This is a genomic window from Micromonospora sp. B006, assembly GCF_003408515.1.
GTDB lineage: Bacteria > Actinomycetota > Actinomycetes > Mycobacteriales > Micromonosporaceae > Micromonospora > Micromonospora echinospora_A.
On record NZ_CP030865.1, the window covers coordinates 2884515 to 2999857 of the forward strand.

98 protein-coding genes and 1 pseudogene (2 of these 99 cut by a window edge) are annotated in these 115343 nt (G+C 72.5%); 42 read left to right on the forward strand and 57 right to left on the reverse strand.

The genetic code is table 11. The features are described 5' to 3' along the window. The 4 genes from MicB006_RS13715 to MicB006_RS13730 all read right to left on the reverse strand — a co-directional run. Positions 1-652, reverse strand: partial view of an iron ABC transporter permease gene (locus MicB006_RS13715; RefSeq protein ID WP_116506535.1) — the 5' end (the start) only. Its footprint begins 1451 nt before the window's first position; 652 of the gene's 2103 nt are visible here — the first part of the coding sequence; the start codon lies at positions 650-652; its stop codon lies off the left edge, out of view. 5 nt (positions 653-657) lie between these two features. After that, complete coding sequence (locus MicB006_RS13720) at positions 658-1647, reverse strand: iron-siderophore ABC transporter substrate-binding protein (protein WP_116506537.1); 990 nt, start codon at positions 1645-1647, stop codon at positions 658-660. 28 nt (positions 1648-1675) lie between these two features. Continuing rightward, positions 1676-2485, reverse strand: a complete 810-nt coding sequence (locus MicB006_RS13725) for an ABC transporter ATP-binding protein (protein WP_116511410.1) — start codon at positions 2483-2485, stop codon at positions 1676-1678. Positions 2486-2675: 190 nt separating this feature from the next. Continuing rightward, a complete protein-coding gene (locus tag MicB006_RS13730) occupies positions 2676-4310 on the reverse strand; it encodes a cellulose-binding domain-containing protein (RefSeq protein ID WP_116506539.1) in 1635 nt (544 codons plus the stop codon). A 317-nt stretch (positions 4311-4627) separates the two neighbouring features. Here MicB006_RS13730 and MicB006_RS13735 point away from each other — a divergent pair, with 317 nt between their 5' ends. Further along, positions 4628-4915 (forward strand): hypothetical protein, encoded by a 288-nt coding sequence (locus tag MicB006_RS13735; RefSeq protein ID WP_225980739.1) that lies wholly within the window; start codon positions 4628-4630, stop codon positions 4913-4915. A gap of 51 nt (positions 4916-4966) precedes the next feature. Here MicB006_RS13735 and MicB006_RS13740 read toward each other — a convergent pair whose 3' ends face one another. Then, positions 4967-5437: a hemerythrin domain-containing protein gene (locus tag MicB006_RS13740; protein ID WP_116506541.1), complete on the reverse strand. Its 471-nt coding sequence runs from the start codon at positions 5435-5437 to the stop codon at positions 4967-4969. 235 nt (positions 5438-5672) lie between these two features. Between MicB006_RS13740 and MicB006_RS13745 the strand changes: the two genes are divergently transcribed. Next, positions 5673-6839: a serine hydrolase gene (locus tag MicB006_RS13745; RefSeq protein ID WP_116506543.1), complete on the forward strand. Its 1167-nt coding sequence runs from the start codon at positions 5673-5675 to the stop codon at positions 6837-6839. A 62-nt stretch (positions 6840-6901) separates the two neighbouring features. On the opposite strand, the gene MicB006_RS13750 is transcribed toward MicB006_RS13745, so the two are convergent. Both MicB006_RS13750 and MicB006_RS13755 read right to left on the reverse strand, forming a co-directional pair. Then, a complete protein-coding gene (locus MicB006_RS13750; protein ID WP_073828124.1) occupies positions 6902-7555 on the reverse strand; it encodes a response regulator transcription factor in 654 nt (217 codons plus the stop codon). After that, positions 7543-8769 (reverse strand): sensor histidine kinase, encoded by a 1227-nt coding sequence (locus tag MicB006_RS13755; protein WP_116511412.1) that lies wholly within the window; start codon positions 8767-8769, stop codon positions 7543-7545. Before MicB006_RS13755 ends, MicB006_RS13750 begins: the two co-directional genes overlap by 13 nt. A 166-nt stretch (positions 8770-8935) precedes the next feature. Here MicB006_RS13755 and MicB006_RS13760 point away from each other — a divergent pair, with 166 nt between their 5' ends. From MicB006_RS13760 to MicB006_RS13775, 4 genes are all read left to right on the forward strand, one after another. After that, complete coding sequence (locus MicB006_RS13760) at positions 8936-9148, forward strand: hypothetical protein (RefSeq protein WP_073828120.1); 213 nt, start codon at positions 8936-8938, stop codon at positions 9146-9148. 212 nt (positions 9149-9360) lie between these two features. Next, complete coding sequence (locus MicB006_RS13765) at positions 9361-10743, forward strand: glycoside hydrolase family 43 protein (RefSeq protein WP_116506545.1); 1383 nt, start codon at positions 9361-9363, stop codon at positions 10741-10743. A gap of 39 nt (positions 10744-10782) precedes the next feature. Further along, positions 10783-13539 (forward strand): beta-L-arabinofuranosidase domain-containing protein, encoded by a 2757-nt coding sequence (locus MicB006_RS13770; RefSeq protein ID WP_116506547.1) that lies wholly within the window; start codon positions 10783-10785, stop codon positions 13537-13539. A gap of 235 nt (positions 13540-13774) precedes the next feature. Continuing rightward, a complete protein-coding gene (locus MicB006_RS13775) occupies positions 13775-14830 on the forward strand; it encodes an IS110 family transposase (RefSeq protein ID WP_116505163.1) in 1056 nt (351 codons plus the stop codon). Between the two features lie 144 nt (positions 14831-14974). Here the strand turns inward: MicB006_RS13775 and MicB006_RS13780 are convergent, their stop codons facing one another. The 9 genes from MicB006_RS13780 to araB all read right to left on the reverse strand — a co-directional run bounded on the left by MicB006_RS13780 (position 14975) and on the right by araB (position 27280). Beyond that, complete coding sequence (locus MicB006_RS13780; RefSeq protein WP_192900237.1) at positions 14975-15964, reverse strand: LacI family DNA-binding transcriptional regulator; 990 nt, start codon at positions 15962-15964, stop codon at positions 14975-14977. A gap of 320 nt (positions 15965-16284) precedes the next feature. Continuing rightward, positions 16285-18360: an RICIN domain-containing protein gene (locus tag MicB006_RS13785; protein ID WP_116511416.1), complete on the reverse strand. Its 2076-nt coding sequence runs from the start codon at positions 18358-18360 to the stop codon at positions 16285-16287. A 269-nt stretch (positions 18361-18629) separates the two neighbouring features. Then, positions 18630-20132 (reverse strand): L-arabinose isomerase, encoded by a 1503-nt coding sequence (araA, locus tag MicB006_RS13790; protein ID WP_073828114.1) that lies wholly within the window; start codon positions 20130-20132, stop codon positions 18630-18632. 26 nt (positions 20133-20158) lie between these two features. After that, entirely contained in the window at positions 20159-21151 is a 993-nt protein-coding gene (gene yjfF / locus MicB006_RS13795; protein WP_116506549.1) for a galactofuranose ABC transporter, permease protein YjfF, read from the reverse strand. Next, positions 21148-22215 carry an ABC transporter permease gene (locus MicB006_RS13800; RefSeq protein WP_116506551.1) on the reverse strand — a complete coding sequence of 356 codons (1068 nt, stop codon included), beginning with the start codon at positions 22213-22215 and terminating at the stop codon, positions 21148-21150. The genes yjfF and MicB006_RS13800 overlap by 4 nt, the downstream gene beginning before the upstream one ends. Continuing rightward, positions 22212-23753 carry a sugar ABC transporter ATP-binding protein gene (locus MicB006_RS13805; protein WP_073828107.1) on the reverse strand — a complete coding sequence of 514 codons (1542 nt, stop codon included), beginning with the start codon at positions 23751-23753 and terminating at the stop codon, positions 22212-22214. Before MicB006_RS13805 ends, MicB006_RS13800 begins: the two co-directional genes overlap by 4 nt. A gap of 72 nt (positions 23754-23825) precedes the next feature. After that, the gene (locus MicB006_RS13810; RefSeq protein ID WP_073828105.1) at positions 23826-24821 is read right to left on the reverse strand and encodes an ABC transporter substrate-binding protein; all 996 of its coding nucleotides are present in this window, start codon (positions 24819-24821) and stop codon (positions 23826-23828) included. A gap of 96 nt (positions 24822-24917) precedes the next feature. Continuing rightward, positions 24918-25601 (reverse strand): L-ribulose-5-phosphate 4-epimerase, encoded by a 684-nt coding sequence (locus tag MicB006_RS13815; RefSeq protein WP_116506553.1) that lies wholly within the window; start codon positions 25599-25601, stop codon positions 24918-24920. Next, positions 25598-27280: a ribulokinase gene (gene araB, locus MicB006_RS13820; RefSeq protein ID WP_116506555.1), complete on the reverse strand. Its 1683-nt coding sequence runs from the start codon at positions 27278-27280 to the stop codon at positions 25598-25600. Before araB ends, MicB006_RS13815 begins: the two co-directional genes overlap by 4 nt. Before the next feature lie 640 nt (positions 27281-27920). On the opposite strand from araB, the gene MicB006_RS13825 reads away from it, so the two are divergent. Further along, positions 27921-29576: a glycoside hydrolase family 27 protein gene (locus tag MicB006_RS13825; RefSeq protein WP_116506557.1), complete on the forward strand. Its 1656-nt coding sequence runs from the start codon at positions 27921-27923 to the stop codon at positions 29574-29576. A gap of 59 nt (positions 29577-29635) precedes the next feature. Here the strand turns inward: MicB006_RS13825 and mmsB are convergent, their stop codons facing one another. The 7 genes from mmsB to rph all read right to left on the reverse strand — a co-directional run bounded on the left by mmsB (position 29636) and on the right by rph (position 39529). Continuing rightward, the gene (mmsB, locus tag MicB006_RS13830; RefSeq protein WP_043323303.1) at positions 29636-30883 is read right to left on the reverse strand and encodes a multiple monosaccharide ABC transporter permease; all 1248 of its coding nucleotides are present in this window, start codon (positions 30881-30883) and stop codon (positions 29636-29638) included. Continuing rightward, entirely contained in the window at positions 30880-32418 is a 1539-nt protein-coding gene (mmsA, locus tag MicB006_RS13835) for a multiple monosaccharide ABC transporter ATP-binding protein (protein ID WP_073828095.1), read from the reverse strand. The genes mmsB and mmsA overlap by 4 nt, the downstream gene beginning before the upstream one ends. 83 nt (positions 32419-32501) lie before the next feature. Further along, positions 32502-33641 (reverse strand): multiple monosaccharide ABC transporter substrate-binding protein, encoded by a 1140-nt coding sequence (gene chvE, locus MicB006_RS13840; protein ID WP_116506559.1) that lies wholly within the window; start codon positions 33639-33641, stop codon positions 32502-32504. Between the two features lie 193 nt (positions 33642-33834). Continuing rightward, positions 33835-35187 (reverse strand): endo-1,4-beta-xylanase, encoded by a 1353-nt coding sequence (locus MicB006_RS13845; protein ID WP_116506560.1) that lies wholly within the window; start codon positions 35185-35187, stop codon positions 33835-33837. 181 nt (positions 35188-35368) lie between these two features. After that, a complete protein-coding gene (locus MicB006_RS13850; RefSeq protein WP_116506562.1) occupies positions 35369-36463 on the reverse strand; it encodes a 12-oxophytodienoate reductase in 1095 nt (364 codons plus the stop codon). A 42-nt stretch (positions 36464-36505) separates the two neighbouring features. Continuing rightward, positions 36506-36880 (reverse strand): MerR family transcriptional regulator, encoded by a 375-nt coding sequence (locus tag MicB006_RS13855; protein WP_116506564.1) that lies wholly within the window; start codon positions 36878-36880, stop codon positions 36506-36508. A gap of 48 nt (positions 36881-36928) precedes the next feature. Then, complete coding sequence (rph, locus tag MicB006_RS13860; RefSeq protein WP_116506566.1) at positions 36929-39529, reverse strand: rifamycin-inactivating phosphotransferase; 2601 nt, start codon at positions 39527-39529, stop codon at positions 36929-36931. Positions 39530-39832: 303 nt separating this feature from the next. Here rph and MicB006_RS13865 point away from each other — a divergent pair, with 303 nt between their 5' ends. After that, the gene (locus tag MicB006_RS13865; protein WP_116506567.1) at positions 39833-43984 is read left to right on the forward strand and encodes a SpoIIE family protein phosphatase; all 4152 of its coding nucleotides are present in this window, start codon (positions 39833-39835) and stop codon (positions 43982-43984) included. Continuing rightward, the gene (locus tag MicB006_RS13870; RefSeq protein WP_116506569.1) at positions 43981-44280 is read left to right on the forward strand and encodes an STAS domain-containing protein; all 300 of its coding nucleotides are present in this window, start codon (positions 43981-43983) and stop codon (positions 44278-44280) included. Before MicB006_RS13865 ends, MicB006_RS13870 begins: the two co-directional genes overlap by 4 nt. 13 nt (positions 44281-44293) lie before the next feature. Here MicB006_RS13870 and MicB006_RS13875 read toward each other — a convergent pair whose 3' ends face one another. Together MicB006_RS13875 and MicB006_RS13880 are read right to left on the reverse strand one after the other, a co-directional pair. Further along, positions 44294-45175 carry a universal stress protein gene (locus MicB006_RS13875; protein WP_073828634.1) on the reverse strand — a complete coding sequence of 294 codons (882 nt, stop codon included), beginning with the start codon at positions 45173-45175 and terminating at the stop codon, positions 44294-44296. Between the two features lie 32 nt (positions 45176-45207). After that, complete coding sequence (locus MicB006_RS13880) at positions 45208-47865, reverse strand: cation-transporting P-type ATPase (protein WP_116506570.1); 2658 nt, start codon at positions 47863-47865, stop codon at positions 45208-45210. A 113-nt stretch (positions 47866-47978) separates the two neighbouring features. Here MicB006_RS13880 and MicB006_RS13885 point away from each other — a divergent pair, with 113 nt between their 5' ends. The 4 genes from MicB006_RS13885 (at position 47979) to MicB006_RS13900 (ending at position 50869) form a co-directional block, all read left to right on the forward strand. Then, positions 47979-48785 (forward strand): hypothetical protein, encoded by an 807-nt coding sequence (locus tag MicB006_RS13885; protein ID WP_225980741.1) that lies wholly within the window; start codon positions 47979-47981, stop codon positions 48783-48785. Positions 48786-48826: 41 nt separating this feature from the next. Beyond that, a complete protein-coding gene (locus tag MicB006_RS13890; protein WP_116506572.1) occupies positions 48827-49015 on the forward strand; it encodes a ribonuclease in 189 nt (62 codons plus the stop codon). A gap of 35 nt (positions 49016-49050) precedes the next feature. Next, the gene (locus MicB006_RS13895) at positions 49051-49524 is read left to right on the forward strand and encodes a hypothetical protein (RefSeq protein WP_116506574.1); all 474 of its coding nucleotides are present in this window, start codon (positions 49051-49053) and stop codon (positions 49522-49524) included. A gap of 76 nt (positions 49525-49600) precedes the next feature. Beyond that, positions 49601-50869: an MFS transporter gene (locus MicB006_RS13900; protein WP_225980742.1), complete on the forward strand. Its 1269-nt coding sequence runs from the start codon at positions 49601-49603 to the stop codon at positions 50867-50869. 21 nt (positions 50870-50890) lie between these two features. On the opposite strand, the gene MicB006_RS13905 is transcribed toward MicB006_RS13900, so the two are convergent. Beyond that, positions 50891-53083 carry a carbohydrate-binding module family 20 domain-containing protein gene (locus tag MicB006_RS13905; RefSeq protein WP_116506576.1) on the reverse strand — a complete coding sequence of 731 codons (2193 nt, stop codon included), beginning with the start codon at positions 53081-53083 and terminating at the stop codon, positions 50891-50893. A gap of 344 nt (positions 53084-53427) precedes the next feature. Beyond that, positions 53428-53784 carry a hypothetical protein gene (locus MicB006_RS32330; RefSeq protein WP_225980743.1) on the reverse strand — a complete coding sequence of 119 codons (357 nt, stop codon included), beginning with the start codon at positions 53782-53784 and terminating at the stop codon, positions 53428-53430. Between the two features lie 15 nt (positions 53785-53799). Between MicB006_RS32330 and MicB006_RS13915 the strand changes: the two genes are divergently transcribed. Continuing rightward, complete coding sequence (locus tag MicB006_RS13915) at positions 53800-54090, forward strand: helix-turn-helix transcriptional regulator (protein ID WP_116506577.1); 291 nt, start codon at positions 53800-53802, stop codon at positions 54088-54090. Positions 54091-54149: 59 nt separating this feature from the next. On the opposite strand, the gene katG is transcribed toward MicB006_RS13915, so the two are convergent. The 8 genes from katG to MicB006_RS13955 form a co-directional block, all read right to left on the reverse strand. Next, complete coding sequence (gene katG, locus MicB006_RS13920; protein ID WP_116506579.1) at positions 54150-56426, reverse strand: catalase/peroxidase HPI; 2277 nt, start codon at positions 56424-56426, stop codon at positions 54150-54152. A 23-nt stretch (positions 56427-56449) separates the two neighbouring features. Further along, positions 56450-56878, reverse strand: coding sequence for a Fur family transcriptional regulator (locus MicB006_RS13925; RefSeq protein WP_116506581.1), 429 nt, complete (start codon positions 56876-56878; stop codon positions 56450-56452). 133 nt (positions 56879-57011) lie between these two features. After that, the gene (locus MicB006_RS13930; protein WP_116506582.1) at positions 57012-58010 is read right to left on the reverse strand and encodes a glycoside hydrolase family 11 protein; all 999 of its coding nucleotides are present in this window, start codon (positions 58008-58010) and stop codon (positions 57012-57014) included. A gap of 343 nt (positions 58011-58353) precedes the next feature. Further along, positions 58354-58830 (reverse strand): hypothetical protein, encoded by a 477-nt coding sequence (locus MicB006_RS13935; RefSeq protein WP_116506584.1) that lies wholly within the window; start codon positions 58828-58830, stop codon positions 58354-58356. A 44-nt stretch (positions 58831-58874) separates the two neighbouring features. Next, on the reverse strand, positions 58875-60527 hold the full coding sequence (locus MicB006_RS13940) for a class I adenylate-forming enzyme family protein (RefSeq protein WP_116506586.1): 1653 nt from the start codon (positions 60525-60527) through the stop codon (positions 58875-58877). Positions 60528-60648: 121 nt separating this feature from the next. Then, positions 60649-61413 carry an ABC transporter permease gene (locus tag MicB006_RS13945; RefSeq protein ID WP_073828054.1) on the reverse strand — a complete coding sequence of 255 codons (765 nt, stop codon included), beginning with the start codon at positions 61411-61413 and terminating at the stop codon, positions 60649-60651. 23 nt (positions 61414-61436) lie between these two features. Then, on the reverse strand, positions 61437-62414 hold the full coding sequence (locus tag MicB006_RS13950) for an ATP-binding cassette domain-containing protein (RefSeq protein WP_116506588.1): 978 nt from the start codon (positions 62412-62414) through the stop codon (positions 61437-61439). Positions 62415-62499: 85 nt separating this feature from the next. Continuing rightward, positions 62500-63660 (reverse strand): glycosyltransferase, encoded by a 1161-nt coding sequence (locus MicB006_RS13955; protein ID WP_116506590.1) that lies wholly within the window; start codon positions 63658-63660, stop codon positions 62500-62502. Between the two features lie 71 nt (positions 63661-63731). On the opposite strand from MicB006_RS13955, the gene MicB006_RS13960 reads away from it, so the two are divergent. Both MicB006_RS13960 and MicB006_RS32765 read left to right on the forward strand, forming a co-directional pair. Next, on the forward strand, positions 63732-64670 hold the full coding sequence (locus tag MicB006_RS13960) for a 3-oxoacyl-[acyl-carrier-protein] synthase III C-terminal domain-containing protein (protein ID WP_116506592.1): 939 nt from the start codon (positions 63732-63734) through the stop codon (positions 64668-64670). Between the two features lie 15 nt (positions 64671-64685). Beyond that, positions 64686-65777, forward strand: coding sequence for a 2-hydroxy-acid oxidase (locus MicB006_RS32765; RefSeq protein WP_370013454.1), 1092 nt, complete (start codon positions 64686-64688; stop codon positions 65775-65777). Here the strand turns inward: MicB006_RS32765 and MicB006_RS13970 are convergent. From MicB006_RS13970 to MicB006_RS13995, 6 genes and pseudogenes are all read right to left on the reverse strand, one after another. After that, positions 65691-66638 (reverse strand): annotated as a pseudogene (locus MicB006_RS13970) (aminotransferase class I/II-fold pyridoxal phosphate-dependent enzyme); the annotation flags it as partial. The gene MicB006_RS32765 and the pseudogene MicB006_RS13970 overlap by 87 nt on opposite strands. Next, entirely contained in the window at positions 66635-67906 is a 1272-nt protein-coding gene (locus MicB006_RS13975; RefSeq protein ID WP_116506596.1) for an NAD(P)/FAD-dependent oxidoreductase, read from the reverse strand. The gene MicB006_RS13975 and the pseudogene MicB006_RS13970, both read right to left, overlap by 4 nt. Further along, a complete protein-coding gene (locus MicB006_RS13980) occupies positions 67903-69603 on the reverse strand; it encodes a prenyltransferase/squalene oxidase repeat-containing protein (RefSeq protein WP_116506597.1) in 1701 nt (566 codons plus the stop codon). Before MicB006_RS13980 ends, MicB006_RS13975 begins: the two co-directional genes overlap by 4 nt. Continuing rightward, positions 69600-70637 carry a UbiA family prenyltransferase gene (locus MicB006_RS13985; RefSeq protein ID WP_116506599.1) on the reverse strand — a complete coding sequence of 346 codons (1038 nt, stop codon included), beginning with the start codon at positions 70635-70637 and terminating at the stop codon, positions 69600-69602. The genes MicB006_RS13980 and MicB006_RS13985 overlap by 4 nt, the downstream gene beginning before the upstream one ends. Continuing rightward, on the reverse strand, positions 70634-71653 hold the full coding sequence (locus MicB006_RS13990; RefSeq protein WP_116506601.1) for a polyprenyl synthetase family protein: 1020 nt from the start codon (positions 71651-71653) through the stop codon (positions 70634-70636). Before MicB006_RS13990 ends, MicB006_RS13985 begins: the two co-directional genes overlap by 4 nt. Positions 71654-71905: 252 nt before the next feature. Beyond that, positions 71906-72931: a methyltransferase gene (locus MicB006_RS13995; RefSeq protein ID WP_116506603.1), complete on the reverse strand. Its 1026-nt coding sequence runs from the start codon at positions 72929-72931 to the stop codon at positions 71906-71908. A gap of 160 nt (positions 72932-73091) precedes the next feature. Between MicB006_RS13995 and MicB006_RS14000 the strand changes: the two genes are divergently transcribed. Further along, the gene (locus tag MicB006_RS14000) at positions 73092-73955 is read left to right on the forward strand and encodes a TauD/TfdA family dioxygenase (RefSeq protein WP_116506605.1); all 864 of its coding nucleotides are present in this window, start codon (positions 73092-73094) and stop codon (positions 73953-73955) included. A gap of 7 nt (positions 73956-73962) precedes the next feature. Here the strand turns inward: MicB006_RS14000 and MicB006_RS14005 are convergent, their stop codons facing one another. Beyond that, positions 73963-75129 carry a cytochrome P450 gene (locus MicB006_RS14005; RefSeq protein WP_225980744.1) on the reverse strand — a complete coding sequence of 389 codons (1167 nt, stop codon included), beginning with the start codon at positions 75127-75129 and terminating at the stop codon, positions 73963-73965. A 193-nt stretch (positions 75130-75322) separates the two neighbouring features. On the opposite strand from MicB006_RS14005, the gene MicB006_RS14010 reads away from it, so the two are divergent. Together MicB006_RS14010 and MicB006_RS14015 are read left to right on the forward strand one after the other, a co-directional pair. Next, the gene (locus MicB006_RS14010) at positions 75323-76486 is read left to right on the forward strand and encodes a nucleotide disphospho-sugar-binding domain-containing protein (RefSeq protein WP_116506608.1); all 1164 of its coding nucleotides are present in this window, start codon (positions 75323-75325) and stop codon (positions 76484-76486) included. A 22-nt stretch (positions 76487-76508) separates the two neighbouring features. Beyond that, positions 76509-77711 (forward strand): cytochrome P450, encoded by a 1203-nt coding sequence (locus MicB006_RS14015; RefSeq protein WP_116506610.1) that lies wholly within the window; start codon positions 76509-76511, stop codon positions 77709-77711. 4 nt (positions 77712-77715) lie between these two features. On the opposite strand, the gene MicB006_RS14020 is transcribed toward MicB006_RS14015, so the two are convergent. After that, entirely contained in the window at positions 77716-79125 is a 1410-nt protein-coding gene (locus tag MicB006_RS14020; RefSeq protein WP_116506612.1) for a condensation domain-containing protein, read from the reverse strand. Positions 79126-79190: 65 nt separating this feature from the next. Between MicB006_RS14020 and MicB006_RS14025 the strand changes: the two genes are divergently transcribed. From MicB006_RS14025 to MicB006_RS14035, 3 genes are all read left to right on the forward strand, one after another. After that, a complete protein-coding gene (locus tag MicB006_RS14025) occupies positions 79191-79871 on the forward strand; it encodes a 4'-phosphopantetheinyl transferase superfamily protein (RefSeq protein ID WP_116506614.1) in 681 nt (226 codons plus the stop codon). Positions 79872-79957: 86 nt separating this feature from the next. Beyond that, the gene (locus tag MicB006_RS14030) at positions 79958-80227 is read left to right on the forward strand and encodes a phosphopantetheine-binding protein (RefSeq protein WP_104112877.1); all 270 of its coding nucleotides are present in this window, start codon (positions 79958-79960) and stop codon (positions 80225-80227) included. Between the two features lie 2 nt (positions 80228-80229). Continuing rightward, the gene (locus MicB006_RS14035; protein WP_225980745.1) at positions 80230-81552 is read left to right on the forward strand and encodes a glycosyltransferase; all 1323 of its coding nucleotides are present in this window, start codon (positions 80230-80232) and stop codon (positions 81550-81552) included. 7 nt (positions 81553-81559) lie between these two features. On the opposite strand, the gene MicB006_RS14040 is transcribed toward MicB006_RS14035, so the two are convergent. From MicB006_RS14040 to MicB006_RS14055, 4 genes are all read right to left on the reverse strand, one after another. After that, complete coding sequence (locus MicB006_RS14040) at positions 81560-82798, reverse strand: beta-ketoacyl synthase (RefSeq protein WP_116506616.1); 1239 nt, start codon at positions 82796-82798, stop codon at positions 81560-81562. A gap of 53 nt (positions 82799-82851) precedes the next feature. Beyond that, positions 82852-83112 carry an acyl carrier protein gene (locus tag MicB006_RS14045; RefSeq protein WP_116506618.1) on the reverse strand — a complete coding sequence of 87 codons (261 nt, stop codon included), beginning with the start codon at positions 83110-83112 and terminating at the stop codon, positions 82852-82854. 98 nt (positions 83113-83210) lie between these two features. After that, positions 83211-84482, reverse strand: a complete 1272-nt coding sequence (locus tag MicB006_RS14050) for a cytochrome P450 (RefSeq protein WP_116506620.1) — start codon at positions 84480-84482, stop codon at positions 83211-83213. A gap of 75 nt (positions 84483-84557) precedes the next feature. Continuing rightward, positions 84558-85529 (reverse strand): PaaX family transcriptional regulator C-terminal domain-containing protein, encoded by a 972-nt coding sequence (locus MicB006_RS14055; protein WP_116506622.1) that lies wholly within the window; start codon positions 85527-85529, stop codon positions 84558-84560. Between the two features lie 242 nt (positions 85530-85771). Here MicB006_RS14055 and MicB006_RS14060 point away from each other — a divergent pair, with 242 nt between their 5' ends. Beyond that, positions 85772-87139, forward strand: coding sequence for a PHB depolymerase family esterase (locus MicB006_RS14060; protein WP_192900238.1), 1368 nt, complete (start codon positions 85772-85774; stop codon positions 87137-87139). 67 nt (positions 87140-87206) lie between these two features. Here the strand turns inward: MicB006_RS14060 and MicB006_RS14065 are convergent, their stop codons facing one another. The 10 genes from MicB006_RS14065 to MicB006_RS14110 all read right to left on the reverse strand — a co-directional run bounded on the left by MicB006_RS14065 (position 87207) and on the right by MicB006_RS14110 (position 98010). Next, the gene (locus MicB006_RS14065) at positions 87207-87962 is read right to left on the reverse strand and encodes a GntR family transcriptional regulator (RefSeq protein ID WP_116506625.1); all 756 of its coding nucleotides are present in this window, start codon (positions 87960-87962) and stop codon (positions 87207-87209) included. Between the two features lie 87 nt (positions 87963-88049). Next, positions 88050-89252: a dipeptidase gene (locus tag MicB006_RS14070; RefSeq protein WP_225980746.1), complete on the reverse strand. Its 1203-nt coding sequence runs from the start codon at positions 89250-89252 to the stop codon at positions 88050-88052. A 29-nt stretch (positions 89253-89281) separates the two neighbouring features. Then, positions 89282-90271 (reverse strand): ABC transporter ATP-binding protein, encoded by a 990-nt coding sequence (locus MicB006_RS14075; protein WP_116506626.1) that lies wholly within the window; start codon positions 90269-90271, stop codon positions 89282-89284. Further along, positions 90255-91238, reverse strand: a complete 984-nt coding sequence (locus MicB006_RS14080) for an ABC transporter ATP-binding protein (RefSeq protein WP_116506628.1) — start codon at positions 91236-91238, stop codon at positions 90255-90257. Before MicB006_RS14080 ends, MicB006_RS14075 begins: the two co-directional genes overlap by 17 nt. Further along, complete coding sequence (locus tag MicB006_RS14085; RefSeq protein ID WP_043323247.1) at positions 91235-92071, reverse strand: alpha/beta fold hydrolase; 837 nt, start codon at positions 92069-92071, stop codon at positions 91235-91237. Before MicB006_RS14085 ends, MicB006_RS14080 begins: the two co-directional genes overlap by 4 nt. Then, positions 92068-93249, reverse strand: coding sequence for a Xaa-Pro peptidase family protein (locus MicB006_RS14090; protein ID WP_116506630.1), 1182 nt, complete (start codon positions 93247-93249; stop codon positions 92068-92070). The genes MicB006_RS14085 and MicB006_RS14090 overlap by 4 nt, the downstream gene beginning before the upstream one ends. A gap of 2 nt (positions 93250-93251) precedes the next feature. Then, positions 93252-94133 (reverse strand): ABC transporter permease, encoded by an 882-nt coding sequence (locus MicB006_RS14095; protein WP_225980747.1) that lies wholly within the window; start codon positions 94131-94133, stop codon positions 93252-93254. A 64-nt stretch (positions 94134-94197) separates the two neighbouring features. After that, positions 94198-95151, reverse strand: coding sequence for an ABC transporter permease (locus MicB006_RS14100; protein WP_043323238.1), 954 nt, complete (start codon positions 95149-95151; stop codon positions 94198-94200). Positions 95152-95185: 34 nt separating this feature from the next. Beyond that, on the reverse strand, positions 95186-96811 hold the full coding sequence (locus MicB006_RS14105; RefSeq protein ID WP_116506633.1) for an ABC transporter substrate-binding protein: 1626 nt from the start codon (positions 96809-96811) through the stop codon (positions 95186-95188). Continuing rightward, a complete protein-coding gene (locus MicB006_RS14110; protein ID WP_116506635.1) occupies positions 96808-98010 on the reverse strand; it encodes a dipeptidase in 1203 nt (400 codons plus the stop codon). The genes MicB006_RS14105 and MicB006_RS14110 overlap by 4 nt, the downstream gene beginning before the upstream one ends. 333 nt (positions 98011-98343) lie before the next feature. On the opposite strand from MicB006_RS14110, the gene MicB006_RS14115 reads away from it, so the two are divergent. The 19 genes from MicB006_RS14115 to MicB006_RS14205 all read left to right on the forward strand — a co-directional run. Then, a complete protein-coding gene (locus MicB006_RS14115) occupies positions 98344-98724 on the forward strand; it encodes a helix-turn-helix transcriptional regulator (RefSeq protein ID WP_116511427.1) in 381 nt (126 codons plus the stop codon). Further along, entirely contained in the window at positions 98678-99145 is a 468-nt protein-coding gene (locus MicB006_RS14120; protein ID WP_116506637.1) for an SRPBCC domain-containing protein, read from the forward strand. Before MicB006_RS14115 ends, MicB006_RS14120 begins: the two co-directional genes overlap by 47 nt. Positions 99146-99260: 115 nt before the next feature. Continuing rightward, positions 99261-100391, forward strand: a complete 1131-nt coding sequence (locus MicB006_RS14125) for an ABC transporter permease (RefSeq protein WP_116506639.1) — start codon at positions 99261-99263, stop codon at positions 100389-100391. Next, complete coding sequence (locus MicB006_RS14130; RefSeq protein ID WP_116506640.1) at positions 100388-101113, forward strand: ABC transporter ATP-binding protein; 726 nt, start codon at positions 100388-100390, stop codon at positions 101111-101113. The genes MicB006_RS14125 and MicB006_RS14130 overlap by 4 nt, the downstream gene beginning before the upstream one ends. A 58-nt stretch (positions 101114-101171) precedes the next feature. Beyond that, a complete protein-coding gene (locus tag MicB006_RS14135) occupies positions 101172-101756 on the forward strand; it encodes a TetR/AcrR family transcriptional regulator (protein WP_116506642.1) in 585 nt (194 codons plus the stop codon). 360 nt (positions 101757-102116) lie between these two features. After that, complete coding sequence (locus MicB006_RS14140) at positions 102117-104144, forward strand: FAD-dependent oxidoreductase (protein ID WP_116506643.1); 2028 nt, start codon at positions 102117-102119, stop codon at positions 104142-104144. Positions 104145-104207: 63 nt separating this feature from the next. Beyond that, entirely contained in the window at positions 104208-105284 is a 1077-nt protein-coding gene (locus tag MicB006_RS14145) for a class I SAM-dependent methyltransferase (protein ID WP_116506645.1), read from the forward strand. Further along, complete coding sequence (locus MicB006_RS14150) at positions 105284-105595, forward strand: hypothetical protein (RefSeq protein WP_073827995.1); 312 nt, start codon at positions 105284-105286, stop codon at positions 105593-105595. The genes MicB006_RS14145 and MicB006_RS14150 overlap by 1 nt, the downstream gene beginning before the upstream one ends. Next, positions 105595-105981: a hypothetical protein gene (locus tag MicB006_RS14155; protein ID WP_116506647.1), complete on the forward strand. Its 387-nt coding sequence runs from the start codon at positions 105595-105597 to the stop codon at positions 105979-105981. Before MicB006_RS14150 ends, MicB006_RS14155 begins: the two co-directional genes overlap by 1 nt. Before the next feature lie 130 nt (positions 105982-106111). Next, positions 106112-107221: an ABC transporter substrate-binding protein gene (locus MicB006_RS14160; RefSeq protein WP_116506649.1), complete on the forward strand. Its 1110-nt coding sequence runs from the start codon at positions 106112-106114 to the stop codon at positions 107219-107221. Positions 107222-107246: 25 nt separating this feature from the next. Further along, positions 107247-108077, forward strand: a complete 831-nt coding sequence (locus tag MicB006_RS14165; protein ID WP_116506651.1) for an ABC transporter ATP-binding protein — start codon at positions 107247-107249, stop codon at positions 108075-108077. 12 nt (positions 108078-108089) lie between these two features. Further along, a complete protein-coding gene (locus MicB006_RS14170) occupies positions 108090-108941 on the forward strand; it encodes an ABC transporter permease (RefSeq protein WP_073827992.1) in 852 nt (283 codons plus the stop codon). 100 nt (positions 108942-109041) lie between these two features. Further along, positions 109042-109788, forward strand: coding sequence for an SDR family NAD(P)-dependent oxidoreductase (locus tag MicB006_RS14175; RefSeq protein ID WP_116506653.1), 747 nt, complete (start codon positions 109042-109044; stop codon positions 109786-109788). 36 nt (positions 109789-109824) lie between these two features. After that, complete coding sequence (locus tag MicB006_RS14180) at positions 109825-111189, forward strand: M20/M25/M40 family metallo-hydrolase (RefSeq protein ID WP_073827990.1); 1365 nt, start codon at positions 109825-109827, stop codon at positions 111187-111189. Continuing rightward, positions 111186-112013, forward strand: a complete 828-nt coding sequence (locus tag MicB006_RS14185; protein WP_116506654.1) for an alpha/beta fold hydrolase — start codon at positions 111186-111188, stop codon at positions 112011-112013. Before MicB006_RS14180 ends, MicB006_RS14185 begins: the two co-directional genes overlap by 4 nt. Next, positions 112010-112474: an Ohr family peroxiredoxin gene (locus tag MicB006_RS14190; RefSeq protein WP_116506656.1), complete on the forward strand. Its 465-nt coding sequence runs from the start codon at positions 112010-112012 to the stop codon at positions 112472-112474. The genes MicB006_RS14185 and MicB006_RS14190 overlap by 4 nt, the downstream gene beginning before the upstream one ends. Then, positions 112461-113450, forward strand: coding sequence for an EamA family transporter (locus tag MicB006_RS14195; protein ID WP_116506658.1), 990 nt, complete (start codon positions 112461-112463; stop codon positions 113448-113450). Before MicB006_RS14190 ends, MicB006_RS14195 begins: the two co-directional genes overlap by 14 nt. Before the next feature lie 42 nt (positions 113451-113492). Further along, a complete protein-coding gene (locus tag MicB006_RS14200; protein ID WP_116506660.1) occupies positions 113493-114353 on the forward strand; it encodes an IclR family transcriptional regulator in 861 nt (286 codons plus the stop codon). Continuing rightward, positions 114346-115343 carry the 5' portion of a CaiB/BaiF CoA-transferase family protein gene (locus MicB006_RS14205; protein ID WP_116506662.1) on the forward strand. 202 nt of this gene lie beyond the right edge of the window, so only the first 998 of its 1200 coding nucleotides appear in the window; it begins with the start codon at positions 114346-114348; its stop codon lies off the right edge, out of view. Before MicB006_RS14200 ends, MicB006_RS14205 begins: the two co-directional genes overlap by 8 nt.

The following is a 115343-nucleotide window of genomic DNA, read 5'->3' on the forward strand; positions in this document are numbered from 1 at the left end:
CGATCACGGGGGCGAGCTGGGTGAACGCGACCAGGTCGCCCTGCACGAGCGAGCCGTTGCCCCAGGCGAACAGGCCGATGGTGGACTGCTCGAACAGCAGCAGGAGCAGCATGGTCACCGAGGCCAGCGCCATCGCGGTGGCCGAGCCGGCGAGGATGAGCCGGGTGGTGGCGGCCTGGCCGCCGGCCGAGAGCAGCATGACCAGGGAGGCGGCGGCGAGGCCGCCGCAGAACGCCAGGCCGCCCGAGGGCAGCGCCGGCAGCGCGATCCCGAACGCGGCGGTGGAGACGATCGCCAGGTGCGCGCCCGCGTTGACGGCGAGCGTGTCCGGCGAGGCGAGCGGGTTGCGGGTGGTCGACTGCAGCGCGGCGCCGGCGAAACCGAGCGCGACGCCGACGGCGAGGCCGGTGAGCAGCCGGGGCAGGCGGGAGGCGACAAGGATCCGGGCGGCCTCGTCGTCACCACCGGTGAGCAGCCGGAGCAGGTCCAGCGCCCCCACCGACGACGTGCCCTGGGTGACGTGCACCGCGGTGATCGCGACGAGCAGCGCCGCGGCGAGGGCGAACGCGCCGGCGACCCGGCGGCGCCGGGCGGGCGGCGGCCCGACCGGGGCCGGCCGGGTGGCCGGCCCCGGCGGGGCGGGGGCGGTCATCGCGCTCAAGCCGTGTAGACCTTGACCAGCTCGTCGATGTACTGCTTGGCGGAGAGCGTGCCGCCGAAGGTCCAGATGCCGTTGGGCATCTTGTGCAGCTTGTTCTGCTGGACGAACGGCAGGGAGCGCCAGATCGCGTTGCCGGCGAGGCCGTCGGCGAACACGTCGGTGCCGTCCGAGGCGTTGTAGAAGAAGTGCAGGTCCTGGCTCTTCAGGACGTTCATGCCCTCGACGTCGGTCTGGCCCAGGCCCCACATCTCGTCGGTCTTGCCGGTCCAGGCGTTCTTGAGGCCGAGCTGGATGCCGAGCTGGGAGACGAGCGCGCCCTGGCCGAACATCCGGATCGAGACGGTGCTGCCTTCCTTCCAGCCGTCGGCGATGGCGAACTGCTTACCGGCCGCGCCGGCGTCGGCGATCTTCTTCTTGCCGTCGGCGAGCGCGGCGTCGAAGTCGGCGAGCAGCTTGTCCGCCTGCGCGGTGCGCCCGGTGGCGGTGGCGATCATCTTCAGGTCCGAGCGCATCCGGCCGATGTTGTCGGAGGCGTCGCTGCCCTTGGTGACCAGCACCGGGACGTACTTCTCGAGCTGGGTGACGACGGCGGAGCCGCGCTCGGCCTCCATCACCACGAGGTCCGGCTGGAGGGCGACGATGGAGTCGACGCTCGGCTCACCCCGGGTGCCGACGTCCTTGACGCTCGCGTCGAGCGGGGCGGCGGTCACCCAGGTGGCGTACCCCTTGGGGTCGGCCACGCCGACCGGCATCACGCCGAGGCCGACGAGCATCTCGACCTCGCCCCACTCCAGGCCGACGACCTTGGTGGCGGGGCTCTTGAGGGTGATGGTCTTGCCCCGGCTGTCGGTGACGGTGACCGGGCCGGTGGGCGCGGCGTCGGAGGGGGACGGTGCGGCGGCGGGCTCCTCGGTGGTGCCGCAGCCGGCGATCAGCAGCGCGCTCGCCGCGGCGGCGGCGAGCAGGGTCAGGCGGGTACGCAACATGGGTTTCTCTTCTGTGTGCAGGGATCGGTCAGGCGGGGATGCGGGTCGTGTGCCGGCCGACGGGACGTGTGGAGAGCAGGTTGGTGACCGGGTCGACGATCACCTCGACGCGGATGCCGTAGGCCTCGGTGAGCGCCGCCTCGGTGAACACCTCGTGCGGCGTGCCGGTGCCGCGGACCCGGCCTTCGTGCAGGAGCACGACCTGGTCGGCGACGGCGGCGGCCTGGTTGAGGTCGTGCAGCACCACACCGACGGCGACGCCGGCGGTGTCCGCGAGCTCGCGCATCAGGTCGAGGATCTCCACCTGGTAGCGCAGGTCCAGGAACGTGGTGGGCTCGTCGAGCAGCAGGATCGCGGTGTCCTGGGCCAGGCAGGTGGCCAGCCAGACACGTTGCAGCTCGCCGCCGGACAGCTCGTCGACCGGGCGGCCGGCCATGCCGTCGACACCTGTCACGCTCATGGCCCGGTCGATCGCCGCGGGCCCGTCGGGGTCGTTGGCGCGCCACCGCTGCCGGTACGGGTGCCGGCCGTAACCGACCACGTCTTGCACCGTGACCCCACTCGGGGTGGGGCGGCTCTGCGCCAGCAGCGTGACCCGCCGGGCGAAGTCCCGGGCGGACAGCGCCCGGGCCGGGGTGCCGTCGGCGAGCACGACCTCGCCGTGTTCCAGCGGGTGCAGGCGGGCCAGTCCGCGCAGCAGCGTCGACTTGCCGCTGCCGTTCGGGCCGACCAGCGCGGTCACCGCCGCGGGCCGCAGCGTGATGGCGGCGTCGTGCACCACCGTCTTGCCGTGGTAGCCCAGCCGCAGCTCACTGCCCGTCAGGCCGTCGGCCCGCACCGCTTCGCTCGTCACGCAGGTTAGGCTAACCTAAGACTCGATCATCCTGTCAAGCCGGTCCTTCGGTCGGATCTCCGGCCCCCGCGCTCCCCCACCCACCTCGCCCCACCCGGTCGATCATGAAGTTGACGGCCTTGTCGATCTCCGATCCCGCCGCCAACCTCATGATCGACGCAGAGGGCGCGGACTGTCAGAGGGAGACGGCGCGGCCGCCGAGGGTCACCGTGAGGCGGCCGTCGGAGGCGAATGACCAGGCCAGAGCGCCGGAGTACGTGGCGCACCGGGAGCCGTTGGCGCCGGACCAGAACTGGTTCGAGCCGTCCACGTTGCCGACGGTCTTGTCGTTCGATCCGCTGCCGGCGAACCGGCAGGAGGTGTTGTTCCGGTAGACCGAGGTGCCGGCGTCGAACGAGAAGTTGCGTTCGGTGTTGTCGATGCTCAGGTTGTTCGAGATCGTCATGGTGCCCGGGTTCCGGTTGTACGTGAAGCCGTGCTTGCCGTTGCGGTACGCGATGGTGCGACGCACGGTGTGGTTGACAGCGATGTCCTCGCCGCCGAGCTTGAAGCCGTTGCGGTCGCCGTTGCCGTTCTGCGTGCCGTTGCTGAGCGTCCCGTTGCTGTACGCGACGGAGTCCTCGATGGTCACCGTGCCGATCGCGCCGGTGTCGGACTTGGTGTAGAGGTCCCACCCGTCGTCGATGTTGTGGTGCGACACCGCGTACCGGAAGACGTTGCCACTGCCCGCTGTGAGCTTGGCGGCGAAGCCGTCGGCGTCCTCGCCGTCGGAGTCGGCGTTGTCGTGCGACTCCACGCTCACCATCAGGTTGTTCGCCGGCCACTGGTCGCGGGGCGTGCTGGAGGCGATCCGGGACAGCTGCAGCCCGGTGTCGCGGTTGAAGCGGGTCACCGTCCGCTCGATGACGTTGTTGCTGCCGCCGACGAAGATGCCGTTGTCACCCGCGCGCTCGACCACGAGCCCGCGCACGTGCCAGTACGAGGCGTTGAGCGCCAGTCCCCGGTTGGCCGGGTCCTCGCTCATCGCCGAGAAGTTCAGGATCGGCGTCTCGCCCGGGTAGGCGTACAGGTTCTTGCGGGCGCTCGACGTGCCGTCGTTGCCGGCGGCGACGGTGACCGTCTGGGACAGGTTGTAGGTGCCGCCGCGCAGGTAGATCGTGCCGCCCGCGCCGACGCGGGTGATCGCCGCGGCGATCGTGGTCGGGCTGGCCTGGGTGCCGGCCGCCCCGGCGGTTCCGTTCGGCGCGGCGTAGATCGCCCCGCCCGCCGGCGGCGGCGTGCTGGGCGGCGGGGTGCTCGGGGGCGGGGTGCTGGGCGGGGGCGTGCTCGGGGGTGGGCTGCTCGGCGGCGGCGCGCTGGTCGGCGGCGTGCCGGTGGTGGGGGTGACGCCGCCGGTGCAGGTGACGCCGTTGACCGCGAACGCGGACGGAACCGGGTTGCTGCTGTTGTTCCAGGTGCCGTTGAAGCCGAACGACGTGGTCGCATTGGTGCCGAGGCTGCCGTTGTAGCTGACGTTGGCGGCCCGCACGGACGCGCCGCTGGCGGTGATCTCGGCGCCCCAGGCCTGACTGACGGTCTGCCCGGCCGCGAAGGTCCAGGTGACGGCCCAGCCGTTGAGCGGGTCGCCGAGGTTGGTCAGGTTGACGTTGGCGGTGAAGCCGCCGCCCCACTGCGCCGTGACGGCGTAGTCGACGCGGCAGCCGGCGGCGGCCTGGGCGGCGGTCGCGCCGACGGCCAGGCCGGACGCGGCGAGCGCCGCCGTCGCCGCGGCCGAGGTCCACAACACCGTACGGCGGTGTCGGTTGATCATGCTGCTCTCCTCCGGGTGGTGGTGCGGTGCCCGCGCCGCAACCGGCACCGATGCCCGGTCGGTGTCAGGGGCGGGCCTTGTCGCCCGGACGTCCGCGTCACCACGGACGAGCGCTCACGTCTCCCGCACAGTAAGCGCTTTCAGCGCAGCCTAACGACGGACGTCGATGCGGTCAAACATCCGGCGCACTGAACGATCTCGCGCCTCGGTCCGTATCCACTGCCGACGGGAACATCGGCCGGAACCGCGCCGGCGGGCTGCAACTGGCGTCGGCGGGCGAGAACAACCGCCCGGCCACCACTGCCACCGCGCAGACCGTGAACTGCCCGACGGTACGCGACAAGCTGCCCGCCGTACCGGCGGCGGCATCGGCGCAGGTGGAGCGGGAACTGGCCAACCTGGACCAGGAGATCGCCCGGCAGAACGAGCGGCTGGCCCGGCAGGCGGTACGCCCCGAGGGCGGACCGGCGTTCATCGACAACGCCATCCTCGGCCCGCTGCGCAGCAAGCGCGTCGCCGTGCTCGACCGCATCGAGAGCGCGTTCAACCGGGTCGGCGCGCAGCGGCCGAACCTGGACGCGCTGGCCACCTGCGGCCTGAACTGAGCGCCCGGTAGCGGCCCGGCGGCGCGCATCCCGCCGGGCCGCTACCCGGGGTCACAGCGGTCCGAAGACGTCGGCCGGGTCGGCGTCCAGCGCCAGCGTCTCCAGCACTGTCAGAAGCTGCCGCTCCTCGTACCGGAAGTGCGACTCCATGATCGCCGACACGCCCTCCAGGTGCCGGGTCAGCTCGTCGGGCGGGGCGTCGCGGGCCACCGCCGCGCTCAGCCCGGACAGCAGGTACCCGATCATCGAGTGGTCCTGCCGCAACCGGTCCAGCGTCTCGCGCAACTCGGGATGCCGCGTCGCGATCGCCGGGAAGAGGCTGTGGTCCTCGCCCTCGTGATGCGCGGTGAGGGCCGCGCAGAACCCGTGGCAGAACAGCAGCAGGTCCCGCGTCGCGGGCCGCGCCGGCTCACCGGCGGCGAGCGCCTGCCGGGTCACCTCCAACGCCTCGCGCAGCCGCTCGTGGACGGCGCGCATCTCTCGGCTCCAGGCCACCAGCCTGGTCTGTTCGCCCTCAGCCATGAGGAGAGGGCGAAGGGACGACGAGTGTCATCGTCGTGCTCCCTCCGGTCCGGCGCCTCCATGCCTGACACGGTCTGCCACCGGCACGCGACGCTGCGCGGAGCCTAACCGGCGGCACCGGCCCCATCAAGTAGTGCCAGCGCTACCCCGGTTCGGGCAGCAGGCGGTATGGAACGTGCAGCCCGATTCTCCGAGGCTTGAGGCCGTACCCGTTCACCTCCGTCGAGGAGTTCCCATGACCCGCCGTACCTTCCCGATCGCAGTCGGCGCCACGGCCCTGCTCACCGTCACCGCGCTCGGTGTGCCCGCCGCGTCCGCCACGACCACCGACGCCCGGCGTCCCGCCGCCGACACCGTCCAGACGCGACTGGACGGCCTGGTCACCGAGCACGGCTTCCCCGGGGCGCTGGCCTCCGTACGCCGCGACGGCCGGGTGCGCGACTACACCGCGGGGGTCGGCGACCTGAGCACCGGCGCCGCGATCCCCCGCGACGCCCGGGTGCGCGTGGGCAGCAACACCAAGACGTTCACCGCCGTGGTCGTCCTCCAGCTCGTCGGCGAGGGCCGCATCGAGCTGGACGCCACCGTCGAGCGCTACCTGCCCGGGATGGTGCGCGCGAACGGCAACGACGGGCGGCGGATCACCGTACGCCAGCTGTTGCAGCAGACCAGCGGCCTGCCCGACTACGACGAGGTCGTGTTCAGCGAGGCGCAGGACCTGGTGGACCGCCGCAGCGACTACTTCGACCCGCGCCGGCTGCTGGACGAGGCGCTCACCCAGTCCCGGCGCTTCCCGCCGGGTCAGAGGTGGGAGTACAGCAACACCAACTTCGTGCTGGCCGGGCTGATCGTCGAGCGGGTCACCAAGCGCCCGGTGGGTGAGGAGATCACCCGGCGGATCATCGAGCCGCTGCGGCTGCGTGACACGTACTGGCCGCAGACCGGCGAGCAGGACCTGCCCGGCCGGCTGCCGCGCGGATACGTGGCGGTGGAGCCGGGCGCGCCGTGGGTCGACGTGACCCGGATGGACCCGTCGCTGGGCTGGGCCGCCGGTCAGCTCGTCTCGACGCCGTCGGACCTACGGGCGTTCTTCGAGGCGCTGCTGGCGGGCAAGCTGCTCAAGCCCGCTCAGCAGGCGGCCCTGACGCGCACGGTTCCGGCACCCGACTTCGAGCCCACCGGGGTGTGGGAGTACGGCCTGGGCATCGCCCGGCACGAGCTGCCCTGCGGCGGCCACGCCTGGGGACACGGCGGCGACATCCAGGGCTTCCAGACCCGCAACCTGGCCACCACGGACGGGCGCAGCGCCGTGGTCGCGGTGACCGCGCTGCCGACCAGCCTGGAGATGCTGGAGGCGGTCACCAGCACCGTCGACGCGGCCCTGTGCGGCACCGGCCGCTGATCCGGATCACAGCCGCCTGCGCGCCGCCTCCCCGGTGAGGCGGCGCGCCTGCGTTGCGTGGTCTACCGCCGGCCGTCGAGGTAGCGCAGCACGGCGGTGACCCGGCGGTCGGCGCGGTCGTCCGGCGGCAGGCCGAGCTTCGCGAAGATGCTGCGGATGTGCTTGTGCACCGCGCCGTCGGTGACGAACAACCGCTCGGCGATCGCGCCGTTGCCCAGCCCTTCCGCCATCAGCGCCAGCACCTCGTGCTCGCGCGGCGACAGCTCGGCCAGCGCCGTGTCCGGCCGCCGGTTGCGGGCCAGCAGCTGCCCGACCACCTCCGGATCGATCACGCTGCCACCGCCGGCGACCCGGTGCAGCGCCGCGAGGAACTCCTCGACCCGTCCGACCCGCTCCTTGAGCAGGTAGCCGAGCCCGGACGCGCCGACCGCGAACAGCTCGGTGGCGAACGCCTGCTCGACGTACGCCGACAGGACCAGCACCGCGAGGCCCGGCCGGCGGCGGCGGGCCTCGACCGCGGCGACGATGCCCTCGTCGGTGTGGGTGGGCGGCATCCGCACGTCGACGATCGCCACGTCCGGCCGGTGTTCGTCCACAGCGGCCAGGAACTCCCCCGGCGTGCCGGCGGTGGCCACCACGTCCAGGTCCTCGGCGCGCAGCAGCAGCGCCAGCCCTTCGCGCAGCAGCGCGTCGTCCTCGGCGATCACAATCCGCATGGCAGCTCCACGTGCATCCTCGTCGGCCCTCCCGGTGGGCTCGTCAGCGTCATCCGCCCGTCGTACGCCTCGACCCGGCGGCGGATGCCGGTCAGCCCCGAGCCGCGCGTCTCGTCGGCGTCCCCGCGCCCGTCGTCGGTGATCGTCACCAGCAGCCGGTCCCGTTCCCGGCGCACGACGACCTCGACGCCGTTCGCGCCGCTGTGCCGGACCACGTTGGTCAGCGCCTCGGCCACCACGAAGTACGCGGTGGCCTCCACCGACGCCGCGCAGCGCACGTCGACGTCCACCGACAGGCGGCACGGCACCGCGCACTCCGCCGCGAGTCCGGTCAGCGCCCCGGCCAGCCCTCGGTCGCCGAGCACCGGCGGCAGGATGCCGCGCACCACCGTACGCAGCTCGCCGAGCGCCTGCTCCGCCGCGTTCTGCGCGCGTTCCAGGATCTCGTCGGCGCGGTCCGGGTCGCGGCGCACCGCCCGCCGTGCGGCGCCGAGCAGCACGTTCACCGCGACCAGCCGGTTCTGGGTGCCGTCGTGCAGCGAGCGTTCGATGCGGCGCAGTTCCACCGCGTGCGCGTCGAGCGCGGCGGCCCGGGTGGCGGTGAGTTCGGCGACCCGCAGCGACAGGTCGAACCCGGGTGGCGGGGGCAGCAGCCGGCGGCCCGGCCGGGCCTGGAGCCGCGCCAGCGCCGGGCCGCTCGCGACCGCGAGGACCAGCCATCCCACCCCGAGCAGGGCGACAGCGAGCGCGTCGCCGAGCCCGGCGATGTGCCACCACCAGATCCCGGGCGCGCCGGCCCCCGGCGTCACCAGCCGGTGCCAGAGCGGGAACGTGATGTCCTGCACGGCGTAGATCGGCAGCGTGAGCGCGAGCAGCCCGGCGCCGAAGCCCAGGGTGCCGTGGGTGGCCACCCATCTCAGCTCCCGCCGCACGACCGGGTCGCGCAGCGCCGTGCGCAGCCCGGCCGGCACCGGCCCGGGCTCCGGGATCGACGGCCCCCACCGGGACAGCCGGGCGCGCTCGCGGTCGGCCGCCGACCGCACGGCCTGGAGCAGTCCGGGTACGAGCAGCAGTCCGACTCCGCCGACGCAGGCCGCCGCGACGACGACCGCCCCGAGCAGCGTGCCCAGGGCCAGCACCGCGGTGCCCAGCCCGCCGACGAGGTGCTCCAGCGCGTCCACCGAGGCACGGACCCGCCTACGCACGTGTTCCATCGCGGCCCACCCCCGGGCGACACGATAGGTCACCGCGGTCACGGTCCGGCAGCCCAGGGCGCGGAAAGTACAGCCTGCTGTACCAGGACTGTCGTGCTGGCGGGATCGTTCCCGACCGGCCGGCTCCCTAGTGTCGGTCGTAGAAGAAATCACCGAGGAGGCAGCCGTGAACGACCTGGACCGTACCGCCGAGACCGCCGCCGCCCCGACGTCCGTCACCCGGATGCGCCCGCTGCTCTGGCTGGTGCTCATCGTGAGCGTGGCCGCGAACGTGGTGCTGTCGAGCGTCGTCGGCAACCCGTGGGCCGGCTCCGCCTTCGGCGCGCTGGCGCTGCTGAGCGGGGGGACCCTCGCCGTCAACCACTACCGCAACCGCTGACCCGTCGCCGGCCGCGCGCCGGCGCCGGACAGCCGGGCAGGGCGGGCCGTGACGACGACGGCCCGCCCTGCGGCGTTAGCGGCGCAGGTGAGCGTGCGACGGGTGCGTTAACGCTGCGAATCGATTGACAGCCAGCTATATGAACGCCAGGCTAGGGGACGTTGTTAGCGTTAACGCGGCCGTCATCTCCACCGCAGAGAAAGGCCCCCGTCGTGCCCCTGACCCGACGCGCGTTCACAGTCGGCGCCCTGTCCGCGGCTGCCGCCGCCTCCGGCGCGCTCAGCCTGCCCCGCGGCGCGCTCGCGGCGGCGAACACCGCCTACGCGATGGCCTACTTCACCGAGACGCCGAACGGCCTCGGCGCCGACTACGGCCTGCACCTGGCGGTCAGCCGGGACGGGCTGAACTGGACGCCGCTGAACCAGAACAACCCGGTGGTCACCCCGACCGCCGGGCAGCTCGGCCTGCGCGACCCGTTCGTGCTGCGCAGGACCGACGGCACCTTCGTGGTGCTGGCCACCGACCTCAAGGGCACCAACTGGGGACTGACCAGCCAGTACCTGCACGTGTGGGACTCGGCCGACCTGACCGCGTTCACCGGCTACCGGCGCATCCGGATGCACACGCTCGACACCCACACCTGGGCGCCGACCGCGTTCTGGGACGCCGCCCGCGGCCAGTACGCCATCGTCTACTCCGCCAACAACGGCCGGGACGTGTTCCTGGTCAACTACACCAGCGACTTCCGCACCGTCAGCGCACCGCAGGTCTACTTCAGCCCCGCCTTCGGCGTGCTCGACGGCGACGTGGTGGTCGACGGCGGCACCACGTACCTCTACTACAAGAACCTCGACGACGGATACCTCTACGGCGCCCGCTCCACCACCGCCGCGCCGAACAGCTTCACCACGTACACGAGCGGGCTGCGGCAGGGCAACGCGATCGAGGCGCCGCTGCTGCTGCGCACCAACGAGGGCGGCTGGCGGCTGTGGGGCGACTCGTTCAGCCCGGTCAACAACGACTACTACGCCTGGTCCACGACGACCATCTCCGGCAACTCGTGGACGCCACTGAACCAGCGGGACTACACCCCGCCGCTGAACTCCAAACACGGCTCGATGATCGGCATCACCGACGGCGAGTACGCCGCGATGGTCAACCGCTGGGGCACGCCGAACTGGGTCCGGCTCAAGTCGTCGAACCTGCCCGACCGCTACGTCCGGCACGCCGACCGGGTCGCCCGCGTCGACGCGTACCCGTTCGACCCTTACCAGGACCAGATGTGGCGGATGGTCCCCGGCCTGGCCGACGCCGCCGGCGTCTCGTTCGAGTCGGTCAACTACCCCGGCAACTACCTGCGGCACTACGACTACGCGGTCCGGCTGGACCCGAACGACGGCACCGCCACGTTCCGCGCCGACGCCACCTTCCACCGCACCGCCGGCCTGGCCGACGCCACCTGGTCGTCGTTCCGCTCGCACAACTACCCCACCCGCTACCTGCGGCACTACGACTACCGGCTGCGCATCGACCCGCTCGGCGCCGGATCCCCCGCGCTCGACCGGCAGGACGCCACCTTCCGGGTCACCGCGTAACCGTCCCCCACCACCACCGTCCCGCCACGGAGGCCGTCCATGCCCGCTCCCCTGGTGAACCGCCGATTCCTGCTCCGCGCCACCGGCGCCACCGCCGTCGCGGCCACCGCCGGCGCCGCCGCCGGGTCCGTCACCGCAGGCGGTACGGCGCACGCCGCGCTGCCACCGGCCCGCCCCGACATCGGCGTGTCCGCGTACGCCTTCGACCCGGGCCAGGTCCGGCTGACCGCGAGCCGGTGGCAGGACAACCAGAACCGCACAGTGGCGTACCTGCGCTTCGTGGACGTCAACCGGCTGCTCTACAACTTCCGGGCCAACCACCGCCTGTCCACCGGCGGCGCCGCCGCCAACGGTGGCTGGGACGCGCCGAACTTCCCGTTCCGCACCCACATGCAGGGTCACTTCCTGACCGCCTGGGCGCAGGCGTGGGCGGTGCTCGGCGACACCACCTGCCGGGACAAGGCGCTCACCATGGTCGCCGAGCTGGCCCGCTGCCAGGCCAACAACGGCGCGGCCGGGTTCAGCGCCGGCTACCTGTCCGGCTTCCCGGAGTCCGACTTCACCGCGCTGGAGGCCCGGACGCTCAGCAACGGCAACGTCCCCTACTACTGCATCCACAAGACGCTGGCCGGGCTGCTGGACGTGTGGCGGCTGATCGGCAGCACCCAGGCCCGGGACGTGCTGCTGGCGCTGGCCGGCTGGGTCGACCAGCGCACCGGCCGGCTCACCTCGGCCCAGATGCAGGCCATGCTCGGCACCGAGTTCGGCGGCATGAACGCGGTGCTGACCGACCTCTACCAGCAGACCGGCGACGGGCGGTGGCTCACCGTCGCGCAGCGGTTCGACCACGCCGCCGTGTTCAACCCGCTCGCCGCCAACTCCGACCAGCTCAACGGGCTGCACGCCAACACGCAGGTGCCCAAGTGGATCGGCGCGGCCCGGGAGTACAAGGCCACCGGCGTCACCCGCTACCGGGACATCGCCACCAACGCGTGGGCCATCACCGTCGGCGCGCACACGTACGCCATCGGCGGCAACAGCCAGGCCGAGCACTTCCGCGCCCCGAACGCGATCGCAGGCTACCTGCGCAACGACACGTGCGAGGCGTGCAACACGTACAACATGCTCAAGCTGACCCGGGAGCTGTGGCAGCTCGAGCCGGACCGGGTCGCGTACGCCGACTTCTACGAGCGCGCGCTGCTCAACCACATGATCGGCCAGCAGAACCCGGCCGACGCGCACGGCCACGTCACCTACTTCACCCCGCTCAACCCGGGCGGGCGGCGCGGTGTCGGCCCGGCGTGGGGCGGCGGCACCTGGAGCACCGACTACAACTCCTTCTGGTGCTGCCAGGGCACCGGGCTGGAGACCAACACCACGCTCGCCGACGGGATCTACTTCCACAACGGCACCACGCTGACCGTCAACCTGTTCATGCCCTCGGTGCTGACCTGGAGCCAGCGCGGCATCACCGTCACCCAGGCCACCTCGTACCCGGTCGGCGACACCACGACGCTGACCGTGGCCGGCTCGGTGAGCGGGTCGTGGACGATGCGGATCCGGATCCCGGCGTGGACCAGCGGGGCGAGCGTCAGCGTCAACGGCGTCGCCGCGGGCATCGCCACCACGCCCGGCAGCTACGCCGTCCTGACCCGCGACTGGACCTCCGGCGACACGGTCACGGTCCGGCTGCCGATGCGCGTGGCGACGGTGGCCGCAAACGACGACGCCGCGGTCGCCGCCGTCACGTACGGGCCGGTGGTGCTCTCCGGCAACTACGGCAACACCTCGCTGAGCGCCCTGCCGACGCTGGATCCCGCCTCGGTCACCCGGACCGGCACGGGCAGTCTCGCGTTCACCGCCCGCGCCGACGGCGCCACCGTCAACCTCGGCCCGTTCTACGACGCCCACGGCCACAACTACACGGTCTACTGGCGCGTCGGCGCGGGCGGCGGCGGTGGTGGCGAGGCGAGTTTCCGGCTGGCGAACGCGGCGAGCGGCCTGGTGCTCGGCATCCAGAACATGTCCACCGCCGACGGCGGCCTCGCGCTGCAGTGGGGCGACACCGGCACCGCCGACCACGACTGGCAGCTCGTCGTCGACGGGTCGGCGCTGCGGTTGCGCAACGTCAACAGCGGCAAGGTGCTGGGCGTGGAGAACATGTCCACCGCCGACGGCGCGCGGATCCTGCAATGGGCGGACAACGGCACCGCCGACCATCTCTGGACCGTTGTCGACGTCGGCGACGGCAGCCACAAGCTGCGCAACGTGCACACCGGCAAGCTGCTCGGCATCTCCGGCGGCTCGACGGCCCAGGGCGCGTTCGCCGTGCAGGACCCGGACAACGGCAGCCTGGACAACCAGTGGCGGTTCCTGCCCAACGGGGCGCGGCGGATCCAGAACCTCGGCAGCGGGCTGGTGCTCGGCGTGCAGAACATGTCCACCGCCGACGGCGGGCTGGTCATCCAGTGGGGTGACACCGGCACCGCCGACCACCTCTGGACCGCGCTCGTGGACACCGGCGGCTACCTGCGGCTGCGCAACGGCAACAGCGGCAAGGTGCTGGGCGTCGAGGGCGGCTCGACAGCGGCCGGCGCCCGGATCGTCCAGTGGGCCGACAACGGCACCGCCGCCCACAGGTGGCGGCTGCGGCACGGCGGCGGCGGATGGTTCCGGATCCAGTGCGCGAACGGGGGCCGTGTCCTCGGCCTCAGCGGCGGCTCCGCGGCCCAGGGCACGCAGGCGGTCCTCGCCGACGACACCGGCGCCGCCCACCAGCGCTGGCGCTTCCTCTGACAGTGATGATGTGGGAGCGGGTCACCCGGCCGGTCTGACTCACCCTCTGACTGACCTTGGGTGTCTTCTAGGGGATTCGTCGGCTTGTCCGGGTGACCCGTTCCTGCACTCACCTGCTGGGCGTTCGTGACCTGATAGGAGCCTGTGCAAGAGGTCCCGTCACTGTCCTGTCCGCCCGTCCCGGCGGTGCGTGCCGACCCTGTTCGGTGCAAGCGAAAGGGACGACGGTTTCAGCATGGCAGCCAAGAAGCGTCAGGTCACAGGCGGCGTCGACACTCACGGCAAAACTCATCACGCCGCCGCCATCGATGGTGCCGGCCGGGTACTGGGCGACCAGGAATTTCCCGCTTCGGCGTCGGGCTACCGGCAACTCCTGGCCTGGCTACGCCGGTTCGGTCAGGTGATCAAGGTCGGGGTGGAGGGCACCGGCACCTACGGCGCGGGCTTGGCCCGCCATCTCACCGCGCAGAGCGTCACGGTGGTCGAGGTCGACCGCCCGGACCGGCGCGCCCGCCGCGCCAAGGGCAAGTCCGATCCTCTCGACGCGCTTGCCGCGGCCAGGGCGGCCCTGTCCGGACAGGCCAGCGGCACCCCGAAGACCCGCACTGGCCCGGTCGAGGCCATCCGCGCTCTGCGGGTGGCCCGCCGCGGCGCGATGAAGGCCCGCACCGCCGCGCTCAACCAGCTCCACGGTCTGCTCGCCTCCGCGCCGGAGTCTCTGCGCCACGACCTCAGCCACCCGCAAGCACCACTGGTCGACCGGTGCGCCGCGCTAATCGTCGACGAGACCCGACTCACCGATCCCGTCGAGGCCACCAAAGCCGCCCTGGCCGCCATCGCCGCCCGGATCCAGGCCCTGACCGCCGAGATCACCCACGCCGACCGGCGACTACGACCCGCCGTCGCCCGCACCGCCCCACACCTGAACGCCGTCCACGGCGTCGGCACCGACGTCGCCGGTCAACTCCTGACCACCGCCGGCGACAACCCCGACCGGCTGCGCTCCGAAGCCGCCCTGGCCCACCTCTGCGGCGCCGCACCCATCCCCGCCAGCTCAGGACGCACCGACCGACACCGCCTCAACCGAGGCGGCGACAGAGCCGCCAACTCAGCCCTGCACACCATCGCCCTGGTCCGCATGCGCCACGACCCCCGCACCCGCGCCTACGTCGACAAACGCACCAAACAAGGACTCAACAAGAAAGAAATCATGCGCTGCCTCAAGCGCTACATCGTCCGCGAGATCCACACCGCCCTCCTCGCCGACTTCACCACCCTCAACACCGCTTGACTTCTATAGGAGCATCCCACCCCCGCCGCCGCCCCAGCTCGCCGATCTTGCACTATCGGACCCCGCGAAGTTCGCCAACCGGACACCCTGGGGGCCCGAAGTGCAAGATCGGCGAGGGCGGGTGGGCGCCGAGGACGGGTGGGGTCAGCGGGTGGGGGGTGGGCCTACGCTGCGGCGCGGGACCAGCGTCGGGGCGATGGTCTGGCGCAGCGGGCCGGCCGACTCCGACTCGATCTGGGCGAGCAGCAGGTCGAGGCTGGCCGCGGCCACGGCCGTGAAGTCGGGCCGCACCGTGGTCAGCGGCGGGATGAAGTACGCCGCCTCGGGCACGTCGTCGAACCCGACGACGCTGATGTCGTCCGGCACGCGACGGCCGTGCTCGTGCAGCGCGCGCAGCACGCCGAGCGCCAGGTGGTCGTTCGCCGTGAAGACCGCGGTGACCTCCGGCATCCGGGCCAGCATCTGCCCGCACCGGTAGCCCGCGGCAGCGGACCAGTCCGCCGGGACCAGCGGGGGGATCTCGGCGCCCGCCTGCCGCAGCGCCTCGCGCCACCCCTCTATCCGGCCGGCGCTGTCGAACCAGTCCGACGGGCCGGACACGTGCCAGACGGTGCGGTGCCCGGCGGCGAGGAGGTGCTCGGTGGCGGCCTTGGCGCCGGCGACCTGGTCGACAGTGACCAGCGGGATGGGTCGCCGGGGATCGCCGTCGACTGTCACCAGCGGCACGTCCTGAGGCAGCCGTTCGAGCGCCTCCCCGGCGGACTCGACCGGCGCGATCACCACTATGCCGGCGACCCGGTGCGCCAGGTGCCGCTCCACCGCCGCCGAGATGGAGCGGTGGTCGAGGTCGCGGACACTGCCGATGCTCACCGCGAAACCGGCCTCGGCGGCGGTCTGCTCCAGCGCGGCCAGCAGCGAGGCCGGGCCGTACAGCGTGGTGTTCTGGGCGACCACGCCGATCACCTGGGATCGGCCGGTCACCAGCGCGCGGGCCGCGCGGTTGGGCCGGTAGCCGAGCTCGGTGATGGCGGCCTGGACCCGCAGCCGGGTCTGTTCACGCACATTGGGATGCCCGTTGAGGACCCGGGAGACCGTCTGGTGCGAAACCCCGGCGAGGCGAGCCACGTCCGTCATCGCAGGACCGCGCACGGCCACCTCACTTTCGCCACTGCCCGCGGCGGCCGCACCCGGTCGATCTCGACCGGACCGTCCCGGGTGGCGACAGTCTACGCCAGCGGTCCCCTCGGTATCCGCACCGCCGATCGACCGTTCCCACCGTGGCGCGCCGATATCGCGGAATCGACAGGCGGCTCATTCCCTTCCGTTACGCAGTGGCACGAACAGGCAGCTCGGAGCGGGTGGAATTGGGCCCGGGGTGCGGCATTTCCGGCGATTGCCGGAGCCGCACCCCGGGCTATTGAAGATGTGTCAACGGCCGCGAATAGTGACCGTTGTCACGGTGTCGTCAGCGAGAACTGCCGCACCGTTACCGCGCCGCCCAGGGATTGGGTGGCGTAGTTGAAGAAGCCGAACCGGTAGCCCATGAAGAACTGCCACGCGTTGTTGAGCGTCAGCGCGTTGCCCAGCGACACGAAGTTCACCCCGTCGGTGCTGTAGGAGAACCGCGCCTGCCGCCCGGAGCCGGGCCGGATGTCGGCGTTCGCGCGCAGCCAGATCCGCCCGCCGGACACCGCCGCGCTGGCGATCTCCGTCCCGGTGCTCGTGGTGTTCCAGTTCGAGCCCATGGTCAGGCCGTTGGTCATCACCACCCGGGTCGCGCCGTTGTCCCGCCGTACGCCGATCCAGGCCGAGCTGTCCCGCAGCATCGCCAGGCCGGCCCGGTCACCGTCGCGCATGGTCGAGTAGTCCAGCTCGATGGTGCCGGTCGAGGTCGGACCCTGGATGCGGTGGGTGAGCGTGTTGCGGGCCCGGTACAGGTCGTTCGTGACGGTGGCGGTCTGCAACCGCAGGCCGTTGTTCACCGACCACCTGCTGTTGTCCGGGTTGTGGTTCCACTCGTACTGCACGCCGAGCGTGGTGCCGGAGAACGTGTCGGTGCCGGTGAGCGGCTTGACCGGACGGGTCGGCAACGGGTTCGGGTAGCTGGCGCCCCAGGCCCCGTTGACGGTCTGCACCTGCGGCCAGCCGTCGGAGGTCCAGGTGATCGGCGCCAGGGTCGGCATCCGGCCACCGGGGTACGCGTCGGTGAAGGCCATGTAGTACCAGGCGCCGGTCTGCGTCTGCACCAGCCCGCCCTGGTGCGGCACGCCGCCACCGGAGATCGGGCCGGGCAGGTTCAGCAGCACCTGCCGCTGCTCGTACGGGCCGAACGGGCCGTTCGTGGACTTCAGCACGTACTGGCCGTTGGCCGGGCGGGTCAGCCAGATGTAGTACGCGCCGTTGCGCTTGTAGAAGCGCGCGCCCTCCAGCGTGCCGATGCTCGACGGCGTCTGGTAGACCTGCTGGGCCCGCACCTGGCTGCGCCCGTCGGCGGACAGCTGGGCCACGCTGATCGTGCCGTTGCCGTACGCGACGTACATGGTGTCGTTGTCGTCGATCAGCATGCCGGCGTCGTAGTAGCAGTTGGGGATGGTGCTCAGGCGGCTCCACGCGCCGTCGACAGCGGCGGCGGTGTAGATGTGGGTCTGCGCGAAGTCGATGCACCCGGCCCAGTAGAACGTGCGGTTGCTCGGCCGGTAGTTGAGCGTCGACGCCCAGATGCCGTCCACGTACGCCTGCTCGCTGCCGCTCAGGTCGTACTTGGTGCCGAACTCCAGCCGCGGCACCGAGTGCCCGGCGAACTCCCAGTTCACCAGGTCCCAGGAGCGCAGCACCGGCGCGCCCGGCGAGTAGTGCATGGTGGAGGCGGACATGTAGTAGACGTCGCCGACCCGGATGATGTCGACGTCGGCGAAGTCCTGCCAGACCGCCGGGTTGGTGAAGTTGCCGCTCGGCGTGCCCGGGTCACCCGGGTTGTCGCCGACGCGCACCAGCTGCCACTGCTGGTTCGCGCCGTTCCAGTCGTCGTACTGAACGATGTTGCCGCCGTCGGCGGTGGAGGCGTTCTGCACCTCCATCACCTTGTTCGAGTTCCGGTTGATCAGCCGGACGTACCCGCTGTCGGAGTCGGCCAGCCGGAACTGCTGGTTGGTGCCGCCGTGGTCGGTCCACTGGACCACCGCCGCGCCGTTGGCGGTGGACGCGCCGGTCACGTCCAGCACCTTGCCGGAGTGCCGGGAGCGCAGCCGGTAGTAGCCACCGCCGGAGTCCACGAACTGCCACTGCTGCCAGGCGCCGTCGTTGCGCGTCCACTGGGTGATCCGCGCACCGTCGTTGGTGGCCTGGTTGTACAGGTCCAGCGCCTTGCCGCTGTTGCGGTTCACCAACACGTAGTACGCGCTGGTGTCCACAGTGGCCGCCGAGACGGGCGCGGGCACGGCGCCCACCACCACGCCACCGACCAGCAGCGCCACCACCCCGGCCAGCAGCCGGGACAGGCGTCCACGTCCACGGGACAGTCGAGCCGTCACCACGATCCTCCTTCGTCGACCGGAGCCCGGGCACGGCGGCACGCGCCGACGACGTCGGCGTTATCGCTAACAGCGATGCCCACCCAGGCGGGAGTCGGATCCCTGGCAACTGCGGCGCAGATCGCGCCCGGAACGGCCCGCGAGCGGTGCCGGTGACCCTATCCATCGACTGTGAGCGATAACATGTCGTTCGTCAAGGCGTAACACGAGCCGCCCGCCACGCGGGCCGCGTGGCGGGCGGGCGGGCCGGCGTGGCGGGCGGCGAGTGCTCAGAAGCCCCGGGCGAGCCGGTAGTACGCCTGGTTCCAGCGCAGCTCGTCGGCGAAGCGGTGCGGGCGCGTGTCGGCGTCGATGACCACCAGCTCGGTCCGGGCCATCGCGGCCAGGTCGCGCAGCTCCTCCACGCCGACGGCCTGGGAGAGCACCGTGTGGTGCGGGGCGCCGGCGGTGATCCACGCCTCCGCCGAGCCGGCCAGGTCGGGCTGCGGACGCCAGACCGCGCGGGCCACCGGCAGCCGGCGCAGCGGGTGCGGCGGCGGCACCACGTCCACCGTGTTGGCGACCAGCCGGAACCGCTCCCCCATGTCCGCCATGCCCAGCACCACGGCCGGGCCGGGCGCGGCGTCGAAGACCAGGCGCACCGGGTCCTCCCGCCCGCCGATGCTCAGCGGGTGCACCTCCGCGCTCGGCACGTCGGCGGCGATGCTCGGGCACACCTCCAGCATGTGCGCGCCGAGGATCAGCTCCTGGCCGAACGTCAGGTCGTAGGTGTAGTCCTCCATGAACGAGGTGCCGCCGGGCACGCCGACGGCCATCGCCTTGAGCGTGTGCACCAGCACCGAGGTCTTCCAGTCGCCCTCGCCGCCGAAGCCGTAGCCGTCGGCCATCAGGCGCTGCACCGCGATGCCGGGAAGCTGGCGCAGCCCGCCGAGGTCCTCGAAGTTCGTGGTGAACGCCCGGAACCCGCCGGCTTCCAGGAACGCGCGCAGGCCCAGCTCCTGACGCGCCGCGTACCGCAGCGAGTCGTGCCGGTCCCCGCCGGGCCGCAGCTCCGGCGCCACCCGGAAGGTGTCGTCGTACTCCTTGACCAGGTCGTCCACCTGCGCGTCCCCCACCTGGTCGACGGCCGCGACGAGGTCGTTGACGCCGTAGGTGTTCACCGAGACGCCGAAGCGCAGCTCCGCCTCGACCTTGTCCCCCTCGGTGACCGCGACGTCGCGCATGTTGTCGCCGAAGCGCGCCAGCCGCAGCGTCCGCAGCGCCGACCAGCCGACGGCGGCCCGGGCCCAGGCCGCGACCCGGCCGGTGACGCGCGGGTCGGTGACGTGGCCGGCGACGGTCTTGCGGGCCACCCCGAGCCGGGTCTGGACGAACCCGAACTCCCGGTCGCCGTGCGCGGCCTGGTTGAGGTTCATGAAGTCCATGTCGATCTCGTCCCACGGCAGCGCCACGTTCGCCTGCGTGTGCAGGTGCAGCAGCGGCGTCCGCAGCGCGTCCAGCCCGGAGATCCACATCTTGGCCGGGGAGAACGTGTGCATCCAGGCGATCACCCCGACCGCGCCCTGCACGGCCGCGTCCCGGCACACCGCCAGGATGTCCGCGCTGGAGGTGAGGACCGGCTTCCAGACCACGCGTACGGGGATGTCCGGCGACTCGTCCAGGCGCGCGGCGATCTGCCGGGACTGCTCGGCGACCTGCCGCAGGGTGTCCTCGCCGTAGAGGCCCTGGCTGCCGGTGAGGAACCAGACCTCGGGCTGGGGGTGAGTTGCCATGTTGTTGCCTTCCGCGCTAGGAACCGTCACTTGAACCGGATGCCGATGAGCCGCTGGAGGAGGATGAACGCGAAGAGCAGCCCGCCGATCACGATCTTGGTCCACCAGGAGTTGAGGCTGCCGTCGAACGTGATCAGGGTCTGGATCACGCCGAGCACCAGCACGCCGAGCACGGTGCCGAAGACGTACCCGGAACCGCCGGTGAGCACGGTGCCGCCGATCACGACGGCGGCGATCACGTCCAGCTCCATCCCGACGGCGATCAGCGGCGCGCCGGAGAGCGTGTAGAACGACAGCAGGATGCCGCCGATCGCCGAGCAGAGCCCGCTGATCGTGTAGACGGCGATCCGGGTCCGCGCCACCGGCAGGCCCATCAGCAGCGCCGACTGCGCGTTGCCGCCGACCGCGTACACGTTGCGACCGAACCGCGTGTACGCCAGCACGTACGCCGCGACCAGCACCACCGCGAACGCGATCAGCACGCTTATCGACACGAAGTTGCCGGCCGGATCGCCGATGCGCTGCTGCGACATCGACGTCCAGAAGCCGTCGGTGATGGAGATCGAGGAGTCGCTGATGAACGTGCACATGCCGCGGGCGAAGAACATCCCGGCGAGCGTGACGATGAACGGCTGGATCTCGAAGAAGTGGATCGCGCAGCCCATCAGGAAGCCCAGCGTCGGGCCGATCAGCAGCGCGATCACCAGCACCAGGGCCGCGGGCAGGCCGTCGCGCAGCAGCGACGCCGACACCATCGCGGTCATCGCGACCACCGAGCCGACGGACAGGTCGATGCCGCCGGTGAGGATCACGAACGTCATGCCGACCGCGACGACGAGCACGAAGCCGTTGTCGATGAAGACGTTGAAGACGACCTGGATGTTGGAGAACGCGCGGTACTGGGACACGCCGATGCCGTACATGACGAGCAGCAGGGCGAGCGTGGCCAGCACCGGGACGTGCCGCCGCGGCAGGCTGGGCCGCCAGGAGCGGCCGGTGCTCAACGACGTGCTGCTCATGCGGGCACCTGCTCCTTCTCCCGCTGCGGCGCCGCCGGCCCGGGCTCGGTCCCGCGCCGCCGGCGCAGCCGGGCGCGGAACGCCGGGGCCTGCACGAGGCAGACGGCGATGACGACGACCGCCTTGAACAGCAGCGACGTCTGCGGCGAGATGTTCATGGCGTACACAGTGGTGGTCAGGGTCTGGATGATCAGCGCGCCGAGGACGGTGCCGCCGAGGGAGAACCGGCCACCGGCGAGCGACGTACCGCCGATCACGACCGCCAGGATCGCGTCGAGTTCGATCCAGAGGCCGGCGGCGTTGCCGTCGGCGCTCGACACGTTCGCGGTGACCATGAAGCCGGCGAGCGCGGCGCATACGGCGCTGATCACGTAGACGAGGAAGACGATGCGGCGCGACCGGATGCCGGCCAGCCGGCTGGCCTCGGCGTTGCCGCCGACCGACTCGACGATCAGGCCGAGCGCGGTGCGCCGGGTGAACGCGGCCACGAGCAGCGCGGCGGCGAGCGCGATCAGGATGGCCAGCGGCAGCGTCAGGAAGTGCCCGAGCCCGATCGCCCGGTACGGACCGGAGTTGATCGTGATGATCTGCCCCTCGGTGACCAGCTGGGCGATGCCCCGTCCGGCGACCATGAGGATCAGCGTCGCGATGATCGGCTGGATGCCGATGACCGCCACGAGTATCCCGTTCCACGCGCCGAGCACGAGCGCGGCGCCGAAGGCCAGGGCCAGCGCGGTCGCCACCGTGGCCGGGCTGTTCTGGTCGGCCGCCCCGCTGATGTGCAGGCAGGCGATCGCGCCGCTGATGGCGCAGAGCGAGCCGACGGACAGGTCGATGCCGCCGGTGGCGATGACGAGCGTCATCCCGAGCGCGACGAGGATCAGCGGCGCGCTCAGCCGCAGGATGTCGATGGGCGTGCCGTACAGGTGGCCGTTCTTGACCTCGACGGCGAGGAAGCCGGGACGGTAGACGGTGTTCGCGGCGAGCATCACCACGAGCACCAGCGCCGGCCAGAACAGGCGGTGGCCGGTAAGCGGGCGGAGGCGGTCGGCGACGGCGGTCATCGGGTCACCTCCTCCCGGGGGGTTCCGCTGGCGATGGTGCGCATGACGCGGTCGGCGTCGAGCGTGTCGTCGTTGTCGAGCTGGGCGACCATCTCGCGGTCGCGCATGACCGCGACCCGGTGGCTCAGGCGCAGCACCTCCTCCAGCTCGGCGGAGATGAACAACACCGCCATGCCGCCGTCGGAGAGCTGCACCACCAGCTTCTGGATCTCGGCCTTCGCGCCGACGTCGATGCCGCGGGTCGGCTCGTCCAGGATGAGCAGGCGCGGCTCGGTGATGAGCCAGCGGGCCAACAGCACCTTCTGCTGGTTGCCGCCGGAGAGGTTGCGCACCGGCAGCTCAGGGTTGGCCGGGCGGATGCTGAGCGCCTCCACGTACCTGCGGACCAGCTCGTCCTGGCGGCGGCGCGGGATCGGACGCAGCCAGCCGCGCGCGGCCTGCAACGCCAGCATCATGTTCTCCCGGACCGTCAGCTCCGGGACGATGCCCTCGGCCCGGCGGTTCTCCGAGCAGAATCCGACACCCTGACCGATGGCCTGGATCGGGTTGCGCACCGGCGCCCGGCCGCCGTCGAGCCGGACCTGGCCGTGGTCGGCCCGGTCCGCGCCGAAGATCAGCCGCGCCACCTCGGTGCGGCCGGAGCCGAGCAGGCCGGCCAGGCCGACCACCTCACCGGCGTGGATGCGCAGGCTGAACGGCGCGACCGCGCCGCGCCGGCCCAGCCCGGCGGCGTCCACGAGCGGGGCCTCGTCGTCGGCGTCGACAGTGGCGCGCTTCTGCTGCTCGTCGAGCCGCTCCAGCACGTCCAGCTCCTGCCCGATCATCTTCTCGACCAGGCTGAACTGCGGCAGCTCCTCGGTGCGGTACTCCCCCACCAGCGTGCCGTTGCGCAGCACGGTGATCCGGTCGGCGATGCCGTAGACCTGGTCGAGGAAGTGCGTGACGAACAGGATCGCGATGCCCTCGTCGCGGAGCTGGCGCATGATCCGGAACAGCTGCGCCACCTCGCCGGCGTCCAGGCTGGACGTCGGCTCGTCCAGGATCAGCACCCGCGCCTGCACGTCGATCGCCCGGGCGATGGCGACCATCTGCTGCACCGCGAGCGAGTACGTGCCGAGCGGCGCGGTGACGTCGAGGTCGAGGTCGAGCCGGGCCAGCAGGTCGCGCGCCCGCCGGCGCATCTCGCCCCAGCGGACCGCGCCGAGCCGGCGCGGCTCGCGGCCGATGAACACGTTCTCCGCCACCGACAGGTTGGTGCAGAGGTTGACCTCCTGGTAGACGGTGCTGACGCCCGCCGCGGCGGCCTGCATCGGGCCGCTGAACGAGACCTGTTCGCCGTCGAGGGTGATGACGCCCGCATCGGTCCCGTAGACGCCGGTCAGCACCTTGATCAGGGTGGACTTGCCGGCGCCGTTCTCACCCATCAGGGCGTGGACCTCACCCGGGAACAGCCGGAAGTCGACGTCGTGCAGCGCGCGGACCCCGGGGAAGGTCTTGCTGATGCCGGTCATGGTCAGAACCGGACGGTTACCCGTCATCCCATCGGACCTCTTCTAGACGGTGGTGGCACGGGGGCCGCCGTCTCGCGACGGCGACCCCCCCGGGGTGGGTCAGTACTTACGGTTGGGCAGTGCCTCCTTGGCCTGCTCCTGGGTGAAGGTGGTCTCCTCGGTCTCGATCCGGGCGGGGACCTCCTCGCCGGCCTTGACCTTCTTGGCCAGCTCCATCAGCTGCGGGCCGAGCAGCGGGCTGCACTCGGCGATGAAGTTGAACTTGCCGTCCGCGAGGGCCTGCATGCCGTCCTTCACCGCGTCGACGGTGATGATGGTGATGTCCTTGCCGGGCGTCTTGCCCGCCGCGCTGATCGCCTCGAGCGCGCCCAGGCCCATGTCGTCGTTGTGCGCGAAGAGCACGTCGATCTTCGGGTTGGCCTTGAGGAACTGCTCCATCACCTGCTTGCCGCCGGCGCGGGTGAAGTCACCCGACTGCGAGGCGACGATCTTCAGGTTGGGGTTGGCGGCGATCGCCTCGGCGAAGCCCTTCTTCCGGTCGTTGGCCGGGGCCGAACCGGTCGTGCCCTGCAGCTCGACGATGTTGACCGGGCCGGGCGCCGCCTTCTTCTGCTCCACCAGCCACTCGCCGGCGAGGCGGCCCTCCTTGACGAAGTCCGAGCCGAGGAACGTCTTGTAGAGCGACTTGTCGGCCGAGTCGACCGCGCGGTCGGTCAGGATGACCGGGATCTTCGCGTCCTTGGCCTCCTTGAGCACGGTGTCCCAGCCCGACTCCACCACCGGCGAGAAGGCGATCACGTCGACCTTCTGCTGGATGAAGTTGCGGATCGCCTTGATCTGGTTTTCCTGCTTCTGTTGCGCGTCGTCGAACTTCAGCTCGATGCCGGCCTCGGCGGCGGCTTCCTTGATCGAGGTGGTGTTCGCGGTGCGCCAGCCGCTCTCGGCGCCCACCTGGGAGAACCCCAGGACGATCTTGTCGTTGCCGTCACCGGAATCGCCGCCGGTGTCGCTGTTGCCGCAGGCCGCCATGCTGCCGGCGAGCAGCACGCCGGCGAACGCGGCGATGACCCTGCGGGCCGTGCTCCTGGTTCTCATCGGTTCTCCTCCGGGGTTGGATGTTCCGGACGCGCGGCGGGGAGCCGGTGCGGCCGGGTGTGGTGGTGGGGTGGATGCGCGGCGCCCGGTCCGGGGTCAGGGCGCCGGCGGGCGTTGGCCGTAGACGTTCTGGTAACGGTCGTAGAGCGAGTCGATGTCGGCCGGCGCGATCGGCAGCGGCTGCCCGAGCGCTCGGGCCAGGTGCGCGGTACGGGCGACGTCCTCGCACATCACGGCGGCCTTGACCGCCGCCCGGGCGTCCCGGCCGATGGTGAAGACGCCGTGGTTGCGCATGAGCACCGCGGGCGAGCGGTGCCCGGACAGCGTGCTGACGATCCCCTTGCCGATGTCGTCGCCGCCGATCAGCGCGAACGGCCCGACCGGGATCTCCCCGCCGAACTCGTCGGCCTGCGCGGTCAGCCAGCACGGGATCGCCTCGCCCCGGGCCGCCCAGGCGGTGGCGTAGCCGCTGTGGGTGTGCACCACGCCGCCGACCTCGGGCATCGCGCGGTAGACGTAGGCGTGCGCGGCGGTGTCGCTGGACGGCGAGCCGCCGCCGTCGACGACAGCGCCGCCCAGGTCGCAGACCACCATGGACTCGGCGGTCAGGTCGTCGTAGTCGACCCCGCTGGGCTTGATGACCATCAGGTCCTGACCGGGTACGCGGGCCGAGACGTTGCCGGCGGTCCAGGCCACCAGTCCGTAGCGGGTCAGCTCGCGGTGCAGGCGGGCCACCGTCTCGCGCAACGCGGCGACCTGGCCGACGACGCCGGCGCTCATCCCACCACCTCCAGGCTCGCGGGGGTACGCGCCGGGGCGGCGTCGGCCGCCGCGTTGCGGATCGCCCGCAGGCGCAGCATGACGTCGTTCGCGCCGCGGCCGAAGTGGTCGTGCAGCGCGCGGTACTCGGCGTAGAGGGCGTCGTAGGCCCGGACGTTCTCCGGTACGGGCCGGTAGACGGCCTCCTCGATCCGGCCCATGGCGGCGGACGCCTCGTGGATCGTCGGGTACTCGCCGGCCGCGACCGCCGCGTGGATGGCCGAGCCGAGCGCCGGTCCCTGGGCGGAGCCGATGATGCTCAGCGGCCGGTTCGTGACGTCGGCGTAGATCTGCATCAGCAGCCGGTTGGAGGTGAGCCCGCCGGCCACGACCAGGTCGTCGACCGGCACGCCGGCCTGCGCGAACGCCTCGACGATCATCCGGGTGCCGTACGCGGTGGCCTCCAGCAGGGCCCGGTAGACGTCCGGCGGCCGGGTGGCCAGCGTCAGCCCGACGATCAGCCCGCTCAGGTCGTGGTTGACCAGCAGGGACCGGTTGCCGTTCCACCAGTCCAGCGCCACCAGGCCGTGCGCGCCGACCGGCTGGGCCGCGGCGGCCTCGGTGAGCCGTTCGTGCGAGTCGAATCCGGCCGGGGCGCCGTGGCGCACGAACCAGCCGAAGATGTCCCCCACGCCGCTCTGCCCGGCCTCGAAGCCCCAGGCGCCGGGGCTGATGCCGCCGTCGACCACGCCGCACATGCCCGGCACCTCGGCCGGGTGGGTGCCGTTGAGCACGTGGCAGGTGGAGGTGCCCATGATGGCCACCAGCCGGCCGGGCCGCAGCGCCTGGGCGGCGGCGGCGGTGACGTGCGCGTCGACGTTGCCGACAGCTACCGCGATGCCCTCGGGCAGGCCGGTCCAGGCGGCGGCGCGGGCGTCGAGCGCGCCGGCCCGCGCGCCCAGCGGCAGCAGCGGACCGTCCAGCTTGGTCACGAAGTCGGTGAAACCCGGGTCGAGCGCGGCCAGGTAGTCCGACGACGGGTACCGGCCGTCCTGCCGGATGCCCTTGTAGCCGGCGGTGCAGACGTTGCGCGTCTCGACCCCGCACAGCTGCCAGACGATCCAGTCGGCCGCCTCGATGAAGCGCTCGGCGCGCCGGTAGACCTCCGGGTCCTCGTCCAGGATCTGCAGCCCCTTGGCGAACTGCCACTCCGCCGAGATCTTGCCGCCGTAGCGGCCGATCCACGGCTCGCCGCGTTCGTGCGCCAGCGCGTTGATCCGGTCGGCGTGCGGCTGCGCGGCGTGGTGCTTCCAGAGCTTGACCCAGGCGTGCGGCCGGTGGCGCAGCTCCGGGATCTCGCACAGCGGCGTGCCGTCGGCGAGCGTCGGCAGGACGGTGCAGGCGGTGAAGTCGATGCCGATCCCGACCACCCGCGCCGGGTCCACACCGGCCGCGGAGAGCGCGGCCGGTACGGCGTGGCGCAGCACGTCGCGGTAGTCGTCGGGATCCTGCAGCGCCCAGTCCGGCGGCAACGCCGGGCCGTCGTCGGGCAGCGCGGTCTCGATGACCCCGTGCCGGTACTCGTGCACCGCTGTGCCGAGTTCGGCGCCGTCGCGGACCCGGACCACCAGCGCCCTGCCGGACAACGTGCCGAAGTCGACCCCGATCACGTACCGGTCGGACGCGTCCACTTCGCTCATTTGCACCTCCGCCGTGTCACGGAGTTAGTGTTAGCGCTCACATACACATCCGTCAAGACACGTCCGGGCAACAGCTACGTAACGAGGAGCGCCGTCCGGGACCGACGCCCGCGGGCCCCGTGGACCGGCCCGACCGCCGGCCGGGGAGATCCACCCCGGGAGCACCGGCGAACCCCGGGCCAACCCTATGTTAACGACAACAATCAATGGAACTTCCGGAAATTCTCTCGGCGGCTCCGACACCCCGGTCCCAAGCGTCCAGGCCCCGCCACAGGGCCGCTCAAAGGGCCTTTCAGCGGCCTTTTCTCTCGCCACGACACCGCCGGCAGCCGGCCGTCGCGGGCGACCCGGGACTCGCACTCCTATTTACAGCTCTTGATGTCAGCGATAACATTTTTGCCATCCCAAGCGCTGTGGCGCCGCCGTCCGGGAAACCCCGGCGCCGCAGCCGGGCGGCGACGGACGGCGACCCCGTCGACCGCCGGACCCCCACCACCCACGAGCGCCCGCCGGCACCGTCCGGCCCTCTGGAAGTGCCGTGCCGCGTCCGTCCCCGTGGACCACGGGCGACGCCGTGCGACCGGCGGGCTGCTCCTTCCGGGCACCGGCACCGACCGCGCCCGGCCACCGAGGAGGACCAGTGCGCAGATGGACCCGACGGACGCTCGCCGTCCTGGGTGTCGCGGCGGTGGCGCTCGCAGCCACCGTCACCGACGGGGCAGTCGCCCCACGCCCGGCCCGGGCACTGGACAACGGCGTCGCCCGTACGCCGCCGATGGGGTGGAACACCTGGAACACGTTCGGCTGCAACATCAACGAGACCCTCATCCAGCAGACCGCCGACGCGATCGTCGCCAACGGACTGCGCGACCTCGGGTACAAGTACGTCGTCGTGGACGACTGCTGGTTCAACCCGAACCGGGACGCGCAGGGCAACCTCCAGGCGCACCCGCAACGGTTCCCCAGCGGGATGAAGGCGCTCGGTGACTACCTGCACGCCCGGGGCCTGCTGTTCGGCATCTACCAGGTGCCGCTGGACAAGACCTGCGCCCAGGTCGGCGGCGCGTTCCCCGGCGCCACCGGCAGCCTCAACCACGAGTACCAGGACGCGCGGCAGTTCGCCGCGTGGGGCGTGGACTACCTCAAGTACGACTGGTGCTCGGGCACCGGCACCATCAACGACCAGGTGGCGCGGTTCGGCATCATGCGCGACGCGCTGGCCTCCACCGGCCGGCCGATCGTCTACAGCATCAACCCCAACAGCTACCACGCCAAGACCGGGCCGCAGCGCAACTGGAGCGACGTGGCGAACCTCTGGCGGACCACCGAGGACATCACCAACGCGTGGAACACCGGCCAGACCAACGGCTACCCGATGGGCATCCAGAACATCGTCGACGTCACGGTGCCGCTGGCCGGGTACGCCGCCCCCGGCGGGTTCAACGACCCGGACATGCTGGAGGTCGGCAACGGCGGCATGAACGACACGGAGATGCGCAGCCACTTCGCGCTCTGGACGATGCTGGCGGCGCCGCTGATGATGGGCAACGACGTCCGCTCGACGAACGCGGCCACCCTGGCGATCCTACGCAACGCGAACCTGGTCGCGATCAACCAGGACACGCTCGGCCGCCAGGCGGTCCAGGTCTCCTTCGACGGCACCCGGCGGGTGCTGGCCAAGCCGCTGGCGAACGGCGACGTGGCGGTCGCCCTGTTCAACCAGGGCAGCTCGACCACCACCGTCTCCACCACGGCGGCGGCGATCGGCAAGAGCGGCAGCTCGTTCACGCTGCGCGACGCGTGGACCGACGGCACCTCCACCAGCACCGGCACGATCTCCGCCAGCGTGCCCGCGCACGGCACCGTGGTCTACCGGGTCAGCGGCGGCGGCACCACCACCCCGCCACCGGTCCCGACCACGTTCCGGCTGCGCAGCGAGTCGTCCGGCCGGTGCCTGGACGTGGACAACGCCGGCACCGCCAACGGCACCGGCACGCTGATCTGGGACTGTCACAGCAACGCCAATCAGCAGTTCACGGCCAACGGGCAGGCGTTGCAGGTGCTCGGCAAGTGCCTGGACGTGCCGACGAGCGCGACCGCCGGCACCCGGGTGCAGATCTGGGACTGCAACGGCGGCACCAACCAGCAGTGGACGATCAACGGCAACGGCACGGTGAGCAACGTGCGCTTCCCGTCGCTGTGCCTGGACGTCGACAACGCGGGCACCGCCAACGGCACCCGGGTGATCGTCTGGACCTGCCACGGCAACACCAACCAGCGGTGGAGCCGCGCGTGAGCGGCTGCGGCCGGTGAACGGCGGTCGGCCGGACGAAGGGGCGAGCGTCCGGCCGGCCGTCACCGGGCGCCGGCGGCCCGGCGCTTGTTCCAGATGTCGAACGCCACCGCCACGAGCAGGACGAGGCCCTTCACCACCGACTGGACGGACTGGTCGACGCCCATGAGCTGCATGCCGTTGCTCATCACCGCCATGATCAGGCCACCCACCATGGCGCCGACCACGGTGCCGACCCCGCCGGTGACCGCCGCGCCGCCGATGAACGCCGCCGCGATCGCGTCCAGCTCGAACATGTTGCCGGCGGCCGGCTGGGCGCCGTTGGACCGGGACGAGTAGATCACGCCGGCCACGGCGGACAGGAAGCCCATGTTGACGAAGATCCAGAAGTTGACCCGCTTCACCCGGACGCCGGACAGCATCGCCGCGGGCAGGTTGCCGCCGATCGCGTACACCTGCCGGCCGAACACGGTACGGCGGGTGAGCAGGCCGTAGATCAGCACCAGCACGGCCAGCACGATGAGCACGATCGGCAGGCCGCGGGCGTTGGCGAGCTGCCAGGCGAACCACATGACCACGGCGCCGACCACCACGATCCGCAGGACGAACAGCGGGAACGACTCCACCGGCTGCTCGTGGCGCACCCGGGCGACCCGGGTCCGGAACACGGCCACCGCGTACCCGACGACGGCGAACGCGCCGATGAACAGCGTGAAGGCGTCGTAGCCCTCGCCGCCCAGCAGACCGTTGAGGAAGCCGGCGGCGACCCGCTGGTACTCCTCGGGGAACGGTGACAGCGAGATGTTGTCCAGCACCCGCAGGGTGAGGCCGCGGAACAGGAGCATGCCGGCCAGGGTGACGATGAAGGCCGGGATCCCGGCGTACGCGACCCAGAGCCCGTGCCACGCGCCGACCGCGACGCCCACCGCGAGCGCGGCCAGCACACCGGCCCACCAGGGCATGCCTTCCCGGATGACGAGCACCGCGGAGACCGCTCCGGTGAGCGCCACCACCGATCCCACGGACAGGTCGATGTGGCCACCGATGATCACGATGACCATGCCGATCGCGAGCACCAGGATGTAGGAGTACTGGAGCACGATGTTGGTGAGGTTGCCGGGGCTCAGCGAGACGCCGTCGGTGAGGACCGCGAACAGCGCGACGATCACCACCAGGGCGATGTAGATGCCGCTCTGCCGCAGGTTGCCGAGGATCAGCGTGCGCGGGTCGCTGGTGCCGGTGTGCAGGCTGGCGGCCGCGCCGGTGTCGGGCGCGGCGACCTTCTGGGGCGTGGGCTTCGTGCTGGTCATCGGACGAGATCCCTGTCCTTGGTCATGAGTTCCATCAGGTTCTCCTGGGTGGCCTCGCTCACCGGCATCTCCCCGGTGATCCGGCCGGCCGCCAGGGTGTAGACGCGGTCGCACATGCCGAGCAGCTCGGGCAGCTCGGAGGAGATGAGCACGACCGCCTTGCCCTCGGCCACCAGCCGGTTGACGATCGTGTAGATCTCGAACTTCGCGCCGACGTCGATGCCCCGGGTCGGCTCGTCGAGGATCAGCACGTCCGGGTCGGTGAAGAGCCACTTCGCCAGCACGACCTTCTGCTGGTTGCCGCCGGAGAGCTTGCCCACCACCGACATGACGGTCGGCGCCTTGATGTTCATGTCGCGCCGGCCCCGCTCGGCGACCTGGATCTCGCGGTTGCCGTCGATCCAGCCGTTGCGGGCGAGCTTGTCGAGCGCGGCGGCCGAGATGTTGCCCCGGACGTCGTCGATGAGGTTGAGGCCGTAGTGCTTGCGGTCCTCGGTCGCGTACGCGATGCCGTTGGCGATGGCCTCGGCCACCGTGCGCGCACGCACCTCGCGGCCCTTGAGGAAGAGCCGGCCGCTGATGTCCCGGCCGTAGGCGCGGCCGAACACGCTCATCGCCAGCTCGGTGCGCCCGGCGCCCATCAGGCCGGCGATGCCGACGACCTCACCGGCGCGCACGTGCAGCGAGGCCCGGTCGACGACCAGACGGTCCTGGGTCGGGTGCCGCACGGTCCAGTCCTCGATCCGCAGCACCTCCTCGCCGGGGGTCACGTCGCGGGTCGGGTAGAAGGTGGCCAGGTCGCGTCCGACCATGCCGCGGATGATCCGGTCCTGGGTCGCGCCGCCGTCGGCCATGTCCAGCGTCTCGACGGTACGGCCGTCGCGGATCACTGTGGTCGAGTCGGCGATCGCCGTGATCTCACCGAGCTTGTGCGAGATCATGATGCAGGTGATGCCCTGGTCGCGGAGGCTGCGCATCAGGTCCAGCAGGTGCGCCGAGTCGACATCGTTGAGCGCGGCGGTCGGCTCGTCGAGGATCAGCAGCCGCACCTTCTTGGACAGCGCCTTGGCGATCTCCACCAGTTGCTGCTTGCCGACGCCCAGCTGGATGACCGGGGTGACCGGATTCTCGTGCAGCCCGACCGACCGCAGCAGCGCCGCGGCCTCCGCGTTGGTGCGGTGCCAGTCGATGAGCCCGCCGCGGCCCCGGCGCTCGTTGCCGAGGAAGATGTTCTCGGCGATCGACAGGTACGGCACCAGCGCGAGCTCCTGGTGGATGATGACGATGCCGCGCGCTTCGCTGTCCTGGATGCCCCGGAAGCCGACCGGCTCGCCGTCGAAGACGATCTGGCCGTCGTAGCTGCCGGCCGGGTAGACCCCGGACAGCACCTTCATCAGCGTGGACTTGCCGGCGCCGTTCTCGCCGCAGATCGCGTGGATCTCGCCGCGCCGTACGGCGAGCGAGACGTCCTGCAGCGCGGTGACCCCGGGGAAGGTCTTCGTGATGCCACGCATCTCGAGGATGTGGTCGCTCATGGGTATCCGTCCTGCTCGTGGTCGTGGTGTCCGGAGCGGGGCGGGCCCGGTGGCACGGCGCGCCACCGGGCCCAGCGGTCGGATCAGCCGGCTCGGCCGGCGGCGACCTCCTGCTCGGTCAGGTAACCGGAGTCGATCAGGACGGACTTGATGTCCTCCTTGTAGACGGTCTGGACCGGCAGCAGGAACGCGGGCACGACCTTGACGCCGTTGTTGTACGCCTTGGTCTCGTTGGCCTTCGGCTCCTCCTTGCGCAGGAACGCCTCGGCGGCGATCACCGCCTGCTCGGCCAGCAGCCGGGTGTCCTTGAACACGGTCGAGCCCTGCACGCCGTCGTTGATGAGCTTGACCGACGCGACCTCGGCGTCCTGACCGGTCACCACCGGCATCTTCTTGGCGCCGCCGCGGTAGCCGGCGTTCTGCAGGGCGGTGATGATGCCCCGGGACAGGCCGTCGAAGGGCGACAGCACGCCGTCGACCTTGCTGCCGTCGTTGTAGCTGGAGGTGAGCAGGTCCTCCATCCGCTTCTGCGCGGTCTCCTGCTGCCAGCGCAGGATGGCGGCCTGCTCGATCTTGGTCTGCCCCGACTTGACCTTCAGCGTCCCCGCGTCGAGGTACGGCTTGAGCGTGTCCATCGCGCCGTTGAAGAAGAAGCCGGCGTTGTTGTCGTCGAGCGAGCCGGCGAACAACTCCACGTTGAACGGGCCGGTCGCGGTCCCCTTGGACCCGTCCTTGTTCAGCAGGCCGAGGCCGACCAGCAGCGCGTTGGCCTGCGCCACGCCCACCTTGTAGTTGTCGAAGCTGACGTAGAAGCTGACGTTCGGGCTGTTGCGGATGAGCCGGTCGTAGGAGATGACCGGGATCTTCGCGGCCGCGGCGGCCTGGAGCTGGCCGCTGAGCGCGGTGCCGTCGATCGGGGCGATGACCAGCACGTCCGCGCCCTGGGTGATCATCTGGTCGATCTGCTGCGACTGGGTGGGGATGTCGTCCCCGGCGTACTGCAGGTCGACCTTGTAGCCCTTCGCCTGCAACTTCTCCTTCACCGAGTTGCCGTCGGCGATCCACCGTTCCGAGGTCTGGGTCGGCATCGAGACGCCGATCGTCAGGTCGCCGGGCTTGGCGGAGCTGGTGTCCGAGCCGCCTCCGGCGCCCTCGCCGCTGCACGCGGCCAGGCTGATCGCGAGCGCGGCGCCGCTGACTGCGGCAAGGAATCGTCTGCGCACGAGCGTCCTCTCCCCTCCGTGGGCCCCTGTGACACAGGTAACCGTCACGGCGAGTGTTAACGCTCACAAGTTGCCCCGTCAACCAATCGCGCGAAATGTGCACGTCTCTTTCTTGTAACAGAGACGGCGGTCCAGGTAGGACGCGTCCGGGACACGCGGGGACGGCACGTCGCGCCGCCCCCGCGGACCCGGCTCAGGAGGCGGAACAGGTGGGCGTCATGCCCGATCCGCTTCCGTTGCCCTGGAACCCGAACTCGGTGCTCTGGCCGGCGCCGAGCTGGCCGTTGTAGTCGACGTTCGCGAACCGCACCGTGCCGCTGTTCCCGCTCGCGGTGGCGCTCCAGGTGTTGGTGATGCTCGCGCCGCCCGGCAACGTCATGGTGACGGTCCATCCCCGGGTGCCCGACGAGCCGGCTGTCACCTTCACGTTGGCGACGAAGCCACCGGTCCAGGAGTTCAGCGTCACCGAGGCCGTACACCCGCCCTGACCCGGCGGTGGCGTCGTCGGGTTGTTCGGCGGCGGGGTCGTGGTCGGCGGCGGGTTGTTCCCGCCCGCGTTGAGCGCGTCGAGCACGGCGTTGTACGCCGCCTTCTTGTTGCCCGAGCAGTCGAACAGCAGCGCGTTGTCCGAGCCGCGCCACGAGTCGCAGTCCCGCACGCCCCACACCGTGATGCCGGTGCAGCGCGACACCGCCAGGCAGGCCCGGGTGACGGCGGCGTAGATGTTCGCCTGGTTGCCGCCGGTCATCACGTCCAGCTCGGTGATCTGCACCTCCACGCCCAGGTCCGCGAAGCGCTGGAGGTTGGCCTGGTAGTCACCGGGGATCGTGGTGCCCAGGTGCGACTGGAAGCCGACGCAGTCGATCGGCACGCCACGCGACTTGAAGTCGCGCACCATGTTGTAGATGCCCGTCGACTTCGCGTTGATGCCGTCGGTGTTGTAGTCGTTGTAGCAGAGCTTCGCGCCCGGGTCCGCGGCGCGGGCCGCACGGAACGCGGCCTCGATCCAGTCGTTGCCGGTGCGCTGCAGGTTCGAGTCGCGGCGCCCGCCGCTGCCGCCGTCGGCGAACGCCTCGTTCACCACGTCCCAGGCGTAGATCTGCCCCCGGAAGTGGGTGGCGACCTGGGTGACGTGATTGATCGCGGCGTTGCGCAGCGCGCTGCCGGACAGACCCTGCGCCCACGACGGCTGCTGCTGGTGCCAGAGCAGCGCGTGCCCGCGCACCGACATCCCGTTCGCGCGGGCGTGGCTGACCAGCCGGTCGCCGCCGCTGTAGCTGAACCGCCCCTGCTGCGGCTCGGTGGCGTCCCACTTCATCTCGTTCTCGGCCACCACGGAGTTGAACTCGCGGTTCAGCACCGTGGCGTACGTGTTGTCGGACAGCTTGTTGGTGGCGACCGCGGCGCCGAAGTAACGGCCCTTCTCGGCCGCCGCCGCGCGCAGCGTGGTGCCGGCGCTCGCGGCCGGCGCCAGGGCCACCGCCATGCCGGCGGCTAGCACGCCGGCCAGGATGCCGGTGGTCAGCAAGGCTCTCTTTCGTCTCATGCGGATTCCTCTTCCGGGGGTTACGCGATGGTGGTGGTGCGAGTCCCCGACTCCGCGTCCGGTGACGGTGTCGAGGTACGACCAGCGCGGCTCGCCCGGTGAGCCTTGCGGCGCTCATGCCCTGCCATCGACTGTGAGCGATAACATCCCCCGGCGTCAACCCCCTGCGAGCACCCCGGTGCTAGGGGTACACGTCCTCGTGCGCCTTGCGGTAGTCGACGATCTCGTCCAGCCGGCCGGTCGCGGCGTGCGTCACCCAGGCAGGGTTGCCGAGCAGCGCGCGACCCAGCGCGACCAGGTCGAACTCCCCGTCCGCCAGCCGCGCGGCCAGGCCCGCCACCGACTCCGGGCCGCCCTCGCGCAGAAACTCCCGGCGCAGCCCGACCGAGCCCACGGTGATCGACGGCAGGCCGGTGAGACGCTTCGCCCAGCCGGCCAGGTTCAGCGCCGAGCCGGGGAACGCCGGCTGCCAGAAGCGGCGCTGCGAGGCGTGCAGGACGTCCGCGCCGGCCTCGGCGAACGCGGTGAGGATCTGCGCCAGCTCGGCCGGAGTCTCCGCGATCCGCGCGTCGAACGCGCGCTCCTTGAACTGGGAGAACCGCACGATCACCGGCCGGTGCGCCGGGACCTGCGCGCGGACCGCGCGGACCACAGCCGCCGGGAACGCCGCCCGCCGCGCCGGGGAGCCACCGAACGCGTCGGTCCGGCGGTTCGTGTACGGCCACAGGAACTCGTCCAGCAGGTAACCGTGCGCGGCGTGGATCTCGATCGCGTCGAACCCGGCCCGGACCGCCACCCGGGCCGCGTCCGCGTACGCCGCCAGCAGGACATCCGCGTCGGCGGCGGTCATCGCGTGCGGCGCGGGGCGGCCCGGCTCGCGTACCCCCGAGGGGGTCCACGCCGGACGGCCGTCGACCGGCTCGCGCAGGCTGCCCAGGTGCCACAGCTGCGCGGCGATCCGGCCGCCTGCGGCGTGCACCGCATCGACCACGCCCCGCCAGCCCGCCTCGGCCGCACCCGCCGTCATCCGGGGAACGGTGTCCTCGTGGCCGGCGCTGGGATGGTCCACCAGCACGCCCTCGGTGACGATCAGGCCGACGCCCGCCGCGGCGCGGCGCCGGTAGTACTCGGCCATCTCCGGCGTCGGCACGCCGCCCGGCGCGCGGTTGCGGGTCATCGGCGCCATCACGAAGCGGGACGGCAACGACAGCCCGGCGACGGTGACCGGTTCCAGCAGCGGCGTCACCGGCGATCCGGTGTCCAGAGTCGCGTTCATGACCCGACGCTAGGAGTTGACACCGGTGTCAAGGGCAAGCGCTCAGGCCGCCGGGCTCCGGGTGTCGTCGGCCACAGTCACCGTCATGTCGGTCACCACGTCGTCGAGCACCTCGACGGCGTGGGAGAGCCGCGCCATCTCGGCGACCATCCGGGCCCGCTCCTCGCGCAGCCGCTCGGTGAGCCACGGGGTACGGATCTGCGGGTCGGTCACGCACGGCAGCAGCTCGGCCATCCGGCGGCTGCTCAGCCCGGCCTCGAACAGCCGCTGGATCAGCCGGACCCGGTCCACCGCCGACTCGGCGAAGACCCGTTGCCCGCTCGGCGTGCGCAGGGCGGCCAGCAGGCCCTGCTGCTCGTAGTACCTGATGGACCGGGCGCTCACCCCGGTACGCGCCGACAGCTCCCCGATCCGCATCGCGCCTCCCCGCTCGCCGGACCTCCATCATCGGGCATGCGGCGCCGGTCAGGACAGCAGCTCGACGTACCCGGCGGTGCCGTGCACGCGGATCCGCCCGCCGTCGCGGATCAGCCGGGTCGCGTCCGGCACCGCCACCACGGCGGGCAGCCCGTACTCGCGGGCGATCACCGCGCCGTGCGTCATCTGGCCGCCCACCTCGGTCACCAGGCCCGCGACGGCCACGAACAACGGCGTCCAGCTCGGGTCGGTATGCGCGGTGACGAGGATGTCGCCCGGCTCCAGATCGGCCCGGGCCAGGTCCGTCACGATCCGCGCCCGCCCCTCGACCACGCCGGCCGAGACCGGCAACCCGGCCAGGGCGCCCGGAGGCACGTCGTCGCGCCGGTACGACCCGTTGAGGGCCTCGCCGTCGGAGGTGAGCACGCGGGGCGGGGTGAGCGCCTGGTGCGCCCGGAACTCCTCCCGGCGCCGCCGGATCAGCCCGGCGTCGGCCCGGCCGGTGGCCGAGACCTCGCGGAACTCGTCGAACGTGAGGTGGACGACGTCCTCCGGGTCGGCGAGCACACCGGCCCGCGCCAGCCGATCGGCCTCCGCGAGCAGCGCGCGCTTGTAGACGGCGTAGCGGCTCACGATGTCGTACTTCGGGTACTCCCGGTAGCCGATGAACGTGCGTACCCGGTCGATCATGCGCTGCGTCTCGGCGGCCTTGCGTTCGCCGTCGGGCAGCGCGCGCAGCCGGTCGAGCACCTCCCGGGCCTTCGCCTCGGCCCGTTCCCGGCCGTGCGCGAAGCGGCGCGCGGCCGCACCAGGGGTGAAGGTGCGGACGTTGTCCAGGATCAGCGGCACGAGCGTGGCGGGGCTTTCGCTCCACCGCGGCCGGGTGACGTCGATCTCGCCGACGCAGCGCATGCCGTACCGGTCCAGGTAGCTCTCGACGGCCGCGCGCGCCTGCGCGCCGCCCGGCAGTTTCGGCAGCTCGTCCAGGAACCCGTCGTCGGCGTGATCGCGCAGGAACGCCACCACCTCGGGGTACGGGCGGATCACGTCGGCCACGTCGAGCAGCGCCAGTCCCATCTCGGAGGTGACGTTGCCGGGCGCGGACAGCGTGAGCGTGTCGGCGGCGTCGCGCTCGCCCAGCCACTCCCCCAGCTTGTCGTTGAGCCACCAGGTGGCCTGCATCCCCGCCATGATCACCTGGGCGCTCACCGGGTCGGTGAGCACCCGCTTGTGCTCGGTGAACGCCTCGGTGAGGAAGTCGAACAGCTCCGGTCCGGAGCGGCCCCGGATGTCGCGTTCCAGCGCGGCGACGGACTCCCGGCTGCGCGCGACGAGGCCGGTGACGATCGCCGGATCGGTCTCGATCGGCGGCGGGCCGCCCGCCGGTGGCCAGGCCGGGGCCGGAGCCGGGTCCGGCGTCGTCGGCACGACGTCCCGCGCCAGCACGGTCTCCAGCGCGTCCAGGGTGAGCGGGTCGGCCCGGCCGATCATGCCCAGGAACGCGGTACGGCCCGCCTCGGTGGCCAGGTGCGGCGTGGCGTCGACGAACAGCCGGCCGCCCGCCTCGTGCATCGGCGCCATGGCGGTCAGCCGCCACATCGACAGGCCCAGCGGCTTCATCGCGTCGGTCATCATCTGCTGGTGTCCGACCGACAGGTAGACGTGGAACCTCCCGTCGGCGGCGGCCGCCGGCACCGGGAACAACGTGGTGATCGGCCGGCTCTGCAGGATGTGCACGTCGTCGCCGGTGAGCGCCCACTCGACGTCCTGCGGGCGGCCGAAGCGCGCCTCGATCCGCCGGCCCAGCGCGGCGAGGCGTACCGCCTGCGCGTCGGTCAACGCCGGCTGATCCCGCCGCGCCGGGTCGACCGCCCGTTCCCGGGTGCCGCCGCCGGGCACCGCGTGCACGGCCCGCGCCTTGACTCCGATCGTCCTGGCGACGACCGCGCCGTCGCGCACCGTGAACACGTCCGGGGTCACCAGACCGGAGACCAGGGCCTCACCCAGGCCGAAGCTCGCCTCCACGGAGACCACCGTCCGGTCGCCGGTGACCGGGTCGGCGGTGAAGAGGACCCCGGCCGCGTCCGGGAAGACCATCCGTTGCACCACCACTGCCATGTCCACGGCGCGGTCGTCGATGCCGTACCGCCGCCGGTAGGTCACCGCCCGCTCGGTGAACAGCGACGCCCAGCACCGGATGACGTGCCGCAGCACCTCGGCCCCGCCCACCACGTTGAGGTAGGTGTCCTGCTGGCCCGCGAACGAGGCGGTCGGCAGGTCCTCCGCCGTCGCGCTGGAGCGCACGGCGTACGCGGCGTCCGCGTCGAGCGCCGACAGCGCGCGGTCGACCGCCGCCGCGACGTCACCGGGCAGGGCGATCCGCTCGATCGCGCGACGGACCTCGGTGGCGGCCGTCCGGAGCGCCGCAGGGTCGTCCGCGTCCACCCGGTCGAGCCGGTCCAGCGGGCCGGCGAGCGACGGCGTCCCCGCCACGGCGAGACGGAAGGCGTCAGTCGTGACGCAGAAGCCGGCGGGCACACCGACACCGTCGATCCGCGACAGCGCCCCCAGGTGCGCGCCCTTGCCGCCGACGGCCGCGATGTGCGTCTCGTCGATCGCGTGGAGTTCCCGTACGTACCGTCCGGTCATTGCCGTGCCCCCCGTTTTCGCAGCTCAACCGCATCCGGCCGAGAATTCTGCGGGATGACCGGGGCCTTGCGGCAAGACCCGGGGTGCGATATATGTTGATAGTGGCGAGGAGAGCTGTCTCCTCGCCTTCGTCTTGTGGTCCGCACGAATCCCTGCCCTCACCCTGGCGTCACGTGAGTCAGATCTCCCCGCCCCGGATGGAGTGCCGGGGGCGCGACGGGGCAAGAAGCGGCCACGGGGACGCGGCGTGACGCGGCGCGGACTGGACGAGCGGGATCGGTTGGGGTGGGGGAGACTCGTGCGATGAGCGGCGCAGACACCGACCCGCGTGCGCGTGGCGACGTCTTCGCCGTCGACGGTGAGATCGGGCCGGACCTGGCGCGGGTCGACTGGTCCGCGCACCCGCTCGGGCCGCCGGACGCCTGGCCGCAGAGCCTGCGGACCTCGGTGCGGATCCTGCTGTCCTCCCGGTTCCCGATGTGGATGGCCTGGGGACCGCAGCTGACGTTCTTCTGCAACGCCGCCTACCGGCGGGACACGCTCGGCCGCAAGTACCCGTGGGCGCTGGGCCGCCCGGCGAACGAGGTGTGGACCGAGATCTGGGACGACATCGGCCCCCGCATCGACACCGTGCTGCGCACCGGCGAGGCGACCTGGGACGAGGGCCTGCTGCTGTTCCTGGAGCGCGCCGGCTACCGGGAGGAGACGTACCACACGTTCTCCTACAGCCCGCTGCGCGACGACGACGGCAGCCTGGTCGGGATGCTCTGCGTGGTCAGCGAGGACACCGAACGGGTCATCGGCGAGCGGCGGATGGCCACGCTGCGCGACCTCGGCTCGGACCCGAGCGTCATCCGCACCGAGCAGGAGACGCTCACGTTCGTCAGCCGCCAGCTGGCCCGCAACCGGCAGGACCTGCCGTTCACGCTCACCTACCTGTACGACGGCGACGACGCCCGGCTGGTGGAGGCGACCGGGCTGGCGGCCGACCACCCGGCGGCCCCGGCCATGCTGTCCCTCACCGACCCCGCCGCCCCGTGGCCGGCCGGCGCCCTCACCGAGGGCGAGTCGGTACGGGTGACGCTCGACAGCCCGGCCTTCGCCGACCTGCCCGCGGAGGTCTGGCCCGCCCCGCCGGCCGAGGCCCTGGTGGTGCCGCTGCGGCAGCAGGGCGGCGCGCCGTACGGGTTCCTGGTGGCGGGGCTGAACCGCTACCGGGCGCTGGACGACGGCTACCGCGGCTTCGTGGAGCTGACCGCCGGGCACCTGGCGACCGGCATCGCCAGCGCCCGCAGCTACCAGGCGCAGCAGCGGCGGGCCGAGGAGCTCGCCGAGCTGGACCGCGCCAAGACCGCCTTCTTCTCCAACATCAGTCACGAGTTCCGCACGCCGCTGACGTTGATCATGGGACCCGTGGACGAGCTGCGCGGCCGGCTGCGCGACGCCGACGAGCGGGTCCGCGCGGAGCTGGACGTCATCCGCCGCAACGGGCTTCGCCTGGGCAAGCTCGTCAACAGCCTGCTCGACTTCTCCCGGATCGAGGCGGGCCGGATGCAGGCCCGCTACGAGCCGGTCGACCTGGCCGCGGTGACCGCCGACCTGGCCAGCATCTTCCGGTCGGCGATCGAGCGCGCCGGACTCTCCTTCGAGGTCGACTGCCCGCCCCTGCCCGAACCGGTGCACGTGGACCGGGGGATGTGGGAGAAGGTGGTGCTCAACCTGCTCAGCAACGCGCTGAAGTTCACCTTCGACGGGACCGTGCGGGTGCTGATGCGCACCGAGGACGGGATGGCCGTGCTGCGCATCGCCGACACGGGCATCGGCGTCCCCGCCGAGGAGATGCCGCGCCTGTTCGAACGGTTCCACCGCATCGAGAACGCCCGCTCCCGCTCCGACGAGGGCAGCGGGATCGGCCTCGCCCTGGTCAAGGAGCTGATCTCGCTGCACGGCGGCGACATCGACGCCCACAGCACAGTGGGCGGCGGCACCACCTTCACCGTCCGGGTGCCGTTCGGCACCGCCCACCTGCCCGCCGACGCGCTCGCCCCGGCCGCCGCCGGCCGCACGCCCGTGTCCGCCGAGCCGTTCGTGCAGGAGGCGCTGCGCTGGCTGCCCGCCGACCCGGGCGCCTCGGCCGGCGGGGACGACCCGACCGCGGCGGACGGGCCGATCCAGCCGCTGCCCGGTGGGGCGCCGGCCCGCGTCCTGGTGGCCGACGACAACGCCGACATGCGGGAGTACCTCGCCCGGCTGCTCCGCTCGGCCGGGCACGAGGTGCACACGGTCGCCGACGGGCGGGCCGCGTTGGACGCCGCCCGCGCGCGGCGGCACGACCTCGTGGTCAGCGACGTGATGATGCCCCGGCTCGACGGCCTGCAACTGGTGGCCGCGCTGCGCGCCGACCCCCGTACGGCCGGCACCCCGGTGCTGCTGCTGTCCGCCCGCGCCGGTCAGGAGGCCTCGATCGAAGGGCTGGAGGCCGGCGCCGACGACTACCTGGTCAAGCCGTTCCCGGCCGCCGAGCTGCTGGCCCGCGTACGCGCGAACGTGGAGCTGGCGAGGCTGCGCAACCACCACGCCCGCTGGCGCACCGCGCTCGTCGACTCGTTGCAGGAGGCGTTCTTCGTCTGCGACGAGGACGGCGCCGTGGTCGAGATCAACGCGGCGTTCACCGACATCCTCGGCTACGGGACCGAGGGCCTGCCCTATCCGGCGGTGCAGCCGTGGTGGCCGGACCAGGAGGCCGAACCCGAGGCGCACCGCCAGGTGGCCGCCGCGTTCTCCCTGCTGGTCGGCCAGTCCCGGGGCACCTACACCGTGCCGGTGACCCACCGCGACGGGCACCGCATCTGGATCTCGGCCGCGTTCAACCAGGTCGACGACCCGGACAGCGGCCGGCGGATGATCGTGGGCACGTTCCGCGACGTCACCGCCGAGCACTACGCCGTCCAGCGGGAGACCGCCCTGGCCGGGCTCAGCATGCGGCTGTCCCAGGCCGACGACCTCACCGACGCGCTGCTCGGCGTGCTGGACGAGCTGCGCAAGCTGTGGCGGGCCGCGGGCGTGCTCACCGCCGTCTTCGGTGACGAGCCCGCCCCCCTGGTGACCGCCACCGATCCGGCGACCCGGTGGGAGACGCTGCCCGGCAAACGCCGGCAGGCGCTGCTCGCGCTGCGGGACACCCCGCTGCTGACGCCGGTGGCGACACGTACGCACGGCGCCGGCATCGCCGTCGAGCACCCGCACGGCACCATGGCGCTCTGGATCGACCTGGGCGAGAAGCGGCCCTTCACCGAGCAGGACCAGACCCTGCTGGCGCTGCTGGCCGGCCACATCGGTCAGGGACTGCACCGGGTGCACCAGATCGACCAGCAGCGGGAGACGGCGCTGGCCCTGCAGCGGGCGATCCTCGGCCCGGCGCAACTACCCGCCGGCTTCGCCGTGCGGTACTCCCCCGCCGCGGTGCCGTTGAAGGTCGGCGGCGACTGGTACGACACGGTGGAGCTGCCGGACGGGCGCATCGGCATCGTGGTCGGCGACTGCGTGGGACACGGCCTGGGGGCCGCCACCGTGATGGGGCAGCTGCGCAGCGCCTGCCGCGCCCTGCTGTTGCAGGACCCCGGCCCGGCCCGGACGCTGGCGGCGCTGGACCGGTTCGCCGCGTTGCTTCCCGGCGCGTCCTGCGCCACCGTCTTCTGCGGCGTCCTCGACCCGGCCACCGGCCTGATGCGCTACTCCAGCGCCGGTCACCCACCGGCCATCGTGGTCGGCGCCGACGGCACGCCGCAGCTCCTGCAGCACGGCCGGTCCCGGCCGCTGGCCGTGCGTGCGGGTGAGGAACGCCCGGAGGCGGAGGCGACGGTGCCGCCGCGCGCCACCCTGATGCTCTACACCGACGGCCTGGTGGAACGCCGCCGTCAGCCGATCACCGTCGGCATCGCCCGCGCCACCGACGCCATCCAGCAGGGACACCACGCGCCGGTGGAGGTGCTCGCCACCGAGATCATGGAGCGGCTCACCCCCGACGGCGGCTACCACGACGATGTGGCGCTGCTGCTCTACCGCCACCCCGGGCCGCTGGAGCTGGACTTCCCGGCCGAGTCGACGCGGCTGGCCGAGGTGCGCAGCGCGCTGCGGGGCTGGCTGGACCGCTGCGGGCTGGCCCCGGCCCATGCCTACAACATCCTGGTGGCGGCCGGGGAGGCGTGCGCCAACGCCATCGAGCACGGGCACCGCGACAACCCGGGCGGGCGGATCCGGCTGCGCGCCGCCGCCACCGCCGACAACCTGCGCCTGAGCGTCACCGACAGCGGTCACTGGCGGGAACGGGAGCAGGCTCCCGACCCGCACCGCGGCCGAGGGCTCGTGCTCATGCGCGCGCTGATGGACAACATCAGCGTCACCCCGGGGGCCACCGGCACCACAGTCGACATGCAGGCGAGGATCACCGCATGAGCGCGTCCCTGACTCTGACCACGAGCGACCGCCCCGACGGCGTGCGCGTGCTGACCGCCGTCGGCGAGATCGACATGAGCAACGCGTCCTCGTTCGCCGAGGCGCTGGCGGAGGCGGTACGCCCCGAGGGCGAACCCCTGGTCGTGGACCTCACGAAGGTCGAGTACCTGGACAGCGCCGGGCTGGCCGCGCTGTTCCCGCACGCCGACCGGATCGCGCTGATCGCCGGTCCGATGCTGGAGCCGCTGCTGACCATCTCCGGGCTGGCCGACCTCACCACCGTCCGCCGCGCCTGACGTCGCCGCGCGGTCAGGAGGCGTTGCGCACGATCACCAGCGGGGACTGGGCGTGGTGCAGCACCGCGTGGCTGACCGAGCCGAGCAGCAGCCCGCCCAGCGCGCCCCGCCCGTGTGCGCCGACCACGACGAGCCGGGCGGACTTCGACTCCTCCACCAGCACCCGGGCCGGTGCGCCGCGGACCGACCGCTGCCGTACCGGCACGTCCGGGTAGCGCTCGGCCCAGCCGGCGATCGACTCGGCGACCACCCGCCGGGACTCCTCGGCGAGCTCCGCCGGGTCGTACACCAGGGGCAGGATGTCGCCGGGTCCGAGCGGGGTGGGATAGAGCCAGGCGTGCACCACGACCAGCGGCGCGTCCCGGCGGGCGGCCTCCTCGTACGCGAAGCCGACCGCCGCGGTAGACAGTTCGGAGCCGTCCACACCGACCACGACGGGCCCGTCGGCGCGCGCCTCGCCGCGCGTCACCAGCACCGGGCAGTGGGCGCGGGCGGACACCTGGAGCGTGACCGAACCGATCAGCAGGCCGGCGAAGCCGCCCAGGCCACGGTGGCCGAGCACGACCAGCGCGGCGTCGCGGGACTCCGCGACCAGCACCGCCGCCGGCGCGCCGTCGACGACCACGCCGGTGACGGGTACGTCCGGCGCGACCTTGGCGGCTTCGGCGACCGCCTCGGCGACGCAGCGTTCGGCCTGGTTGCGCAGGCCGGCGCCGGCGGGCGCGCCCGGGGCCGGGGTGAGCGGCGCGCGGGTCAGCGGCCAGATGAACGCGTGCACCACCTGCAGCGGCCGATTCCGGTCGGCGGCCTCGCGGGCGGCCACCCGGACCGCGTCCAGCGAGGCGGCGGAGCCGTCCACGCCCACCACGACGGGGGCCTGCGAGTGGATTGTCATGTCGTCCTCCTTCACTGGTCTCAGCCTGCCCGTCAGGCGGCCGGCCGGGCAGGGTCCGCGGTCTCGGCCCGGGGGCCGTTGGTCCCGTGGAAGCGGCGGGTCAGCCGCAGCACCAGCCCGGGCAGCACGCCGATCGCGGCGCAGGCGAGCAGGTCGAGCGCGCTGAGCGGGGACGTGCCGAGCAGCTCGCGCAGCGGCGGCAGCAGCACGCCCGCCACCTGGAGGACCGCGGAGATCGCGACCGCCACCGGCAGCGCGAGGTTGCGCTCACGCGAGCCCGGGGTGCGGATCGCGCGGACGGCCAGCGCCACGCCGAGCTGGGCCAGGCCGAGCACCACGAAGACGACCGACTGCCACGGCCGGTCCGACGCCGCGGCCCACACGCCGGCGCCGAGCGTCGCGGCGGCGATGAGCGCGCCGGTGACCAGCACGTCCCGGCCGAGGCCGCCGCCGAGTACCGACTCCTGCGGCGAGCGGGGCCGGCGGCTCAGCGTGCCCGGCTCGGCCGGCTCCGCGCCCAGCGCCACCCCGGGTACGCCGTGGGTGAGCAGGTTGATCCAGAGGATCTGTGCCGGCAGCAACGGTACGGGCAGCCCGAACAGCGGGCCGAGCAGCATCACCGCGATCTCGGCGACCCCGCCGGCGAGCGCGTAGCGCAGGAACCGGCGGATGTTGTCGTAGATCCGGCGGCCCTCGCCGATGGCGGTCGCCACTGTGGTGAGGTCGTCGTCGACGAGCACCAGGTCGGCAGCCTGCCGGGCGACCTCGGTGCCGCCGCCCATGGCCACGCCGATGTCGGCGCGGCGCAGCGCCGGGGCGTCGTTGACGCCGTCGCCGGTCATCGCGACCACGTGTCCCCGGTCCTGGAGGCCGGCGATGATGTCGAGCTTCTGCTCCGGCTGGGTCCGCGCGTACACCCGGGTGTCGGGGTGGGCGCCGCCCGGGTCGCCGTCGTCGCCGTTGGCGAGCGGGTCGCCGTCGCGCCAGAGCCCGAGCCGGCCGCCGATCGCGGCGGCGGTCGCCGGGTGGTCGCCGGTGATCAGGACCAGCCGGATGCCGGCCTCCTCGAAGCCCGCGGCGATGCCGGGGGCCGCCGCGCGCAGCGGGTCGCCGACCGCTACCAGTCCCAGCGGGCGCAGGCCGGTCGGCCGGGCCGGGTCCGGCGCGGTGTCGACCACGGCGGAGGCGACCGCCAGCACCCGCAGTCCTTCGGCGGCGAGCCGGTGCGCGGCGTCGGTCAGCTCGGCCAGCTCCCCGGCGCCGGCGTCCATCAGCGGCGGGGCCAGCAGGTTCTCCGGCGCGCCCTTGCAGACCACGAGGTAGCGCCCGTCGCAGCGGCGGTGCACCGTGGTCATCCGGCGCAGGTCCTGGTCGAACGGGGCCTCCGCCACCCGGGGCCAGGCCTCGCGGGTGGTCTCCGGGTCCAGGCCGCAACGGGCCGCGAACGTGACGAGCGCCGCCTCCAGCGGATCGCCGATCGCTGTCCACTCCGGCCGCTCGTCGGTCGGCGGGGTCAGCGTGGCGTCGTTGCAGAGCAGTCCGGCGCGGGCCAGGCCGCGCAGTTCGTCCGGGGCGCTCACCGGCTCGCCCCGGTGGTGCACCTCGCCGTCGGGCGCGTAGCCGGTGCCGGTCACGGCGTAGCGGTCGCGGCCGGGCACGACGGCGTGCTGCACCGCCATCCGGCCCTCGGTGAGCGTGCCGGTCTTGTCGGAGGCGATCACGGTGACCGAACCGAGGGTCTCCACCGCGTGCAGCCGCCGGGGAATGGCCCGGCTGCCGGCCATCCGGCGCGCGCCCAGGGCGAGCGCGAGCGTGACGACGGCGGGCAGCGACTCCGGTACGGCCGCCACCACCAGGCTCACCGCGGTGACCGCCATCTGCGTGACCGGGCGTCCGTCGAACACGCCGATCGCGAAGACCAGCCCGGAGAGCACCACGGCGGTCAGGCCGAGCACCCGGCCGAGCGAGGACAGGCGGCGTTGCAGCGGAGTGGGCGCCGGGCGGGTCGCGGCGACCAGGGCGCTGATGCGGCCGAGCGCGCTCGCCGCGCCGGTGCGCACCACGGTCCCGGTGGCGCGGCCGGTGGTGACCACAGTGCCGGCGCTCGCCTCCTCCCCCGCGACCCGGGTCACCGCCACCGACTCACCGGTCAGCGCCGACTCGTCCAGGCTGAGCCGCACGGCGTCGGTGAGGTCCAGGTCGGCGGGCACCACGTCGCCGGCCTCCAGCCGGACCAGGTCGCCCCGGACCAGGTCGGCGGCGGGCAGCACGAGGTCACGGCCGTCACGGACCACCCGGGCCGTCGGCGCGGGGAGCCGGTCCAGCGCCGCCACCGCGCGGTCGGCGCGTACCTCCTGCACCACGCCGATCGCGGTGTTGATCAGGACGACCAGCACGATCACCGCCGTGTCGGGGTAGTCGCGCAGCAGCGTGGTCACCACGGCGGCGGCCAGCAGCAGCGCCACCAGGGGGTCGGTGAGCTGGCGGAAGATCCGGCCGGCCAGCCCGCGCTTGCGCGGCGCGGCCACCGTGTTCGGCCCGTCGGCGCGCAGCCGCGCGGCCGCCTCGGCCGAGCCGAGGCCGCTCGCGGGGGCCGGAGAGATCTCGGTGGGCGTCACCGTGCCCTGCCCGCCGTTGCTCACCACATTGCCCTCCATGTCGTCGCCGCCCGCGCCGGGCACTCCCAGCATGCCGGGTGCGGGGGCGCGGCTCGCAGGGCCGAGGGCCTGCCGGACCCGGGACCAACGGCCCCCACCGCGGAACGGGGCAGCGCGGCGCGCGGCTCGCCGGTAACGTCCGCGCGGTGAACCGGACACGCAGCGCCGTCGGGCCGAAACCCCGTCACCGGCCGGTCCGCTGGGCGCTCGCGGTGCTCCTGCTCGCGTCGGCCGGATGCGGCACGGGAATCGGGGAGGAGAGCGGCGACGCGCTGGCGCGCGACACCGCGGCGGAGGAGGCGAAGCAGCTCAACACGGAGCTGGGCCACCGCAACCGGACGCGGGACGCCGGGTCGATCGCGGCGGGCGAGATCGTCCAGGAGCCGAAGGACGCCGCGTCGGGCGGCGGTGCGACAGTCCAGCGGGAGGCGCTGGCGTGGTCCGGCCGCACCGCCGGGGACGAGCGGGCCACCGTCGACGTGCGGTTCGTGGTGACGGTGCCGGAGCAGCCGCCGGTGTCGATCGGTGGCGCGAGCAACAGCGCCGGTGAGGCCACGCGCTGCTACCGCTACGAGTTCGAGCTCTACCGCTACACGACGTACCACGAGATCGACTGTCCGAGCGGCCCCGCTCCCTCGCCACCCACCGCCGCGCCGGTGCCGAGGGTGCCCGAGGACGGGCAGAAACGGCTCACCGCCGTGCTGCGTACCGCCACCCCGCAGACGCTGGCGGGCGCGGTGCGGGCGGCGTTCCCGCAGGACTGGATCACCGTCGACACGACAGCGCGCGACGGTGCGCTCGTGGCCGCCGTCGGCGTGCCGGCCGAACGGGACTGCCTCCTGCTCGTCCGCACCCCGGCCGGGAAGATCGAGTCCCCCGGGTACGACCGGATCTGGCTGGAGCCGGGCGAGACCGGCTGCCGGACCGCCCTGTACCTGGCGCCGCCGCGCTGACGTACCGGTTTGCCGCGCGGTGGCCGGGGCACCTGACGGTCATGACTGATCCGGAGCGGTTCCAGCGGCAACAGGAGGGCGCGCTCGAGCGCGGGCAGGTGTTCCAGGACGCCGAGGGGCGGCGGACCCGGGACCCGGGCGCCGGGGCGGAGAACGCGGAGAGCGAGGCCGACCGCAACGCCGAGCGCCTGGCGCGCGGCGAGGTGGGACCGGGCGTCCCGGAGGACTGACGCTCCGCAGCCGCTTGTCAATGTAGCGTTGACGGGTGACCCTGGCCGGCCTGTCCGAGATCGCCGCGGCCCGGGTCCGGTTGGAGGACCGCGAACTGGACCTGATCGACCGGGCCCGGCACGACGGCGCCACCTGGACCGAGATCGCGCGGGCGCTGGGCCTGGGCAGCCGGCAGGCCGCCGAGCAGCGCCGGCAGCGTCTCGCGGCGGCCCGGCGGGCCCGCGTGACCCGGCTCGACCCGGCCCGCTCCCCCGGCGTGCCGGCGCTCCGGGCCGCCGTCGCCGACCTGCACCGCTGGATCGAGGCGGACCGCTCGTGGGACGCCCGCTTCCCCCGCGCGGCGTTGGCGCGCCGCACCTGCGCGCTCGCGCTCGACGCCCCCGCCGGGCCGCTGTACGCGCTGGCCGCGCACCTCGCCGACGACCTGGCCGGGGCCGGGTCCCGGCTGCCTGCTCCGGCACGCGACGCCGCCGGGCGCATCACGGCGACCCTGTCAACAGGACGTTGACGTAGGCGCGACGTATTGCCCCGCTGCGACTCAGATCCCGAGGATGAGTCCTCCAGGCTCAACTCTCGGGGGATTCATGCGCCGCAACGCCTGCCTGTTCGTGGCCATCTCGCTGCTGTCCGGCCTGGGCGGAAGCGCCATGGCCCTGGTCTCCGGCATCTGGATCCTGGACCTGACCGGTTCCACCGGGCTCGCCGCGCTGGCCGGCCTCTGCGTCTACGCCCCGACCCTGGCCGGCCCGTGGCTCGGCGGCCTGCTCGACCGGGTCCCCCGGCGGCCCCTGGTGATCGGCGTGGACCTCGCGCTCGCCGCCGCGCTGCTGAGCCTGCTGGTGGTTCGAGGGCCCGGCGACGCCTGGCTGATCTACGCCGTCTCACTCGCGTACGGGATCGGCTACGTGCTCGTCGACGCCGGCGAGACCGCGCTGCTGCCCGCCGCGCTCCCCCCGGCCCGGCTGGCCGACGTCAACGGCTGGCGGTCGAGTGCGCAGGAGGGCATGAAACTGGTGGCGCCGCTGGCCGGAGCGGGCCTGTACGCGTGGCGGGGCGGGCACGTCGTCGCGGTGCTCGCCGCCGTCGTACCGGTGCTCGTGGCCGCCCTGTACGGCGCGCTGCGTCTGACCCGGGCGGAACCCGCTCTCCCGACCGCGCCCGCGGCGGGGGTGCGGGACGGACTCGCCGCGCTGCTGGCCCGACGGGCGGTACGCGTACCGGTGGCGCTCGCGGCGGTGTCCATCGCGATGTCCGGCTTCACCACCGCGGCGCTGTACGACGTGGTGGTGACGGGCCTGGCGCTGCCGTTGACCTTCCTCGGCGTGCTGGCCAGCGCGCAGGGCGGCGGCTCGTTGCTCGCCGGGCTGGTCGTCGGGCGGCTCGTCCGCCGCCACGGCGAGATCGCGGTCGGGGTCACCGGCGCCGTCCTGTTCGCCGCCGGCTGTCTGGGACGCTGCCTGCCGTGGTGGCCGAGCACGCTCGCCGCCTCGGTGGTGATCGGCGTCGGCCTGCCGTGGACGCTCGTCGCGGCGGTCACCGCCGTGCAGACGTACACGCCGCAGGCGATGCTCGGCCGGGTCGCCGGGACGGCGAACACGGTCATGTTCGGCCCGATCACGCTGGCCATCCCGCTCGGGTCGGCGGCGGTCACCAGCGGCGGCCGGCCGCCGCTGGTGACCGCCGCCCTGGTGTGCCTGGCCGCGGCGCTGGCGGCGGCTCGCGGCGGGCGCCGCCGGAGCGCGACCGCCACCGGTGACGGTGGCGGCGCCGGATCGTGGGCCACCGACCGGGATCAGCGCGTGGTCGGGGCCCGGGTCCGGACGGGACCGGATGCGGCCCGCCCCCAGGGGTGACGGGGACGGGCCGCGCGATCGTCAGCGCCAGGTGTCGGTGACGGCGCGGGTGCCGCCGGCCGGCGTGGTGAGCGTCCGGTTCGCGCCGGACTCCCAGGTCACCGTCCCGTCCGGGTTCTTCTTGACGTACTTGTACTCGACAGCGGTGTTCGCGGGCAGGTCGACTGTGGCCCGCCAGACCGGGTACGCGGCCGACGAGAGCGCCACGGCAGCGGCCGGGTTCCAGCTGCCGAGCGCCGGCGTGTTGCCGACCACGAAGACGTTCTGCCCGTAGGCGGTGGTCGCGGTGACGGAGAACGTGGTGGCCACAGTCGTGGAGACGGTGTCGCCGCGGAACGTCTCGGTCACCGCGTACGTGCCGGAGGCCGGGGTGGTGAGCGTCCGGTTCGCGCCGGACTCCCAGGTGACCGCGCCGGAGGCGGTCAGCTTGACGAACTTGTACTCCACTGCTGTGGACCGGGGCAGGTCGACGGTGGCGCGGTAGACGCCGCCGCCCTGGGCGGCCAGCTCGACGCCGCCCGCGGGCGTCCACGACCCGAGCGCGGGGACACTGCCGACGACGCGGACGTCCTGCCCGGCGGCCAGGTTCGCGGTGACGGTGAACGTGGTGGCAATCCGGTCACCCGGGCTGACAGTGGGCGACGCGGTGGGCGACACGGTCGGGGAGGCCGTCGGGGACGGGCTCGCGCCGGGACGCGCGTTCACGTGGATCGCGACCGCGTCGTTGGCCGGGAGGGTCACGCTGGCCCGGCCGCCGGACACGGTCACCGTGCCGCCGGTGCAGCCGCTCGCGGTGGCGACACCGGAGATGACGTCGCAGTACCGGCCGTCGGCCAGGCCGGTGGCGAAGGTCGCGGTGGTGGCGGAGCCGGAGTCGTTGATGCCGATCCAGGCCCGGTCGCCGCGGTGGAAGCCGATCACGTTGCTGTTCACCGTGGTGAAGTCCGAGACGGTCTTCACCGGGCGGGCGGCGTTGGCCCAGCCGACCATGCCCTTGACGCCGGTGGTGCGGGTCACGCAGGTCCAGGCGGCGCCGCAGACCGTGTCGGTGACGCGTCCGGTGCCGTCGTGCGGCGGGGACTGGTTGCGGTTGGACCAGGTGAAGCTGTCGTAGACCGACGGCTTGCCGTGCGGGTAGGCCAGCGCGAAGTAGTTGGCCAGCACGTAGTCGGTGCCGTTCTTGTACGACAGGACCACGCCGTCGCGCTCCAGGTCGTGGTTGGTGACCATGGAGAAGACGTTGGCGCCGGGCGCGTCGAGGTTCCAGTTCGGCACGTTCGCCAGGGCCGAGATGGAGCCCTGGAAGGCCGAACGGATGCCCTTGGCGTACGCGAAGTCGAGCACGTCGCCGTTGCCGATGTACGCGCGGGCCTGCAACGCCGGGTTGCTCGCCCCGTCGAAGATCTCCTGCGCGACGTACGGCCGCCGGCCCTCGACGACGGTGTTGTTCAGCTTGCCGAGGACGGCCGCGAAGTCGTCCTTGCGGATGTGCTTGACCGCGTCGACCCGGAAGCCGTCGACGCCGAGCCCGATCAGGTCGTTGAGGTACGCCGCGATCTTGTTCCGGACCGCTTCCTTCTCGGTGTAGAGGTCGGACAGCGACAGCAGCTCGCAGCTGGTCACCTGGGCCTCGTTGTTCCAGTCGTTGATGGCGCCGCCGGTCGGGCAGTTGTCGCCGGGGCGGTGGAAGTCGCCGTCGCCGTACGGCACGGCCGGGTAGCTGTAGCCGGAGAACTCGGTGCCGGCGTAACCGCGCGTACCGGCCGGGTTGTTGGTGCCGGCCATGTGGTTGACCACCGCGTCGACGTAGACGCGCACACCGGCGGCGTGGCAGGCGTTGACCATGGCGGCGAACTGCTGGCGGTTGCCGAACCGGCTGTCCAGCTTGTACGACACCGGCTGGTACACCTCGTACCAGGGGTAGGCGCCGTCGGCGCTGGCGGGCAGCTTCACCGACTCCTGCGGCGGTGCCACCTGCACCGCGCCGTAGCCGGCGGGCCCGAGGTGGTCGGTGCAGGCAGCGGCGACGGAGGCCCAGTTCCATTCCCAGAGGTTGGCGGTCACCTCGCTGTCGTTGAGCACGACGGCGGCGCGGGCGGGTGCGGCGGTGGTGGTGGCAGCCGCGACGGCAACCGTGCCGCCCGCCGCGACGAGCGCGACGGCGAGCAGCAGGCGGCCGGCACGGCCACCGGGGTGTGGCCTGACGGAAAGCATGGTTGGGGGACCTCTTCCGTGGGTTCGAAAGGGTGAGCGGGGGTGGGGCGGCCGTCCCGGGTAGCGAACACCATGCGCCATCCATGAAAGTCTTTGCAAGAGCTTGCGGCAAAGTTTTCGAAACCCGCAGGCAACACCAAGAGGCTCGGATGGCTCTCCACCTGGGCCTATCCACGCAGGACAGTGTGAATCGGCCACCGACGCGAGTCCCGGCGCTCGGGACAACCGGGCTGCTTCGCGGGATGGTCGCAAGTTCCGAGCAGGTTTTCCAACGTTTGCGGCCCGATCGCATCCACCCTCGCCGGATCGCCCGCCGAAGGTGGGCCTGGGTGAGGCCGGCCGGGTCAGTGCCGCCGGCGCGGCAGCCACCCCAGGAAACGTGCCCTGGCCTGGGTGAGCGGCATGGCCGGCATGTCCTTGGTGGCGGCGACGAGGCAGGCGCCGAGATAGACGGCGAGCCCCGCGGTCGTACCGCCGAACTCGACGAGCAACTGGCTCTGCTTGGTGGGGCACGGCCAGGCGGCGGCGCAGCCGCTGCACTGCCAGCTCGGCGGCAGCGGCAGGTGCGCGGGCGGGGCGTAGCGGCGGGCCGCGCTGTTGCGACTTCGCCGGTCCGGCCGCCCGGCGTCCCGCACCGGCCCCGCGAGGCGCTGGCGGGCCCGGGTCAGCGCCGCACCGACCTGGACGCGCCGGCGCTTCACCGGGCCATCGCCTTCATGGAGGAGAACGCGCACCGGGACATCAGCCCGGCGGACGTGGCCGTCGCCGCCGCCGTGTCCGTGCGATCCCTGCAACTGGCCTTCCGGCGGCATCTGGACAGCACGCCGGCGGCCCACCTGCGGCGCATCCGGCTGGAGCGGGCACACCAGGAGCTGTGCATGGGCGATCCGCGGCGCGAGACCGTCAGCCGGATCGCCACCCGCTGGGGTTTCCTGAGCCACAGCAGGTTCACCGCCCACTACCGGTCCGTGTTCGGCATCCCACCGAGCCGTACGCTGCACGGCTGACCGGACGAGCCCCGGCCCGTCGCGGCGCGACGGACCGGGGCTCGCTGGTGTCCGGCGGATCAGGCCAGGTCGAAGCGGTCCAGCTCCATGACCTTCGTCCAGGCGGCGGCGAAGTCGCGGACGAACTTCTCCCGCGCGTCGTCGCTGGCGTAGACCTCGGCGAGCGCCCGCAGCTGCGAGTTGGAGCCGAAGATCAGGTCGACCGCGGTCGCGGTCCACTTCACCTGGTCGGTCGCCAGGTCCCGGATCTCGTACACGTGCTCCTCGGACTCCGACGCCTTCCACCGGGTGCCCGGGGAGAGCAGGTTGACGAAGAAGTCGTTGGTGAGCACGCCGGGCCGGTCGGTGAGCACGCCGTGCGACGCGCCGCCGACGTTGTTGCCGAGCGCGCGCAGACCGCCGACCAGCACGGTCATCTCCGGCGCGGTCAGGTTCAGCATGTACGCCCGGTCGATGAGCAGCACCTCCGGCTGGGTCTTCTCGCCCGGCCGCAGGTAGTTGCGGAACCCGTCGGCGCGCGGCTCCATCACCCGGAACGACTCGACGTCGGTCTGCTCCTGGGTGGCGTCGGTACGCCCCGGGTGGAACGGCACGGTCAGCTCGACGCCGGCGTCCCGCGCCGCCTGCTCGACAGCGGCCGAGCCGGCCAGCACGATCAGGTCCGCCAGCGAGATCTGGGCGCCGCCCGCGGCGTTGAACTCCTGCTGGATGCCCTCCAGGGTGGCCAGCACGGTGGCGAGCTGCTCCGGCTGGTTGACCTCCCAGTTGCGCTGCGGCTCCAGCCGGATCCGCGCGCCGTTGGCGCCACCGCGCTTGTCGGTGGAGCGGTAGCTCGCGGCCGAGGCCCAGGCGGTGGAGACCAACTGGGCGATCGTCAGGCCGGACTCCAGCACCTTCGCCTTGAGCGCGGCGACGTCGGCGTCGCTCACCAGCTCGTGCGCGGCGGCCGGCACCGGGTCCTGCCACAGCTGGGCCTCGGGCACCCACGGGCCGAGGAAGCGGCTGACCGGGCCCATGTCACGGTGCAGCAGCTTGTACCAGGCCTTGGCGAACGCCAGCGCGAACTCGTCCGGGTTCTCCAGGAAGCGGCGGGAGATCTTCTCGTACGCCGGGTCGACGCGCAGCGACAGGTCGGTCGTCAGCATCGTCGGCTTGTGCTTCTTCGACGGGTCGTGGGCGTCCGGGATGATCGCCTCGGCGTCCTTGGCGACCCACTGCTTGGCGCCACCCGGGCTGGTGGTCAGCTCCCACTCGTAGCCGAAGAGGATCTCGAAGAACCGGTTGGACCACTGCGTCGGCTTGTCGGTCCACGTCACCTCGAGACCGCTGGTGATCGTGTCCCCGCCCTTGCCCTTGCCGTACGTGCTGAGCCAGCCCAGGCCCTGCGCCTCCAGCGGCGCGGCCTCCGGCTCGGGGCCGACGTGCTGGTCGGCGGGGCCCGCGCCGTGGGTCTTGCCGAACGTGTGGCCGCCGGCGATCAGCGCGACGGTCTCCTCGTCGTTCATCGCCATCCGGCGGAACGTCTCGCGGATGAAGTGCGCCGCCGCGAGCGGGTCGGCGTTGCCGCGCGGGCCCTCCGGGTTGACGTAGATCAGACCCATCTCGGTCGCGCCGACGCCGGCCACCATGTCCTTCTCGGAGGCGTACCGCTCGTCGCCGAGCCAGGCGTCCTCGGGACCCCAGAAGATCTCCTCCGGCTCCCAGACGTCCTCACGGCCGAAGCCGAAGCCGAAGGTCTTGAAGCCCATCGACTCCAGCGAGACGTTGCCGGCGAGCACCAGCAGGTCGGCCCAGGAGATCTTCTGGCCGTACTTCTGCTTGACCGGCCAGAGCAGCCGGCGGGCCTTGTCCAGGTTGGCGTTGTCCGGCCAGCTGTTCAGCGGGGCGAACCGCTGGCCGCCGTCGCCGGCGCCACCGCGGCCGTCCTCGATGCGGTAGGTGCCCGCGGCGTGCCAGCTCATCCGGATCATCAGGCCGCCGTAGTGGCCGAAGTCGGCCGGCCACCAGTCCTGCGAGGTGGTGAGGACCTCGGCGATGTCCCGCTTGAGCGCCTCGACGTCGAGCTTGGCGAACTCCTTGGCGTAGCTGAAGTCCGGCCCGAGCGGGTTGCCCTTGTGCGAGTGGGCGTGCAGCACCGACAGGTCGAGCTGGTTGGGCCACCAGTCGCGGTTGCTGCGCGGACGACCGCCGGTCTTCGGGGTCGGCGAGTCGATCGCCGGGTTCTCGCTCTCGCTGCCGTGCGCGGTCACGGAGTCGTGCGCGACCGGGCAGCCGGCCGCCTCCTTGGCGTCCACGCCCTGCGGGCTGACGGGCCGGTTGTCCTGGGTGTCGCTCATCTGTTTCCTTCCGAACTGGCGGATCACTGGGCGGTGCGGTCGGCCGCGCAGCCGGGGCAGGTGCCCCAGTAGACGACCTCCGCCTCGTCCACCACGAAACCGTGGTCGTCGGAGGCGGTGAGACAGGGGGCGCTGCCGACGGCACACTCGACGTCGGCGATGGCGCCACAGGAACGGCACACGACGTGGTGGTGGTTGTCCCCCACCCGAGACTCGTAGCGGGCCGTGGCGCCGGCCGGCTGGATGCGCCGGATCAGGCCGGCGTCGGTGAGTGCCCGCAGCACATCGTAGACCGCCTGGTGGGACACGGTGGGCTGCTCTGCGCGGACCAGCGCGATCACGGTGTCGGTGTCGACGTGCGGGTGGTCGCGCAACGCCGCGAGCACCGCCAGCCGGGGCCGGGTCACCCGCAACGAGACCGCCCGGAGCTGCGTCTCGAAGTCGGCCGTCATGCGACGACCTTAGCCCGGTCTTTTGGAATGAATCAAGTTTTTGCCCAGGTGTGTCGGCCGCCACCGCGACCGTCCGCACACACGAAAACGGGGGTGCCGCGCCAGGCGCGGCACCCCCTCCCCGGAAGAGGGTTCAGGCGGCTGAGCAACTCGCGGTGGGCGTGTTGCTGTTGCCGTTCTTGTAGAGCGTGATGCCGAAGTTGTTGCCGTTGCCGTTGGGACGTGCGGTGAGCGTGCCGCTGGTGCCGCTGACCGACGCGTTCCAGCTGTTCTGCAGGCTCTGGCCGCCCTGGGTCTGGATGTTGACGACCCAGTTGCTGGTGCCGCTGACCGAGAAGGTCACGTTGAACCGGTCGCTCCACTCCTCGGCCCGGCTGACGCTGACCGTGCAGCCACCGTTGTTCGGCGGCGGGGTGGTCGGGTTGCCGCTGGTCCCGCCGATCGTGATGTTGGAGTTGCCGCTGCTCTGGTAGCCCTCGGTGGCCAGGATCTGGTAGTCGTGCGAACCGAGGTTCATGCCGTAGCGGGACCAGGCGTCGAAGTGGTTGCCCGAGGTGATGGTGCCACCCACGCGCTTCTGCTGACGGACGCTCCAGTACTGGTAGAACGTGCGCGTGCCCTCGATCGAGGGGGCGTTGACCCGCTGGGTGCGGTAGACGTCGTACGTGCCGCCGTCGGAGGACACCGAGCCCATGTAGCCGCTGCCCGGCGGGCGCCAGCTGCCCCAGCTGTCGACGATGTAGTACTCGACGAGCGGGTTGCGCGTCCACCCGTAGAGCGTCAGGTAGGCGTTGCCGGACGGGTTGAAGCTGCCGGAGTAGCTGACCGTGCGGCGGCCACCCGGGTTCCAGCCCTTGCCGGCGACGAAGTTGTTGATGTTGCTCCACTGGGTGCTGTACTGACCACCGTTGCCCATGGTCATGGAGACGTTGCCACTGTCTTTCCAGAAGGAATAGAAGTAGCCGTTGTTGGTGCCGGTCGAGTTCGACGTGACGGTGGTGTCGGCGTAGGCCGGGCCGGACGTGACCGCCGTCGTCCCGGCGGCGATCAGCGCCACGGCACAGGCGCCGCCGAAGAGCATCCGGAGGCGTCCGCGCCTGCGGATGCCCGTGCGGACGGGGGCGTCGTTCATGGACGGGTTTCCTCCCTCTGACGGCTGGCGCGGCCAGCCGGGTGGCGCGAGCTGTGAGCGCTCGTCCCTGATGGACGGCGGGACGGGCGAAGCCGCGCCAGGCGGTGGACGGACATCGACGTCAATCGAGATACGCCGATGGCCACAGTATTGGAGGATCGATTCACCGTGTCAACAAGTTCCGGAAATGTTGTGGAAACCCGAACTATCACAAATCGGTCGTAGCGCTGCCGTGCAAGCCTGGCGCGACCACGCCGAGGGCCTCGCGAGTGAGCTGATGGAGTGATGGCGGCCGGAAGTTTCGGTGGCTTTCCGGATCAAGGCCGGCCCGCGCCGGGCACCGCTATCCGGTCGAGCCCAGCAGCAACCCGAACACGCCGCAGCAGATCACCCCGCCGACGACGAGCGTGACGAGGGCGACCGTGTAGTTCGACCACAGGCCGAACCGCGTCACGTCGGCGCCGTACCCGTCGTGGACCCGGTTGCGCCACCCGCCGAAGCGGAACGCCAGGTGGTGGGCGGCTCCCGGCTGGACCATGAGCGACGTGGTCATCAGCGGGACGCCCATGAAGTCGGTGTAGCGGATGTCGTGGCCGCCGGCCGGGACGGCGACGTGCCACGTACCCTCGCCCGGGATCGCGACCAGCTGGCGGTCGATCTTGAAGCGGCTGGTGACCGGCGCGGGAATCATGTACGGCCCCCGGTTCACCGAGACCACCAGCACTCCGCAGCCCGGCGGCGGGGCGATCGGATGCGGGTAGGCGATCAGCGGGACGACACCGTGCATCGGCGGGTACGGCTGCGAGGGGAGGTAGGACACGGCCAGATTCTGGCACGGCCGCGCCAGGTGTCGATCTCCCCCGGTCAGCCCGCGCCGGGAGCCGCGGCGCCGGCGAGCAGGCGCTGTCGCATCAGGAACTTGCGGACCTTGCCGGTGGGCCCCATCACCACGTCGTCGTCGGGAACGGTCACCACCCGGCGCAGCGTCGCGGCCACCGCCGGGCCCAGCGCGGCCCGCACCCGGTCGGTACGGTCGCGCGCCGGATCCGCGTCCTCGGCGAGCAGGAGCAGCACGTCGGTCACTGTCGTGCCGTCCTCCCCCGCCGCCGCGACCACTGTGCAGTCACGGACGTCCGGGCAGTGCCGCAGGACGCGCTCCTCGGACAGCGCGGTGTACAGCCAGGTCCCCCCGCCCAGGTCGACCGCGTCGCTGGCCCGGTCGACGTGGTGGTAGTTCCCGTCGGCGTCGCGGTACATCAGGTCACCGGTGAGGTAGTAGCCGCCCAGCCGGGTGCGGTACGTGGTGACCGAGTCGTTCCAGTACCCGAGCGCCAGCGTCGGCGACCTCAGGCCGACGTGCCCCACCTGCCCCGGCGCGACCTCCTCGCCGGTGTCCACGTCGAGCAGCGCGATCTCGGCGAACGGGTACGGCCTGCCGACGCAGCGGTCGTAGCGGTCGCTGCCCAGCCGGTGGGTGATCCGGAACGCGCCGTGCCCCATCTCGGTGGAGCCGAGCATGTCGACGAACTTCGAGCCGGGGACGTCGACCATGCCGTCGCGGGTGTACGCGGGATGGCTGCCGACCGCGACCAGCCGGCGTACGTGCGACTCGTGCGCGCAGTCGCCGGTGTTGAACCAGTTGCGCACCGAGCTGAGGTCGCGGGTGGTGAGGTCGACCCGGGCCAGCTCGGACCAGGTCACCGCGAAACCGAAGACGCCGGTGGGGCGCCACCGTTCGATCGCGTCCAGGATCGTCTCGGCGCTACGCGCGAACGGGCCGCCCTGCGCGGACAGGCAGAGCAACTGGTAGCCGTTGCAGAGCGCCTGGTTGAGGGTGATGATGCCGGCGGCGTGCGCGGCCGGCAGCGCGGACATCTCCCGTACCTCGCCGTACGGCCGGGACTCGGTGAGGCGGACCGCGCGGATCGCGGCGAACAGGCCGTGGTGCGAATGGACGATCGCCGCCGGCACCCGGGTGGTGCCCGAGGAGTGGGTGATGACCACCGGTTCCTGCGGGTGGTGCCGGTGGTGCGGCGGGGCCTGCGCCGGGTCGCCCGTGCCGCTGTGCGCCGCGTCGCCGAGGACCGGCGCGCCGAGGTCGTGCTCGGCCAGGGCGGCGTGGTCGGCGTCGATCACCACCCCGGCGCCGCGCAGCCGCCGCACGAACTCGGCCGCCAGCTCGATCGGCATGTTGCCGTTCATCAGCGCCGGGATCGCGCCGAGCCAGGTCAGCGCCAGGAAGTTGAGGAACACGTCGGGCGCGGAGGTCACGTACACCGCGATCGGGTCGGCCCGGCGGACGCCGCGCGCCCGGAACCACGCCGCCCGCGCCGCGACCCGCTCGGTCAGGGTGGCGAGCGACAGCGGCGTCCAGGCGGGGACGCCGTCGACGTCGACGTCGAACGTCACCCGGGGCATGTCCATGTCGGCGCCGTGCTCGGCCAGCCGGAGCAGCACGTTGCCCGCGCCCAGCTCCATGTCGGCCGCCAGCGTCGCGCGGAAGTTGTCGGCACCCAAACGAGTCGCCTCCTCAGCTGACACACGTCACGGCCGCGCCGCCGGCGTACCGGCCGCCGAGCGGGGACACGATCAGGCTAGAGCGCCCGCCACGCTGAGACAATGCTCGATGTACGCTCGGTCAGGACACGTCGCGGTTGAACAGGTGCGACGACCAGAACAGGCTCGCCGCGGCCAGCCCGGACATGATGAGCGCGCCCTGCCAGACCACGGCCTGGGTGATCTGGCCGGCGAACAGCGCCCGCATGCCGTCGGTGGCCCAGGCGAACGGGTTCCACACCGCGACCCGCTGGATCCACATCGGCGCCAGCACGAGCGGGATGAGCACGCCGGCGAGCAGCGACACCGGCTGCCCGACCGTGTTCACCAGCACGCCGAGGCTGTTCTCGTTGCGGACCAGCAACGCGATGTCGTACGAGATCGAGGTGCTCAGCAGCACCATGACCGACAGCAGCGCGTACGACACCAGCAGGTTCGCCAGGTGCACCCGCAGGCCGAACGGCAGCGCCACGAGCGTGACCACCATGGCCTGCACCACGTTGAGGCACACGTGCATCAGCGCGCGGCCCAGCAGCAGGCCGGTGCGGCTCACCGGCGTCACCCTGCACCTGTCGATGATGCCCGCGCGCAGCGCGCTGAGCAGCCCGTAACCGGCGAACAGGCCGCCGAACAGGCCCATCGCCACGAACAGGCCTGGTACGTAGATGCGGTACGCGTCGGCGTAGGTCGAGGCGCCCCGGTCGACCATCACCACCTTGAGGAACGGCGCGAAGAGGATCAGGTAGGTGATCGGCTGGGCCAGGCTGAACGCCACCATCACCGGGTTGCGCACCATCAGGCCGGCCTCCTGCTGGAAGATCAGCCAGGTGTCGCGGACGAGTTTCACGCCGTACTCCTCTCGGCGTCCGGTCACTCCGCGAGCGACCGGCCGGTCTTGGCCAGGAACACGTCGTCGAGGCTGGGCCGGCGGGCCTCGATCGCGCCGGGTTCGATGCCCCGGTCGTAGAGCGCCCGCATGACCTGCGGGATGGCCGTGGCGGCGCTGTCGACGTAGAGCCGCAGCGTGCCGTCGACCGGCTCGGCCGCGTGCACGTACGGCGCCTCGGCCAGCAGCTTCGCCGCGGCCGGCAGATCGCCGCCGGTTTCGTCCGCGACGTCGGCGGACGCGAAGTCGACGGCGACCACGTCGCCGGAGATCTCGCGCTTGAGCGCCGACGGGGTGCCCTCGGCCACGATCCGCCCGGCGTCGATGATCGAGACCCGGTCGCAGAGGCTGTCGGCCTCGTCCAGGTAGTGCGTGGTGAGGAAGATGGTCATGCCCTCCTCGCGCAGCCGCCGCACCTCCTGCCACATCCGCACCCGGCTGGGCGGGTCGAGCCCCGCTGTCGGCTCGTCCAGGAACATCACCTGCGGCGAGTGGATGACGCCGAGCGCGACGTCGAGGCGGCGGCGCTGCCCACCCGAGTACGTCTTGATCTTGCGGTCGGCGAAGTCGTCGAGCTGGAACGCGCGGATCGCCGCGACGGCCAGCTCCTGCGCCACCGATTTCGACAGCCCGTGCATCCGGGCCTGGAGCACCAGGTCCCGCCGGGCGGTGGAGTCGTCGTAGGTGCCGCTGGCCTGCGCCACGAAGCCGATCCGCCGCCGGACCTGCGCGGGCGAGCGCAGCAGGTCGACCCCGGCGATGGTGGCCACTCCCCCGCTGGGGCGGATGAGCGTGGCGAGCATCCGCAGCGTGGTGGACTTGCCCGCGCCGTTCGGGCCGAGGAAACCGACGATCTCGCCGCGCCGTACCGCGAAGTCGACGCCGCGTACCGCCTCGACCGTGGTGGCGCCACGGCCGCGTCCGACCCGGAACGACTTGCGTAGGCCGGTGGCCTCGATCATCGAGCCTCCTCGTGCGGCGCGACGCCGGCGCGGGTGCGTCAGGTCAGGCTAGTTCGGCCCCGACGGTTGGACAACGGTCGATGCGTCAGGTGTCGGGAGCCGTCCGTGCCAACGCGGCGAGACGCGTCGCCGCCGCGCGGGCGCCGCCGGCCGCCGCGAACGACTCCCCCACCCGGCGCGCTCCCGCCCGGTACGCCGGATCGTCCAGCACCGCGCTCAGCGCGGCGGTCAGCTCCGCCGGTGTCGCGGAGCCGAAGGAGACCTCCACCCCGGCGCCGGCCCGGCCCACCTGCCGCGCCACCACCGGGTGGTCGTGCCGAATCGGCGCGACCACCACCGGCACGCCGTGGGCGAGCGCCTCGGACACGGTGCCCAGCCCGCCGTGCGACACGAGGGCGTCCAGCCGGGGCATCAGCTCCAGCACCGGCACCCGGGGCGCGACGAGCACGTGCGGCGGCGGGTCGGGCACCAGCCCGGCGCCGGCGGTGAGGATCACCTGGACCCGGTCGGCCAGCGGCGCGCTGGCCGCCGTGATCCGCCGGTAGAAGTCGGCGGCGAGGTGCTCGGCCATCGTGCCGACGGTGACGAGCACGTGCCGACGGCCCGGATCCCACTCCGGCCAGGCGAACGCGGGCGCGTTGCGCCGCCGTCCCAGCGCCGGGCCGGTGAGCACGCAGCCGGGCGGCAGCGGCGCCGGGCCGGTGAGCGCCGTCGTGGTCAGGCCGATCACGAGGTACGGCGAGAAGCGCAGGTCGATCGTCTCGTCCACCGGCAGGTCGGTCATCGCCCACACCCGGCGGACCTGGGCGCCCACCCAGTCGGTGAACTCGGGCAGGTCCTCCGTCGGCGGCGTCAGCTCCAGCACGCCGACGCAGAACGTCGCCCACGGCAGCCCGCGGCGGTGCGCGGCGAGCGCGCCGGCCAGCGCGTACTGGTCGGCCACCACCACGTCCGGCCGGTACCGCTCGACGGCGGCGTCGGCGGCGTCGCGGATGAACCGGTTCGCGGGCAGCACGTGCCCCTCCCAGAGGGTGCGCACCGCCGCCATCCCGGACGCGCCGTCGGAGCGGTAGTAACGCTTGCCGGTCGGGAACAGCGTGGCGTCCGGGCCGACCAGCGGGCGCAGGTCGCTGCGCGGCCCGACCCAGGCCACCTCGTGCCCGGCCGCCTCCAGCTCCTGGGCGATGGCGACCGGGGCGTTCAGATGGGACTCCACCGGCAGGACGACGAAGAGGAAGCGAGCCACGTCGATATGATCGCACGCGCGTTGACATCCATCGGCGTCACTGATCTGATCCGTGGCGTGACGGTACGCGCATGACGGCCATCGACGCCGTCTCGGTGTTCCTGCCGCAGCGCCGGGTGCCGGTCGAGAGCCTGGCCGCGCCGCTGGGCCTGTCCGACATGCAGGTCCGCCTGTTCCGCCGCTTCCACGGCCTGACCGAGGTCCGCCGCGACCCCGGGCTGTCCCTGACCGACCTGCTGCTGCGCGCCGCGGGCGGCCTCACCGCGCTGCACACGCTGCGGCGGCGGGTGCGGTTCGTGGTGTACGGGCGGGCCTTCCCGGTGGTCACCCCCTATCCGGTCAACCCGCTGTACGAGGTGTGCCGCGCGCTCGGGCTGGGCCACGCGCTCGCGTTCACGCTCACCCAGCAGTCGTGCGCGAGCGCGCTGGCCGCTATCGACGTGGCCGGGCGGCTGCTCGCGTCCGAACCGGACACGCCGGACGGGCCGCCGCTGGCGCTCGTGCTGACCGGGGAGAAGGCGTTCACCCGCGACGCCCAGTTCATCCCGGAGACGTCGGTGTTCAGCGAGGGCGCCTCGGCCTGCCTGCTCAGCGCCGGTGGCGGCCGGGACCGGCTGCTCGCGTACGCCTGCCACCAGCGGGGCGAGTTCGACGTGGCGGGCGGCGAGTCCCCGGCGCGGTTCCAGCGGGCGTACCGGCCGGCGCTGGCCGAGGTGATCGGCCGGGCGCTGGACCGGGCCGGCACGGCGCTGTCCGAGCTGCGGCTGGTGCTGCCGCACAACGTGAACCTGATGACCTGGAAACGGCTGTGCCGGCTGATCGGGCTGCCGCTGGACCGGGTGCTGCTGGACAACGTCACCGAGACCGGCCACGTGTTCTGCGCCGACGCGTTCGTCAACTACCGCACCGCCCGGCAGCGCGACCTGCTCCGGCCCGGCGACCGCTATCTGGTCGCGGCGGTGGGCGCCGGGGACGGCGCGACGTTCGCCGCCATGGTCTTCGAGCACTGAGCGGCGGAGGTCACCATGACGACCAGACTCCGCCTGCTGCGGGCCGCGCGACGCACGTTCACCGGCCCGGCCGCGCTGCTCGGCGACCCCGTGCTGCGCGAGCGCGCCGCCGGCTACCTGGCCGACCTGACCCGGCCGTACGGGCTGCGGGTGCCCGACGGCCTGTTCGACGCGCCCTCGGCGGCGCTCGGCCAGTCGTACGGGGAGATGGCCGCCGAACTGATCCCCGCCGTCGTGCCGTCGGACGAGCCGGTGGACCTGCTCGTGCTGGCGTTCGCCGTGCACGACATGCTGCCCGGCCGGGCCACGGCGGCGTATCTCAGTCACGTCTGCCCGGGCACGCCGATGTCGTTCGCGCTCTGCGACCAGGGTTCCGCGGCGGCGTTCACCGGGCTGCGGATCGCCAGCGGGTACGGGTGCCGCCGTGCTCTGCTGGTCACCGTCGAACAGGCGGTCCTGCCGTACGACGCGGCGGTGGCCGTACCGGCCCGCCACCGGGCCGTGGCCATGCTCTACGGCGTGGCGACCGGCGGCCATGACGACAGCGGGAGCAACAGCGACGACGGTCAGGCCGGCGACGGCGGGGCCGGCGGCCCGGAGCGGATCGGGCTCGGCGGCGGCGCGCGGGTCACCGCGCTGCGCCAGCACGCGGACGTCCGCGTGGACGACGTCGCAGCGCTCGCGGCGGCCGAGGTGGCCGGGCTGACGGCCGGACGCGGTGATGTCGCGGTCGTGCTCGGCGCGGACCTCGCGGCGGCGTGGCCCGGTCCCGGTGGCCACGCGGTGACGACCGGGCCGGGGAGGCAGCCGTCCACCGGTGTCTGGTGGGCGCTGCTGGACCGGCTCGCCGGGGACGCGGCGCGGCCCCGGACCGTCCTGGCCGCCGACTACGAGCCCGCACTGGGCTACCTGAGCGTGGTCGCGCTGGAGCCGGCCGGCCGGTCAGAGCCCGTCGGCGAGCGCGGCGCGGACGAACGCGCCCAGCCGCTCGTTCGCCTCCGGGGAACCGACGGTGATCCGGACCCCGGCGCCGGGCAGCGCCATGACCAGGATGCCGGCCTCCCGGGCCCGGTCGGCGAACGGCACGGCCCGCTCCCCCAGCGGTAGCCACACGAAGTTGGCCTCACTGGGCGCCACGGTGAGCCCGAGGCCACGCAACGCGCCGATCAGGCGGGTCCGCTCCGCCACCAGCTCGGTGCACCGCCGGGTCAGCTCGGCGCCCACCTCGGGCGTCAGGCTCGCCACCGCCGCCGCCTGGGCGAGCGTGGAGGGGAAGAACACCGCCCCGGTGAGCGCGGCGGCCCGGGTGAGCCGGGGCGGCACCACGGCGTACCCGACGCGCAGCGCGGCCAGCCCGTACGCCTTGGAGAACGTGCGCAGCACGCAGACGTTGTCGAACGCCCGGTACAGGTCCATCCCGTCCGGCGAGCGCGGGTCGGTGACGAACTCGCGGTACGCCTCGTCCACGATGACCGGCACATCGGCCGGGATGCGGTCCAGGAACGCCTCGACGTCGTCGCGGCGCAGCGCCGCCCCGGTCGGGTTGTTCGGGTTGCACAGCAGCACGCAGCGGGTCCGCTCGGTCACCGCGTCCGCCATCGCGGGCAGGTCGTGGGCGTACCCGTCCATCGGCACCGGCACGGCGCGGGCCCCGGCGTTGCCGATGATCAGCGGGTAGCCCTCGAACGACAGGGCCGGGTGGACGACGTCCGGCCGAGGCCCGAGGGACTGCACGAGGTGCTGGCACAGCCCGGCCGAGCCGGGGCCGACCAGGATCGCCTCCGGTCCCACGCCGAGGCGTTGCGACAGCGCGGCCACGAGCGCCGCCGACGTGCGGTCCGGGTAGCGGTGCAGCGCCGCGGCGGCGTCGGTGACCACCCGCCGGACGCCCGGCAGGGGCGGGTAGGGGGTCTCGTTCATGGACAGGTCGGCCGGCGGGTGCGTCCCGACGGCGGTGCCAGGCGTCATTGTCGCTCACTTTCCGAGGGGACCGGCGGGGTGTGCGCGTGCCGGTCGGCCAGGAGCCCGAGCTGGTACAGCCGGTCGACCGCGGACAGCGGCCGGACGTCGGTGCCGGAGAGGTTGCCGGCGGTGAGCCCGAGCAGGCGGGGGTTGGCGGCGGTGCGGCGCATCATCCGCGCGCCGAGCAGCTTCGGCAGCCCGGACACCGCGGTGATCATGCGGGAGGCGTTGTGGCTGACCGTCGCGACGTGGTCCAGCCGGGGCCGCCGCGCCGCCTCGAAGGCGAGCAGCGCCCGGTCCACCGCCGCCGGTTCCGGCGTGCCGCCCTCGGCCGCCAGGCAGGCGGCGAGCGTCTCGGCGTCGCCGAGGGAGCTGTTGACGCCCTGCGCCGCCATCGGGTGCACCGCGTGGGCCGCCTCGCCGGCGAGCGCGAGCCCCGGCACGGCCAGGCGCGCGCTGCGCAGCCGGTAGACCGCGAGCAGCTGGCGCCGGTCCAGGCTCGCACGCAGGGCCGCGCCCAGCGGACGGATCGCCGGCACGTCGGCGAGCAGCCGGTCGCACCACGCGCCCAGGTCGACGCGTCCCCGGAACTCGTCCGGCGCCACCTGCGCGTACAGGCGGCACCGCCCGCCCGGCAGCGGGTAGACCAGGCAGAGTCCCCGGCCGGTGCGGTAGGCGGACACCTCCTCGGCCACCTCGGCGCCGGCCACGTCGAAGGCGACAAGGCCGTGCGGGTACTCCTGGCGCCGCACCCCGATCCCGGCGCAGCGGCGCAGCGGCGACGACATGCCGTCGGCGGCGACCACCAGCGGCGCGCGGATCTCCTGCTCGGCGCCGTCCGCGACGACCCGGACGCCGCCGACCCGTCCGTCGCCGTCACGCAGGACGTCTGTGACACGCGCTCCCCACCGGATGCGCGCTCCGGGCGGCAGCCGGTCGGTGAGCACGCGGCGCAGGTCGCCGTAGTCGGCGCAGAGGATCTGCCGGTACGCCCCGGGCAGCCCGGCGTAGTCCAGGCAGAGCAACGGCTCGCCCGCCGGGTCGCGGATGGCCAGCCGCCCGACCGGACGCGCGCCGGTGGCCCGCAGGGCGTCCAGCAGACCCCAGGAGTCGAGGATGCGTACCGTCTCGGGCTGCAGGATCTCGCCCTTGGCGATCGACGCGGGGGTGCGCTGCCGGTCGAGCACCAGCACCCGCAGGCCGAGCGCGACGAGCGCCCGGGCGCAGGCCAGGCCGCCCGCGCCCGCGCCGGCCACCACCACGTCGGGGGTCATCGGGCCACCGCGTCCGGCGCGACGTCCGGCCGCGCGGCGGAGGCCCCGCGGTACTCGCCGAGTGCCCGCAGCGCCAGCGCCTGGGTGATCACGGCGTTCGGGTAGCGCATGTGGTGGCGGATGTAGTTGCACACCCGGGCCGCCGGCCAGGTCCCGTCCGGCCCGGCGGCGGCGACCAGCCAGGCCACGCCCCGGTCCACCGCGCCGGTGGCGTCCGGGTCGCCGGTGGCGAGCAGGCCCTGAACCGCCCAGGACGTCTCCTCGACCGAGCCCGCCGTGCCGTCGCCCGGCCCCCACGAGCCGTCGGGCAGCTGGGTGTCGCGCAGCCACCGGGCCGCCCGGCGCACCACCTCGTGCCGGGCGTGCCCGACCCGGGACAGCGCGCCGACCACGACAGCGGTGCCGGAGGTGTGGTCGCGGTACCAGAGGTTCTCGAACGTGCCGTCGGGCGCGGCCCGGGTCAGCAGCCAGGCCGCCGCCCGGGTGATCGCGGGGTCCTCGTCCGGGTGGCCGGCGTCGTGCAGCGCGAGGATCGCCTGGCTGGTGATGGCCGGGCAGGGGCCGTCGTTGGCGAGCCGGGTGTCGCGTACCCACAGGCTCCACGAGCCGCGGCTGTCCTGGCGGCCGACGAGCCACGCCAGTCCGTCACGCAGGACCGGGTCGGCGCCGGCGCCGGGGAAGCCGGCCAGCGCGGAGAGGATCTCGGCGGACTCCAGCGTCACCGGCCAGCCGCGCGCGTTCGAGTAGCTCCACCCGCCCGGCGGCACGTCCAGCACCTCGAACGCCTCCGGTTTGCGGCCGGCGTGGAGGAACTCCCGGGTGGCGCGCAGCCGGGGGTCGTCGGCGTACCCGGCCGCGATCAGCCCGGTCGCCGCGTACCCGGTCCGGGTCAGGTCCAGGTTGGTGACCGCGTCCCAGGCGCCGTCGGGGCGTACCGCCTCACGCAGCCAGCCGACGACGGCGTGGGCGATGTCCGGCGCCTCACCGCTGCGGGCCAGGCCGAGCAGCACCAGCGCGGCCGGCCACGGGTCCTCGCTGAGCGCGCCGGTGCCGCCCTCGTGGTCGTGGATGGACCGCAGCAGCCGCAGCGCCGCCGGCCGGGCCCGGCGCAGCGTGGCCCGGCGCAGGCGGCCGGTCGGCAGCAGGTCCGCCTGCATCAGGGCGAGCCCGATGAACGGCGCGGTACGGAACGACAGGCGCTGCCGGCGTACCCGGTCGAACAGGACGATCTCCAGTGGCAGCCGGCGCAGCGGGCCGGCCTCGGCGGTCATCCCGGCCATCGTGAGCAGTTGCCGGCACAGCAGCGAGATGGCCGGATCGGTGATCGTGTCGACGCCGCCCAGCGCGGCCAGCCGGGCCCGGCCCGCCGCGATCGCCTCGGCGCTGTCGGACGGCGCGGTCAGGGCCAGCGCCGCGATCGCGACGGCGGTGGGCACGACAGCGGTTCCGGCGCCCACCACACCGCCCCAGCCGCCGTCGTCGTGCTGCTGCCGGCGTAGCCACGCGGTTCCGGCGCCGACCAGGTCCGCGCTGCCGGCCGGATCGGCGGCGTGCAGCGCGGCCACCGCGCCCGCGGTGCCCAGCACCGAGGCGGGCGGGTCGTCGCCGAAGGCGCCGTCGGGGCGACGCCGGCGGAAGAGCGCCTCGGCGCCGGCGGCGACGGCCTTCCCGACGGCCTCGGCGGTCACAGTGGTCATCGCGCGTCCTCCACCGGTACTCGACTGTGGGTGGCGAGGGTCAGGCCCGCGACCGGCGGGCCGAGTTCGTGCCGGGCGCGCATGGCGCGCTGCGCGACCCAGGTCAGCACGACCATCGGCAGCGCGAGCGCGAGCTGCACCGCGAAGCCGAGGCCCAGCCCGACCGCCGCCGAGGCCAGCGCGACCCGCTCGACCACCAGGACCGAGTGCGCGCGCAGCGCCACCACGACCGGCATTCCGCCGCGCCGCCGCACCAGCGGGGCCAACGCGACGACGCCGGTCAGCAGGACCACGAGCACGGTGACCAGGTACGCGGTCCGCGCGCCCCGGCCGGCGAGCAGTCCGGCGGCGACGGCGGCGGCGATCGCGACGGCGTAGAGCACCAGCACGGTCCGCACCGCGAACGGCACGCCCCGCCCCACCGGCAGTGTCCGGTAGCCGCCGGCGCGGTCGCCGTCGATGTCGCGCAGCGCGCCCACCAGGTTGGACATCGCGTCGTGCGACCAGAACGCGACGACGAGCGCGAGCAGCACCGGCGCCGCCGAGGCGCGGTCCGGCGCGAGGCCGGCGGCGAGCGCGCCGTAGACGAGCGCGACCGCGCCGAGCGCGCCGCGGACCAGGTTGCCGGCGATGCCGCGGGCCTTGAACCACCTGCTGTACGCGACGATGCCGCAGCCGGCCAGCAGCGCGGCCAGTGTGGTGCCCCATCCGCCCAGCACGGCCAGGACGCCGAGCAGCGCGAACCAGGCGCAGCCGCACCACAGCGCGGTGCCCGCGCCCAGGCGGCTGGAGGGGATCGGCCGGTGCGGTTTGCTGCCGGCGTCCAGGTGCCTGTCGAAGTAGTCGCCGAGGTAGTGGCCGCCGAGCCAGCCGGCGGTGGGCGCGGCCCACGCCGACAGCAGCACCCACGGATGGTGCGGGCCGCCGGCCACGGCGGCGCCGGCCAGGCCGACGAGCCCGACGTACCAGAGGGTGTAGGGCCGCCAGGTCTCGACGTGGGCCCGCAGCACCCGCACGGCGGCGGCTGTGCTCACGCCGTCCCGCTCGTCATCCAGGCCGCGATGCCGGTGAGCACGTCCGTTCCGGCGGACGGGGTGAGCACGGCCAGCTCGGCGCGGGCCAGCTCGGCGTGCCCCACCATCCGCAGGCGGGCGCCGTCGACCGCGCCGACGTCGCGGAGCAGCGCGGCGATCCACTCGACGTCGCCGGGACCGGCGCCGCGCCGGTGCAGCACCGCCAGCAGCTCCACCCGGGTCGCGTCGGTGACCGCGTCGTACGCCAGCAGCAGCGGCAGGGTCGGGCGGCCGTTGTTGAGGTCGCTCGTCGCGGGCTTGCCGGTCTGTTCCGGGGTGGCCAGATAGGACAGCAGGTCGTCGCGGATCTGGAAGGCCATGCCGAGGTGCTCGCCGTACCGGGCCAGCGCCGAGGCCACCGGCTGGTCCGCGCCGCCGAGCAGCGCGCCGATCTCGCACACCGCGCGGAACAGCGCGCCGGTCTTGAGCCGGATCATCTCCGGATACCAGCGGGCGCCCGCGTCCAGGTCTCCGACGAGCCGCGCCTCCAGCGCCTGCCCCCGGCACAGGTCCTGTCCCGCCTCGGCCAGCGCGGCCACGGCCGCGACGACCGCGCCCGGGGGCACGCCCCGGCCGCCCTCCACCACGGCCCGGAAGGCGTGGAAGATCAGGTGGTCGCCGGCCACGATGGCGCCGGGGATGCCGTACGCCACCGGGACCGCCGGGCGGCCGCGGCGCAGCGTGTCGGCGTCGATGATGTCGTCGTGCACGAGCGTCGCGACGTGCAGGTACTCGGTGGCGAGCGCCGCGGCGAGGACGTCGCGGGGCGATCCGCCCACCGCCTCGGCCGCGTGCAGCGTCATCATCGGGCGCAGCATCTTGCCCGCCGGCAGCAGCGCGTAGCGCACTATCGCGTCGAGCTGGTCGGGTGTCTCGGGCCATCGCCGTCCGAGTTCGGTGCGCAGCAGCCGCCCCGATTCGCTGCGGGCGAGATCGTCGATGAAGGGCGGATATCGCGTGGAGCCAGCAACCGTCATGACGCGTCGACCCTTTCGCGAGGGATCGGCTAGTCGCCACGCGAGACGTTACCGGCCACCCGGTCCGCGAACAACCATTGATAAATGCGCAGGGATATGGGTGGTCGCAAATGTCGTGACCGCATTTCTCAGCACATTGACCGATGACCAGAGAAATCCGCCGTTCCACCCAGGGCCGCCATGTCGATGCATATGCGTCAATGATCGGGCGCACGGGACGGCACCGGACAGGAGCGACGCGCGCTGCCGGGGTCAGGCGTCGGCGGCGAACTCCATGAGCGTGAGCCCGTCCGTGCCGTGGTAGGTGCGCCGGGGCGACAGGCCCGCGGCGGCGGCCAGCTCGGCGTACTCGGGCACCCCGCGCTCGCGGCCACCGACGAGCACCAGCATCCGCAGGTCGTACGGGGACAGGTGCGGCACGTGCGGCACTGTCGGCAGCACCTCGATGACGAGCACCCGTCCGGCCGCTCCGGCCGCCTCGGCGCAGCGCCGCAGGATCGCCGTCGCGTGGGCGTCACTCCAGTCGGTGAGCGCGCGCGAGACCACGTACACGTCGGCGCCGGGCGGCAGCGGGGCGAAGAAGTCGCCGGTCACGGCCTCGGCCCGGTCGGCCAGGCCGCACTCGGCGAACGTGGCGGCGGCGGTGGCCACCGGCTCGGCCCGGTCCACGAGCGTGCCCCGCAGGTGCGGATGAGCGCCCAGCACCTCCCGCAGCAGCCCGCCGGCGCCCCCGGCCACGTCCACCACGTGGCGCGCCTCGCGCCAGGGATAGAGCGCCGCGACCTCGGGCGCGGTGAACCGCTGCTGGCTGAGCATCAGCGCGTCGAAGTAGGCCCGGTGGTCCGGGTGGGCGTCCAGGTCGGCCCAGAAGTCCCGCCCGTGCACCTCGCGGTAGCCGGGCCCGCCGGTGCGGATCGCGTGCGGCAGACCGGCCCAGGCCAGGTCCATCCGCGCGCCGAGGCCGCCGAGGTCCAGGTAGGCGCCGAGGCCGCCGCCCTCGCGGTCGCAGAGCAGCTTGCCGACGTCGGTCAGTCCGAAGACGTCCGGCGACACCTCGACGAACACGCCCCGGTGCGCGAGGTAGCGCAGCAGGCGGCCCAGCGCGGCGGCGTCGGCACCGGCGGCGCCGGCCAGCTCGGGCAGACCGGTGACGCCGTCGGCGATCAGATCCGGCACGCGCAGCGTCACCGCCGTGCGAACCGCGAACGGGGTGGCCAGGTCGGTGAGCCGGTCGAGCCGCTCCGCCGCGTCACCCTCGATCGGGGCATCGATCGCCACCCGCGCCTCCTCCCACGTCGCGGGCCGGCCTCGCCGCCCGCCGGCCCCGAATGGTTCCAGGCGTACGCCGGGTGAGTCAACGACGACGGCTGGTGAGGACATTCACGGACGTGGAACAATTCGCGGACCAGCCGTGGCGCGCAGACCGGAGGGATCATCGATGACCACATCCATCGCGGCCGAGGTCCGGCTCGTCTCCGGCGCGCTGGGCGCCGAGATCCACGGCGTCGACCTCAACACGCTCACCGACGAGGGCTTCGCGCTGATCCACGACCTGCTGCTCAAGCACCAGGTCGTCTTCCTCGCCGGTCAGACCGGGCTGACGCCGCGGGCGCACGTGGCGTTCGGCCGCCGCTTCGGCGAGGTCGAGCTGCATCCCTACCTGCCCCGGCTGGACGGGCACCCGGAGATCGTCGTCATCGACTCCGCCGACGGCGGCAAGGTCGACGTCTGGCACACCGACATGACGTTCCACCAGAGCCCGCCGATCGCCTCGATCCTGCACCTGGTCCAGCTGCCCGAGGTCGGCGGCGACACCATGTGGACCAACCAGTACCGCGTCTACGAGGCGCTCTCCGCGCCGATGCGGGACCTGCTCGACGGGCTGACCGCCATCCACGTCATCCGGATCGGCACCGAGTTCACCAGCCGCGCCGAGCACCCGGTGGTCCGGGTGCACCCGGAGACCGGGCGCCGCTCGCTGTACGTCAACCGGCTGTTCACCTCGCACATCCCGCAGCTGACCCGCAACGAGAGCGACGCGCTGCTGGAGCACCTGTTCGCCTTCTCCGAGAGTCCCCAGTTCACCTGCCGCTACCGGTGGCGGGCCGGGGACGTCGCGGTGTGGGACAACCGGGTGACCCAGCACTACGCGGTGAACGACTACGAGGGCCTGCGGCGCGGGCAGCGGATCACCGTACTCGGCGACCACCCGACCGGGAACCCGCCGCGCTGGGAGCACTACGTGCCCGCGCCCGGCCAGCGTTACTGGCCGGACCGGGTCAACGCGGTGGAGAGCTACTGACCGCCGTTCACCAGGTCACCGGGAACGAGGCGATGCCGCCGTTCATCCGGTCGTGCCGCCACGGGATCTCCGCCGGCGGCACCGCCGGCGCGAGCGCCGGCATCCGGGTCAGCAGCGCGCCCAGTGACAGCTCCACCTGCATCCGGCCCAGCGCCGTGCCGAGGCAGAAGTGCGGCCCGAAGCCGAAGGTCAGGTGCGGGACGTCGGGCCGACGGTCGATGTCGAAGACGTTCGGCTCGGGGAAGAACCGGGGGTCGCGGTTGCCGGCCCACGGGACCGCCATCACGCAGTCCCCGGCGCGCATTGCGACGCCGCCGAGGACCAGGTCCTCCCGGACCACCTGTACCCGGAACATGGCGCTCACCGACGTGTAGCGCAGGATCTCGTCGGTGGCCGCGGAGAGCTTCTCCGGCGCCGCGCGCAGCTTGGCCAGCTGCTCCGGGTGCTGGAACAGCGCGAGCAGGCCCGCGCTCGTCGAGTTGATCTCCAGCCCGCCGAGCAGCACGCCCATGGCCAGCTCGACCAGCTCGGCGTCGGCCAGCTCGTGCGTGCCGCGGACCCAGGCCGAGAGCAGGTCGTCACCGGGCTCGGCCCGCTTGCGCGCGAGCTGACCGGCCAGGTAGTCCCGCAGCTGGGCCTGCGCGGTCGCGGCGTCGGCCGACCCGTACGCGGTGACCGAGTTCAGCCCTTCGATCCAGGCGTAGAAGCGGGGACGGTCGGCGGCCGGCACCCCGAGCACGTCGCACACCACGAACACCGGCAGCGGCGCGACCAGCCCGGCCACCACGTCGGCCGGGCGCGGACCGGCGAGCATCGCGTCGACCAGCTCGTCCACCAGCCGCTGCACCCGGGGACGGAACGTCTCGATGCGGCGGGCGGTGAACGCGCGCGCGGCCACCCGGCGCACCGCCGCGTGCGGCGGACCGTCCATGTTCAACTCCCGGGGACCGCCGCCGTCGGGCGTCACGGTGGCGCCGAGCGGAAGCCGGGAGAAGCGGGGGTCGGCCAGGACGGTGCAGCAGTGCTCGTAGCCGAGCACCAGCCAGGCGGCCCGCCCGTCGGGCAGCCGCACCCGGCTGACCGGCTCGGCCACGACCATCTCCAGCAGCTCGGCGGGAAGATCGCCGGTGAATGGTTCGAACGGATAGGAACGCAACCCGGAATTGACGCTCACGGCACCACCCGCCTGCTGATCGCGGTCCACCTTGGGCATCGGCTAAGACTCCAGCATCGGTTAGCCGGCGTCAATATCCATTGCGGTCGTGCGCGACCTTCCGCGTACCGCGTCCATCACCTAGCATCGGTTGGCCAGGACTGCCGTTTCGCGCGCGGATTGGTGGGATTTGACTGCGGCTCTGCGAATTCTGATGTCGACGTGGGGCTGGCGGTCGCATTTCTACAGCCTGGTCCCGCTCGGCTGGGCGCTCCAGTCCGCCGGCCACGAGGTGCGGGTGGCCAGCCACCCCTCGATGGTCACCGCAATCAGCTCGGCCGGGCTCGCCGCCGTGCCGCTGGGCGCCGACGTCGACTTCGCCACCGCGTTCGCCGGCCGGATCGGCGCGGTGGCCCCACTCGGCGGGCCCGCCACGACGGGCGCCGTGGAGCCGGCGATCACCGCCGACGGCGGGGTGGTCCGGTTCGCCGACGCCGTCCTCGACGAGCTGGTCTCCTTCGGCCGGTCCTGGCGGCCGGACCTGATCCTCTGGGAGCCGTTCAACCTCGCCGCGCCGGTGGCCGCCGCCGCGCTCGGCGTACCCGGCGTGCTGAACCTGTGGGGGCCGGACTCCTCGACCACGCTGCGCCTGGACCCGGACGCGGTGGTCGGGCCGCTCGCCGCGCGGTTCGGGCTCGCCGCCGCCGAGGTGGCGTTGGACGGCGTGCTGACGCTCGACCCGGTGCCACCGCCGATGCAGGTGCCGATGCGGCGCCCCGGCCGCCCGGTGCGGTTCGTGCCGTACAACGGTCCGGCCGTGCTCCCACCCTGGCTGCGCCGCCCGGCGGACCGGCCCCGGGTGTGCGTCACGGCGGGCACCATGATGGCCGGCGCGGGCCTGGACGACCGGCTCGACCTGGCCGGGGTGATCCGCGCGGTCGCCGGCCTGGACGTGGAGGTCGTCGTCGTGGTCGAGCCGCGCCAGCGCGAGGCGCTGGGACCGGTTCCGGCCGGGGTCCGCCTGGCCGACGGGCCGCTGGCGATGCGGCTGGTGCTGCCGACCTGCGCCGCGCTGGTGCAGCAGGGCGGGGCCGGCACCACCATGACCGCGCTCGCGTACGGCGTGCCGCAGCTCGTCCTGCCGCAGGTCAGCGACCAGCACTTCAACGGCGAACGGCTGGCGGCCACCGGCGCGGGCGCCTGGCTGACCCGCGAGCAGGCCACCGCCGCCGCGGTGCGGGACCTCGTCGGCGAGCTGGTCGCCGACGGCCCGTGGCGGCGCGCGGCGGCGCTGATGCGCGACCGGGTCCACGCCATGCCCGCCCCCGCCGAGCTGGTGCCGACGCTTGCCGCCCTGGCCCAGGGCCGCCCGATCTGACCGCCCTTTGAAGGAGTCGCAGATGACGCAGGAGCCACCGGCCATCCCGTACCCGCTCGCGCCGGCTCCCACGATCTACCACCCGTCGCCGGACTACACCCGGATGCGCGAGACGTGCCCGGTGGCCCGGGTCGAGCTGCCCGACGGGGCGTGCGCGTACCTGGCCACCCGGCACGCCGACGTGCGCCGCGTCTTCACCGACCAGCGGTTCAGCCGGGCCGCCGCGGCCGGCCCGAACCGCCCGACCCGGGAGCTGGGCTCGCTCGCGGAGGACTCGCTGATCGGGATGGACCCGCCCCGGCACACCACGATGCGCCGGGCCGTGTCGCACGCGTTCACCGTCCGCCGGGTGGAGGAGCTGCGTCCGAGGGTGGCGGCGCTCGTCGACGTCATGATCGACGACCTGGTGGCCGCGGGTCCGCCCGCCGACCCGATCACCCACGTCTCCGGTCCGCTGCCGATCTCCGTGATCAGCACGCTGTTCGGCATCCCCGAGCGGGACCGGGAGCGGGTACGCCAGTGGTCGGACGCGCTCGTCGGCGACTGGGACGCCGACCCGGAGGCGCCCCGGGCCGCGCTGGAGGCGTTCCGCGAGCTGATCGAGCAGCGCCGGCGCGAGCCCGGCGACGACCTGATGAGCGCGCTCATCGCGGTCTGGGACGAGCACGACGACCTGACCGAACGGGAACTGGTCTCGGTCACCGCCGGCATCTTCGTCGGCGGGCACGAGACCACCACCAACCAGCTCAACCTGTTCCTGCTCGTGCTGGCCCGCCACCCCGAGCAACTGGCCGCGCTGCGCGGCGACGACCCGGCCGCGGTGGCCCGGGCGGTCGAGGAGCTGTCCCGCTTCATCCAGCTCGGCGACAACGGGGTGCTGCTCCCCCGCGTCACGACCGAGGAGGTGGAGCTGGGCGGCGTACGCCTGCCGGCCGGCGCCGCGGTGCTGCCGGCGATCGCGTCGGCGAACCGCGACGCCACCGTGTTCCCGGGCGCGGACACCCTCGACCTGACCCGCGCGCACAACCCGCACCTGGCCTTCGGCGCCGGCCCGCACCACTGCCTCGGCGCGGCGCTGGCCCGGATGGAGCTGCAGGAGGCGCTCGGCGGCCTGCTGCGGCGGCTGCCAGGGCTGCGGCTCGCGGTCGACGAGTCGCAGCTGCGGTTCCGGCCGGGGCTGGTGGTGCGCAGCCTGGAGACGCTGCCGGTGACCTGGGACCGGTGACCGGTCAGCCGCCCGCCGATCCCGCTGTCACCCGGGTCGGCGCGGCGGGGTCCAGGGCCGCCTCCACCGCCACCTCCTCCACGCCGCGCAGCAGCCGTTCCGCCTGTTCCTCGGTGAAGCAGCCGAAGTCGAAGATGACCTGGAGGTAGACCGTCTCCGGTTGGTCCTCGACGGTGATGAACATCTGCTCGGGCAGGTGGTCCAGCGGGCCGTCCCAGACCAGGAACGTCTCGTCGGCGCGGCGGCGGATCCGCTCGGCGGTCACCGGGTCGTCGCCCAGGCCGCCGTCGGCCGCCTGCCGCGTGGCCACCCGCCGGTCGTTGATCCGGCAGCTGATCCGCGCCGGATATCCGCGTTCGGCGTCCAGCCGGTCCGAGACCTCCGCGAGCTGGGCCGGGTCGTAGTAGGCGTACTTCCCGGCCGAGACCGCGGCCCGGCGGGCACGCGCCACCACCTCGTCCACTGTGGTGTCGGCGGTCTCGACGCGCAGCACGCCGTTCTGGCTCAGCGGGGCGATGGCCTCGGCGAAGCCCGGCCGGAACCGGTTGCCGACGATGAGCTTGGCGGTGAGCGGGCTGACGCCGGTGGCCCGGCCGATCGCGACCGCGATGACCGCCAGCAGCACCCGCGAGGTGTCGGTGCGGGTCCGCGCCGCGATGGCCCGCACCGCCAGGTAGGCCGCCGGTGAGCTGAACCGGCCGTGCCAGTACCGGTGCCCCTGGCGCCCACCGGCGGCCGGCTCGCCGAACGTCAGCGGCGGGATGTCCCGCAGGTGCTCCGCCCAGTGCCGGACGGCCCGGTCGCTGACCCGGCGCAGCGGCGGCGTCTCCTCCCGCCGGCCCAGGTCGAGGATCTGCACGGTACGCGGGTCGGCGACCCGGCGGACGGGGCGCCCGGCCAGGCCCAGGTCGGCCAGGAGCAGCGACGTGGCGGTGCCGTCGACCACGAGGTGGTCGATCGTGAGCACCCGGTGCACCAGGACGCCCCGGTGCCGGACCACCGCCATCTTCACCGACCAGTCCCGGTAGAGGTCGTAGTGGCTCAGCAGGCGGGCGTGGCCCAGGTCGTAGGCGAACGTGGCGACGTCGGCCGGGTCGGCGTCGTCGGGTACGTCCACCACGTCCAGGACCGTCTCGCCGCCGGCGGACACGACCTGGCACGGGCCGCCCCCGTCGCCGTCGCCCAGCCGCATCCGCAACGCCGGGTGACGGGCCATCAGCGCGGCGAACTCGGCCGCCACCTGCTCGACAGTGACGCCCGGCGGCACCGGGTGGGCGCCGCTGACGTTGTGCGTCCAGCCGGTCTCCCGCATGTCCTGCATGATCGCCTTCTGCCCCCAGGTCAGGGGCGCGACGCCGGCGCCCAGCCCGGCGAACGCGACGGGAACGTGGGCCTGGACCGTCTGCGCGAACACCGGTCAATGAGAGCAACGGGTATCGGTGTGTGTCAACGCGACGGCGCACCGTTACGCTGCCGTCCATGCGCGACGCCGTACGGGTCTGGGTGCTTCCGGCCGGGGCGGGCCCGGACGAGCTGGCCCGGTACCGGGCGGTGCTCGACCCGGCCGAGCGGGCCCGGGCCGCGCGGCTCGCCGCCGGCGCGCTGCGGGACCGGTTCACAGTGGCGCACGGCGCGCTGCGCGTGCTGGCCGGGCGGGCCACGGGCGCGTCACCGGCGGCGCTGACCTGGCGCCGCGGCCGGTACGGCAAACCGGCGCTGACCGGGCCGTGGCGCGGCCTGCACACCAGCCTGTCCTACTCCGGCGATCTCGTCGCGGTGGCGCTCAGCGAGGGCCGCCCGGTCGGGGTGGACATCCAGCACGTCGTGCCGGGCGGGGACCCGGTGTCGGCGTCCGCGCGCTTCTTCCACCCGCGGGAGGCGCGGCACGTCGCCGCCGGGTGCGACCAGGCCGTCCGGGCACGGCGGTTCGTCCGGCTGTGGGCCCGCAAGGAGGCGGCCGTCAAGGCGGCCGGGGGCCGGCTGTGGCCCAACCTCGGGATGCCGGTGGACCGGGCCGACGTGGTCGAGTGCGCCGACCCGGCCGGGCGGCACCGGCTCGCCGACGTGGTCGCGCCGCAGGGGTGCGCGGTGGCGGTGGCGGTGGCCGGCGACGAGCCGTACGCCGTCGAGTGCCGCACCGACCTCGGTGACTTCCGGTGACCGCCACCGCACCCGTTGACACTCACCGATGCCCCCTGCTCTGATGACTCCATGCTGGAGCGCGTGATCGACCCGCAGGAGCCCCGGTGCTAGAACACGACGTGCCGACGCGGGACCAGGTCGTGGAACGCCTGACCGTGCTGCTGACCCGCATGCTGCGGCCGGACGCGCCGGTCACCGAGCAGACCCAGCTGATGGACGAGCTCGGCCTCAGCTCCTCGCTCGGCCTGGAGCTGCTGCTGGCGCTGGAGGACGAGCTGGAGATCCAGATCGACGTCGAGGAGCTGGACGAGGACCGGATGGCGACGCTCGCGGACCTGGCCGACTACATCACCGCCAACTCCACCGCGCGCTGAGCATGCCCACAGTGGACCGGCCGAGCCTGAGCGTGGTGGTGCCGGCGCACGAGAACCCGTCCGCGCTCGACACCACCCTGCGCTCGCTGACCCGGCAGACGCTGCCGCCCGGCGACTTCGAGGTCGTCGTCGGCGACGACGGGTCGGCTGTCGCGCTGGGCCCGGTGGTGGACGCGTACCGGGGCCGGCTGCGGATCGAGTACGTGCGCAGCGACCGCAACCGGGGCCGCAGCGCCAACCGCAACGCGGCGGCGGCCCGGGCCCGCGCGGCCACGCTGATGTTCCTGGACGCCGACACGGTGGCGCATCCCACGCTGCTCAAGCGGCACCGCGACTTCCACGCCGGGCGCGCCGGGCGGCCCGGGGTGCTGCTCGGGCAGCGGTACGACCTCGACTGGGCCGGCGCGGACGCGCTGCGCCGGGGCGAGCCGGTCGTCCCGGCGATGCTCGACGCCGAGCGCGGCGACCCGCGGCTGGAGGACATCGCCCTTCCGCAGCGGATGGGCGACTTCCCGAGCGCGCCCTGGGTGCTCGGGCTGACCCACAACGCGTCGGTGGACCACGAGTCGTTCCGGCGGGTCGGTGGCTTCGACGAGGCGATGGTCAAGTGGGGCTTCGAGGACCTGGAGTTCTTCTACCGGGTGTTCCACCTGCACGGCGCCCCGCCGGAGCTGTTCCGGCTGGACGTCGACGCGCTCTCCTACCACCTCCCGCACTTCCGCAAGACGTCCAACGGGATCGCCTCGATGGACAACATGAAGTACCTGCTGCGCAAGCACCTGCGCTACGACGTCGAGGTGCTGTACGGGATCAACACGTTCGGCCGGCACCTGGGCCGGATCCGGCTCTACGGCGCCGCGATCGAGGCGTACCGCGCCGGTGGCCTGGGCCGGCCGGCCGCGCTGCCCGAGTCGCTGCGCGACGAGCTGGCCACGAGCGCGGCGCTTGTCGTCGGCAACGGCGTGTCCGCGCTCGACCTGGGCGCCGGGTCGCACACGTTCGACCACGACGCGCCGGTCGGCGAGACGAACTCCCACCTGCTCGGCACCGTGCTCCAGCAGTTCAAGGCGGGCGCCCTGGACGTGATCGTCAACGTGGACATGTGGCGCTGCCTGCTTCCGGAGGACCTGCCGGCGTTCCTCACCCGCGGGCTGCTCAAGGCGGACCGGATCGAGCTGGTCGCCTCCCGTACCGGCCTCGATCAGCGCGCCCTGCTACCGGTGCCGCTCGTCGCCGACCTGGACTACGTCGCCGACATGCTGCGCCCGCACTTCACCGTCGCCGTCGCCGCTTACGACGCCGCCACGGTGATCACGCTCCGCTGACCGCCGCTCAGGCGGGGCGCGCCAGGACGAGGCTGACGTTGTGGCCGCCGAAGCCGAACGAGTTCGACAGCACCGCGTCCACGGCCGTCGCGCGTGCCCGCTCACGGATGTGGTCGACCTCGCCGTCGCGCTCCGGCTCGTCCAGGTTGTGGGTGGGCGGCAGCAGGCCGCGGCGCAGCGCCTCGACGCCGATGGCCGCCTCGATCACGCCGGAGACGCCGAGCATGTGGCCGGTCACACCCTTCGTCGAGCTCAGCGGCGGCGGGTGCGCGCCGTAGACGTCGGCGAGCGCGGCCAGTTCGGCGGCGTCCCCGGCCCGGGTGCTGGTGCCGTGCGCGTTGACGTACCCGATGTCGCCGGGCGCCAGGCCGGCGTCGCGGACGGCCAGGCGCATGCACCGGGCCGCGCCGGCGCCGTCGGGGCGCGGCGTGGTCGGATGGTGGGCGTCGTTCGTGGCGCCCCAGCCGAGCACGTCGGCGTGCCGGCGGGCGCCACGCGCGGCGGCGTGCGCGGCGCGTTCCAGGACGAACACGCCGGCGCCCTCGCCGAGGACGAGCCCGTTGCGGCGGCGGTCGAAGGGGCGGCTCGCGGCGGTCGGGTCGGCCCAGCCGTGGGCGAGCGCCCGGGCGTTGCCGAACGCGTCGGCGAACGTCGGGAACAGCGGCGCCTCGGCGCATCCGGCGAGCACCACGTCCGCGTCGCCGGCGCGCAGGATGCGCAGGGCCTCGCCGATCGACTGCGCGCCGGCCGCGCACGCCGTGCCGATCGACGAGGTGTAGCCCTGGATGCCGAACTTGATCGCGATCCGGGCCGCGCCCATGTTGGGCAGCGTGCCGGGCAGCATGTACGGGCTGACCCCGAACCGTCCGCGCCCGGCCCGCTGGAGCACCTGCTCCTCCAGTGTGGACAGCCCGCCGACGCCGGAGACGACGGCGGCCACCCGGTAGCTGTCGACGTCGTGGCCGATCCGCAGCCGGGCGTCGGCGAGCGCGTCCTCGGCCGCGCGCAGCACCATCACTATCGAGCGGTCCACGACGCGGGACTCGGGACCGGGCAGCACGGTGGCCGGATCGATCGCCGGGGCGAACGCGGCCACGTCGACCACGCCGTGCAGCGGATGGTCGGCAGGTGGCCGGGTGAGCCCGGAGCGGCCGTCGCAGACCGCGTCGAACACCTCGGCGACGGTGGCGCCGACCGGGCTGACGAGCCCGATGCCGGTGACCGTGACCGGTTCGCGCACGCTCACCGGACCCGGTGCGCCGGGGCGTGCCGCGGCCGGGTGCCGTGCCCTGGCATCGGTCAGTGCGCCGAGGCCGGGGCGATACGCGCCGCCACCGCGCCGCAGAACTCGCCGACTGTCATCATCGCGAGATCCTCCGCCTCGTCGTCGTCGAACGCGACCCCGAACCGGTCCTCCACCCGCACCGCGAGCTCGGCCAGGCCGAGGGAGTCCACGTCGAGCCCGGCCGGGCCGAAGACGGTGTCGTCGTCGACGTCGCCGACGTCGTACTTCATCTCGGTCAGTGCGGCGAGGAGGAACGCGCGGATCTCATCGGTCATGTCCGGTGTTTCCCTTCCACGATGCCCAGGCGGCGCGCTCGACCTGCTCGACGGAACCTCGGTGAGACACGGAACCGACACTCCGCGTAGCATCGACCTTACTCGATCAGGTTGGTTTGGCAAGGTACCCGGTCGGCCGATGGGTGGGCGCCGGTCAGCCGTACCGGCAGCCGGTCGTACCCGCGCAGCATCAGCGCGCGACGCGGCCCGGGCTCGGCGGTCAGCGCCGGGAAGCGGTCCAGCAGGCGGGGCAGCACCAGCCGCCCCTCGGCGCGGGCCAGCGTCGCCCCGAAGCAGTAGTGCGGCCCGGCGCTGAACGCCAGGTGCCGGTTGTCGGCGCGTGACGGGTCGAACCGGTCCGGGTCGGGGAAGCGGCGCGGGTCCCGGTTCGCCGCGCCGGTCAGCACCACCACCGTCCGCCCGGCGGGCACCGGCAGGCCGGCGACCTCGGTGTCCACGGCCGCGTACCGGACGGCGAAGTGCACCGGCGGCTCGTACCGCAGGATCTCCTCCACGTAGGACGCGGCGAGCGACGGATCGGCGCGCAGCTCGGCCCGGGCGCCCGGCCGCTCGGCGAGCAGCACCAGCCCGTTGCCGAGCAGGTTCGCGGTGGTCCGAAACCCGGCGTTGTACATGATGATCAGGTTGGCCAGCAGCTCGTCGGCGGTCAGCCGGCCGGGTTCGGCCTCGACGCCGCGCAGCAGCGCCGAGACGAAGTCGTCACGCGGCGTCGCCCGGCGCGCGGCGACCAGGCCGGTGAAGTACGCGGTCAGCTCCCCCGCCGCGACGTTGGCGGCCCGGACCTCGCGCATGGACCGGCGGCCGATCTCCAGCACCGCGTCGAACGCGCGGACCCGGGGCGGGAACCACGCCCGGTCCTCCTCCGGCACGCCCAGCAGCTCGCCGATGACGTCGCTGGGCAGGCGCAGCGCGAAGCGCGCCATGAAGTCGACGGGCCGCCCGTCCGCGCCCGCCTCGGCGAGCCGGTCGAGCAGGTCGTCGGCGATGCGCCCGATGGCCGGCTCCAGCGCGGCGACCCGACGCGGGGTGAGCGCCTGGGAGAACAGGTGCCGGACCCGGAGGTGGTCACGCTCGGCGGCGTTGAGCATTGACGACTGGAGGATCCGGGTCACCTGGTGCTGGCGCCAGCGGACGCCGGCCCGGTCCAGGTAGTCGGCGCCGAGCACCCGGAACACCGGGTCGCGCAGTACCCGGTTGACCGCGTCGTAGCCGTGCACGACGAGCGCGTGCGGGTCGGTGGGCCGCAGCCGGGCCGCCTCCCCCGCCTCGTGCAGCCGGGCGTAGAACGGGTACGGATCGCGCCGCACCTCGTCGCCGAGCAGCTCGTCGAGGGAGACGGGGACGCCCATGGCCACTCCTCGCGGTCACCGCAGTCCCGTGACCATAGACTCACCGGCGCCGATGTGTCCACGGACGGCCGGCGGTCACTCCAGGCCCGCCCCGCAGGCGTCCTCGCGTACGCCGGCGAGCATGTCGGCGGTCGTGTGCGCCTGGATGCCGGGCGGCACCGGATCGGCGAACCGCGCGACGACCGCCCGGACGTGCCGCTGCGCGCGTTCGGCCAGTCCGTCGTAGACGGCGGTGAACAGGTCCCGTGCCGGCCGGCGCAGCCATCCGGGCGGAAGCAGCTCCAGCGGCAGCCGCGGGTCGAGCGTGGGGAACCGCCGGTAGGTGTCCATCACCTCGGTGCGGGCCCGCACCGCCGCCGGGCCGTCGACCGACTCCAGCCGGGACGCCAGCGGGGTCCACCGGCGCAGGAACTCCTCGTACTGCGCGCTGATAGCGGCGATGTCCCAGGCGTCGACGGGGGCGCGCTGGCCGGTCACGTCGAGCGCGTCCTGCCGTCCCCGGAACACGGTGACCGCGCCGGGCGCGAGCTGCGCCAGGCGCGACCGGGCCGGCTCCCCCAGCTCGTACGGGGAGATCCACAGCCCGTCGTACAGCGGCGCGAAGCCGAGCCAGCGCAGTTGCCCGCGCAGGGCGCGGCGCTGTGTGCCGCGGTCCTGCGGCAGCGAGAACGCGACCACCGTCCAGCATCCGTCCCACGCCTGCGGGTCGACTGTGGAGGCGACGATCCAGCTCCCGCCGACGGAGAGGTCGGCGGCGGCGCCACGGCTGAGCCGGTAGAAGCTGTTGCGGCCCTGCCGGCTGCCCTCCAGCACACCGCGGCGGGCCAGCCGGCTGATCGCGGTACGCGCGCCGGCGCTCGTCACCCCGGTCTCGGCGAGCAGCTCGACGATCGCGGCGGACGGCAGCGGGGCCCGGGTACGCAGCGTGTAGTCGGCCAGGAGGGTCACCGCCACGCTCTGCGGCGAGGTGCCGGCCTGCCGCCGGGGCAGCCGAGGCGTGGGCGCCTCGTCCGGGTAGATCTCCTCGATGTCGAACGGGCTTGGCACACGCGCTCCGGGCTCGGCTCAGGGACGGAGCACCGACTCTAGACGAACGCCGCCGCACCGCATCGGCGTGCTTCGATTGACAGTTCACCGTCCGACGGGAACACTATGTGCCATATGAGCGCGGAGCCGGGCCGGGCGAGCCACATTCCGTGAGCGAGGCGCGACACCGCTGCCGTCCGGGCGGCCGGCGCGGCGCGTGACCGCTCATTCCCGCCTGCACACAGGCGATCGAAGGAGTCTCCGTGAGAATCAGAGCCAAGATGGTGGTGGCCCTGGCCGCGTCGCTGGTGGCGGCCGGCCTGGTGATCCCCACCGTGCAACCCGCGTACGCGGCGTCGCTGGCCGAGGTGACCAGCTTCGGCGACAACCCGGGGCGGATGCGCATGCACGTCTACGTGCCGGACAACCGTCCGTCCCGGCCGGCCACCGTGGTGGCCATGCACGGCTGCGGCGGTTCCGGCCCCGGCTTCTACTCCGGCAGCGAGTTCGCCGGGCTGGCCGACCGGTACGGCTTCATCGTGATCTACCCCAGCGCCACCCAGCAGGCCGGGTTCGGCAACTGCTTCGACACCTGGTCCGACGCGGCCAAGCGCCGCGGCGGCGGCAGTGACCCGGTGTCGCTCATCTCGATGGTCCGCTACGTGCAGCAGCAGTACGGCGCCGACCCGGACCGGGTCTACGCCACCGGCAGCTCGTCCGGCGGCATGATGACCAACCACATGCTGGCGCTCTACCCGGACGTCTTCAAGGCCGGCGCGGCGTTCATGGGGGTGCCGTTCAACTGCTTCGCCGGCGCCGCCGACTACCCGCCCGGGTCCAGCCAGTGCACCGGCGGGAACATGAACCGCACCCCGCAGCAGTGGGGCGACGCGGTCCGCCAGGCGTACCCCGGCTACACCGGGCCGCGTCCCCGGGTGCAGCTCTGGCACGGCACCAACGACACGCTCGTGCCGTACTCGCTGCTCCAGGAGACGATCGAGCAGTGGACGAACGTGTTCGGGCTCAGCCAGAACCCCACCTCCACCGACACGCCGCAGTCCGGCTGGAACCGGCGGCGCTACGCCGACTCCACCGGCACCGTCCAGGTCGAGGCGTACAGCATCCAGGGCGCCGGGCACAGCCTGCCGTCGTCCGGCATGGCCGCGGCGGCGATCGCCTTCTTCGGCCTGACCAGCACGCCCGGGCCGACCACGCCCCCGCCGGGACCGACCACTCCGCCGCCGGGGCCGACCACGCCCCCGCCCGGCCCCACCACCCCGCCGCCGGGACCGACCACGCCGCCGCCCGGCACCGGCGCCTGCTCGGTGCGCATCGAGCTGAACGCCTGGAACAACGGCCTGACCGAGAACATCACCATCAGCAACACCGGCTCGACCGCGGTGAACGGCTGGTCGCTGGCGTTCACGCTGCCCGGCGGCCAGACCATCACCTCCGGCTGGAACGCCTCGTACTCCCCCTCCTCGGGCCAGGTGACGGCGCGCAACGTCTCCTACAACGCGGCCATCCCGGCCGGCGGCTCGACCACCATCGGCTTCCAGGCCACGCACACCGGCAACGCCGGGCGGCCCAGCTCGTTCACCCTCAACGGCCAGTCCTGCACGCTCACCTGACCGGCGTACCCCGACCCCGGTGACGTCCGGACGGCGGCCCCGCGACCCCGCGTCGCGGGGCCGCCGGCTACCGCGCCGGTGGGGCCGGTTCCGGCTCCCCGCCGCGGCTGATCCGCAGCGTCAACACGTCGGTGCGAACCGTGATGTGGCCGTGGAACAGCGCCGCGCCGCCCGTCCCGTAACCGACCTGGGTCGCGGTGACCAACGGATGTCCGATCGCCACGCCGAGCCGCTCGGTCGCCTCGTCGTCGGCGAGCACCGCGGTGAGTTCGATCTCCGCCCGCCGCACCGGCATACCGGTCGCGCTGGCCAGGAACTCGAACATGTCCAGGTCGATACTGAGCAACCCGGACGGGTCGAGATCGCGGCCGTCGAAACGCAGCGGCAGATGATCACGGATCCAGGCCGCCGGGACCCCGTCCACGGCGAAGAGCCGGTCGACCCGCCATACCGGCGAGTCCGGCTCCAGCCCGAGCACGCGCGCGCAGTCGGCCGGGCACTTCGCCCGGCTGACCGACGCGTCCTGAAGCGTCGGGCGGTGACCCGTGGCGGTGATCCGGTCCCGCAGCGCGGTGACGTCACCGATGGACACCGGCACCCGCTCGGCGTCGTCGTGCACGAAGGTGCCGATCCCCCAGGTCCGGGTCACCACCCCCTCGGCGGCGAGCTGCCCCAGCACCTCGCGCACTGTCGCGCGGCTGACCTCCAGACGATCGGCCAGGTCCCGCTCGTTGGGCAGCTTCTCACCCGACCGGAACTCGCTGCCGATCAGCTGCCGCAGCCGGCCGTGCGCCGCCTGTAGCGCGGTTTCCCGCCGAGCCATCCGCCCTCACCTCATCACTGCCCGCCGCCGCGTCGGCGTACGGAGTGTAGTTCGTCCAGGTCCGCTCGGACGATCACCGGCACCGCATCACCACACCTGCTCCAGCACCCGGATGGTGTTGCCGCCGATCACCTTGGCGATCTCGTCGTCGGAGTAGTCGTGCGCCACCAGCCAGCCCACGATGTTCCCGAACGCCTCACCCGGATTCTCCAGTCCGGACACGTACTCCACCCGGGGGTGCTGCGGACGGTTGCCGGCGTCGTGGGCGTAGTTGCCGGCGTAGGTGTCGTGCACGCCCACGTGGTCGCCGAACATCGTGTCCGGGCCGAACGTGACGTGGTCGATGCCGACCAGGTCCACGCAGTAGGTGAAGTGGTCCATCACCGACTCGATCGAGTGGTGCGGGTGGTCGCCCGAGAGGGTGGTGTGCGGAGCGGCCTCGATGCCGATCACGCCACCCCGTTCGGCGCAGGCCCGGATCACCTCGTCCGGCTTCATCCGGGGGGTGTTCCAGACCGAGCGGGCGCCGGCGTGGGTGATGAACACCGGCACCCGGCTGGCCTCGATCACGTCCAGCGACGTCTGGTCGCCGGAGTGCGAGATGTCGATGGCGATCCCGAGCTTGTTCATCCGGTCCACCGCCCGGCGGCCGAAGTGCGTCAGCCCGCCGTCGTGCTTCTCCGACAGGCCCCCGCCGAGCATGTTCGCCTGGCTGTACGCGATGCCGAGCTGGCGTACGCCGAAGCCGTAGAGGATGTCGATCCGGTCCAGCTCGTTCTCGATCGGGCTGCTGCACTCCAGGCCCGCGACCAGGGCCAGCCGGCCGTCCCGCTTCGCGGCGTGGATGTCGTCCAGGGACGTGGCCAGGAAGACGTGGTCCTGCTTGTAGAGGTCACTCATCCGCATCCCGAGGGCGTAGACGAGGTCGTTCCACTTCCAGCCGTTCTCGCTCGTCACACAGGAGGCGCCGGCCATGAAGTTGTCGAAGACGGCGGTCAGGCCGGAGCGCGCCAGCCCTTCGTATCCGGTGCGCTGGCGGGCGGTGCGGTTGTAGGCCCGCAACTCGCTGACGTCGGCGGGCAGCACCACCGGATGCTCGTGCAGCGAGATGGCGGCGTGCTCGGTGAGCAGCCGCGTCACCCGCGCACGCTGGGCGTCGGTCAGGCCGAGGTCGTGCTCCGGCACCCGGCCGATCTCCTCGGCCAACGTGAACACCCGGTAGTCCGAGTGCGGCTCCAGGTACGAGTACGACCTGTGGCCCTTGTACCGGGGGGCGGGTTCTTGCAGCAAGACGCTTCTCCTTTGGCGATCGCCGGCCGTCAGGCGGCCAGCGGGTAGTGGCAGGCAACCGGATGCACCCCGGCGGCCAGCGGCGGTTCGGTGCCGGCACAGGTGTCGGTCGCCTGCCAGCAGCGGGTCCGGAAACGGCAGCCGGAGGGTGGGTCGACCGGGCTGGGCGGGTCGCCGGCTAGCAGGATCCGCTGCCGCTGCCGCCGGCCGGCGGGGTCCGGCACCGGCACGGCCGACAGCAGCGCCCGGGTGTACGGGTGCCGGGGCGACTCGTAGAGGCTGACCTCGGGGCCGGTCTCCACGAGCTTGCCCAGGTACATCACGGCCACCCGGTCGGAGATGTGGCGCACCACGGACAGGTCGTGGGCGATGAAGACGTACGCCACGCCGAGTTCCTCCTGGAGCCGCTCCAGAAGGTTGACCACCTGCGCCTGGACCGACACGTCCAGCGCGGAGACGGGCTCGTCGCAGACGATGACGTCGGGGTTCAGCGCGAGCGCCCGGGCGATGCCGATGCGCTGGCGCTGCCCGCCGGAGAACTGGTGCGGATAGCGGTCCAGGTGCAGGCCGGGGTCGAGACCGACCAGGTCGAGCAGCTCCTTGATCCGCTCGATCCGGCGGCGGCGGTCCAGCACGTCGGGATGGATCTCGAACGGCTGGAGCAGGATCTCCCGGATCGTGCGGCGGGGGTTCAGCGACGTGTACGGGTCCTGGAGCACGATCTGGATCCGCCGGCGCAGGGCCCGCAGCTCCCGCCCCCTGGCCTGGTGCACCACGGACGTGCCGAAGCGCACCGCGCCGGAGGTGGGCTGCTCCAGCCCGACGAGCATGCGGGCCAGCGTGCTCTTGCCGCAGCCGGACTCGCCCACCACGCCGAGCGTCTCGCCCCGGCGCAGGTCGAAGGAGACACCGTCGACGGCCTTGACCACGCCGCCGGAGGTGAACGGGACCCGTCCCTTGACCGGGAAGTGCTTGACCAGGTTCTCGACCCGCAGCACGACCTCATCGCCGGGTGGCATCGAGCACCTCCTCGTGGTGGTGACAGGCGCTGGCGCGGTCGGCGGGCAGCGCCAGCAGCGGCGGCAGGACGACCCGGCACTCGTCGGTGGCCCGGGGACAACGCATGTGGAACGGGCAGCCGGCGGGGAGCCGAGCCGGGTTGGGCGGAGCGCCGGGAATCGCGTAGAGCTGCTCGTCGCGCCGGTCCACCCGGGGCATCGAGTTGAGCAGCCCCTCGGTGTAGGGGTGTGCCGGACCGGCGAAGATCTGCTCGACGGTGCCCCGTTCGACGATCCGGCCGGCGTACATCACCGCCACGTCGTCGGCGACCTCGGCGACCACCCCCAGGTCGTGGGTGATCAGCAGCAGGCCCATTCCGCTGTCCCGCTGGATCTCCGCGAGCAACTCCATCACCTGGGCCTGCACTGTCACGTCCAGCGCGGTGGTGGGCTCGTCCGCGATCAGCAGGTCCGGTTCCAGGGCGATGGCCAGCGCGATCATGATGCGCTGACGCATGCCCCCGGAGAACTGGTGCGGATAGTCCCGCATCCGGTCCTTGGCCGCCGGAATCCGCACCCGGTCGACCAGTTCGACGGCGCGGCGGCGGGCGTCGGCCCGGGACATGCCCCGCCGGACCCGCAGCACCTCCACGATCTGGTGTCCGACGGTGAAGACCGGGTTGAGTGCGGCCATCGCGTCCTGGAAGACCATCCCGATCTCTTCGCCGCTGACCCGCTCCCGCTGCTTGCGCGGCAGGGTCAGCAGTTCCCGGCCCCGCAGCTGGACCGAGCCGGTGACCGTCGCCGGCGGCACGTCGAGGATGCCCGTCACCGCCTGCGCGGTGACGCTCTTGCCGGAGCCGGACTCACCGAGGATGGCCAGGGTCTGCCCCGACTCGATCCGCAGCGACACCCCGTTCACCGCGTTGACCGGCCCGGTCGGTCCGGGGAACGCGACCTTCAGGTCGGCGATCTCCAACAGGCTCATCGGAGCACTCCGGCGCGGCTGAGGAAGTCGCGCACCACCTGCTGGAACAGCTCCGGCTCCTCCAGCTGCGGCGAGTGGCCGGAGGACTCGAAGACCACCAGCTCGCCGCGGGGCACCAGGTCCGCGATGACCTGCGAGGCGGCCACCGGGGTACGCCAGTCGTGCCGGCCCACTGTCACCAGGGTCGGGCACGTGATCGACGGCAGCTTCGGCTTCAGGTCGTAGCGGGGCATGTTCTGCCCGAAGGCGGCGTTGTGGGTGCGGTAGTGGAACCGGGTGGCGGCGAGCCGCGCCTCGTCCTTGGCCGGGTCGTGCTGGTGGTCGTAGAGCGGCAGGATCGCCTTCCAGTACTCGCGCAACTGCTCGTTGCTCTCGAACCGGCCGGTGCCGATCCGGTCGATGACCCACTCCGGGATCACCGAACGGTCGGTGTTGCGGGCCCGCTCCACCGCGAGGTGGTCGTGCGCGGTGTCCGCGGCGGTGTCCCGCAGCACCAGCGCGGAGACCCGCTCCGGGTGGGCGATGGCGTACTCCATGGCGATGAACCCGCCGTACGAGCCGCCGGCCATGACGATCGTCTCGTAGCCGAAGTGCGCGCGGATGGCGTCCACGTCGGCCACCCACTGCTCGTGGGTGAACGGTTCGTCGTCGCTGGACTCGCCGGATCCGCGGGCGTCGAAGACGATGACCCGCATCCGGTCGGCGAACGGGCCGAACGAGCGCTTCGGCTCCTGGCGGGAGCCGAGCCCCGGCGCGCCGTGGTGCACGATCATCGCCGGGCCGTCGACCGGGCCGAACGCCTCGACGACCAGTTCCGCTCCGTTGATTCTCATCGGACCCCCTCGATGATGTTGGATGCCAGGTCACGCGGGTACCGGGTGAGCCGGCGCGGGCCGTCGTCCTGCACCAGGACCGTGTCGGAGATGCGGTAGCCGGCGTGGCCGGGCACGTAGACGCCGGGCTCGCTGGACAGCAGCATCCCGGGGGCGAGCACGGTGTGGTCCCCGTCCTCAACCCAGGGCGCCTCGTGGTTCTGCAGCCCGATGCCGTGGCCCTGCCGGTGCCGGATGTAGTCGCCGAGGCCCCGGTCCCGCAGGACGTCCAGACAGATCCGGTTGACCTCGGCGCAGGTACGCCCGGCGATCATCGCCTGGGTGCCCACCTCCTGCGCCTCCCGGTCGGCTTCGTAGTAGCGCACCTGCTCGGCGGTGGGCTCGCCGATGACGAACGTCCGTTCGCTCTCCACGAACCGGCTGGCCACCGCCGCGCCGAGAGAGAGGATCAGGGTGTCGCCCGGCTGGAGCCGCCGACGGGTCGGCAGGCCGTGCGGCAGCGCGGAGTTCGGGCCGGCGTAGACCAGCCCGCCGGCCAGCTTGGTGGTGTAGACGACCAGGTCGTACTCGGCGTACATCCGGTCGGTGCCGTATCCGATCACGTGCCGGGCGATCTCGTCCTCGCGCGGCAGCGGCCTCCCGGCGGCGAGCGCCTCCTCGATCAGGGCCCGTCCGGCGGCCAGCATCTCGTCGCAGATCCGCGCGGCGGCCTCGTGGAACGGGATCTCCTCGGGGAACTTGCGCAGCCGCAGCGCGGCGACCGCGTCGGTGGTCTCCAGCGTGGCCCCGCCGATGGCCCGGGACAGCGCCCGGAACGCGCCGACCGACAGGCCCGCGCCCACGCCGATGCGGCGGACCGGGCCGCCCGGACGGGACAACGCCGCGGCGAGCGTCTCCTCGGCGGTGACCACGCCCGGGTACTCGAAGTACGTGACGGTCTGGACTGTCACGCCCTGCTGGGCCGCGTACTCCTCGTCGAGGCGCGGGATCACCAGCAGCGGATCCCCCGTCCGCGGCAGCCAGAGATACACCGGACGTTCGGTGGCGATGTAGAAGAAGCCGCTGAGGAAGGCGACCTCCGCCGGCGAGGTGGCCAGGAACCCGTCCAGCTCTCGTTGGTCGAGCGCCTCGGCGAGCCGGCCACGGACGCTGTGGTAGAAGCTCTCGGGCAGTCGCATGGTCAGCCTCCGTTGCGACGGGGGTCGCGGGTGTCGTTGAACCGGGTTCCGGCGAGGGTCGCCGCCAGCACCAGGAACAGGATCGCCAGGGACGGGAAGAGCGTCTGCCACCAGGCGATCGCGATCGTGCCGCTGCGCTGGGCGTTCAGGAGGATGCGTCCCCAGGACCAGGCGTCCGGATCGCCGAGCCCGAGGAAGCTCAGGCCGGCCTCGGAGATCACCGCGCGGGAGGCAGTGAGCAGCACGCTGACCACCATCAGCGAGACGACGGCGGGCAGGATCTCCCGCGTGACGATCCGCCAGCCGGTGGCCCCCAGCACCCGCGCGCCGTCGATGTAGGGCATCGCGCTGATCACCAGGCCCTGCGACCGGATCAGCCGGGCGACCTCGGGCCAGGCGAAGAACCCGATGATCAGGGTCAGCGTCGTGACGCTCGGGCTCACCACCGCCGCCAGCATGATCATCAGCGGCAGGGTGGGCAGCGCCAGCATCACGTCGGTGATCACCGTGGCGACCGCGTCGAACGGCCGGAAGTACGCCGCGGCCAGCCCGATCGCGGTGCCCAGCACGATGGCGAGCAGCGAGGCGGCCAGGCCGATCACCATGCTGGTCCGGGTGCCCCAGACCACCTGGGCGAAGATGTCCTGCCCGAGGTCGTCGGTGCCGAACCAGTGTGCCCCGGAGGGGGGCTGCAGCACGTCCGCTCCGGCGCCGGCGGGCTCGTCGGCGATCAGCGGCGCGAACACCGCCAGCAACGCCATCACGAGCAGCACCAGCACCGACAGCGCCACGACTGGCTGGCGCAGGTAGCCGGAGAGGAAGGACCGCTTGGGCGCGGCCGGGACCGGCGGGAGGGCCTGCTCGGTCAGCACGGGGGCACTCACGGCACCCTCCCTTCGGTGGTGGCGGCGAACGGATCCGGGCGACGCGCCGGGACGCGGCGCGCGCTCACAGCCGGATCCGGGGGTTGAGGACCGCGTAGAGCATGTCGGTCAGGGCGTTGGCGATGACCACGGTGACGGCGAGCATGATGAACGCCCCCTGGATCACCGGGTAGTCCTGCTGCCCGACCGCTTCGTAGATCAGCCGGCCGACCCCGGGGTAGGCGAAGACCGTCTCGGTCAGCACCGCGCCGCCGACCAGGGTGCCCAGTTGCAGGCCCATCAGGGTCAGCGCCGGCAGGATCGCGTTACGCAGGCCGTGCTTCCACACCCGGCGCCGGGCCGAGAGACCACGCGCCTGCGCGGCGCGGATGTAGTCCTCACCGAGGACTTCGATCATGTTGGTACGAAGGGTCAGCGCGTACGGGCCGAGCTGCACCAGGACCAGGGAGAGCACCGGCAGCACCAGGTGGTGGGCCAGGCTCAGGTAGGCCGCCGCGCCCCGGGTGTCCGGGTCGATCGCCCCGCCGATCGGGAACCAGCCGAGCTGGGCGCCGAAGAAGACCAGCAGCAGGATCGCGACGCTCGGCACGAACAGCGCGTTCGCGCTGATCCCGAAGCCCTGCAACGCGCGGTCGAGCCACTTGCCGCGGTTGACCGCGGCGGCCACGCCGATCGGGATACCGACGGCGACGGTCAGGACGAACGCGCTGCCGGCCAGCAGCAGCGTCCAGGGCAGCCGGTCGAGGATGATGTCGGTGACCGGCTGGATCTGGCGGAACGAGATACCCAGGTTGCCCTGGACCAGCTCGCGCAGGTACGACACGTACTGCTCCCACAACGGACGGTCCAGGCCGTACGTCTTGAGCAGTGCCGCCTGCATCTCCGGAGTCATGTCGCCCTCGACCATGAGGGTCGTGGGGTCCCCCGGCAGGAGCCGGAGCAGAAAGAACGTCGAAGTGATCGCAATCCACACGGTCAGGACGGCCTTCAGTGCCCGGCTGAGCACGAAACGCGCCACGGGGGACCCCTCCTCTCCCTCTAGGTTGGGTGGGTTACTTGACCGGGGTGACCTGGGCCAGCGAGTACGCGGTGACCATGCCGAGCAGGTCCGACGGCGACGGGACGAAGCCGGTGAACTTGCTGGCGTTGTAGGCGAACTGGAAGTTCTCCACGTACAGCGGGGTCAGGTACGCCTGCTCGTGCACGACCTTGTCGATGTTCTTGATCTTGGTCTTGAACGCCTCCACGTCGGTGGTGCCGGCCGCGTCGTTGATCAGCGCGTCCATCTCCGCCGACTCGAGCAGGTTGTAGTTGATGCCACCCGGGTTGCTGGACAGGTAGGTACTGCGCAGCTGGTCCATCGGGTTGTCGAAGACACCCCACTGCGAGGCGTCGATGTCGTACTCACCGTTCTTGGTGCGGGTGAGGAAGGTGTTCCGCTCCACGCACTCGTTCTCCAGCTTCACGCCGGCCTTGGCCGCGCTCTCCCGAAACAGCTGCACGACCCGGGTGATGTTGGCGTTGGACTGGTCGCACGCCACGCCGAACTTCAGCTCGTCGAAGAAGCCGTCGTTGTTGGCGTCCTTGTAGCCGGCCGCGCTCAGCTTGGCCTTCGCGCCCTCCGGGTCGAACGGGTACGGCTGCAGCTCGGTGTTGTCGTACTCGGAGAAGATCGGCGAGATCGGGCCGGCCATCTGCTGGCCGTCGCCCTGCAGCACGGCCGAGATGATCGCCTTGGTGTCGATCGCCATCGACAGCGCCTGCCGGACGTCCTGGTCGGCGAGGTACTTGTTCTTCATGTTGTAGGTCAGGTGCGCGAAGCCGAGGGCGCCGACCTTCTTCAGCTTGATCTTCTCGTCGTTCTCGAAGGTCTTCGCCGCCGAGACCGGCACCGGGGTGCCCATCATGTCGATGTCACCGTTGCGCAGCGCCAGCATCATGGTGTTCACGTCCGGGTAGACCCGGTACTCGACCTGGCTCACCGCGGCCTTGCCACCCGGCGCGAGCGGGTAGTGCTCGTTGCGCTTCATGACGTAGCGCTGGCCCTTGGTGATGCTGTCCAGGACGAACGGCCCGGCACCGACCCAGTTGGAGTCGTTGGCGAACTTGGACAGGTCGCCGGCCGGCTCGAAGATGTGCTTCGGCACGACCGACATCCAGAAGCCGACGCCCTCGGCGAACGGCGCGTACGGCTGGGAGAGCTTGAACTTCACAGTGGTCGCGTCCGGCGCCTCGACCGACTCGACCCAGGTCAGCTTCGCCGCGACGTTGCCGAGCTTGTACTTCATGATCGACTCGGCGGAGAACTTCACGTCCTCGGCGACCACCGGCTTGCCGTCGGTCCACTTGAAGTCGTCGCGCAGCACGAAGACTGCGGTCTTGCCGTCGTCCTCGTAGCGGTACTCCTTGGCCAGCTCGGGCGCCTTCTTCGCGTTCTCGTCGATCCGCAGCAGGTGCGGGTACATCGCGTTGAGGATCCACGAGTCGGTCTTGCTCAACGACTGGAGCGGATTGAAATTGCTCACGTCGGTGGTGGTGCCGATCCGCAGCACCGAGTCCGACGACGAGCCGCTGGAGGAGGAGGTCTCCTCGTTCAGACTGCAGCCGGAGACACCGAGCGTGGCCGCCACGCCGAGCGCGACAGCGAGCCGCCACCGACCCTTGACTGTCTTTTTCACCAAACCTCCTGAAGAACCCGGATGATGTTGCCGCCGATGACCTTGGCGATCTCGTCGTCGGAGTAACCGTGCGTGACCAACCACCCGACGATGTTGCTGAAGCACTCCGCCGGGTTCTCCATGCCACTCACGTACGGAACCCGAGGGTGGTCCACCACGCCGTGGGCCTTTCCGATCGCCAGGTGCTGGGTAAAGCTGTCGTGCAGTCCGACGTGGTCACCGAAGTTGGTGTCCGGGCCGAACGCGACGTGGTCGATGCCGACCAGGTCCACGCAGTAGGTGAAGTGGTCCATCACCGACTCGATCGAGTGGTGCGGGTGGTCGCCCGAGAGGGTGGTGTGCGGAGCGGCCTCGATGCCGATCACGCCACCCCGTTCGGCGCAGGCCCGGATCACCTCGTCCGGCTTCATCCGGGGGGTGTTCCAGACCGAGCGGGCGCCGGCGTGGGTGATGAACACCGGCACCCGGCTGGCCTCGATCACGTCCAGCGACGTCTGGTCGCCGGAGTGCGAGATGTCGATGGCGATGCCGAGCTTGTTCATCCGGTCCACGGCGCGCCGGCCGAAGTGGGTCAACCCGCCGTCGCGGTCCTCGGAGAGGCCGGAACCGAGCATGTTGGCCTGGCTGTACGCGATGCCCATCTGGCGTACGCCGAAGCCGTAGAGGATGTCGATCCGGTCCAGCTCGTTCTCGATCATCGTGGCCGCTTCCAGGCCGGCCACCAGGGCGATCTGCCCGTTGCGCTTGGCCTCGAAGATCTGTTCGAGCGTGGTCGCCACCACCACGTGGTCCTGCTTGGCGACGTCGGCGAAGCGCAGGCCGATGTCGTAGATGACGTCGTCCCACTTCCAGGCGTGCTCGCTGGTCACGCAGCCGGTGCCGTTCATGAAGTTGTCGAAGACCGCGGTCATTCCGGACCGGGCCAGGCCCTCGAATCCGAAGGCGTTGCGGCCGGTGCGGTTGTAGTCGCGCAACTGCGACACGTCGGCCGGCAGGATCTTCGGGTGCTCGTGCAGCGAGATGGCCATGTGCTCGCGCAGCAGCCGGGAGACCCGGGCTCGCTGGTCGTCGCTCAGGCCGAGGTCGTGTTCCGGCACCCGGCCGATCTGCGGCGCGAGCTCGAAGACCTTGTAGTCCACATGCGGCACCAGGTAGTCGAAGGACCGGTATCCGGCGTAGCGGGGGGCGGGTTCCTGCACTGGTCTATTCACCTCGTCAGCTAGAGGCATGAGGAGTGAGGTCTGACCTCATGCCTCGTGGAACGTACCGAGGGCGACCAGCGCGCAGGAATACCTCGTGACCTTTCCGTTATCCGAATCGAGCAACATTCCCGCAGGTCGAGACGGGTTTCGACGGGCGGCCCGAGCAGTGGAGCCGGGGGTGGGCCAAACGCCCGAGGCGATCACGCCGAATGGCGGACCGGCCCGCAGCCACCTCGATCACAACCAGTGGTCAGACCACTAAACGACGGACCGAGCGTCAGGCGCGCGCCAACGGTCAACCAAGCGGTTCAGTGTTGTACAGTGAACCGTGTGGTTCAGCAAGAGACGCTCGACCGGGTCTTCGCCGGCCTGGCCGACCCCACCCGACGCGACATCCTGATCCGGCTCGGCACGGGTCCGGCCACCATCAGCGAGCTCACCGAGCCCACCGGGATGAGCCTCACCGGCATGCGCAAGCACGTACGCGCGCTGGAGGACGCCGGTCTCGTGGTCACGCAGAAGGTCGGCCGGTCCCGGCAGTGCCGGCTCAACCCGGCCCCGCTGGACGCGGCGATGGCCTGGATCAGCTTCTACCAGCGCGTCTGGGCACGCCGCCTGGACGGCCTCGACGCCTATCTCACTCTCACCACGGAGGACCGCGACCATGACGCTCCAGATCCGCCTGACCCGACTCCTTCCGGGCACGCCTGAGGAGGCGTTCGACGCCTACACCGACGCCGGTAAACAGAAGGTCTGGTTCGGCATCCTGGACGAGGAGCCGGGCATCGTGGAGATCGACGTCGACCTGCGGGTCGGCGGCAAGCAGACAGCGGTCTGGGGCCCCTCCCCCGACATGCTGTTCCGCGAGACGCAGACGTTCCTGGAGATCGACCGCCCGCACCGCCTGGTCACCGAGTCGTCCGGCAGCAGCCCGGACGGCGAGACGATGACCACCCGCGTCGAGGTCACCTTCGAGGAGAAGGACGGCGGCACGCTGATGACCGTGACGCAGAGCGGCTTCCCGGCCCCGGAGCTGCGCGACTTCTTCGCCACCGAGGTGTGGACGGGGGCGTTCGCCCGCATCGAGGCGTACCTGGCGCGGGAGCGCGGAACGCTTCCCTCGCCCGGCTGACCGGGTCGTGCCGTCACGCGGCGTGGTCGGGTAGACAGCGCCGGCCCCACTTTTTGCCGACACCGTGTTGATAACATCGCGACATGGTGTCGACAAACATGAGAGGTGGCGGCTGATGTTCCTGGCCATTCGCGAGCTGGGGTTCGCGCGGCTGCGGTTCGCCCTGATGGGGGCCGTGATCGTGCTGATCTCAGTGCTGATGGTGATGCTGTCCGGCCTGTCCGTCGGGCTGGTCCGCGACGGCGTCTCCGGCCTGCAGAACCTGCCGGTCACCTCGTTCGCGTTCGCCCACGGCGTGCAGCACGACTCGGCGTTCTCGCGCAGCGTGGTGGACGCCTCGGCGGTGGACACCTGGCGCGACCAGCCCGGCGTGGCGGAGGCGACCCCGTTCGGCAACACGCTCATCAACGGGCGTACCGACCGGGGCACCGAGGTCGACCTGGCGCTGTTCGGCGTCGAGACCGACTCGTTCCTGTCGCCCTCGGTCAGCGCGGGCGACCGGCTCGGCCCGGCCGACGGGATCGTGGTGAGCCCCACCGCTATCGACGCGGGCCTGCGCGTCGGCGACACCGTGACGGTGGACCGGCTGGGCACGAAACTGCGCGTCGTCGGCGTCACCGAGCAGCAGGACACCTTCGGCCACGTCGACGTGGCGTACGTGCCGCTGGCGACGTGGCAGGCGGTCAAGTCCGGCACCCCGGCCGGGACGCAGGTGCCGGCGCAGGCCGCCCAGGAGATCACCGCCGTCGCGGTCCGCGCGGCCGACGGCGACTCGGTGGACCTGGCCGCGGGCGACAAGGCCGCCGGCACGGAGAGCCTGACGCTGGAGGAGTCCTACGGCGCCTCGCCGGGCTACACCGCCGAGACGACCACGCTCCAGCTGATCCAGGGCTTCCTCTACGCGATCTCGGCGCTCGTGGCCGGCGCGTTCTTCGCGGTCTGGGCGATCCAGCGCAAGCAGGAGGTCGCCGTGCTGCGGGCGCTGGGCGCCTCGACCGGCTGGGTGCTGCGCGACGCCCTCACCCAGGCACTGATCCTGCTGGCCCTCGCCATCGCCGTCGGCATGGGGATCGGCCTCGGCCTCGGCGCGCTGATCTCCGGCGGCAACGTGCCGTTCGCGCTGCACCCGCAGAGCATCGCCGCCGCCGCGGCCGGACTCCTCGTGCTCGGCCTGGTCGGCGCGGCAGCCGCCGTCGTCCGCCTCACCTCCATCGACCCGGCGACCGCCCTGGGAGGCAACCGATGAGCAGCCGGCCCACCCCGTCCCCCACGACATCGGGCACCGCCCCGGCCGAACTCGGCCTGGTCATGCGCGGCGTCCACCTGCGGCACGGCGACGGCGCGGAGACGGTGCACGCGCTCGACGACGTGGACCTGACCGTCGCGCCGGGCGAACTGGCCGCGATCGTCGGGCCGTCCGGCGCGGGCAAGTCCAGCCTGCTCGCCGTCGCCGGCGGGCTGGCCCGCCCCGACCAGGGCACCGTCACCGTGGCCGGCCACGACATGACGGTGTCCAGCCGCCGGGCGCGCACCGAGCTGCGCCGCCGGCACGTGGGGTTCGTGTTCCAGTCGGGCAACCTGCTGCCCGCGTTGACCGCCGCCGACCAGCTGCGCCTGCCGCTGCGGCTGGGCGGGCGGCGGGACCGCGCCGGACGCGACCCGCTGGAGATGCTCGCGCACGTCGGCCTGGCCGGTAAGGCCGACCGCCGGCCGCACCAGCTCTCCGGCGGCGAGCGCCAGCGCGTCGGCATCGCCCGGGCGCTGATGACGCAGCCGTCCGTGCTGCTGGTGGACGAACCCACAGCGGCGCTGGACCGGGCCCGCAGCCACGACATCGTCCAGCTCCTCGCACAGGAGGCACGGGAGCGGTCGGTGGCGGTGGTCATGGTTACTCACGATCACGACGTGCTGAAGTACTGTGACACCGTCTACGAGATGATCGACGGCAAGCTCGCCACGAGCAGCTGACCGCGACGGCAGGGCGCGACGCGGACCCGGTGCGCACACCGGAGACTTGGAGGTTGGCGTGCCGAAGATCCAGGCCTCAACCGTCGCCGAGCACCGGGCCGCCCAGCGGGCGGCGCTGCTCGACGCCGCCCGCGCCCTGCTCTCGCAGAACCCGGACCAGATCCCCAGCCTCGCCGACGTGGCGCGGCACGCCGGCCTGGCCCGGTCCAGCGCGTACTCCTACTTCAAGTCGCGCACCGACATGTTCGACGTGCTCGTCGCCGACACCTTTCCCCGATGGTCGGCCTTCGTCGAGAACCAGATGGCCGAGGCCCGCACGCCGGGGTCGAGAATCCTGGCGTACGTCGAGGCAAACCTGCAACTGGTTGCCCGGGGCGACCACGCGCTCGCCCGGGCGATGGCGACGGTGGGCAACAGCGAGGTGCTCGCGACCTCCAGCCGGCTCCTGCACGACAGCCTCGAGGCGCCGCTGCGCGCCGCTCTCGCCGAGCACGGGGCGAGCGACCCGAACCGGATGGCCGAGGTCGTCCAGTCGATCGTCTACGCCCTCAGCCGCATGATCGAGAGCGGCCTCGACTTTCCGACGGCCACCGGCCTCGCCCGCGAGTTGCTCACGCCGTACGTGCGCCCGGCCGCTGCCTGACCTCCGCACCACCGGCACGTCCCACCCGGCCGCCTCGCGGCGAGCGTCCCTCCGAACCGGACAGTCCCGCCCCGGCCGACCGAATGATCGGCGCGGGCCGCCGGCCGGCAGCCGGGCGGCGGCACTGTCATCTCCTGCGGCCACCCGAACGATCGAGCCACGAATCGACGAACCTTGCCCGCTTGCGTTCCGCCTAGTGGAACAGCAGGTCAGGGGCAGTGCGATCGACTAAGTTACCGATCAGTAGCCCGTTGACGGCGACCGGTGCCGCCCCTACCGTTCCACTCAATCGAACGGCGTACGGTTCAACCGAACGCTCTCGGCCTCGCCGAGTGCGGCCCGAAACAGGAAGTCCGAGGCATGCCTGACGACAAGCTTCTCGCTCTTCTCTCCCCCACCCGGCTCGGGCGTCTCACACTGCGGAACCGGGTCTTCGTCCCCGGCCACACCACCAACTTCGGACTGAACAACGTGCCCACCGGGCGCCACGTCGCCTACCACGCGGAACGGGCCCGCGGCGGCGTCGGCCTGATCATCACCGAGGCGATCCGCGTGCACCCCACGAGCGCGGGCCGCAGCATCAGCCTCGGCAGCTTCGACGACTCGTCGATCCCGGCGTACGCGGCGGTGACCGAAGCCGTGCACGAGCACGGCGCGCGCATGTTCGCCCAGATCATGCACGCCGGCCGGCAGGCGAACGGGGACGCGACCCGCACCGCCGCCTGGTCCTCCTCGCCGGTGCCGTGGGCGGCCGGCTCGCACGTGCCGCACGCGATGGGACGCCGGGACATCGCCGTCGTCGTCCAGGCGTTCGCCGCCACCGCACGGCGGATGCGCGAGGCCGGCTTCGACGGCCTGGAGGTGCACGCCGGCCACGGCCACCTGCTGCAGCAGTTCCTCTCGCCGCACACCAACACCCGCGACGACGCGTACGGCGGCAGCCTCGACAACCGGATGCGGCTGACCCGCGAGGTGCTCACCGCGGTGCTGGCCGCCGCGCCGGACCTGCCCGTCGGCCTGCGGGTCAGCGCCGACGAGTTCCTGCCCGGCGGCCTCGACCCGGCCGCGGTGCTGGAGATCGTCGGAAAGCTGCGCGCCGACTTCCCGCTCGCCTACGTGCACGTCAGCCACTCCGCCTACCACGGCAGCTGGTCGCTGGCGACGCAGATGGCGGACATGAGCTTCGGCCACGCCCCGTTCCGGCACCACGCGGCGCTGTTCAAGCAGGAGTTCCCCGACCTGCCGGTGCTGGCGGTGTGCCGGCTGGACAGCCTGCCGGAGGCCGCCGAACTCGTCGCCGCGGGCGAGGCCGACCTGGTCGGCCTGGCCCGCCCGCACATCGCCGACCCGCACCTGGTCCGCAAGGCCGAGCAGGGCCGCCAGCACGAGGTGCGCGCCTGCCTCGCGTGCAACCAGGGCTGCATCGGCCGCCTGGAGACCAGCCTGCCGATCTCCTGTGTGGTCAACCCGGAGGTCGGCGCCGAGCGCGAATGGGCGCAGGCCTGGCCGGAGCTGCCCGGCCCGTCCGGCGCACGGAAGGTCCTCGTCGTCGGCGGCGGTCCGGCCGGTCTGGAGGCCGCCCTCTCGGCCCACCGGGCCGGGCACCAGGTGTCGGTGGTCGAGGCTCGCGGGCACCTCGGCGGGCAGGTGGAGCTGGCCGCGCGCGTACCCGGACGGGAACGGCTCGGCCTGCTCACCCACGACCTGGCCCGCGACGTCGACGCCGCCGGCATCCCGGTACGCCTCGGCCACCGGATCGGCGTCGAGGACGTGCTGGCCGGCGGCTACCAGGACGTCGTCCTGGCCACCGGCTCCCGGCCCACCCGGCGGGAGCTGCCGGGCGGCCCGCCGGTGATCGACATCTGGCAGGCCGTCGACGCCCTCACCGACCCCGACTTCCGCCCCACCGGCGCCGTGGTCGTGCTCGACGACGAGGGCACCTGGGCCGCTGCCTCGGTGGCCGAAGGGCTGGCCCGGCGCGGCGCCCGCGTCCACCTCGTCTCCCCCACCGCCTCGGTGAGCGCCAAGATCACCACGTACTCGCGGCTGGCGCTGCTCAAGCGCTTCGCGGACCTGGGGATCGCTGTGCACCCGATGCGCACGGCGCGCCCGGCGGGCGCCGACGCGGTCGCCCTGGGCGGCCCGCTCGCCGGCGCCGACACCCTCGTCGAGGACGTCACCACGGTCGTCGACGCCGGCTCGGCGCAGGCCGCCGACGAGTTGTACCGGCAGCTCGACGCGCTGCCCGACGGCCCCCGGATCCACGTCGTCGGCGACGCGAACGCCCCCCGCACGGCCTTCGAAGCCGTCTACGAGGGACGCATGGCGGGTGCGTTCCTCGGCAGCTACGACACCGCGTCCGCAGATCGCGTGCGGTACGCCCACTGACCCGTCCATCCCGGTCGCGGCCCGCCGTGGACCGGTCCTCCCCCACCTGAAGAGGAGACAAGCATGCTGGACATCGAGGAGCGCCTCACCCTGGATGAGCGTTCCGCCGTGGACTTCGTCCTCGGCCTGCGCAAGCGCTGGGCGGACACCGTCTACCCGGCGCTGCGCGAGGAGTACGGCGCCACCGGCGCGGCGGCCACCACGATCACCGACGCGAGCCAGGTGCTGCGCGGGCTTCCGCTCTACCCGTGGTTCAGCCACCTGGAGCGGGTACAGCAGAAGATGCTGTGGAAGGTCGCCGGCGACGCGGTGCTCAGCCGTCGCGAGGAGCTGACCGACCAGCTGACGTCGGTGCCCGAGCAGCCGAAGGGCTCGCTGGAGCTGAACCCCGACCTGGAACTGCCCGACTGGTACACCGACTACGACATCCACATCCAGCCCGGCAGCTTCTTCTCCGACGACATGTCGGCCTACGTGTACGAGTTCGGAGCGCGCATCGTCATGCTGCGCGACAACGACGGCTACAAGTTCCACACGCTGTTCGCCAAGACCGCCCTGCCCGAGCTGCCCGCGGCGACCCGGATCGTCGACATCGGATGCGGCTTCGGCAAGAGCACCCGGCCGCTGCCCGCCAAGTACCCGACCGCGCAGGTGATCGGCGTGGACCTGGCCGCGCCGGGTCTGCGGCTGGCCCACGCCGAGGCCGAGGCGACCGGACTGGCGATCGACTACCGGCAGGCCGACGGCCGGGCCACCGGCATCGAGTCGGGCAGCTGCGACGTGGTCACCGGCACGATGGTGCTGCACGAGATGCCGGCCGCCGCGATCCGGGAAACGATCGTGGAGGCGGCCCGCCTGCTCAAGCCGGGCGGCTCGCTGCGCTTCCTGGAGTTCATGCTCACCGGCGACCCGCTGCGCGACGCCACCGTCTACGAGCACGCCGAGCGCAACAACGAGCCGTTCTTCCACGACCTGTTCGGCTCCGACCTGATCGAGGTCTGCGCCGAGGCGGGCCTGACCGACGTCTCGTGGACCCCGTTCGACGAGCGCCGCAACGGCGTCCAGCCGCAGGGCTGGGGCGACCGTCCCGAGTGGCACTTCCCCTGGGCCGTACTGGCCGCTACCAAGCCGGAGGCGTGATGAGCACCGAGTTCGACTACTTCGGAGACCCCAAGGTCGGCAAGCTGCTCGACCTGGTGCTGCAGCTCTCCACCGAGCTGCACGTGACCCGGCAACGGGTACGTGTGGTCGAGACGCTGCTGACCCGTTCCGGCGTGCTGACCGAGGGCGCCGTCGACGGGTTCGTCTCCACCGAGGAGGAGCAGCGGGTCCTCGACCGGGAACGGGACGCGCTGCTGGCCCGCCTGATGCGCATTCTCACCGAGCACGGCCCCGCGGAGCACCCGCTGCGGGACCAGTGGGAGGCGGCGCTGAGCGAGAAGACCGGCTGATGAGCGCACCGGACGCGCCCGGGCTGATCGACAGCTACCTGCAGCTGTGTGAGGACCGCCGGCTCGACGAGGCCGGCGCGTTCCTCGCGCCGCAGGCCCGGCTGGTCTTCCCGGGCGGCCGGGAGTACTCCTCGCTGCGGGAGATGGCGGCCGCGTCGACCGGGACCTACCGGTGGGTGCGCAAGCACCGGGACCGCTACCTGGTGGGTGACGACGACGGGCGGGTCACTGTGACCTCGCTCGGGCGGCTGTACGGGGAGTGGCTCGACGGCACGCCGTTCGAGGACATCCGCTACGCGGACGTGTTCGTGCTCGACGGCGCACAGATCGTCGAGCAGCACGTCTACAACGACCTGGCACTGGTCGCGTCGCTTCGCGACGCCTGACGGCAACGGTCGCGTCGCCGCGCGACGCGTGATGCGCAACGGACACGTCGCTTCGCGACGCCTGATTCCCCACCTCCGCCGCCACGGCGGCGGAGGTGGTCTCCCCCGACTCACGACGAGGTGTGTGCATATGAAACGGAAGTGGGCACTGCTCCCGGCGGCTCTGGCCGCCACGCTGGTTCTCTCCGCCTGCGGCGGCGGCTCCGACGACGACGCCGGCGGCGAGGGCAAGGAGGCGAAGCTGACCCTGGCCATCGCCTCGGCCGTCATCGGCCCGAAGGAGGAGGTGGCCGTCTACGCGGTCGCCAAGGAACTCGGCTACTTCGCCGAGGAGAAGCTGACCGTCGACACGATCAACACCGACGGCTCGGTCGCCGCCCTCCAGGCGGTCGCCTCCGGCAGCGGCGACATCACCCCGGCCGACGCCGGCTCGGTGCTCGGCGCGGCGGAGAAGAGCGTGCCGGTCAAGGCCGTCGGCGGCCTGGTGCAGAACTGGCCGTGGGTGATGGCGGTCAAGCCCGACTCCCCGATCACCGGCGGCGCGGACCTGCGCGGCAAGAAGATCGGCGTGATCAGCCTGGCCTCCGGCTCGGCCCCGTACGCCCGCGCCTACGTCAAGGCGGCCGGGCTGGACCCGGCCAAGGACGTCGAGCTGCTGCCGGTGGGCGTCGGCGCCCAGGCCGCCGCCGCCCTCAACGACGGCAAGGTCGACATGCTGGCGCTCTACACCCAGGCGTACGCGGTCATCGAGAACGCCGGCACCCAGCTGAAGTACCTGACCAACCCGGACGTGTTCACCGGCATCCGGTCGCTCACCTTCAGCGTCGGCGCCCGTGACTTCGACGCCAAGAAGGACTCGTACGAGCGGTTCCTGCGCGCGGCGTACAAGGCGATGCTCTTCTCGGCCAAGAACCCCGAGGCCGCCATGAAGATCGGCTACAAGGTCTTCCCGCAGATCCTCGCCGGCAAGTCCGCCGACGAGCGGCTCAAGGCGGACACCGAGAGCCTCGCCGCCTGGCTGAAGACGGCCACCCCGGCCAGCGGCGAGCCGGAGCAGTTCGGTGACTGGGGCGCGATCAGCGACGACGAGTGGGCGAAGACCCAGGCGTACACCAAGGAGGCCGGCCAGATCTCCGGTGACGTCGACATGAAGAAGCTCTGGGACCCGAGCCTGCTCTCCGGCGCGAACAACTTCGACAAGGCCGCGGTGCTCAGCAAGGCCGCGAACTACACCGCCTAGGCAGCGGACAGCGGAAGGGATTTCGATGGCCATCAAGGCGACGGCCCGCCGGGCGCAGACGCAGGCTCCGGCATCGGTGTCGGAAGACTCCTGGATCGAGATCGACGGGCTGGACAAGGAGTACCGGCCCCGGAAGTCGGCACCGACGCAGGCGTTGAGCGACATCAACCTGACGGTACGTCGCGGCGAGTTCATCTCGGTCGTGGGACCGTCCGGGTGCGGCAAGACCACTTTGCTGAAGATCCTCGCCGGGCTCAGCCCGAAGACCGGCGGCGCGGTACGGATCGCCGGGCGGGACGTGACGAAGCCCCTTCCCGAGGTCGGGATGGTGTTCCAGGCACCGACGCTGCTGCCCTGGCGCACCATCTTCGACAACGTGATGGTGCCGGCGGAGATCCAGCGACTGGATCCCCGCCGGCACCGGGAACGCGCGCAGCAACTGCTCGAGATGGTCGGTCTCAACGGCTTCGAGCAGAAGTACCCGCACGAGCTCAGCGGCGGCATGCAGCAGCGGGCCGGCATCTGCCGCGCGCTCGTGCACGACCCGGCGGTGCTGCTGATGGACGAGCCGTTCGGCGCGCTCGACGCGATGACCCGCGAGTACATGAACGTGGAGCTGCTGCGCATCTGGCAGGAGAGCAACCAGACGATCGTGCTGGTCACGCACTCCATCCCGGAGGCGGTCTTCCTCTCCGACCGGGTGGTCGTGCTCAGCCCCCGTCCGGGCCGCATCGCGGAGGTCCTGGACATCGACCTGGAGCGGCCGCGTGACCTCGGCATCATGTCGTCCGACCGGGCCGGGGTCTACGTGGAACGGATCCGCCGACACTTCAACGCCGCCGGCGTAATCGACTGACGAGGGACAGCCATGGCAACAAGCAACCTGGTCCGCAAGCCGGCCCAGCCACCGGCACCGTCCGCCCGGCCCGCCCGGCGCAAGTTCGACCTGCGGGAGAAGCCCCAGCTCTGGCTGGTCCCGACGGTCTTCGTCGTGGTCGTGCTGGCCTGGGAGTACGGCGTCCAGCTCCTCGGCGTGGACGAGTACGTCCTGCCGCTGCCGTCGAGCGTGGTCGAGTCGCTGTGGCAGCAGCTCGGCGACGACCAGTTCTGGGGTCACTTCTGGGTGACCACGCAGGAGGCGCTGCTCGGGTTCGTGATCGGCGTCGGCGCCGCCCTGGTGCTCGGCACGTTCATCTCCCAGATCAAGATCGTCGAAGCCACCCTGATGCCGTACATCGTGGCCTTCCAGACCGTGCCGAAGGTCGCCCTGGCGCCGCTGTTCGTGGTCTGGTTCGGTTTCGGCCTGACCAGCAAGGTGGTCATGGCCGCGGTGATCTCGTTCTTCCCGATGCTGGTGAACGTCATCGAGGGTCTGCGCGCGGCCGACGCCGACAAGATCCAGATGCTGACGGTGTTCGGCGCGAGCAAGGCGCAGATCTTCCGGATGGTGCGGCTGCCCAGCGCGCTGCCGTTCATCTTCGCCGGCCTGGACATCGGCATCGTCTTCGCCATCCTCGGCGCGGTGGTCGGCGAGTTCATCGGCGCCAAGGAGGGTCTGGGCTACCTGCTGCTGCAGACGAACTACAACTTCGACATCGCCGGCATGTTCGCCGTGCTCGTGGTGCTGTCGGTGATGGGTCTGGTGGCGCACTTCGTGATCCGGCTGCTGCAGAAGCGGCTGGCCTTCTGGGCCGAGGACACGAAGGTGATCGGCGCGTGACGGAAGTTGACGGGACCACCGTCACGTGTTGGGGGCACCGGTCGGGCGTGCGAAACGCCCGCCCGGCCGGTGGCCGGACCGGAAAGGCAGGACACGAGACATGAACACCGACCCGAACCGGTTCGACGGCCGGGTGGCAGTGGTGACCGGGGCAGCCCGCGGCATCGGCGCCCGCATCGCCGCGACGCTCGCCCAGCGCGGAGCCACCGTGGCCCAGGCCGACCTGCTCGACGACTGGGCCGAGGCCGAACTGTCCGGCGGCCCGCACACCCGGCACCGGGTGGACATCCGGTCGGCCGGCTCCTGCGCCGCTCTGGTCGACGAGGTCCTGGACCGGCACGGCCGCCTGGACCTGCTGGTCAACAACGCCGGGATCGTCCGGCGCGGGCCCGCGGCCACAATGTCCGAGCAGGACTTCACCGACGTCCTGGACGTCAACCTCACCGGCACGTTCCGGATGTGCCAGGCCGCGTACCCGGCGCTGCGGCAGACAGGCGGCGCGGTGGTGAACCTCGGCTCCACGAACGGGCACATCGCGGTGCTGAACACGCTCGGCTACTGCGTGAGCAAGGCCGGCGTGATGCACATGGCGCGCGTGCTGGCCCTGGAGTGGGCGCCCGACCGGATCCGGGTCAACGCCGTCGGACCGACCATCGTGCCCACCGACATGACCTCCGACGTCCGCGGCGACGAGGCGTACCTCGCGGACAAGATGGCGAGCATCCCGCTGGGCCGGATGGCGCAGTCGCAGGACGTCGCCAACGCGGTCGCCTATCTGCTGAGCGACGCCGCCGCCATGACCACCGGGCAGACGATCTTCGTCGACGGCGGCGTCACCATCCACTGACTTTCCCCCTCTCCGACCCCTTCTGTGAGGACCACCATGCCCAAACCGGATACCGCGGCCGCTCTTGCGGCCGTCGACGCGCACTTCGACGAGTTCGTCGAGGAGCTCCAGCAGCTGTGCCGCATCCGCAGCCGCCGCCAGGAGCCGGAGCAGATGGAGGCCACCGCCGAGTTCATCGCCGGGTCGGTCCGCCGCTGGGGCGGCGAGGCCGAGATCATCCCGTGGGAGCAGTCGTACCCGTACGTGCTGGCCGAGGTGGCCGGCGAGGGCGACAAGGCGCTGCTGCACTTCACGCACTACGACGTGGAGGTCGAGCCGGCCGGTGACGACGCCGAATGGATCAGCCCGCCGTACGCGGCGGAGATCCACGACGGCCGGCTCTACGCCCGGGGCGTGGCCGACGACAAGGGCGTCATCATGTCCCGCATCCACGCGGCGGCGGCCTGGAAGCTGGCGGGGCTCACCCCGCCGGTGACCAACCGGATCATCTTCGAGGGCAAGAAGTGGCTGCACAGCCCGGGCCTGGGCTCGTTCGTGCAGGCGCACGCCGACCGCCTCGCCAGCGACGCGGCGCTGTGGGAGAACTCCTGGCTCGACGGCGAGGACCGGCTGCTGCTCAAGCTCGCCGAGAAGGGCGTGCTCTACCTGCGGCTCACCGCGCAGACCCTGCCGCGCGACCTGACCAGCCAGAACACCGCGCTGCTGCCGGCCGCCACGGCGCGCCTGGCCGCCGCCCTGGCGCAGCTGCAGCGGCCCGACGGCACCGTGACGATCCCCGGCTTCGCCGACGATGCCCGGCCGCCGACGGACGAGGAGCGGGCGCTGCTGGAGAAGGTGGAGTTCGCCGGGGACTTCCTGCGCGAGCGGGCCCAGGTCGAGCGGTTCACCGGCGACCTGGACGACCAGGCCGCGGCCGTGGCCATCCGGACCGTACCGACGCTGACCGTGGCCGGTATCGCCGGTGGCGACATGCGTGACGACGTGACGCTGGGCATCCCGTCGACCGCCTCGGCGAAGCTGGAGATCCGGCTGGTGCCGGGCCAGGACCCGGAGCGCGTCCTCGGCTGCGTACGCGACCACCTGGCGGCGACCGGCTTCGGTGACCTGCGCATCGAGGTGATGGCGACCAGCCGGCCCAACCTCACCGACCACCGGGACCCGTTCGTCGCGCTCGTCGCGGACGCGGCCCGCCGGGTGTACGGGACCGAGCCGGTGATCGAGCCGTACACGCAGTGGATCGGCAACCAGGGCGTGATCGCCGATCGGCCCATCGTCGGCGTCGGCGTCTCCCGGGCCGACTCCGGCGTGGACGGCCCGAACGAGAACATCCGGCTGGACGACTACAAGGCCGGCATCAAGCACGTCATCGAGGTCATGGCGGCGCTGGCGGTGGCCGAGTGACCCGGGCCCGCGGCGTGGCCCGCCGCGCCTACGTCGACGTGCCGTGGGGTCAGGTGCACTACCGGTACGGCGGCGACGCCGACGCCCCGGTGCTGCTGATCCTGCACCAGTCCCCGCTCTCCTCGGCCACCTACGACGCGGTGATCGAGCCGCTGGCCCGCCGCGGCCTGCGGGTGATCGCCCCGGACACGCCGGGCTTCGGGATGTCCGACGCGCCGCCGCGCCCGTGGTCCATCCCGGAGTACGCGGCCGGGGTGTGGCAGTTCGCCGACGCCCTCGGCCTTTCCAAGGTGCACCTGCTCGGGCAGCACACCGGCGCGATCGTCGGCGCGCAGGCGCTGATGTCGGCGCCGGAGCGGGTGCACCGGCTGATCCTGCAGGGCATCCCGCTCTACGACGAGCAGGAGCGGGCGGAGAAGAAGCGGTCGTACGCGCCCGGCTACGTGCCGGACCGCGACGGCGGGCACCTGAAGGTGATCTGGGACCGGGTGTACGGCCTGTACCCGGCGCTGACCCCGGAGGAGGCGAACCGCCAGGTCACCGAGTACCTGCTGACCGGTCCGGACTACGCCACCGCGTACCGGGCGGTGTTCGACCACCACGTCGACACGGCCGCCCTGGACGCGCTGCCCATCGTGCTGCTGCACGGCGGCGACGACCTGCTGGACCGGATGACGCCGCAGGTGCGGGCCGCGCTGCCCAGCGCCGAACTGGTCACCGTTCCCGGCGGCACCGACTTCGTGGCCGACGAGCAGCCGGAGGCGTTCGCCGACGCGGTCGCCGCGCAGGTGCACGCCGACCTGGGACGGGAGGTGCCGGCATGAGCGTCGGCACCCCGGCGTCCGAGGCGAAGGTCGTACCGGCGAACACCGTCTACACCGCGACCGTGGAGGTGTCCGGCGGCCGGGGCGGCAGCGCCCGGTCGCTGACCGGGTCGCTGCGGGTCGACCTGACCCGTCCCGCCCAGCGGGGCCCGGACGCGCCCGGCACCGATCCGGAGGAGCTGTTCGCCGCCGGCTACGCGGCCTGCTTCCACAGCGCGCTCGCCGTCGCCGCCCGCCAGGCCGGCGTGCGGCCCGGTCCGACGACTGTCACCGCCTCGGTCTCCCTCGGGCAGACCGACGACGGCCGGTACGCGATCGCCGTGGTGCTGGACGTGTCCGCGCCGCAGTGCCCGCAGGCCGACCTGGAGCGCGCGGTGGAGCTGGCCGACCGGATGTGTCCGTACTCGAACGCCCTGCGGGGCAACACCGCGGTGGCGATCCGGGTCGATGGACACCGCTGACCTGACCCGGCCCGCGGCGGTCCGCCACCCGGCGGATCCGCCGCGGCCCGCCGGCCCGATGGCCCTGGCCGCCGGGCTCGGCGCGGTCTACCTGATCTGGGGCTCGACCTACCTGGGCAACCGGATGGCCCTGGACAGCATTCCGCCGCTGGTGGCCACCTCGGCCCGGTTCCTGGCCGCGGCGCTGCTGCTGTTCGCGGTGGCGGCGCTGTGGCGGGGACCGGCGGGGCTGCTGCTGCCCCGGCGGCAGTGGACCGGGGTGGGGGCCAGCGGGCTGCTGATGGTCGGCGCGGGCAGCGCGCTGCTCGCGCTGGGCCAGCAGTACGTGCCGACGGGTCTGACGTCGCTGCTGGTGGCGGGGATGCCGCTGTGGGTGCTGGTGCTGCGGCTGGTGGTCGGTCCGCGGCCGTCCTCGCTGGCGGTCGTGGGCGTGCTCGGCGGCGTGGTCGGACTGGCGCTGCTGTTCGCGGTGCCGACGCAGGGGTGGCACCTCGGCGGGATGCTGCTGGTGGTGCTCTCCACGATGGTGTGGGCGCTGGGCTCGACGTTGTCGCAGCGGCTGCGCATGCCGGCGGACCACCTGGTCGGCACCGGCTGGCAGATGCTCGTGGGCGGCCTCGCGGTGGCGGTGGCCAGCGTGGCCAGCGGTGAGCTGGGAGGGTTCCGCCTGTCCGAGGTGACGGGCCGGTCCTGGCTGGCGTGGACCTACCTGATGCTCGTGTCCACGGTGGTCGGCTTCAGCGTCTACACCTGGCTGCTGCGCAACGCGCCGATCCAGCTCGCGTCCACCTACGCGTACGTCAACCCGGTGGTGGCGGTCCTGCTCGGCATGATGGTGCTGGATGAATCGTTGTCCGGACGCCAGGTGCTCGCCGGCGCCGTGGTGCTCGCCTCGGTGGCGCTGGTCATCGCGCGGGAGCGACCCCGGCAGGCGGACGGCCTGCCACCCGGGAAGACGCCCGTCGCGCCCGCCTGACGCCCGGCCGTCCCGCCCAACGTCGACAGTGGAGGAGATAAGATGATCACCACAGCGGTTGTCGAGAGCGCCGCCGCCGGACGCACCCGCTCCGGCCTCGGACGCGCCCTCGACATCGTCAACATCATCGCCGAACGGGCCCCGGAGACCCTCGGTGTGTCGACGATCGCGCGGGAGCTGGGACTGCCGAAGGCGGTCGCGCACCGGATCCTCAAGGAACTGGTGGCCGACAGCTTCCTCACCTTCAACGAGGAGACCAAGCGGTACCGGCTGGGCAGCGGCGCGCTGGCGGTGGGACTTGCCGCGCTGCGCGCGCTGGACGTGCCGGACATCGCACGCCGGTACCTGGTCCGGCTGGTGCGCGACACCGGCGAGACCGCGACGCTGTCGGTGCGGCAGGGCTGGACCCGCGTCTACATCGACCAGGTGCTCTCGCCGCACGAGGTACGCATGTCGGTGTCCCTGGGCACCAGCCACGCCCTGCACTCCGGGTCGTCGTCGAAGGCGATCCTCGCGGCGCTGCCGGACGCGGAGGTCGAGGACTACCTCGACCATCACCCGCTGGACGCGGTCACGTCGGCCACCATCACCTCCACCGCGAAGCTGCGGTCCGAGCTGGGCCGGGTCCGCCGCCTGGGGTACGCGGTGAGCATGGGCGAGCGGCAGAACGGCGCGGGCAGCGTGGCCGCGCCGGTGCGCTACGCGACCGGGCAGGTGTTCGGCTCGATCTCGCTGTGCGGGCCGCAGAACCGGTTCACCCCGGAGGTGTGCGCCGCGCACGGGGCGCTCGTCGCCGCGGCGGCGGCGGAGATATCCGCCGAACTGGGTTTCCGGCCGCCGGCGCAGCGTGCCGCCGGCCGAACGGGTCAGGAACAGAACTGGGGAGGTGGAACAGGTGAGTGACGGACCGCTGACGGGCCTGCGCGTGCTGGACGTCTCGACGATTCTCGCCGGACCGCTGTGCTGTCAGATCCTCGGCGACTACGGCGCCGACGTGGTGAAGATCGAGCACCCGACCATGGGTGACAGCATGCGTGGCCACGGCAAGACAAAGGACGGCCATCCCCTGTGGTGGAAGGAGATCTCCCGCAACAAGCGGCTGATCGGGCTGAACCTGTCCGCGCCGGACGGCGCGGCGCTGCTGCTGCGGCTGGCCGAGCGGGCCGACGTGCTGGTGGAGAACTTCCGCCCGGGCACGCTGGAGCGCTGGGGCATCGGCCCGGACGAGCTGCACCGGGTCAACCCCGGCCTGGTGATCGCCCGGATCACCGGTTTCGGGCAGACCGGCCCGTACGCCTCCCGCGCCGGGTTCGGCACGCTGGCCGAGGCGATGAGCGGCTTCGCCCACCTGACCGGCACGGCGGACGGCCCGCCCACGCTGCCCGCGTTCGGGCTGGCCGACAGCATCTGCGGCATCGCCACCTCGTCCGCGGTGATGATGGCGCTGTGGCACCGGGAGCGCTCCGGCGGCCGGGGCCAGGTCATCGACATGAGCCTGCTGGAGCCGATCATGACCGCGGTCGGCCCGGGTCCCACCGTCTACGACCAGCTCGGCGTGGTGGAGCAGCGGCAGGGCAACCGGTCGACGAACAACGCGCCCCGCAACACGTACCGGACCAAGGACGACTCGTGGGTAGCCATCTCCACCAGTGCCCAGGCGATCGCCGAGCGGGTCATGCGGCTGGTGGGCCACCCGGAGGTGATCGACGAGCCGTGGTTCCGCACCGGCGTCGGCCGGGTGGCGCACGCGGACCTGCTCGACGAGTACGTCGGGTCGTGGATCGGTGAGCGGACCCGCGACGAGGTGGCCGCGGCCTTCGCCGAGGCCGGCGCCGCTGTGGCCCCGGTCTACAGCGCCAAGGACATCGTCGAGGACCCGCACGTGCAGGCCAC

Excerpts from the sequence above, each read along its gene's own strand:
- MicB006_RS13870 (WP_116506569.1), top strand. The coding sequence starts at position 43,981 with ATGAGCGCGTCCCTGACTCTGACCACGAGCGACCGCCCCGACGGCGTG.
- MicB006_RS13770 (WP_116506547.1), top strand. The coding sequence starts at position 10,783 with ATGCCCGCTCCCCTGGTGAACCGCCGATTCCTGCTCCGCGCCACCGGC.
- MicB006_RS13775 (WP_116505163.1), top strand. The coding sequence starts at position 13,775 with ATGGCAGCCAAGAAGCGTCAGGTCACAGGCGGCGTCGACACTCACGGC.
- mmsA (WP_073828095.1), bottom strand. The coding sequence starts at position 32,418 with ATGAGCGACCACATCCTCGAGATGCGTGGCATCACGAAGACCTTCCCC.
- MicB006_RS13880 (WP_116506570.1), bottom strand. The coding sequence starts at position 47,865 with ATGCTGGGAGTGCCCGGCGCGGGCGGCGACGACATGGAGGGCAATGTG.
- MicB006_RS13800 (WP_116506551.1), bottom strand. The coding sequence starts at position 22,215 with ATGACCGCCGTCGCCGACCGCCTCCGCCCGCTTACCGGCCACCGCCTG.
- MicB006_RS13745 (WP_116506543.1), top strand. The coding sequence starts at position 5,673 with ATGACCCGCCGTACCTTCCCGATCGCAGTCGGCGCCACGGCCCTGCTC.
- MicB006_RS13720 (WP_116506537.1), bottom strand. The coding sequence starts at position 1,647 with ATGTTGCGTACCCGCCTGACCCTGCTCGCCGCCGCCGCGGCGAGCGCG.
- MicB006_RS14120 (WP_116506637.1), top strand. The coding sequence starts at position 98,678 with ATGACGCTCCAGATCCGCCTGACCCGACTCCTTCCGGGCACGCCTGAG.
- MicB006_RS13750 (WP_073828124.1), bottom strand. The coding sequence starts at position 7,555 with ATGCGGATTGTGATCGCCGAGGACGACGCGCTGCTGCGCGAAGGGCTG.
- MicB006_RS13915 (WP_116506577.1), top strand. The coding sequence starts at position 53,800 with ATGGAGGAGAACGCGCACCGGGACATCAGCCCGGCGGACGTGGCCGTC.
- MicB006_RS14195 (WP_116506658.1), top strand. The coding sequence starts at position 112,461 with ATGGACACCGCTGACCTGACCCGGCCCGCGGCGGTCCGCCACCCGGCG.
- MicB006_RS13740 (WP_116506541.1), bottom strand. The coding sequence starts at position 5,437 with ATGGCTGAGGGCGAACAGACCAGGCTGGTGGCCTGGAGCCGAGAGATG.
- MicB006_RS14155 (WP_116506647.1), top strand. The coding sequence starts at position 105,595 with ATGAGCGCACCGGACGCGCCCGGGCTGATCGACAGCTACCTGCAGCTG.
- MicB006_RS13815 (WP_116506553.1), bottom strand. The coding sequence starts at position 25,601 with ATGAGCGCCGGCGTCGTCGGCCAGGTCGCCGCGTTGCGCGAGACGGTG.
- MicB006_RS13850 (WP_116506562.1), bottom strand. The coding sequence starts at position 36,463 with ATGAACGCGACTCTGGACACCGGATCGCCGGTGACGCCGCTGCTGGAA.
- MicB006_RS13855 (WP_116506564.1), bottom strand. The coding sequence starts at position 36,880 with ATGCGGATCGGGGAGCTGTCGGCGCGTACCGGGGTGAGCGCCCGGTCC.
- MicB006_RS13780 (WP_192900237.1), bottom strand. The coding sequence starts at position 15,964 with ATGACGGACGTGGCTCGCCTCGCCGGGGTTTCGCACCAGACGGTCTCC.
- araB (WP_116506555.1), bottom strand. The coding sequence starts at position 27,280 with ATGAGCGAAGTGGACGCGTCCGACCGGTACGTGATCGGGGTCGACTTC.
- MicB006_RS13960 (WP_116506592.1), top strand. The coding sequence starts at position 63,732 with ATGACGGCCATCGACGCCGTCTCGGTGTTCCTGCCGCAGCGCCGGGTG.
- MicB006_RS14130 (WP_116506640.1), top strand. The coding sequence starts at position 100,388 with ATGAGCAGCCGGCCCACCCCGTCCCCCACGACATCGGGCACCGCCCCG.
- MicB006_RS13810 (WP_073828105.1), bottom strand. The coding sequence starts at position 24,821 with ATGAGAACCAGGAGCACGGCCCGCAGGGTCATCGCCGCGTTCGCCGGC.
- yjfF (WP_116506549.1), bottom strand. The coding sequence starts at position 21,151 with ATGAGCAGCACGTCGTTGAGCACCGGCCGCTCCTGGCGGCCCAGCCTG.
- MicB006_RS13930 (WP_116506582.1), bottom strand. The coding sequence starts at position 58,010 with ATGAACGACGCCCCCGTCCGCACGGGCATCCGCAGGCGCGGACGCCTC.
- MicB006_RS14010 (WP_116506608.1), top strand. The coding sequence starts at position 75,323 with ATGTCGACGTGGGGCTGGCGGTCGCATTTCTACAGCCTGGTCCCGCTC.
- MicB006_RS14075 (WP_116506626.1), bottom strand. The coding sequence starts at position 90,271 with ATGCCACCCGGCGATGAGGTCGTGCTGCGGGTCGAGAACCTGGTCAAG.
- MicB006_RS13845 (WP_116506560.1), bottom strand. The coding sequence starts at position 35,187 with ATGAGACGAAAGAGAGCCTTGCTGACCACCGGCATCCTGGCCGGCGTG.
- MicB006_RS14175 (WP_116506653.1), top strand. The coding sequence starts at position 109,042 with ATGAACACCGACCCGAACCGGTTCGACGGCCGGGTGGCAGTGGTGACC.
- MicB006_RS14190 (WP_116506656.1), top strand. The coding sequence starts at position 112,010 with ATGAGCGTCGGCACCCCGGCGTCCGAGGCGAAGGTCGTACCGGCGAAC.
- MicB006_RS14025 (WP_116506614.1), top strand. The coding sequence starts at position 79,191 with ATGCGCGACGCCGTACGGGTCTGGGTGCTTCCGGCCGGGGCGGGCCCG.
- MicB006_RS14085 (WP_043323247.1), bottom strand. The coding sequence starts at position 92,071 with ATGAGAATCAACGGAGCGGAACTGGTCGTCGAGGCGTTCGGCCCGGTC.
- MicB006_RS13805 (WP_073828107.1), bottom strand. The coding sequence starts at position 23,753 with ATGACGGGTAACCGTCCGGTTCTGACCATGACCGGCATCAGCAAGACC.
- MicB006_RS14035 (WP_225980745.1), top strand. The coding sequence starts at position 80,230 with ATGCCCACAGTGGACCGGCCGAGCCTGAGCGTGGTGGTGCCGGCGCAC.
- MicB006_RS14015 (WP_116506610.1), top strand. The coding sequence starts at position 76,509 with ATGACGCAGGAGCCACCGGCCATCCCGTACCCGCTCGCGCCGGCTCCC.
- MicB006_RS13980 (WP_116506597.1), bottom strand. The coding sequence starts at position 69,603 with ATGACCACTGTGACCGCCGAGGCCGTCGGGAAGGCCGTCGCCGCCGGC.
- MicB006_RS14180 (WP_073827990.1), top strand. The coding sequence starts at position 109,825 with ATGCCCAAACCGGATACCGCGGCCGCTCTTGCGGCCGTCGACGCGCAC.
- MicB006_RS14050 (WP_116506620.1), bottom strand. The coding sequence starts at position 84,482 with ATGGGCGTCCCCGTCTCCCTCGACGAGCTGCTCGGCGACGAGGTGCGG.
- araA (WP_073828114.1), bottom strand. The coding sequence starts at position 20,132 with ATGGCAACTCACCCCCAGCCCGAGGTCTGGTTCCTCACCGGCAGCCAG.
- MicB006_RS13990 (WP_116506601.1), bottom strand. The coding sequence starts at position 71,653 with ATGACGGTTGCTGGCTCCACGCGATATCCGCCCTTCATCGACGATCTC.
- MicB006_RS13905 (WP_116506576.1), bottom strand. The coding sequence starts at position 53,083 with ATGCTTTCCGTCAGGCCACACCCCGGTGGCCGTGCCGGCCGCCTGCTG.
- MicB006_RS14045 (WP_116506618.1), bottom strand. The coding sequence starts at position 83,112 with ATGACCGATGAGATCCGCGCGTTCCTCCTCGCCGCACTGACCGAGATG.
- MicB006_RS14145 (WP_116506645.1), top strand. The coding sequence starts at position 104,208 with ATGCTGGACATCGAGGAGCGCCTCACCCTGGATGAGCGTTCCGCCGTG.
- MicB006_RS13925 (WP_116506581.1), bottom strand. The coding sequence starts at position 56,878 with ATGACGGCCGACTTCGAGACGCAGCTCCGGGCGGTCTCGTTGCGGGTG.
- MicB006_RS14125 (WP_116506639.1), top strand. The coding sequence starts at position 99,261 with ATGTTCCTGGCCATTCGCGAGCTGGGGTTCGCGCGGCTGCGGTTCGCC.
- MicB006_RS13755 (WP_116511412.1), bottom strand. The coding sequence starts at position 8,769 with ATGGAACACGTGCGTAGGCGGGTCCGTGCCTCGGTGGACGCGCTGGAG.
- MicB006_RS14165 (WP_116506651.1), top strand. The coding sequence starts at position 107,247 with ATGGCCATCAAGGCGACGGCCCGCCGGGCGCAGACGCAGGCTCCGGCA.
- MicB006_RS14160 (WP_116506649.1), top strand. The coding sequence starts at position 106,112 with ATGAAACGGAAGTGGGCACTGCTCCCGGCGGCTCTGGCCGCCACGCTG.
- MicB006_RS13900 (WP_225980742.1), top strand. The coding sequence starts at position 49,601 with ATGCGCCGCAACGCCTGCCTGTTCGTGGCCATCTCGCTGCTGTCCGGC.
- MicB006_RS14065 (WP_116506625.1), bottom strand. The coding sequence starts at position 87,962 with ATGGCTCGGCGGGAAACCGCGCTACAGGCGGCGCACGGCCGGCTGCGG.
- katG (WP_116506579.1), bottom strand. The coding sequence starts at position 56,426 with ATGAGCGACACCCAGGACAACCGGCCCGTCAGCCCGCAGGGCGTGGAC.
- MicB006_RS14200 (WP_116506660.1), top strand. The coding sequence starts at position 113,493 with ATGATCACCACAGCGGTTGTCGAGAGCGCCGCCGCCGGACGCACCCGC.
- mmsB (WP_043323303.1), bottom strand. The coding sequence starts at position 30,883 with ATGACCAGCACGAAGCCCACGCCCCAGAAGGTCGCCGCGCCCGACACC.
- MicB006_RS13730 (WP_116506539.1), bottom strand. The coding sequence starts at position 4,310 with ATGATCAACCGACACCGCCGTACGGTGTTGTGGACCTCGGCCGCGGCG.
- MicB006_RS14090 (WP_116506630.1), bottom strand. The coding sequence starts at position 93,249 with ATGCGACTGCCCGAGAGCTTCTACCACAGCGTCCGTGGCCGGCTCGCC.
- MicB006_RS14080 (WP_116506628.1), bottom strand. The coding sequence starts at position 91,238 with ATGAGCCTGTTGGAGATCGCCGACCTGAAGGTCGCGTTCCCCGGACCG.
- MicB006_RS13950 (WP_116506588.1), bottom strand. The coding sequence starts at position 62,414 with ATGATCGAGGCCACCGGCCTACGCAAGTCGTTCCGGGTCGGACGCGGC.
- rph (WP_116506566.1), bottom strand. The coding sequence starts at position 39,529 with ATGACCGGACGGTACGTACGGGAACTCCACGCGATCGACGAGACGCAC.
- MicB006_RS13890 (WP_116506572.1), top strand. The coding sequence starts at position 48,827 with ATGACTGATCCGGAGCGGTTCCAGCGGCAACAGGAGGGCGCGCTCGAG.
- MicB006_RS14000 (WP_116506605.1), top strand. The coding sequence starts at position 73,092 with ATGACCACATCCATCGCGGCCGAGGTCCGGCTCGTCTCCGGCGCGCTG.
- MicB006_RS32765 (WP_370013454.1), top strand. The coding sequence starts at position 64,686 with ATGACGACCAGACTCCGCCTGCTGCGGGCCGCGCGACGCACGTTCACC.
- MicB006_RS13875 (WP_073828634.1), bottom strand. The coding sequence starts at position 45,175 with ATGACAATCCACTCGCAGGCCCCCGTCGTGGTGGGCGTGGACGGCTCC.
- MicB006_RS14170 (WP_073827992.1), top strand. The coding sequence starts at position 108,090 with ATGGCAACAAGCAACCTGGTCCGCAAGCCGGCCCAGCCACCGGCACCG.
- MicB006_RS13975 (WP_116506596.1), bottom strand. The coding sequence starts at position 67,906 with ATGACCCCCGACGTGGTGGTGGCCGGCGCGGGCGCGGGCGGCCTGGCC.
- MicB006_RS13865 (WP_116506567.1), top strand. The coding sequence starts at position 39,833 with ATGAGCGGCGCAGACACCGACCCGCGTGCGCGTGGCGACGTCTTCGCC.
- MicB006_RS14150 (WP_073827995.1), top strand. The coding sequence starts at position 105,284 with ATGAGCACCGAGTTCGACTACTTCGGAGACCCCAAGGTCGGCAAGCTG.
- MicB006_RS14140 (WP_116506643.1), top strand. The coding sequence starts at position 102,117 with ATGCCTGACGACAAGCTTCTCGCTCTTCTCTCCCCCACCCGGCTCGGG.